Origin of the sequence: Paucibacter sp. DJ2R-2 (assembly GCF_025717675.1) — a bacterium.
Taxonomy (GTDB): Bacteria; Pseudomonadota; Gammaproteobacteria; order Burkholderiales; family Burkholderiaceae_C; genus Paucibacter_A.
Genome location: NZ_JAJIRT010000008.1, coordinates 1 through 114056 on the forward strand (window position 1 = coordinate 1; position 114056 = coordinate 114056).

94 protein-coding genes and 1 riboswitch (1 of these 95 running past the window's edge) are annotated in these 114056 nt (G+C 67.0%); of the genes, 46 read left to right on the top strand and 48 right to left on the bottom strand.

The window, feature by feature from the left end; translation table 11 throughout:
• Positions 1-187: 187 nt before the first annotated feature.
• Together LNV28_RS17615 and LNV28_RS17620 are read right to left on the bottom strand one after the other, a co-directional pair.
• Positions 188-475 carry a hypothetical protein gene (locus LNV28_RS17615; protein ID WP_263519413.1) on the bottom strand — a complete coding sequence of 96 codons (288 nt, stop codon included), beginning with the start codon at positions 473-475 and terminating at the stop codon, positions 188-190.
• Between the two features lie 247 nt (positions 476-722).
• Complete coding sequence (locus tag LNV28_RS17620; RefSeq protein WP_263519412.1) at positions 723-1085, bottom strand: arsenate reductase; 363 nt, start codon at positions 1083-1085, stop codon at positions 723-725.
• A 22-nt stretch (positions 1086-1107) separates the two neighbouring features.
• Between LNV28_RS17620 and aat the strand changes: the two genes are divergently transcribed.
• Both aat and LNV28_RS17630 read left to right on the top strand, forming a co-directional pair.
• Positions 1108-1875 carry a leucyl/phenylalanyl-tRNA--protein transferase gene (aat, locus tag LNV28_RS17625; RefSeq protein WP_263519411.1) on the top strand — a complete coding sequence of 256 codons (768 nt, stop codon included), beginning with the start codon at positions 1108-1110 and terminating at the stop codon, positions 1873-1875.
• A 60-nt stretch (positions 1876-1935) separates the two neighbouring features.
• On the top strand, positions 1936-2778 hold the full coding sequence (locus LNV28_RS17630; RefSeq protein WP_263519410.1) for an arginyltransferase: 843 nt from the start codon (positions 1936-1938) through the stop codon (positions 2776-2778).
• Here the strand turns inward: LNV28_RS17630 and LNV28_RS17635 are convergent.
• Together LNV28_RS17635 and LNV28_RS17640 are read right to left on the bottom strand one after the other, a co-directional pair.
• Entirely contained in the window at positions 2742-5282 is a 2541-nt protein-coding gene (locus tag LNV28_RS17635) for a sensor domain-containing protein (RefSeq protein ID WP_263569023.1), read from the bottom strand. The two genes, LNV28_RS17630 and LNV28_RS17635, sit on opposite strands and share 37 nt — an antisense overlap.
• A gap of 139 nt (positions 5283-5421) precedes the next feature.
• Complete coding sequence (locus LNV28_RS17640) at positions 5422-6561, bottom strand: NAD(P)/FAD-dependent oxidoreductase (RefSeq protein ID WP_263519408.1); 1140 nt, start codon at positions 6559-6561, stop codon at positions 5422-5424.
• Between the two features lie 325 nt (positions 6562-6886).
• On the opposite strand from LNV28_RS17640, the gene LNV28_RS17645 reads away from it, so the two are divergent.
• From LNV28_RS17645 to LNV28_RS17660, 4 genes are all read left to right on the top strand, one after another.
• Positions 6887-7888 (top strand): response regulator, encoded by a 1002-nt coding sequence (locus LNV28_RS17645; protein WP_263519407.1) that lies wholly within the window; start codon positions 6887-6889, stop codon positions 7886-7888.
• Positions 7889-7919: 31 nt separating this feature from the next.
• Positions 7920-8654, top strand: a complete 735-nt coding sequence (locus tag LNV28_RS17650) for a hypothetical protein (protein WP_263519406.1) — start codon at positions 7920-7922, stop codon at positions 8652-8654.
• A gap of 336 nt (positions 8655-8990) precedes the next feature.
• The gene (locus tag LNV28_RS17655) at positions 8991-9902 is read left to right on the top strand and encodes a plasmid replication/partition related protein (RefSeq protein WP_263519405.1); all 912 of its coding nucleotides are present in this window, start codon (positions 8991-8993) and stop codon (positions 9900-9902) included.
• Positions 9903-9966: 64 nt separating this feature from the next.
• Positions 9967-11139: a GGDEF domain-containing protein gene (locus tag LNV28_RS17660; protein ID WP_263519404.1), complete on the top strand. Its 1173-nt coding sequence runs from the start codon at positions 9967-9969 to the stop codon at positions 11137-11139.
• Positions 11140-11178: 39 nt separating this feature from the next.
• Here LNV28_RS17660 and yidD read toward each other — a convergent pair whose 3' ends face one another.
• The 5 genes from yidD to LNV28_RS17685 all read right to left on the bottom strand — a co-directional run bounded on the left by yidD (position 11179) and on the right by LNV28_RS17685 (position 14000).
• Entirely contained in the window at positions 11179-11667 is a 489-nt protein-coding gene (yidD, locus tag LNV28_RS17665) for a membrane protein insertion efficiency factor YidD (RefSeq protein WP_263519403.1), read from the bottom strand.
• The gene (locus tag LNV28_RS17670; RefSeq protein WP_263519402.1) at positions 11664-12236 is read right to left on the bottom strand and encodes a YdeI/OmpD-associated family protein; all 573 of its coding nucleotides are present in this window, start codon (positions 12234-12236) and stop codon (positions 11664-11666) included. The genes yidD and LNV28_RS17670 overlap by 4 nt, the downstream gene beginning before the upstream one ends.
• 9 nt (positions 12237-12245) lie before the next feature.
• Positions 12246-12734, bottom strand: a complete 489-nt coding sequence (locus LNV28_RS17675; protein ID WP_263519401.1) for a carboxymuconolactone decarboxylase family protein — start codon at positions 12732-12734, stop codon at positions 12246-12248.
• A 71-nt stretch (positions 12735-12805) separates the two neighbouring features.
• Positions 12806-13366: a GNAT family N-acetyltransferase gene (locus LNV28_RS17680; RefSeq protein ID WP_263519400.1), complete on the bottom strand. Its 561-nt coding sequence runs from the start codon at positions 13364-13366 to the stop codon at positions 12806-12808.
• 109 nt (positions 13367-13475) lie between these two features.
• On the bottom strand, positions 13476-14000 hold the full coding sequence (locus tag LNV28_RS17685) for a nuclear transport factor 2 family protein (protein WP_263519399.1): 525 nt from the start codon (positions 13998-14000) through the stop codon (positions 13476-13478).
• Positions 14001-14228: 228 nt separating this feature from the next.
• On the opposite strand from LNV28_RS17685, the gene LNV28_RS17690 reads away from it, so the two are divergent.
• The gene (locus LNV28_RS17690; protein WP_263519398.1) at positions 14229-18374 is read left to right on the top strand and encodes a GMC family oxidoreductase N-terminal domain-containing protein; all 4146 of its coding nucleotides are present in this window, start codon (positions 14229-14231) and stop codon (positions 18372-18374) included.
• Entirely contained in the window at positions 18374-20119 is a 1746-nt protein-coding gene (locus LNV28_RS17695; RefSeq protein WP_263519397.1) for an alkaline phosphatase D family protein, read from the top strand. The genes LNV28_RS17690 and LNV28_RS17695 overlap by 1 nt, the downstream gene beginning before the upstream one ends.
• 9 nt (positions 20120-20128) lie before the next feature.
• On the opposite strand, the gene LNV28_RS17700 is transcribed toward LNV28_RS17695, so the two are convergent.
• The 5 genes from LNV28_RS17700 to LNV28_RS17720 all read right to left on the bottom strand — a co-directional run bounded on the left by LNV28_RS17700 (position 20129) and on the right by LNV28_RS17720 (position 27203).
• Positions 20129-21472 (bottom strand): alpha/beta fold hydrolase, encoded by a 1344-nt coding sequence (locus LNV28_RS17700; RefSeq protein WP_263519396.1) that lies wholly within the window; start codon positions 21470-21472, stop codon positions 20129-20131.
• A gap of 508 nt (positions 21473-21980) precedes the next feature.
• The gene (locus tag LNV28_RS17705; protein WP_263519395.1) at positions 21981-23870 is read right to left on the bottom strand and encodes a sensor histidine kinase; all 1890 of its coding nucleotides are present in this window, start codon (positions 23868-23870) and stop codon (positions 21981-21983) included.
• Positions 23871-24310: 440 nt separating this feature from the next.
• Complete coding sequence (locus tag LNV28_RS17710; RefSeq protein ID WP_263519394.1) at positions 24311-25060, bottom strand: arginine N-succinyltransferase; 750 nt, start codon at positions 25058-25060, stop codon at positions 24311-24313.
• The gene (gene astA, locus LNV28_RS17715; protein ID WP_263519393.1) at positions 25057-26133 is read right to left on the bottom strand and encodes an arginine N-succinyltransferase; all 1077 of its coding nucleotides are present in this window, start codon (positions 26131-26133) and stop codon (positions 25057-25059) included. The genes LNV28_RS17710 and astA overlap by 4 nt, the downstream gene beginning before the upstream one ends.
• Positions 26130-27203, bottom strand: coding sequence for a GlxA family transcriptional regulator (locus tag LNV28_RS17720; RefSeq protein WP_263519392.1), 1074 nt, complete (start codon positions 27201-27203; stop codon positions 26130-26132). The genes astA and LNV28_RS17720 overlap by 4 nt, the downstream gene beginning before the upstream one ends.
• 249 nt (positions 27204-27452) lie before the next feature.
• Here LNV28_RS17720 and LNV28_RS17725 point away from each other — a divergent pair, with 249 nt between their 5' ends.
• Positions 27453-28355, top strand: coding sequence for a CHAD domain-containing protein (locus tag LNV28_RS17725; RefSeq protein ID WP_263569024.1), 903 nt, complete (start codon positions 27453-27455; stop codon positions 28353-28355).
• Between the two features lie 29 nt (positions 28356-28384).
• Here LNV28_RS17725 and LNV28_RS17730 read toward each other — a convergent pair whose 3' ends face one another.
• The 3 genes from LNV28_RS17730 to LNV28_RS17740 form a co-directional block, all read right to left on the bottom strand.
• Positions 28385-29827, bottom strand: a complete 1443-nt coding sequence (locus tag LNV28_RS17730; protein ID WP_263519390.1) for a YfcC family protein — start codon at positions 29825-29827, stop codon at positions 28385-28387.
• A gap of 8 nt (positions 29828-29835) precedes the next feature.
• A complete protein-coding gene (locus LNV28_RS17735) occupies positions 29836-30957 on the bottom strand; it encodes a succinylglutamate desuccinylase/aspartoacylase family protein (protein WP_263519389.1) in 1122 nt (373 codons plus the stop codon).
• A 281-nt stretch (positions 30958-31238) separates the two neighbouring features.
• Positions 31239-32570 (bottom strand): cyanophycinase, encoded by a 1332-nt coding sequence (locus tag LNV28_RS17740; protein ID WP_263519388.1) that lies wholly within the window; start codon positions 32568-32570, stop codon positions 31239-31241.
• Between the two features lie 286 nt (positions 32571-32856).
• Between LNV28_RS17740 and LNV28_RS17745 the strand changes: the two genes are divergently transcribed.
• Positions 32857-35604 (top strand): TonB-dependent receptor, encoded by a 2748-nt coding sequence (locus tag LNV28_RS17745; RefSeq protein WP_263519387.1) that lies wholly within the window; start codon positions 32857-32859, stop codon positions 35602-35604.
• Positions 35605-35684: 80 nt separating this feature from the next.
• Here the strand turns inward: LNV28_RS17745 and LNV28_RS17750 are convergent, their stop codons facing one another.
• A complete protein-coding gene (locus LNV28_RS17750) occupies positions 35685-37199 on the bottom strand; it encodes a cyanophycinase (protein WP_263519386.1) in 1515 nt (504 codons plus the stop codon).
• 338 nt (positions 37200-37537) lie between these two features.
• Here LNV28_RS17750 and LNV28_RS17755 point away from each other — a divergent pair, with 338 nt between their 5' ends.
• Together LNV28_RS17755 and LNV28_RS17760 are read left to right on the top strand one after the other, a co-directional pair.
• Positions 37538-40312: a TonB-dependent receptor gene (locus tag LNV28_RS17755; RefSeq protein ID WP_263519385.1), complete on the top strand. Its 2775-nt coding sequence runs from the start codon at positions 37538-37540 to the stop codon at positions 40310-40312.
• 16 nt (positions 40313-40328) lie between these two features.
• Complete coding sequence (locus tag LNV28_RS17760) at positions 40329-41471, top strand: serine hydrolase domain-containing protein (protein WP_263519384.1); 1143 nt, start codon at positions 40329-40331, stop codon at positions 41469-41471.
• A gap of 30 nt (positions 41472-41501) precedes the next feature.
• On the opposite strand, the gene LNV28_RS17765 is transcribed toward LNV28_RS17760, so the two are convergent.
• The 3 genes from LNV28_RS17765 to LNV28_RS17775 form a co-directional block, all read right to left on the bottom strand.
• Positions 41502-41750, bottom strand: coding sequence for a hypothetical protein (locus tag LNV28_RS17765; RefSeq protein WP_263519383.1), 249 nt, complete (start codon positions 41748-41750; stop codon positions 41502-41504).
• A gap of 137 nt (positions 41751-41887) precedes the next feature.
• The gene (locus LNV28_RS17770) at positions 41888-42565 is read right to left on the bottom strand and encodes a YceH family protein (RefSeq protein WP_263519382.1); all 678 of its coding nucleotides are present in this window, start codon (positions 42563-42565) and stop codon (positions 41888-41890) included.
• 6 nt (positions 42566-42571) lie between these two features.
• Positions 42572-43354: an SDR family oxidoreductase gene (locus tag LNV28_RS17775; protein WP_263519381.1), complete on the bottom strand. Its 783-nt coding sequence runs from the start codon at positions 43352-43354 to the stop codon at positions 42572-42574.
• A gap of 229 nt (positions 43355-43583) precedes the next feature.
• Between LNV28_RS17775 and LNV28_RS17780 the strand changes: the two genes are divergently transcribed.
• A complete protein-coding gene (locus LNV28_RS17780) occupies positions 43584-45272 on the top strand; it encodes an electron transfer flavoprotein-ubiquinone oxidoreductase (protein WP_263519380.1) in 1689 nt (562 codons plus the stop codon).
• A 131-nt stretch (positions 45273-45403) separates the two neighbouring features.
• Positions 45404-45499: riboswitch (cyclic di-GMP riboswitch) on the top strand.
• Positions 45500-45548: 49 nt separating this feature from the next.
• Positions 45549-47417: a S8 family peptidase gene (locus tag LNV28_RS17785; protein ID WP_318013873.1), complete on the top strand. Its 1869-nt coding sequence runs from the start codon at positions 45549-45551 to the stop codon at positions 47415-47417.
• A 100-nt stretch (positions 47418-47517) separates the two neighbouring features.
• Here the strand turns inward: LNV28_RS17785 and LNV28_RS17790 are convergent, their stop codons facing one another.
• The 6 genes from LNV28_RS17790 to LNV28_RS17815 all read right to left on the bottom strand — a co-directional run bounded on the left by LNV28_RS17790 (position 47518) and on the right by LNV28_RS17815 (position 53370).
• Positions 47518-48333, bottom strand: coding sequence for a CPBP family intramembrane glutamic endopeptidase (locus LNV28_RS17790; RefSeq protein ID WP_263569025.1), 816 nt, complete (start codon positions 48331-48333; stop codon positions 47518-47520).
• A 180-nt stretch (positions 48334-48513) separates the two neighbouring features.
• Complete coding sequence (locus LNV28_RS17795; RefSeq protein WP_263519377.1) at positions 48514-48969, bottom strand: hypothetical protein; 456 nt, start codon at positions 48967-48969, stop codon at positions 48514-48516.
• A 1167-nt stretch (positions 48970-50136) separates the two neighbouring features.
• Positions 50137-50346: a hypothetical protein gene (locus tag LNV28_RS17800; RefSeq protein ID WP_263519376.1), complete on the bottom strand. Its 210-nt coding sequence runs from the start codon at positions 50344-50346 to the stop codon at positions 50137-50139.
• Between the two features lie 344 nt (positions 50347-50690).
• Entirely contained in the window at positions 50691-51947 is a 1257-nt protein-coding gene (locus LNV28_RS17805) for an MFS transporter (protein ID WP_263519375.1), read from the bottom strand.
• Between the two features lie 125 nt (positions 51948-52072).
• Entirely contained in the window at positions 52073-52681 is a 609-nt protein-coding gene (locus tag LNV28_RS17810; protein WP_263519374.1) for a GNAT family N-acetyltransferase, read from the bottom strand.
• A 62-nt stretch (positions 52682-52743) separates the two neighbouring features.
• A complete protein-coding gene (locus tag LNV28_RS17815; RefSeq protein ID WP_263519373.1) occupies positions 52744-53370 on the bottom strand; it encodes an FMN-binding negative transcriptional regulator in 627 nt (208 codons plus the stop codon).
• Between the two features lie 57 nt (positions 53371-53427).
• Between LNV28_RS17815 and pdxR the strand changes: the two genes are divergently transcribed.
• Positions 53428-54993, top strand: coding sequence for a MocR-like pyridoxine biosynthesis transcription factor PdxR (pdxR, locus tag LNV28_RS17820; RefSeq protein ID WP_263519372.1), 1566 nt, complete (start codon positions 53428-53430; stop codon positions 54991-54993).
• Between the two features lie 4 nt (positions 54994-54997).
• Here pdxR and LNV28_RS17825 read toward each other — a convergent pair whose 3' ends face one another.
• Both LNV28_RS17825 and LNV28_RS25100 read right to left on the bottom strand, forming a co-directional pair.
• Complete coding sequence (locus LNV28_RS17825) at positions 54998-55552, bottom strand: hypothetical protein (protein WP_263519371.1); 555 nt, start codon at positions 55550-55552, stop codon at positions 54998-55000.
• A 67-nt stretch (positions 55553-55619) separates the two neighbouring features.
• Positions 55620-56468 (bottom strand): beta/gamma crystallin-related protein, encoded by an 849-nt coding sequence (locus tag LNV28_RS25100; protein WP_318013874.1) that lies wholly within the window; start codon positions 56466-56468, stop codon positions 55620-55622.
• Between the two features lie 359 nt (positions 56469-56827).
• Between LNV28_RS25100 and LNV28_RS17840 the strand changes: the two genes are divergently transcribed.
• Positions 56828-57232: a response regulator transcription factor gene (locus LNV28_RS17840; protein ID WP_263519370.1), complete on the top strand. Its 405-nt coding sequence runs from the start codon at positions 56828-56830 to the stop codon at positions 57230-57232.
• Between the two features lie 28 nt (positions 57233-57260).
• Here the strand turns inward: LNV28_RS17840 and LNV28_RS17845 are convergent, their stop codons facing one another.
• Positions 57261-57905, bottom strand: coding sequence for a response regulator (locus tag LNV28_RS17845; RefSeq protein ID WP_263519369.1), 645 nt, complete (start codon positions 57903-57905; stop codon positions 57261-57263).
• 77 nt (positions 57906-57982) lie between these two features.
• On the opposite strand from LNV28_RS17845, the gene LNV28_RS17850 reads away from it, so the two are divergent.
• Positions 57983-58807, top strand: a complete 825-nt coding sequence (locus tag LNV28_RS17850) for a sensor histidine kinase (RefSeq protein WP_263519368.1) — start codon at positions 57983-57985, stop codon at positions 58805-58807.
• Positions 58808-58855: 48 nt separating this feature from the next.
• Here LNV28_RS17850 and LNV28_RS17855 read toward each other — a convergent pair whose 3' ends face one another.
• The gene (locus LNV28_RS17855; RefSeq protein ID WP_263519367.1) at positions 58856-59914 is read right to left on the bottom strand and encodes a diguanylate cyclase domain-containing protein; all 1059 of its coding nucleotides are present in this window, start codon (positions 59912-59914) and stop codon (positions 58856-58858) included.
• A 54-nt stretch (positions 59915-59968) separates the two neighbouring features.
• Positions 59969-60127 carry a DUF3309 family protein gene (locus LNV28_RS17860; RefSeq protein WP_263519366.1) on the bottom strand — a complete coding sequence of 53 codons (159 nt, stop codon included), beginning with the start codon at positions 60125-60127 and terminating at the stop codon, positions 59969-59971.
• A 240-nt stretch (positions 60128-60367) separates the two neighbouring features.
• Between LNV28_RS17860 and LNV28_RS17865 the strand changes: the two genes are divergently transcribed.
• Positions 60368-61363: a DnaJ C-terminal domain-containing protein gene (locus LNV28_RS17865; protein WP_263519365.1), complete on the top strand. Its 996-nt coding sequence runs from the start codon at positions 60368-60370 to the stop codon at positions 61361-61363.
• 22 nt (positions 61364-61385) lie between these two features.
• Here the strand turns inward: LNV28_RS17865 and LNV28_RS17870 are convergent, their stop codons facing one another.
• The 7 genes from LNV28_RS17870 to LNV28_RS17900 form a co-directional block, all read right to left on the bottom strand.
• Positions 61386-63623: a xanthine dehydrogenase family protein molybdopterin-binding subunit gene (locus LNV28_RS17870; RefSeq protein ID WP_263519364.1), complete on the bottom strand. Its 2238-nt coding sequence runs from the start codon at positions 63621-63623 to the stop codon at positions 61386-61388.
• Positions 63620-64150 carry a (2Fe-2S)-binding protein gene (locus LNV28_RS17875; protein ID WP_263519363.1) on the bottom strand — a complete coding sequence of 177 codons (531 nt, stop codon included), beginning with the start codon at positions 64148-64150 and terminating at the stop codon, positions 63620-63622. The genes LNV28_RS17870 and LNV28_RS17875 overlap by 4 nt, the downstream gene beginning before the upstream one ends.
• A gap of 97 nt (positions 64151-64247) precedes the next feature.
• The gene (locus LNV28_RS17880; RefSeq protein ID WP_263519362.1) at positions 64248-64781 is read right to left on the bottom strand and encodes an RcnB family protein; all 534 of its coding nucleotides are present in this window, start codon (positions 64779-64781) and stop codon (positions 64248-64250) included.
• A gap of 30 nt (positions 64782-64811) precedes the next feature.
• The gene (locus LNV28_RS17885) at positions 64812-65360 is read right to left on the bottom strand and encodes a Dps family protein (protein ID WP_263519361.1); all 549 of its coding nucleotides are present in this window, start codon (positions 65358-65360) and stop codon (positions 64812-64814) included.
• Between the two features lie 132 nt (positions 65361-65492).
• Positions 65493-66410, bottom strand: coding sequence for a GGDEF domain-containing protein (locus LNV28_RS17890; RefSeq protein ID WP_263519360.1), 918 nt, complete (start codon positions 66408-66410; stop codon positions 65493-65495).
• 73 nt (positions 66411-66483) lie between these two features.
• Positions 66484-67269 carry a Crp/Fnr family transcriptional regulator gene (locus LNV28_RS17895; protein WP_263519359.1) on the bottom strand — a complete coding sequence of 262 codons (786 nt, stop codon included), beginning with the start codon at positions 67267-67269 and terminating at the stop codon, positions 66484-66486.
• A 199-nt stretch (positions 67270-67468) separates the two neighbouring features.
• Positions 67469-68188, bottom strand: a complete 720-nt coding sequence (locus tag LNV28_RS17900; protein WP_263519358.1) for a Crp/Fnr family transcriptional regulator — start codon at positions 68186-68188, stop codon at positions 67469-67471.
• A 277-nt stretch (positions 68189-68465) separates the two neighbouring features.
• Here LNV28_RS17900 and LNV28_RS17905 point away from each other — a divergent pair, with 277 nt between their 5' ends.
• The 4 genes from LNV28_RS17905 (at position 68466) to LNV28_RS17920 (ending at position 79736) form a co-directional block, all read left to right on the top strand.
• Positions 68466-69044, top strand: coding sequence for a sterol desaturase family protein (locus LNV28_RS17905; RefSeq protein ID WP_263519357.1), 579 nt, complete (start codon positions 68466-68468; stop codon positions 69042-69044).
• 149 nt (positions 69045-69193) lie between these two features.
• Entirely contained in the window at positions 69194-70450 is a 1257-nt protein-coding gene (locus tag LNV28_RS17910) for an OmpA family protein (RefSeq protein ID WP_263519356.1), read from the top strand.
• A 94-nt stretch (positions 70451-70544) separates the two neighbouring features.
• Entirely contained in the window at positions 70545-70796 is a 252-nt protein-coding gene (locus LNV28_RS17915; protein ID WP_263519355.1) for a hypothetical protein, read from the top strand.
• A gap of 3 nt (positions 70797-70799) precedes the next feature.
• Positions 70800-79736, top strand: a complete 8937-nt coding sequence (locus LNV28_RS17920; RefSeq protein ID WP_263519354.1) for a GH36-type glycosyl hydrolase domain-containing protein — start codon at positions 70800-70802, stop codon at positions 79734-79736.
• Positions 79737-79832: 96 nt separating this feature from the next.
• On the opposite strand, the gene LNV28_RS17925 is transcribed toward LNV28_RS17920, so the two are convergent.
• Both LNV28_RS17925 and LNV28_RS17930 read right to left on the bottom strand, forming a co-directional pair.
• Entirely contained in the window at positions 79833-80777 is a 945-nt protein-coding gene (locus LNV28_RS17925) for an OmpA family protein (protein ID WP_263519353.1), read from the bottom strand.
• 86 nt (positions 80778-80863) lie between these two features.
• Positions 80864-81313: a DUF4398 domain-containing protein gene (locus LNV28_RS17930; protein WP_263519351.1), complete on the bottom strand. Its 450-nt coding sequence runs from the start codon at positions 81311-81313 to the stop codon at positions 80864-80866.
• 204 nt (positions 81314-81517) lie between these two features.
• Between LNV28_RS17930 and LNV28_RS17935 the strand changes: the two genes are divergently transcribed.
• Positions 81518-81835: a BON domain-containing protein gene (locus tag LNV28_RS17935; protein WP_263519350.1), complete on the top strand. Its 318-nt coding sequence runs from the start codon at positions 81518-81520 to the stop codon at positions 81833-81835.
• A gap of 153 nt (positions 81836-81988) precedes the next feature.
• Positions 81989-82246: a CsbD family protein gene (locus LNV28_RS17940; RefSeq protein ID WP_263519349.1), complete on the top strand. Its 258-nt coding sequence runs from the start codon at positions 81989-81991 to the stop codon at positions 82244-82246.
• A 46-nt stretch (positions 82247-82292) separates the two neighbouring features.
• Here the strand turns inward: LNV28_RS17940 and LNV28_RS17945 are convergent, their stop codons facing one another.
• The 3 genes from LNV28_RS17945 to LNV28_RS17955 form a co-directional block, all read right to left on the bottom strand.
• On the bottom strand, positions 82293-83363 hold the full coding sequence (locus LNV28_RS17945; protein WP_263519348.1) for an AI-2E family transporter: 1071 nt from the start codon (positions 83361-83363) through the stop codon (positions 82293-82295).
• Between the two features lie 139 nt (positions 83364-83502).
• Positions 83503-85251, bottom strand: coding sequence for an ABC transporter ATP-binding protein/permease (locus LNV28_RS17950; RefSeq protein ID WP_263519347.1), 1749 nt, complete (start codon positions 85249-85251; stop codon positions 83503-83505).
• Complete coding sequence (locus LNV28_RS17955; protein ID WP_263519346.1) at positions 85248-85715, bottom strand: PRC-barrel domain-containing protein; 468 nt, start codon at positions 85713-85715, stop codon at positions 85248-85250. The genes LNV28_RS17950 and LNV28_RS17955 overlap by 4 nt, the downstream gene beginning before the upstream one ends.
• 171 nt (positions 85716-85886) lie before the next feature.
• Between LNV28_RS17955 and LNV28_RS17960 the strand changes: the two genes are divergently transcribed.
• The 3 genes from LNV28_RS17960 (at position 85887) to LNV28_RS17970 (ending at position 89434) form a co-directional block, all read left to right on the top strand.
• The gene (locus LNV28_RS17960; protein ID WP_263519345.1) at positions 85887-86096 is read left to right on the top strand and encodes a hypothetical protein; all 210 of its coding nucleotides are present in this window, start codon (positions 85887-85889) and stop codon (positions 86094-86096) included.
• Positions 86093-86233: a hypothetical protein gene (locus LNV28_RS17965; RefSeq protein ID WP_263519344.1), complete on the top strand. Its 141-nt coding sequence runs from the start codon at positions 86093-86095 to the stop codon at positions 86231-86233. The genes LNV28_RS17960 and LNV28_RS17965 overlap by 4 nt, the downstream gene beginning before the upstream one ends.
• Before the next feature lie 75 nt (positions 86234-86308).
• Positions 86309-89434 carry an alpha/beta hydrolase family protein gene (locus LNV28_RS17970; RefSeq protein WP_263519343.1) on the top strand — a complete coding sequence of 1042 codons (3126 nt, stop codon included), beginning with the start codon at positions 86309-86311 and terminating at the stop codon, positions 89432-89434.
• 269 nt (positions 89435-89703) lie between these two features.
• Here LNV28_RS17970 and LNV28_RS17975 read toward each other — a convergent pair whose 3' ends face one another.
• Positions 89704-90960, bottom strand: a complete 1257-nt coding sequence (locus LNV28_RS17975) for an FAD-dependent oxidoreductase (RefSeq protein ID WP_263519342.1) — start codon at positions 90958-90960, stop codon at positions 89704-89706.
• A 28-nt stretch (positions 90961-90988) separates the two neighbouring features.
• Positions 90989-91303: a c-type cytochrome gene (locus tag LNV28_RS17980; protein WP_263519341.1), complete on the bottom strand. Its 315-nt coding sequence runs from the start codon at positions 91301-91303 to the stop codon at positions 90989-90991.
• A 194-nt stretch (positions 91304-91497) separates the two neighbouring features.
• Here LNV28_RS17980 and LNV28_RS17985 point away from each other — a divergent pair, with 194 nt between their 5' ends.
• A complete protein-coding gene (locus LNV28_RS17985) occupies positions 91498-92211 on the top strand; it encodes a response regulator (protein WP_263519340.1) in 714 nt (237 codons plus the stop codon).
• Positions 92196-93608 (top strand): sensor histidine kinase, encoded by a 1413-nt coding sequence (locus LNV28_RS17990; protein ID WP_263519339.1) that lies wholly within the window; start codon positions 92196-92198, stop codon positions 93606-93608. The genes LNV28_RS17985 and LNV28_RS17990 overlap by 16 nt, the downstream gene beginning before the upstream one ends.
• A gap of 396 nt (positions 93609-94004) precedes the next feature.
• Here the strand turns inward: LNV28_RS17990 and LNV28_RS17995 are convergent, their stop codons facing one another.
• Both LNV28_RS17995 and LNV28_RS18000 read right to left on the bottom strand, forming a co-directional pair.
• A complete protein-coding gene (locus LNV28_RS17995) occupies positions 94005-95051 on the bottom strand; it encodes an FAD:protein FMN transferase (RefSeq protein ID WP_263519338.1) in 1047 nt (348 codons plus the stop codon).
• Between the two features lie 10 nt (positions 95052-95061).
• Complete coding sequence (locus tag LNV28_RS18000; RefSeq protein WP_263519337.1) at positions 95062-95466, bottom strand: c-type cytochrome; 405 nt, start codon at positions 95464-95466, stop codon at positions 95062-95064.
• Between the two features lie 201 nt (positions 95467-95667).
• Between LNV28_RS18000 and LNV28_RS18005 the strand changes: the two genes are divergently transcribed.
• The 17 genes from LNV28_RS18005 to LNV28_RS18085 all read left to right on the top strand — a co-directional run.
• Positions 95668-96051 carry a DUF2946 family protein gene (locus LNV28_RS18005; RefSeq protein WP_263519336.1) on the top strand — a complete coding sequence of 128 codons (384 nt, stop codon included), beginning with the start codon at positions 95668-95670 and terminating at the stop codon, positions 96049-96051.
• 14 nt (positions 96052-96065) lie between these two features.
• The gene (gene nosZ, locus LNV28_RS18010; RefSeq protein WP_263519335.1) at positions 96066-98012 is read left to right on the top strand and encodes a TAT-dependent nitrous-oxide reductase; all 1947 of its coding nucleotides are present in this window, start codon (positions 96066-96068) and stop codon (positions 98010-98012) included.
• Between the two features lie 97 nt (positions 98013-98109).
• Complete coding sequence (locus LNV28_RS18015) at positions 98110-100764, top strand: NosR/NirI family protein (RefSeq protein ID WP_263519334.1); 2655 nt, start codon at positions 98110-98112, stop codon at positions 100762-100764.
• Positions 100761-102080, top strand: coding sequence for a nitrous oxide reductase family maturation protein NosD (locus tag LNV28_RS18020; RefSeq protein WP_263519333.1), 1320 nt, complete (start codon positions 100761-100763; stop codon positions 102078-102080). The genes LNV28_RS18015 and LNV28_RS18020 overlap by 4 nt, the downstream gene beginning before the upstream one ends.
• Positions 102067-103047: an ABC transporter ATP-binding protein gene (locus LNV28_RS18025; protein ID WP_263519421.1), complete on the top strand. Its 981-nt coding sequence runs from the start codon at positions 102067-102069 to the stop codon at positions 103045-103047. Before LNV28_RS18020 ends, LNV28_RS18025 begins: the two co-directional genes overlap by 14 nt.
• A complete protein-coding gene (locus LNV28_RS18030; RefSeq protein WP_171829201.1) occupies positions 103047-103871 on the top strand; it encodes an ABC transporter permease in 825 nt (274 codons plus the stop codon). The genes LNV28_RS18025 and LNV28_RS18030 overlap by 1 nt, the downstream gene beginning before the upstream one ends.
• Positions 103868-104428 carry a nitrous oxide reductase accessory protein NosL gene (locus LNV28_RS18035; protein ID WP_263519332.1) on the top strand — a complete coding sequence of 187 codons (561 nt, stop codon included), beginning with the start codon at positions 103868-103870 and terminating at the stop codon, positions 104426-104428. The genes LNV28_RS18030 and LNV28_RS18035 overlap by 4 nt, the downstream gene beginning before the upstream one ends.
• A gap of 6 nt (positions 104429-104434) precedes the next feature.
• A complete protein-coding gene (locus tag LNV28_RS18040; protein WP_263519331.1) occupies positions 104435-105064 on the top strand; it encodes a nitrous oxide reductase accessory protein NosL in 630 nt (209 codons plus the stop codon).
• Positions 105065-105108: 44 nt separating this feature from the next.
• Positions 105109-105495, top strand: a complete 387-nt coding sequence (locus tag LNV28_RS18045) for a YkvA family protein (protein WP_263519330.1) — start codon at positions 105109-105111, stop codon at positions 105493-105495.
• 124 nt (positions 105496-105619) lie between these two features.
• Entirely contained in the window at positions 105620-106045 is a 426-nt protein-coding gene (locus LNV28_RS18050; RefSeq protein ID WP_102767472.1) for a c-type cytochrome, read from the top strand.
• Between the two features lie 177 nt (positions 106046-106222).
• Complete coding sequence (locus LNV28_RS18055) at positions 106223-107665, top strand: cbb3-type cytochrome c oxidase subunit I (protein ID WP_263519329.1); 1443 nt, start codon at positions 106223-106225, stop codon at positions 107663-107665.
• Positions 107666-107673: 8 nt separating this feature from the next.
• Positions 107674-108477, top strand: coding sequence for a CbbQ/NirQ/NorQ/GpvN family protein (locus LNV28_RS18060; protein WP_411969990.1), 804 nt, complete (start codon positions 107674-107676; stop codon positions 108475-108477).
• The gene (locus tag LNV28_RS18065; protein WP_263519327.1) at positions 108470-109465 is read left to right on the top strand and encodes a 4Fe-4S binding protein; all 996 of its coding nucleotides are present in this window, start codon (positions 108470-108472) and stop codon (positions 109463-109465) included. Before LNV28_RS18060 ends, LNV28_RS18065 begins: the two co-directional genes overlap by 8 nt.
• A 16-nt stretch (positions 109466-109481) precedes the next feature.
• Positions 109482-111344: a nitric oxide reductase activation protein NorD gene (locus LNV28_RS18070; RefSeq protein WP_263519326.1), complete on the top strand. Its 1863-nt coding sequence runs from the start codon at positions 109482-109484 to the stop codon at positions 111342-111344.
• Positions 111345-111610: 266 nt separating this feature from the next.
• Positions 111611-112321, top strand: a complete 711-nt coding sequence (locus tag LNV28_RS18075) for a Crp/Fnr family transcriptional regulator (protein ID WP_263519325.1) — start codon at positions 111611-111613, stop codon at positions 112319-112321.
• 195 nt (positions 112322-112516) lie between these two features.
• On the top strand, positions 112517-113182 hold the full coding sequence (locus LNV28_RS18080; RefSeq protein WP_263519324.1) for a Crp/Fnr family transcriptional regulator: 666 nt from the start codon (positions 112517-112519) through the stop codon (positions 113180-113182).
• A protein-coding gene (locus tag LNV28_RS18085; protein WP_263519323.1) for a cytochrome D1 domain-containing protein crosses the window boundary here: on the top strand, positions 113179-114056 show its 5' portion. The gene runs 184 nt beyond the window's last position; only the first 878 of its 1062 coding nucleotides appear in the window; it begins with the start codon at positions 113179-113181; its stop codon lies beyond the right edge, outside the window. The genes LNV28_RS18080 and LNV28_RS18085 overlap by 4 nt, the downstream gene beginning before the upstream one ends.

The following is a 114056-nucleotide window of genomic DNA, read 5'->3' on the forward strand; positions in this document are numbered from 1 at the left end:
TATTTGACGCGTCAGGGGCTGCGCAATGAATCGGGACGGACCCGGTAGGGAGTTTTTTTACAGCCTCAACGTTGAAGTTAACCGGCCCACGACGGCAGGACGTCGTAGGGCCAGAATGAAATGAGGCCCGAAGGCGGCATGCCGTTGCGGGTCCGGTTGAGCGACTGGTTAGGCATCGCTGGAACCTTCATCGTGCTCTTTCCACGGCGGCCCGAATCTCGCGCAGAACCGGCTCAATTGCTTCCGCGACGGAGCAGAACTCGAAGTGCTGAAAGTCGCCGGATTCTGACTCGACAAAGAAATACTCAACATCACAGCAGCCATTTGGCCAAACGCCAATGTTGCTTAAGCACCTTGGGCCGTCAACGCGGAAATGCAAACCGCTTTCCCCGAGCAAGCGGACCTCCAGCAGCGCTTGATGATGCACTGGAAGGCGAGCGGAAATTTCCGCGTGAAGCTCGGCGACGGCGATCATGAATTGCGAGGCCTAACTTTGTTATCGAGCGACTTTAGTGCCGCGTATCGGTTCCAGCTGTCGCCGCAACCCAACTGTTTCGAAACACAAAAGCTCACTCCAAATCATGGGCTTGCAATGCCCTATGGACGTTCGAATTCAGTGTATCCAAACAACGAAAAAGGGGCAAACAGAGTCCGCTCAGTTTAGGCGTCCAAAAATGAGGCATTTGAGTGCCCGCGAGCCACACAAAAACACACAAGCCCCCTCACCCGCCCCCCGCCACCTTCTCCCCAAACACCTCCACCCCAAACCCCACCGTGAAGCTGCCATCCGACCAGCGCACCAGCGGGCGCTTGATGACGCTGGGCTGGGCCAGGGCGAGTTGGGTGGCGCTGGTGGCGTCGACGACGGCGGCTTTGGCCGCCTCGTCGAGCTTGCGCCAGGTGGTGCCGGCGCGGTTGATCACCTTGTCCCAGCCCAGGGCGGCCATCCAGAGTGGCAGCTGGTCGGCGGGGACGCCGGCTTTCTTGAAGTCGTGGAATTCAAACGTCAGACCGGGCTGTTCTTGCAGCCAGGTGCGGGCGCGTTTGACGGTGTCGCAGTTGGGGATGCCATAAACGGTAATCATGGTGGCACGCTACCATGAAGCCATGATCGATTGGCTGGACGAACGCACCCTGGACTTCCCCCCGACGCAACGCGCGCTGGGGCCCGAGTCCGACGCCCCGGGGCTGCTGGCCGCCGGCGGCGACCTCAGCCCCGAGCGCCTGGCCGCCGCCTACGCGCGCGGCATCTTTCCCTGGTTTGGCCCGAACCAGCCGCCGCTGTGGTGGGCGCCGGACCCGCGCATGGTGCTGCAGACCGCCCATTTCAAGCTCTCGCGCTCGCTGCGCAAGACCTTGCAGCACTTCATCCGCACACCGGGCTGCGAGATCCGGGTGGACAGCGCCCTGCCCGAGGTCCTGCGCGCCTGCGCCCAGGCGCCGCGCGAGGGCCAGAGCGGCACCTGGATCCTGCCCGAGATGCAGGCCGCCTACCTGGCCTGGTCACGGGCGCAAGGCGCCGTGCACAGCATCGAGACCTGGATGGACGGCGAGCTGGCGGGCGGGCTCTACGGCGTCAATCTGGGCGGCATGTTTTTCGGGGAATCGATGTTCATGCGCCGCACGGATGCCTCCAAGATCGCCTTGGCCGCCCTGGTCTGCCTGTGCCGCCGGCATGGCATCCCCTGGATCGACTGCCAGCAAAACACCCGCCACCTGGCCTCGCTGGGCGCCGCCGAAGTGCCGCGTCAGCAGTTCGAGGCCCACATCCAGCAAGCCCTGCAGCGGCCGACGCCACAGGATTGGACCTATCATCCGGCGCTGTGGGCGCAGCTGGGCCCGGCCTTCGACCGCGATGCCGGGCTGGACCTCTGACCCTCACCGCCCACCCCTTCTTTTCCCACCAACATTCTTGACGCCACTGAGCTGAAGACCGTGACCCATCTGAAAGAGCTCCCGCTGGCCCAGCTGCAGTTCTACGCCACGGCCGCCTACCCCTGCAGCTACCTGGCCGACCGCCAGGCACGCTCCCAGGTGGCCACGCCCAGCCATCTGATCCACGCCGACGCCTACTCCACCCTGGTGGCCGCAGGCTTTCGGCGCAGCGGCCTGTTCACCTACCGGCCTTTGTGCGATGGCTGCAAGGCCTGTGTGCCCATGCGCATCCCGGTGGCCAGCTTCAAGCCCAGCCGCAGCCAGCGCCGCGCTCAGCGCCAGCACCAACACCTGCAGGCCAAGGTCATGCGCCTGGGCTACAGCCAGGAGCATTACGAGCTCTACCTGCGCTACCAGGCCGCGCGCCACTCGGGCGGCGGCATGGACCACGACAGCGTCGAGCAGTACAGCCAGTTCCTGCTGCAAAGCCGCATCAACTCGCGCCTGGTCGAGTTCCGCGAACGCCGCGCCGATGGCGAGATGGTGCTCAAGATGGTGTCCATTCTGGACATCCTCAACGACGGGCTCTCGGCCGTCTACACCTTCTACGAGCCCGAGGAGCACTGCAGTTACGGCACCTACAACGTGCTCTGGCAGATCCAGCAGACGCGCGATCTGCAGCTGGCCCACCTCTACCTCGGCTACTGGATCGCCGAGAGCGGCAAGATGGCCTACAAGGCCGATTTCCGCCCGCACCAGCTGCTGCAGCAGGGCCAATGGGACTGGGCGGCCGAGCTGGCAGGATCGCGGTCGCTGCCGCTTCCGCAGCCAGACTCCCCGCCCCTAACACCGCCCCTCAACCCGCCTCAATCGCTCGAAAGCTGCGCTTCCGGCAGCAGCTGATCGGCCGGCAGCGGGCGGCCGAACCAGTAGCCCTGGAAGGCCTGGCAACCGAGGGCCAGGAGCTGCTGATGCTGTCCGGCCGTCTCCACACCCTCGGCCACCACTTGCAGACCCAGGCTCTCGCCGAGCGCCAGGATGGTGCGGGCGATCGCCGCATCGTGGCTGTCGGTCAAGAGGTCGGCCACAAAGCTGCGGTCGATCTTGAGCTGGTCCAGCGGCAGGCGCTTGAGGTAGGACAGCGAGGAATAGCCGGTGCCGAAGTCGTCGAGCGCAAAGCCGACACCGCGGTCCTTGAGCGCCCGCATCTTGGCCACCACATCGTCAACGTCTCCGACCAGCATGCTCTCGGTCAGCTCGAGCTTGAGCCGGGCCGGGTCGGCGCCGCTTCGCTGCAGGGCATCGAGCACGCTGGCCACGAAATCGGCCTGCGCGAACTGGCGGGCGCTGACATTGACGGCCAGGCTCCAATCCGCCGTCGCCGGCTGCGCCGCCCAGGCCCGCAGCTGGTGGCAGGCGGCGCCCAAGACCCATTCGCCCAGCGGCAGGATCAGCGCCGATTCCTCGGCCACGGCAATGAACTGGACCGGCGCCACCAGGCCGCGCTGCGGATGGCGCCAGCGCACCAGGGCCTCGGCGCCGAGCACGCGTGACTGGGCGTCGAACTGCAGCTGGTAGTGCAGCTCGAACTCCTCGGCCTGCAAGGCGCGGCGCAGATCGGCCTCCAGCTCGTTGCGGGCCTCGGCGGCGGCCTGCATCTCGGGGTCGTAGAAGCGCGCGGTGTTGCGCCCGGCCGCCTTGGCCTGGTACATGGCCATATCGGCCTTGCGCAGCAGTTCCTCGACGCTGGTGTCGCCCTGCATGAAAAGCACAATGCCGATGCTGGGCGTGCAGCTGTAGCTCTGCCCGCGCAGGACATAGGGCTGGGCCAGGGCCGCGAGGACCCGGGCGGCCACCTGTTCGGCCAGGCCGGCCGCTTCCTGCGCCAGGGCGCAGCGGGCGTCGAGCAGGAGCACGAACTCATCGCCACCGAGCCGGCCGACGCTGTCGCCGACGGCGACACAGGCGGCCAGGCGCGTGGCCACTTGCTGCAGCAAGAGGTCGCCGACCTCGTGGCCGCGGGTGTCGTTGAGCAGCTTGAAGTGGTCGAGGTCCAGGAACATCAGCGCGCCATGCTGGCTGCTGCGTGCCGAGGCGGCCATGGCCTGCTTGAGGCGGTCCAGCAAGAGGCGGCGGTTGGGCAGGCCGGTCAGGGGGTCGAAGAAAGCCAAACGGTGAATTTCCTCGGTGCGCTGACGTTCCAGCGTGATGTCACGCACCAGGGCGACAAAGGTGCGCCGGCCGGCGCGGTGGATCTCCGACAGCGAGAGCTGCAGCGGGAACTGCTCGCCATTGAGGCGCAAGCCCGTCATCTCACGCGCCAAGCCTTGCTGGCCGGCTTGCACCGAGCCGGCCGTCAGGGCCTGGATCAGCTCGGCCGAGCTCGCCTGCTTCGGGCCCGCCGGGAACAGGCACTGCAGCGGCTGCCCGATCATCTGCTCGGGCGCCTGGCCGAAGATGTCAGCGGCCGTGCGGCTGAAAGATTCGATGCGGCCCTGCTCGTCAAAGGTGAGCACGCCGTCCACCATATTGTCGAGAATCGCGCGCAGATGTTCGGCGGCCTCGTTGAGGCGGGCCTGGCTGTCCAACACGGCCTGTTCGGCCAACTTCTGCTCGGTGATGTCGCAAACCTGGGTGACCAGGCAGCGCGCCTGGCCCGCCGCATCGAGCACCGGCGCCACGGTCAGCAAGCCCCAGACGATGTGCCCGTCCTTGTGCAGATAGCGCTTGACCAGGGAATAGGCCGACAGCGCGCCCTGCACGGTGCGGGCCATCTGGTGCAGGTCATCGGCCAGGTCTTCTGGGTGGGTGATGTCGGCAAAGCTCTTGCGCAGCAGCTCGGCCTCGCTGTAGCCGAACATGGAGCAGGCGCGCGCGTTGACCATCAGCCAGTCGCCCTCGCAGCTGACCAGGCTCATGCCCACCGCAGAGGATTCGAAGGCGCTCTTGAACAACTGCTCGCTGTCCATCAAGGCCTGCTCCGAGGTCTTGAGCCGGGTGATGTCGATGTGGCTGCCCATCATGCGCAAGGCCTGACCCTGCGCGTCGCGCGTCACCTCGGCGCGTGAATAGATCCAGCGCCAGCTGCCGTCGCGGTGGCGCAGGCGGAACTCGCGGTCCTCGGGGCCGGGCAGGCCGGCCAAGCGGTCCTCGACCGATTGCACGGTGGCGACGACATCATCGGGATGCAGTCGCTCCCGCCAGGTTTCGACGAGATTGGGCAGCTCATGGTCGGCATAGCCGAGCTGCTGTTTCCATTCGGGCGAGAAATAGACCTCCTGGCGGCGCAAGTCCCAATCCCAGAGGCCTACGTTCGCGGCGCGTACCAGCAAGGCCAAGCGCAATTCGCTCTCGCGCAGCGCCATCTCCGCCTGCTTGCGGGCCCGTACCTGCTGACGGCTGAGCAAGGCCCAACTCGGCAAGTGCCGCAGCCAGCGGCCTACCCAGGAGCCCAGGGTCTGTCGCCAATGAACTGAGCCTGCGTCTGAATCCGGCATCGTCCCCCCCGAAGCCTTGAATGTACGCTGGCTGCGCGCCGTCTTGCGCTCAGTTGAGCAGTTCGCTGGCCCTTTGCGCCACAGCCAGGCAGCTGCTCAGACCAGGTGACTCCATGCCCAGCAGCTGCACCAAGCCGGGCAGGCCATGCTCGGCCGGCCCCTCAATGCGGAAGTCGGCCGCCGCCTCACCCGGGCCGCTGAGCTTGGGTCGCACACCGCTGTAGGCCGGCTGCAGGGCGCCTTCCGGCAGGCCGGGCCAGTAACGGCGAACCTCGGCCGCAAAGGCCGGCGCTCGCTGCGCATCCACGCGGTAGTCCAGCTGCTCAGGGCTCAGCCCGGGCGCCAGCCACTCCACATCGGGCCCGAATCGGGCCTGGCCCGCCAGGTCCAGGGTCAGGTGCACGCCCAGGCCGCCGACCTGAGGCATGGGATAGATCAGGTGGCGAAACGGCGCCCGACCGCTGAGGGCAAAGTAGCTGCCCTTGCAATAGCGCAGCCCGGGCCGGTGGGCGGGGGTCAAGTCTTGCGTCTGCTGCGCCAACTCGGCGGCACAGAGGCCGGCCGCATTGATCACACGCGCGGCCGCCAGGGCGACCGGGCCCGCGTCCGTCTGCACCTCCAGCCGCCACGGCGCCGCCACGCTGGCCGGGCGGCGCAGCGCCGTGACCTGCGTGTTCAAGACCACCTGGCCGCCGGCGGCCTCCAGATCGCCCTGCAAGGCCAGCATCAGGCCATGGCTGTCGACGATGCCGGTGCTCGGCGACAGCAGGGCCGCATGGCAGCGCAGGGCCGGTTCCAGGGCTTGGGCCTGGGCACCGCTGAGCCATTGCAGATCGAGCACGCCATTGGCTTCGGCCTGCGCGGCCAGGGCCTGCAGCTGGGGCAGCTGCGCCGGCTCGCTGGCCACCAGCAGCTTGCCGCAAGCCCGGTGTGCGACGCTGCGGCTGCGGCAGTAGTCGTACAGCAAGGCCTTGCCGCGCACGCAGAGCTGGGCCTTGAGTGAACCTGTCGGGTAGTAAAGGCCGGCGTGGATGACCTCGCTGCTGCGCGAGCTGATGCCGCTGCCGATCTGCCCACTGCGCTCCAGCACCAGGGTTTCCAGGCCGCGCAAAGCCAGGGCCCGCGCGGCCGCCAGACCGATCACGCCGGCGCCAACCACCACGGCGTCCACCTGTCCCAAGTCCTCCATCGCACCGCCTCCTTGGTTCGTGCTTGCCCCCGCCATGGCCTGATTGTGCGTTGCCCGCAACAAATGCCCAGTCAACAGAAGCGCTCCCGCCCAAGCCACTGCGCCTGGTTTGATTCGCTGCTCGCCCGGAACACGCCACCGCGCCAGATCTGGGCCGGTTTCGCGCGCTTGTTCGGCGCATTGCCGGCGCGCGGCCGCGACGACACTCCGCATCCAACAAGCCCTGCAGTCAAGGGCAAACGGACCGGCCACAAGGCACGGCCCAGGGAGCTCAAGACATGCAAGCCGAGGGTGCGCCACAGCGCCCCGGCCGAGAGGGACGTCGATGACTGCGCACGCGCACACCGGCCAGAGCCAGGGCAACAACCAAACGGACGGCAAGAAACTGCTGATCGTCGACGACAGTCGCGCGATCCAGGCCATCATTCGCCGCGCTCTCGAATGCGAGGAGCTGGGCGAGCTGCAAATCCAGACCGCCCGCGACGGCGCCGAGGCCCTGGACAAGGTGGCTGCCTTCCGGCCCGACCTGGTCCTGTCGGACTGGCATATGCCGGGGGTGTCCGGCATCGAGATGCTGCAGACCCTGAGGCAGACCGGCTTTCATGATGTGGCCGTGGGCTTTGTCACCACCGACCGCGCCAGCGATTGCCAGACCCAGGCGCGCAGCAACGGCGCCCTCTTCCTTTTGCACAAGCCCTTCGACGACCAGGCCTTGCGCAGCGCCGTGGCCCTGGGGCTGGGGCGGAGCGGCGTGCAGGTTCCGGCCCCGGTCCCGCCGCCGGCCGCGGCAGCATCCGCAGCGCCCGCCACCGGCGAGCCGCCGGCCATCGAATCCCTGGCCCTGGCCCAGCAGACCTTGTTCGCCCATCTGGGCATGCGCGGTTTCGAGCTGGCCCGCCACCAGCAGCCGCTCGAGCTGCGGCAGCAAGGTTTTGTGCTTCCCGGCCCACAGCTGGTGGCCCTGTACGGCAGCGTGGGCCGCAAAGGTGTCTATGCCGTGGGCCTGCTGGACCTGCCTGCCTGCTGCTTGATCGGCGGCCTGGCGGCGGGCAGCAGCCCCAAGGAGATGCAGACCGCGCATGAGCAGGGCAAGCCCAATGCCCGCCAGTTCGAGCTGGCCAGCCACTTCATGCGCCAGATGGCGCCCCTGATCAAGAAACGCAGCCCCAGCGATGCGCCCAGCCTGAGCACGACCCGCCTGAGCAGCCAGCCCCTGGACAAGCTGGCCAGCTTGCTGGAGACCCACAAGGGTCGCAGCGACTTTGTGCTGCGCGTGCCGGCCCAAGCGCCCCATGGCGACGGCCGCCTGAGCTTCTTGCTCGCCTGAGCCCGGGCCAGGCAAAGAGAGCGCACCCACCATGGCACTCGTGATCGAAGACCTGGCCAGCGTCGGCGTGCTGGTCGCCAATGCGGTGTTCATCGTCGTATCGGTGGGCAGCTATCTGCGCATGAATGCCCACGAAGCCGAGCGCCAGAGCTTTCTGAGCCGCGCCCTCAACGACCACCGCGAAAGCGGCCGCGAGCTCAAGGCCGTGGCGCGCAATCTGGAACGCCTGATGGAGCGCGCCGAGCGCATGCGCTTGTGGCAGCGCGAGGGGCCCGAGGACAGCTGGCGCGGCCGCACCGAGATGCAGGCCGGCGCCGCCGCGGACGACGAGGCCCTGGGCCCCGAACCCGATCTGGCCCGGCTGCGCCCGCCCGAGGCCATGCAGCAGTTGTCGCCCGCCGCCTTCGCCGAGTGGCAGCGCCTGCATGAGATCGAACTCGATCGCGTGCTCAGCCAGCGCCGCCGCCTGCAAGCCCAGCTGGCCGCGGCCCTGCAACAGCAACAGCAACAGCAACAGGCGAACCGACGCGGCGGCCTCGGCCTGCGCGAACAGCAAGAGCGCCTGCAGGAGCTGCAAGCGCTGCAGGCCCGGCTGCAAGAGGAACAGGCACGCGGCGCCAAAGATGAAGCGGCCTTGCAGCGTGTCGAGCGCCAATTGGCCAAGCTGCAAGGCGAGATGGAGCGCCAGCAGATCGAGAAAGACTTCATCGAGGACCGCCTGCTGCTGCTCGACAGCCGGGAGCGCGAGCAGCGGGCAAGCGCCTGAGGCAATACGGCTGGCGGCCTAGGGCCTGTTCACACTGCGGATACCTGATGCGTTGCCTCACAAATCGCCGTGAACTAGGCGCAAAACGAAGCCGGGGTCCCTCCCCGGCGAGGCTTTGCAACAACGTGCACGGTGATTTGTGTGGCAACCCTTCGGGAGAGGGGTAGAAAGGGCCCCATTCGTCGTTGAACTCCTCGCCCAGGCGGCCAGCCTGGGCTTCGTCGTCCGCCTAGCTTGGGGCCCTTTCTGCCACTCTCGCACAGGTATCTGCAGTGTGAACAGGCCCTAAAATGCCGGCCCTGCTCCGTTTTGCCTGCCCCCGAAGAATTGCTTCCCATGAACATCACCGTCCTCGACGAACTGCGCGCCTACATCGACCCGCTGACCCCTGAAGAACACCAGGCGCTGGAGCGCAGCATCCTGGCCGAGGGCTGCCGCGACGCGCTGGTGCTCTGGGGCGAGATCCTGGTCGACGGGCACAACCGCTACGGCATCTGCCAGAAGCATGGCCTGCCCTTCCAGACCATGCAGAACACGCGCTTCAAGTCCATGGAGGACGTGCATCTGTGGATGATCGACCAGCACCTGGGTCGGCGCAGCGTCTCGGACTTCCAGCGCGGCATCCTGGCCCTGCGCAAGAAGGAGATCGTCTCGGCCCGCGCCAAGGAAGCCGTGGCTCGCCTGGCCGAGGCCGGCGCGGGCGGCGCAGTCGAGTTCCCGGCCGAACTGGCTGACGGCTTGCCCACAGGCCCCGACAGCAGCGCCCTGCCCCCGCCCGAGCCGCTGACCAGCCGCGAGGCCATCGCCAAGGCCGCGCGCATCAGCAGCAACACCGTGGTGCAGATCGAGAAGATCCAGAAAAGCGCCGCGCCCGAGCTGGTCGAAGCGGTCAAGGCCGGCACCATCTCCATCAATGCGGCGGCCGCCGTGGCCAGCCTGGCCCCCGAGGAACAGATTGCCGCCGTGGCCGGCGGCAAGAAGGAGCTGCAGCAGGCCGCCAAGCGCGTGCGCGAGGGCAAGAGCGGTGGCCGCGCGCCCAAGGCTGAGGCCAGCGCCGAGGGAACCGAGGGTGCAGCAAGCAGTGCCGGCGAGGACAGCGCCAGCGACGCCGACCTGCGCAACCGCGAAGCCCAGCTCAAGCTCTTGCAGGACACCGTGGCCGAGCTGACGGCCGAGAACAAGCAGCTCAAGGACGAGGTGCTGCGCTTGAAAGACCAGCTGGCACTGCTGCAACAGTCCGGAAACTGAGCCGCTGCAGGGCGCGGAGCGGCTACAGTGAGGGCCACAGCGGCCCACCCCCAGCAGCGAATCGATGGACAGCGAACTCCAGGCAGACCTTCAGGCAGAGAACCAGGCCCTGCGCCGACAGCTGGAAAGCCTGTTGCGCGAGGCCCGCAACAACGAAGAGAAGATCCGTCGCTTCGACCAGCTGGAGCACCGCCTGATCGGCGCGCGCTCCATGGCCGAGCTGCTCAGCCTGCTGCTCAATGACTACCGCCAGGCCTTCGGCATCGACGCCGTGTCCATGGTGCTGCTGGACCGCGACGACGAGGCCAGCCGCATGCTGGACGCCGAGCGCCACCGCCACGAGGGCCCGGCCAGCGCCCAAGGGCAAGAGCCGGCCCTGCTCGACGGCCTGACTCTGCTGCCGACGATCGCGCCGATCGCGCCGCTGTTTCAGGGCCAACTGAACAAACCCTGGCTGGGGGCCTTCGACGAGCTGCGCCACCGGCCCCTGTTCGGCACACCCCATGTTTCCCGCAGCCAGACCCTGGCCTCGGTGGCCCTGCTGCCGCTGGCCCGCCATGGTGAGCTGATCGGCAGCCTGCACTTTGGCAGCAGCGACCCGGCCCGCTACGAGCGCGGCGCCGGCACCCAGCTGCTGGAGCGCCTGTGCGCCATCGTCTCGGTCTGCCTGGACAGCGCGCTCAACCAGGAGCGGCTCAAGCTGGCCGGCCTGACCGATATGTTGACCGGCGTGCACAACCGCCGCTACTTCGAACACCGCTGCCTGATCGAGATCGCCCAAGCGCGCCGCTACCGCCACGAGCTGGCCTGCCTGTTCCTGGACCTCGATCACTTCAAACTGATCAACGACCGCCACGGCCACCCCGCCGGCGACGAAGTGCTGCGCAGCATCGGCCACCTGATCCAGTCGCAGCTGCGCCTGGGCGACACCATCGCCCGTTTCGGCGGCGAGGAGTTCGTGGTGCTGCTGCCGCAAGCCCCGGCGCAAGCCGCGCGTGAGATTGCCGAGCGCATACGCGCCAGCATCGCCGCCCGCGCCCTGCTGCTGCCCAGCGGCGAATTCATCCCGGCCACCGTGTCGGTGGGCCTGGCCATGCTGGCCGCCGACAGCGCCGCCGAAGACCCGCAGGCCCAGGCCCTGCGCCTGGTGGACGCAGCCGACCAAGCGCTCTACCGCGCCAAGTCGAGCGGGCGCAACCGGGTGGTCAGCAGCGCCGACCCGGCTTCGCCGCACTGAACAAGAGGCAGCGGATCGGCGGCTTCCCGGCCGGCAGCTTCAGCGCCGCTGCTCCGGCCAAGGCACGCTCTCGCGGCGGCGCGTTTTTTTACTGGGCATGGGATGGAGCTTGTTCTGGCGCCGAGTCGGCCAGTCACAGCTGCAGCAATCGCAGCAGCTGGCGCTGTCAATCAGTCGGCTGAAGCTGCGCAGATCGGGCGCATCACAGGCGCTGCAGTCCGGGGCGTCGCAGCCCAGGTCACAAAAGCCGCGCTGCGCCGCCAAGCCGCCGAATCCAGGCAAGGGGCGCTGCCGGCAACGCCGGTGCACCTCGCCACAGCGGCGCAGGCGCAGGCGCAAGACGCCGAGGCCCCGCCACAGACCCTGACCGCGGATCGCACGGTAGCCGAGGGCCGAGCAGCCCGCGCGGCCGCAGTGCAGGCGGTAAGCGCAGGCAAAGCCTTTGTAGGGTGAAAGGTAGCGCTGGTAGGCCCGGATCAACGCCAGCGCCAGGGCCTGCAAGCGGCCTACCGTGCTGGGGCCGCTCATCGTTCCCAGCGCAGGCCTTGCGCGCACAGGCCGATCAAGTGGGCCAGGCGCGCGGCCCGGGTGGCGGGGCGCTTGGCGCTGCAGACATGGTACAGCTGCTGGCGCCGATAACCTGGCGGCGAGCCGGCCCAGTAACGCCAGGCAGCCTCGGACTCTTGAAAGCGTCGCAGCTCCTCTTCGCTCAGCTGCGCCGGCTCGCATTGCTCGTAGGCATAGATGGCCGTGCGCTCCTCGCGCCGCTGGGCAAAAGCCTGCACGCCGGCGGCATGGACCCGGCCCTGGTCCAGCAGCTGCTGCATCTTGGCCAGATTGATCGCACTCCAGATCGATCCGGGCCGGCGCGGCGTGAAGCGGATCTGGTAGGACTGCGCATCAATCCTCTGGCGCACGCCGTCGATCCAGCCATGGCACAAGGCCTCGTCCACCGATTCCGGCCAGCTCATGCTGGGCAGGCCGCTGTCGCGCTTGTAGAAGCCGACCCGCAGCTCGCTGGCGCTGGCCGCATGCGCGTCCAGCCAGGCGCGGAAGTCAGCGGCCGTGGCGAAGAACTGCGGCGCGGGCGCGCTCATGGCCTCGGCTCAGGCGGCAGGCGGCGTGAAGCGCAAGGCCCCGGCAATGCGATTCCAGGCATTGATGGCGGCGATGGCCGCAGTCAGGTTGGCAATCTCGCCTTCGCTGAACTGGGCTTGCAAATCCGTGTACAACGCGCCGTCCACCGGCGCCGCGGCCATCAGCGTCAAGGCTTCGGTCCAGGCCAGAGCGGCGCGCTCGCGGGCGCTGAAGGCATGCGAATCACGCCAGGCGGCCAATTGGTCGAGTTGGCGCTGCGGCAGGCCCAGCTTGCGGGCCAGGTTCAAATGGAACTGCAGGCAAAAGGCACAGCCATTGATCTGCGAGGCGCGCAGCTTGAGCAGTTCGACCAGGCCCTTGTCCAGGCCAGAGGCGTCCACCGCACGGCTGTAGTCGCGCAGGGCGCTGACCACGCCGCCGGCATGCTGTTCAAACTGGGCCCAGTCCTGGTGGGGCTGACGTGCGGCAGATTCGGAAGCAGGCGAAGAGTCGGTCATGGTGAACATCGAAAAGGCAGTTTGAAAGGCAAGCGCCTCGGGCGCATGCGAGCCAGTTTCGCAGAAGCGGCTCAGGCCGAAGACGCCCTGCGCACACCGCTTTCAAACACCTGCACCACCCCCTGCCAAGGTCCGCTGCGCAGCACATGCTCCTGGTACTGGCCGCCCGAAACCTCGGCGACCACCTGGCGCCAAAAGCCCTGGGCGGCGTAGTTCAGGCTCATCTGCCCGACTTCCCAAGGCCCTGGCAGCGCCTCGAACACCGCGCGCGCCATTTGCCGGCCCAGGCCCAGGTGCCGGTATTTCTTCAAGACGAAGAACTGGTTCATCCAGTGGCCGCCCGGGACGGCGCTGCCGATACGGCTGGAGCCATCAACGAGGGCCAGACCGGCATAGCAGCCGGCCACCGTGGCCACAAAGGCATGGCAGGCCGGGTCGCGCCAGAAACGGTCGAGCTCATAACCGTATTCGCCATGGGCATCGAGGTCCTGGTCCCAGATGTCGGACAACTCGTACTGGTAGAGCTCCAGCATGCGCGCCAGCGGCAGGCGGTCGGCCGGCGCGGCCAGGCGAATGTCCGAGGTGCTCAGGCCGGGCTCCGAATGTGGAGGCGAAAACTTAGAAACCTGCATGGCCAGCCCACTCCCCGCTGTTGAATCCGAGACGCAGCGGGCCGCCACCGTGGCAGCCCTGCGCGGGCCCGATTCTCACCGAGGCGAGGCTGCCGCCGCGCGCCGAAGCTCAACGCCGAGTGTCTGGATCCCAATGCTCGACGATGCGGCCCTGGGCATCGAGGCGGAACAGATCGAACCAGGTGCTGGTGTAGGTCTGGCCCGGCGCTTTGGGGTCGGGGTGCACGGAGACAAACACCAGACTGACCAGATCGCCCTCGGCCATGATGGCCACCAGCGGCGCCTTGACGCGCTCGGCCACCGGCCGCGGCTTGCTGAATTTGCGAAAGAACTCGACGAAACCAGCGCGGCCGTTCGGCACATTGGGGTTGTGCTGGATATAGCCCTCGGCCAGGTAATGCTCGGCGCGCTCCAGCTGGCCCGCTTCGAAGACCTCGCGCCAGAAGTCGTAGACCCGGCGCTTGTTGGCGGCCAGGCGGGCATCGTCGCTGCGCAAGAGCAGCTCGTGATCGGCCTGGGCCGTCACCGGCTGCTGCGCCTGTGCCGGGCGGGCGGCAAGCACGAACAGAAGGAAGAACAGGCAAGTGCTCAGCACCAGGCCGAGCAGCCAAGAGGGAAGGCGAACAGGTTTCATACAGCTAGGCTCACTCGCCCTGTCGGGCTGGTCAAGGCCGTGGCAAACGGCAGGAAGCCCATTGGACAATAGGGACGAGCACCCCGCGTGCCGGGCTCCGGCGCTTGTGATCGGTACCCCTGGGCGAGTGATGAATGCAGCGATGAATACAAGCGGGTTTCCATTCACAAGCCTGCCGCACAGGGGCCGCTATGCTGCGCGGCTGTTCTCCGCGAGACCCTGTCCATCATGAGCACTCCGGCCTCCACGTCTGCATCCCCTGCCGCAGCCTCGGCGCCGCGCCGCGCCACCCGCGACATTTCCATCGGCCTGGAAGTGCTGCTGAGCGAACGCCAGGAGCAGACGGACAGCGCCGCTCAAGATGCACCGGTGGGCGGGCCAGGCCAAGCGCCGGATTTCGACATCCTGATCATCGGCAGTGGCTACGGCGGTGCCGCCGCGGCCGAGACCCTGTCGCGCTGCGTGGCAACCGAGGGTCAGCCGGATCAAGCCCTGCGCATCGCCGTGCTCGAACGCGGCCAGGAGTACCTGCCCGGCGCTTTTCCGCGCCGCATGGCGGACCTGCCCGGCCATGTCCGTTTCGCCACCTCGGGCAGTTCGGAGGTCAAGGGCTACCGCAAGGCCTTGTTCGACTTCCGGCTCGGGCCCGATATGTGCGTGGCCCTGGCCAATGGCCTGGGCGGCGGCTCGCTGATCAATGCCGGAGTGATGGAGCCGGCCCTGCCCTCGGTGTTCGAGGGCGAGCGCTGGCCCCAAGCCCTGCGCCGGGACCCGGGCCAGATGCAGGCCTGGTACGAGCAGGCCGGCCGCGCCCTGGGCAGCCTCGATGCGCAAGGCCAGCCCAACACCATCGCCCGCCTGAGCGGCCACAGACCGCGCCGCGCCGACTTTCTGGTCCAGCTGGGGGCCGAGGGAGCCGTGCCCGCTCGCCAGGTTCCCATCACCGTGGCCCTGGAGGCTGCGCCGCGCAGCGCCGCCGGCCTGCCGCTGGAACGCTGCATCGCCTGCGGCGACTGCGCCACCGGCTGCAACCAGGGCGCCAAGGAATCGCTGGACACCAATCTGCTGCGCCAGGCCCAAGCCCAGGGCGCGCGCTTGGTGACGGGGGCCACGGTGCGCCATCTCGAGCGCAGCGCGGGAGATGAGCCCGTTTGGATCGTGCACCTGTCCCACACCGACGAAAAGCTGAACGCCCGAGAGCCAAGCGATCTGCAGCTGCGCGCCCGGCATGTGGTGCTGGCCGCGGGCAGCCTGGGCTCGACCGAAATCCTGATGCGCTCGCGCGAGCAAGGCCTGAGCTTGTCCGACCGTTTAGGCGAGCAGTTCAGCGGCAATGGCGATGTGCTGGCCCTGGCGGTCGATGCGCCGGATGATCTGAACGCCCTGGCGGACGAAGACCAGGCACCCGGGCAGCGCGGCGTCGGCCCCACCATCACCGGCCTGATCGATGTGCGCGAGGCGGGCGGCTTTGTGGTCGAGGACCTGGCCATTCCGGGGCCGATGCGCTGGGCGTTTGAAGAAAGCTTCGCCATGGCCGAGACCCTGCACGGCCTGGCCCGGCCGGACCACAGCGAGCATGGCAGCAGCCTCAGCTTCGACGACCCTTATGCCATCCCGGTGGCGCGCCGGTCGAGCATGCTGCCTGTGGCTCTGATGGGCCTGGATGCCGCCATCGGCCGCTTGCAAAGCCCGAAGGACACGACAAAGCAAACACCCGAGTCCGGCACCCTCAGCGTGCACTGGCCCGAGGCGCGCAAGGACCCCGCCGTGCAGGCCCGCCACGACTGGCTGAACCTGCGCCTGGCTCGCCAGGGCGCGCGCCTGCTGGCCAACCCCATGTGGCGGCTGCTGCCGGCCGAGATGAGCTTTCTGATCAATGACCAGCTCGGCCCCATGCTGACCGTGCACCCGCTGGGCGGCTGCGCCATGGGCGACGAAGCCAGCCGCGGCGTGGTCAATGAATGGGGCCAGGTCTTCAGCGGCCGCTTCGGCGAGGCCGTGCACCCAGGCCTGGCCGTGCTGGACGGCGCCATCGTGCCGGCCGCCGTGGGCATCAACCCGGCCCTGACCATCACGGCGCTGAGCCTGCGCGCCCTGGCCAGCTTGCGCCAGCGCTGGGGCTTGGTCGAGCGCGGCCCACGCATGGGGCAAGAGATAGGGCAAGACCTGGCCCCACGGCCGGTCTACCGAGTGATCAAGCCCGAGCAAGCACAGCTCAGCAAGCCCACCCTGGCCGAGTTCCGCGAACGCATGGGCGGCTATGTGCGTCTGCCCGGCGCGCCGGGCGGTGAGCTCAAATACCTGGAACTGAGCTTTGTGTTTGAGCCCGTGGCCCTGCAAGACCTGCTGCAGCCCGGCCCACAGCGACGCTTGCAAAGCGGCCCCGGCAGCACAAGCCGCCTGCGCCTTTTCGACACAGCGGCCGACCCCGACTCGCCCGGCCGGCCCATGATCGTCAGCGCCGACCCGCAGCGCCAGGGCGCCAAGCTCTGGATGCATGCCGAGCGCGAGGACCGCGACGCGCGCTGGCTGGCGCCGCTGGAACAAGCGCAGCTGCAGGTGTTCCACCGCGCCCGCAGCAGCCACCGCCAGCGCCGCTGCAGCGCGCTGAAAGCCTGGTTCATGAACCGCGGCTGGCGCGACAGCATGTTTGCGCTGATGGACTTGGCCCAACAGAGCGAAGCGGCCAAGCCACGGATGGGGGCCCGCTCCAGTCCACTGGGCGACCGAGTCCGCAATGCCCTGGCCCTGGCCAGCCATGGGGGCCAAGTGCGTTTGATGGAGTACCAAGTGCGCATCCAGGCACCAGAGCAGGGTCAGGTCTTGCCCGCCTGGTTGCAGCCGCTCTATGCCCAGCCCCTGCACGGCGTGAAGCGCATCAGCTACACCCGGCGCGCCAACCCCTGGACCCAGCTCAGCCGCATGGTGCTGGAGGCGCCGCAGCTGCAAGGCCTGGACGGCGGCACGCCGCAGATGGACCTGGATCTCTTCTATCTGGCCCGCCAAGGCCAGCCCCTGCTGCGCATCACCCAGCAGCAGGACCTGGCCAGCGCCATGCGCGATGTCGGCTCCTTGCTCAGCTATGTGCTGCGCCTGCTGGTGGGCGTGCATGTCTGGAGCTTCCGCAAGCCCGATGCCGCGCCACCGCGCGAGCCCCAGCGCCTGCCCGCCGAGGTGCCTGGGCTGCCGGCGCCCGAGATCTGCGAGCTGGCCGTGGGCCGGCGCGGCGAAGCTGGCCTGTCGCGCCAGCCGGTGCAAGCGCGCAAGGCAAAGGACGACGATCAGCCCGTGCATCTGCGCCTGACCCGCTACCGCGCGCGAGCGGGCGGCCATGGCCAGCCGGTGCTGATGTTGCACGGCTACAGCGCCAGCGGCACGACCTTTGCGCACCATTCGGTGCAGCCGGGCCCGGCCCAGCTCTTGTGGGACGCCGGCTTCGACATCTGGATCGCCGACATGCGCACCAGCGCCGGCATGCCCTCGGCCTGCCTGCCCTGGACCTTCGAGGAATGCGCGCTCAACGACATCCCGGTGGCGGTGGACCATGTGCTGCGTGCCAGCGGCAAGCCCCAGATCGACGTGCTGGCGCACTGCATGGGCTCGGTGATGCTGCATATGGCCTTGCTGCAGCCTCAAGCCCAGCCCTTCGAGCACTTCTACCCCCTGCGCCAAAAGCTGATGGCCGGCGGGCTGATCCGCCGGCTGGTGATCTCGCAGGTCACGCCCAAGATGATCTTCTCGCCCACCAACAGCTTGCGGGCGCATCTGATGCAGTACATCCGGCCCTATCTGCCGATGGATGACTACAGCTTCCGCCCGAGCGAACCGGCGGGCCTGAGGGACCAGCTGATCGACCGTCTGTTGTCCAGCCTGCCCTACCCAGAGGCTGAGTTTGACATCGAGAACCCGCCCTTCCCCAGCCTGCGCAAAACGCCCTGGACGGCCACCCGCCACCGTATGGACCTGCTCTACGGGCGCGACTTTGCCATCGGCAATGTCGGTCAGCCCGTCTTCGATTTCATCGACGACCATTTCGGCCCGCTGAACATGGACACCGTGGCGCAAGCCATCAACTTCGCACGCAGCAACGAGATCACCGACTGGAGCGGCGCCAGCCTCTACCTCGACGACATGGCCAAGACCCTGGCCCATTTGCAGCAGTTCCCGGTGCTGTCCATCCACGGCCAGGACAACGGCCTTTGCCAGGCCGAGAGCGCCGAGCTGACGGCCGATCTCTATGAACAGGTGGCGCCAGGCCGCTACCGCTTCCGGGTGATCGCCGAGCACGGCCACCAGGACTGCCTGATCGGCCGCCACATCGAGCAGCGCGTCTTTCCCCACATCATCGGCTTCCTGAAGGAGGGCTTGTCGTGATGCCCCAGCGTCTCACTCCCGCCCAAGCCCAGAGCCTCGACCCGGAACTGCGCAGCGCCCACCCGCCCCTGCACCGCTTGGAAGTGCGCCACCGTGCAGCGCCTGGCGCCATGCCCGACACCGACGCGCCGGCCGCGCAAGACCTGGCCCTGGTCTTGACCGCCTTGCAGCCCGAGCTGGGCTGGCCGCGGCTCTGGGCCTGGCTGCCGATGCGGCGCGTGGGTGCCGATCACTGGCAGCCGCTGCAGCCCGATGCGCCCCTGGCCAGCCAGGCGCGGCTACAAGCATTTGAGAAGCCGGCCGGCGATGGCACGCGCGAGCCCCTGCCCGGCGAGCCGCTGCGCCACGCCCTTCCCATGGACTTCTTCGAGGGCCTGCACGATGTGGACGCCGCCCTGCTCTGCCTTTTCGTCTACGCCGATGCGCGCACGCCGCACCGCGAGGGCGAGCGGCCGCCGCCGGGCCTGGAAGACGCGCTGCGCGACGCCCTGGCCCAGCCGCCGCTGAGCTGGCGCCACGCCCTGCTGCAGCGGCCCGACACCCAGCCAGAGCAGGCCCGCCCAGGCCAGGCCCTGAGCTTGGTGCTAGCCGCTTGCCAATACCCGCCCGGCGTGCTCGACCCCAGCCGCCCGGCCGACACGCCGCCCGAGCTGGCCGGCCCGGCCCAGGCCTCGCTGGCCCGCCTGCTGGCCTACAGCCGCGGCCACGCGCGCGGGGCCGAGCTGTCCCTGCTGCTGCTGGCCGGCGATCAGATTTATGCCGATGCCAGCGGCGGCCTGGCCGATGCGGGCACGCGCATCGAGCGTTATGCCAAGCCCTACCAGCAATTCAAGGCCGGCCTGGTTCGGCATCTGCCACCCAGCCTGGCGCGCATCGTCCACGCGCCCGACGACCACGAGATCGAAGACAACTGGGAGCCCATCGCGGACCCCCAAGCGCCCGGCGGCCTGCGCCGCGGCCCCTTTTTCGAGAGCGCCGTGGCAGCCGCCTGGGCGGCGCGCTGGGAACCCGGTGACGAGACCGAACGCCCGGGTCTGCTCCAACATTTCTGGCACGACTTCGTCTGGCGCGGCGCTGCGTTTTTCATCGGCGACACCCGCACCGAGCGTGAACCCCGGCACAGCGGCAACTGGCGCGAGGCACGCATCTTCAGCCGGGAGCAGGAAGCGGCATTTGCGCACTGGCTGCGCAGCCATCGCGAGCGCCCCCGCCTGGTGCTGACCGGGTCCCTGCTGCTGCCGCGCCGCCGCGCCTGCCAGGAGCATGCGGCCAGCGCCCTGCACTCCGACGCCTGGTGCGGCTACCCAGCCAGCCTGAAGTCTTTGCTGGCCGAGCTCTGGGCCCAGCAGGCCGATGGCGTGGTATTTCTCTCCGGCGACGAGCACCGCTCAGGTTTCGTCAGCGCCGAGATCTGCGCGCTGGACGAGAACGGGCAAGCCCTGGGCCAGCCCATCCGCCTGCACAGCATCCACAGCTCGGCCCTTTACGCCCCCTGGCCTTTTGCCGTCACTGATGTCGAGGCCCTGGCCGAGCCCGACGAGTTCACCTTCCCCGGCCCCGTCGAGGGTCAAGTCTTGCGCTGCCGGGTCAGCGCCTGGCAGGATTTTCCAGGCGACGGCTTTGCGCTCTTGCGCGCTCAGGGCAATGACTTGCAGCTCTGGTACGACCGGGCTGAGCGGCCGCTGTATCGCCTCACGGGGCCGGACTTGCCGGCGCCGGATGGGCGCTTCTCGCTGGGTTTGTAAGCTGAACCCTCAGGGCTTGGCAGCAGGCTCGGCGGCTTCGGCCAGGTGCTTGCGGTAGCTGTCGAGCACGCGGGGGCTGCGGCCGGCGGCCTCGGCCAGGCTCAGGGCGCGAGCGAACTCGGCGCGCGCTTCGGCGCGACGGCCCAGCTTGAGCAAGACCTCGCCGTGGCTGTCGGCGGCGTTGTCTGACTTGGGGTAGAGCCGCGCGTTGGCGCCGAGCACCAGGGCCGCCAGCTGTGCGCGCGGCGCCTGCTTGCCATCGCCGAGGATGGCGTAGCCGGCGTTGTTGACATCGGCTTCGCTCAGGCCCGGTGCACGGATCGCCTGCTCCACCGCCGCTTGCGGATCTGCGGCCGCAGCCGCGGCCTGCAGGTCGCCGCCCAGCTTGGCACGCGCCGCTTCCAGCGCACGGCGCTGCGCCTGCTCCTGGCTCAGGCGGATGACCTGGTCGACTGCCGCCACCACGAGATGCGGCTCATCGAACTGGATGTGGTGGCCGCTGACGGGGGTCAGCACATGGGCGCCATTGCTGAACTGGGCGAAGAACTCACTGTGCAGCTGGCGCCAGGCGGCCATGCCGGCGGGGGTGTGCAAAAGCACCTCGGGCTTGGCATAGCGGCGCGTGGACGTCAACACCACGGCCGGCACATCGGGCAAGGGGCCGCCCGCATCGGGCAGCTTGCCGGCATCCATGATGGACTGGATGTAGCGCTCGTCGGCGCGGAAGCGCTCGGGCGCACCTTGCTGCAAATGCGCTTGTTCGGCGGCCAGGCGGGCGGCATCCAGCGGTTTGAGTACTTGGTCATAGCGTTCATGCGCCGGGTCCACGAAGACCAAACCGGCAATCTGCTCGGGATGGCGGCTGGCGAAATCGCGAATCAAGAAGGCACCGTAGGAATGGCCGACCAGCACATAGGGTGGCGGCAGCTGCGCCGCCTTGAGCACGGCCGACAAATCACGGCCCGATTGCTGCAGGCTGACCGGCGCCGGGCTGGGCTCGCTCTGGCCATAGCCGGCACGCGAGTAGATGAGAACCTTGGCCCGCGGCGCCAGCTGCGGCGCCACCCGCCGCCAGGCGCTCAGGTCCATGCTGAAGCCCGCCTCGAACACGACAGTGGCCTGCGCCTTCTCGTCACCCATGCGAATGGCATGCAGCTTGCGGCCGCCGACGTCGAGCATTTGTTCGTTCATGGCAGCCGGAGCTGCGCTCGGCGCTTGGGGCTGGGCTTGGGCAAACGTCGTGAGGCTGAGGCCGGCCAGCAGAACCAGCAAGGCTGCGCCAGGGACTAGAGAGAAGGTACGGCTTGCGCGCTGGCGCCCGGTGGTGGCGAAGGAGGAGGAAAAGGAATTCATGAAGCTGGAGCCCGGAGTTCGGTGGCGGGGAAGATCGTGGGCGGACTGTAGGCAGTGGGCGCCCAAGCCGCCAGTGCCCTGCGCTGCGCGGGCGGGCGCTGCGGACAGAGCGTCGAAACACGGGGATGAAGCGTTGGGCTCGAAACGCTTGCCGATTCAGGACTTGGCTCTATGCGACTCCGGCCTGCAGCGCCCCGCATTGCTCGAACCACACAGAAATTGCTCAGCCCTGTGGCCTGGATAGCGCATGCGGTTCACCCGGCGGGCGGTTCCATCGTCTTTGCGAATCCCATGTACTAACCCAGGTGATCCGCAGGCCAGGTCCGGTCATTCAGGCGCCCAGATTGAGCGGCAGCAAGGTGCCCATTGCTGACTTCCGCCACACCGGGTCCAACCCTTTGCTATTCCAAGCTTTCCAGGCGAAAAAGTAAACAGGGTTTGGATATGCCCAACTCTGGTCCTTTGAAATGAGCCGGCCCCATTTTTCTTCACCGTATTTGAGACAAACTTACAGGCTTGCCGGTGTGGAGGGCCAGACGAGTTCAAATCGGCTGCCCAAACCAAGTTCGCTTTGCACACGCAGCTTGCCGAGCATCTTTTGACCTGCTGCCGCTCTGGCTACAAACAGGCCAAGACCGCTGCGTCCCTTGCCAAATTGGCTGGTGACGTACGGGTCGAAAACACGCGGCAACAGTTCGGGGTCTATGCCCCTGCCGGTGTCGCTAACCGTCAGCAGAATTTGCTCACCATCAACGCAGGCTTGCACCTGCACCACACCAGGCTCATCGACGGCGTAGGCATGCCGCTCGACGTTCTGAAGCAGTTGCCTTAGCACTTCAGTGAAGGCCTCAAGGTGTACCGATACGCACAGGTTTGCATCGACTTCTATGCGCAATGGGCTGCGCGGATCAATGCTGCGGTCCCATGTCGCCCGGATCACTTCGTCCAGTTGCACTTCGACCCAATGTTCGTGGCTGTGCGTTGCATTGAGCTGCTGGTAGCTTTCAATCAATTTGATCGCGCTCTCGACACTGCGCCGAGCGAGTTCGGCGCCCTGCTCGCAGGCGCCAATGTCACGCTCAAAGCCCTTGCGCGAGATTGTTCCCTGGCGCACTTGGTTGCCAAGCTGTCGGCTCATATCAGCCAAGGTGCTGACGGCGACCAGCGTGGTGCCCAAAGGCGTGTTGAGCTCATGCGACATGCCTGCCAGCAAGCTGCCCAGTGTGGCCAGTTTGCTGGCCTCGATCAACTCGGTCTGCAATTCATATTGTTTAGCCAGCGCCTGCTCCAGCGCTTGGTTTCGAGCAGCCAATTCGCTTGCGTGAGTCGCACTGCGAGCTTGCTCGGCTTTGGCATGGTCTACTTCCAGCAGCCTGAGCTGGATGGCCATGTGTTTGCGCCCGACCTCATGCGCAGCCTCCAACTCCAAGCCATGGGCGCGCTCCAGTGCCGCTACCGCTTCCTCGCCCTGCCGCAATTCCAATAGCCAGGGCACGATTTGACGCAGGCGTTGGGACATGTCGCGCCACCCGAGAGCCTTGCCGGATTCGATGGCTTTACGCATTAAAACGACTGCGCCAGCCTTATCCTCTTTGAGCGCACAAAGAACGGCCTCGGTGGCGCAAAGTTCCAACTCCATCCAAACTGGAAGCGTGCTGGCTCGGCCAGCGAGGTCGCGGGCATCCTTCAACGCCCGCTCGGCGAGCGCATGCTCACCGCGTTCGGCATACTCCTCTGCGATTCCGGTGCTGGCATTGCTCGCCTCGACCCAACGACGTTGTGCGACAGCCCCGGCGACGCAGTCGATATAGGCCGCAAGCATTGCATCGCGCTCGCCCAATCTACGATGGAGTTGGGCAATCAGCGTGAAAAGGCCAATCCATCCGCACACATCGCCTGAGAGACGGTACAGCTCAATAGTTTCTCGGTACAGCTCAATCGAGTGTCGGTATTCACGCTGCGCAAAGAGTGACATAGCCAAGACGCGGCGGTGCTGCGCCAACAGCAGTGGGTCATTTTCGTTTCGCGTCAGTTCGCTCAATTGCGCCAGGGAGGTCAAAGCTTCTTCCTGACGCTGAAAGAATGAATGCATACGGCATTGCCAACTCAAGAGGGCAACCTTCTCCCGCCTGGAAATGTCAAGCCCGGCCCAAGCCAGTGCTCGCTCTACAAGCGTGGCCACTTCCTCGCGGCGGTGGACCTGCTGCAACAATTCACAGAGGAACAGCGTCAGCAATACCCCGAATTCGCTGGGCCGTTCCATCAGCACCTGATCTTCATACAAGCGCAGGGCGGGTTCGATCAGAGCTTCAGCTGAGCAAGGTGCTTCCCCGTAGAGATGCCATTGCGCCTTCAGCCAGTTAGAGCGTTCAATCAAAGAAGGTAAATGCGAGGACATATCGGGTCTCTGTGTAGGTTGTCACAGGAAACTCCGGTCGCCTATGCTTTGAAATTGAAACTACGCCCTATTGTTCAAGTCCATTCTTGCTTGCATCGACCGTTCTGCTGGGCTTGCTTCTTCCGATAGTAGGTTCAACCGAATGACTCCCAGCATCGGACCCTAGAGCCGGGCATAGAAGCATGGGTATTCAAGGGCTCCCGGCGCGAATGCATTGGGCAAATTCAAAACCGAGGAGGTATTGGGCTACCCTGAGGCTGCCCTGGCGCTTGTTTCAGGTGACTGCTGTGGGCACATTGCTGCCACTGACGACTGAAGGCCGACCGGCTCCTTTGCGTCCCTGCCCGCCGCTCCCTGCACGCACACCATGCAGACAACAGTCCCGGTCAGGGGGCAGCCGCACTCGACGGCGTAGGCGACACGCCCCGTCCACCCTTCCCTCAGGCCAGCCGCAACCCCCACACCGGCCCGCCATCATCAATCCGCACATGGCTGGAATCGGCAAAGCCCAGCGAGGCGGCAGCGGCCGCTGCAACCAAGCCGCTGGCCCCCACCTGCCCCACCGCAGCCTGCGCCTCGGCGCTCAGGAAGGACAGGTACAAGGTCTGCCGTGGCAGCAGCGCGGCGAGGTGGCTGCGCCACGCCTCGCCCAGCTGCACCTCAGCGGCCACTGGGTCGCCGCTGTAGAAGTTCGCGCCCAGGCCCAGCCAGAAGGGTGAGGCGCCCGACGCATCGCGCGGGCCGGCCAGCTCCAGCACCAGCTGGCGGCCATAACGATCACGCTGGGCGGAGATGCGCTGGAGTGCGGCGTCGATGAGCTGAGCCAGGGCGGCCTGCTGTTGCGAAGCGTCCAGCTCCGGCGCGCAAGCCAGATCGGCCAGCTCGCTCTCGCCCGTGTGGTCATTGCCCAGCAGCAAGGTGGGCTGGGCGCGGAACAAGCCCAGCTCGGCGGCGGCGTGGACGATCTGGCCCAGGTGGTAGCTGTAGCGCGGCAGGGGCGCCAGGCCCAGGCGCTCGACCAGGCGCAAGCAGGCCAGGGGCCGGTCATCCGCCGGATCCGCCAGCAGCAGCCATTGCTCGGCCGGTGCGTCCAGCTGCAGGGCGGCACCGGTCTGGTTGCGCCAGCCGGCGGCGCGAATCTGGGCCGCGTCTTCGGGTCGCCAGGAACGCAAGCTTCCGATCTCGGTCATGACCGGCTCCTTTCCAGGGCGTCGGGCTGCAGCGGCGTCACCCACAGGCTGTGGCCCTCGCTCAGGCCCAGGCGTTGCACGGCTTCATGCCCGGGCGCCAGGGCCTGGGCGGCCGGCGGCAGCTCGGCCAGCACGGCACGAAAACCGGGCCGGGCGCTGTTGACGGCCAGGTGCCAGACCGGCTGGCCCAGGGCCATGGCATCGGCTTGCACGGCCAGCTCGCGGGCGTGGCGCACGCTGCGCAGCAGATGCAGGCTGGCCTCGACCGTGGGGCCGCCGTCGAAGATGTCGATATAGCTGTCGGCGTCGAAGCCCTCGTCTTGAAGGATGGAAAACGGCAACTCGCCGACCGGGTGCAACTGGCCGATGGCGAACTGCGCAGCCTCGGGAAGCAAGGGCACATAGATGGGCGACTGCGGCATCAGGTCGGCGATGAAGGATTTGCTGCGCCCGCCGGTGACGGCCTCGGCCTGCGGATAGTCCATGTCAAAGAAGCGCCGGCCCACGGCGTCCCAGAAAGGGCTTTGCCCGGCCTCGTCGGCGAGGCCGGGGCTCTCGGCCGCGATGCGGTCATTGAAGCGCTCCAGATGGCGCAGGATGAACAACAAGCGGGCGCGCGAGAGCAGCTGCGGCGCCGGGCCGTCCGCATAGGCTGGGTCGATGTAGAAAGAGGTCAGCAAGGTGTAGCCGGTCAGGTCGTGGCACAGATGCAAGGTGTGCAGGCGCCGGCTCACGCCCAGGGCGGCGCTGGCGTGGACCACGAACTCATTGCGGTAGCTGTAGAAGCGGTCGTGAAAACCAGCGCTGGCGGCGATGCCGCTGCAGCCCACCACCTGGGCGCGCGTCAGGTCTTCCAACACGAAGAGATAACGCTCTTCACCGCTGGCATCGTCGGCGCTGGCAAAGGACTCGATCGAATGCGCGATGCGCTGGCGCAGCTGCTCACGGTCATGCGGCAGCGAGCCGATGCCATGCGCGCTGGCCGCGGCAATGCGCTCCAGCGCCGCCAGGTCGGACAGCGCCACCGGGCGCAAGACAAGCTCGCGCAGATCGTGCGGCTCAGTGACATTCATGGGGGGCTCTCTCCTGCCGGGCGGCGCCAGGCCGCGGCTCGCTGGCTGCGCTCATCGCGCGGCGTCTTGTCGAAATGGGCTTTGTAGGCGTTTGAAAAATGCGGGCCCGAGGAAAACCCGCAGCTCAGGCCGATTTGCAGAATCGATTGGCTGCCCTGCTGCAGCAGGCGGCGCGCTCGGTTCAGGCGCAGCTCCAAGTAGTAGCGCGAGGGCAGCGCGTCGAGATGCTGTTTGAACAAGCGCTCCAGCTGGCGCCGTGACACGCCCACCAGGCGCGCCACCTCCTCGGTCGGCAGGGGCTCGGCCAGATTGGCCTCCATCAGGCTCAGGGCTTCGGCCAGCTTGGGGCTGCCGCCGCGCTGTTCGGCCACGGCGCGGCGCTGCCGCTCGTCGCGGCCGCGCGCGCGCTCCAGGCCCAGGGCCAGGGTCAGGTCTTGCGCGAAGCGCTCACCATGGCGCCGGCCCAGCCAGGCGACCATCAGGTCGAGGCTGGCGCTGCCGCCGGCGCAGCTCATGCGGCTGGCTTCGGCGTTCATCTCCCAGACCTTGTCGCTCCAGACCACCTCGGGCCAATCCTCTTGCAAGGCATCGATCCAGGCGCCGTTGACCGTGGCGCGCTGGCCGCTGAGCAGGCCGGCCTCGGCCAGCAAGGCGCTGCCGCCGTCCACACCGGCCAGGGCCACGCCAGCGGCTGCCTGGGCCTGCAGCGCGAGCAAGAGCGCCGCATCGGCAGGCAGCGACTCGCCGCTGAACACCAACAGCAAATCCCAGGCTCGCTCGGGCGACAGCAGGGGCAGCGCCGCCGCCCAGGCTTGCGGGCTCAAAAGCTGGCCGCAGCAGGCGGCAGGCGCACCGTCTAAAGAGAGCAGCTGAACCTCGTAGCGCGCCTCTGGCTGCAAGCCATTGGCCGCCTGCAAGGCCTCCAGCACGCCGGCCAAGGCCAGCAGCGAAGCACCGGGCATGACGAGCAAGCCACAGCGCCGCAGCGCCGCCGTGGCGGCACCGGTTTCGACTGGCAAGGCGGGATAGGCAGCGCTGTTCACCGCCTGGACTGTAAGGCAGCTCAGCATGGCAAATCTCGCTGGCCACGCCGGGATGCTGGCGAACCACGCTGCACGCGCTGGGAGGGCTGGAACATCCAAGCCGGCATGGGGTCTTGGCAGCGGCGCCGGAGCGAAATGTCACGATGGCGCACACTCAGGGCCTGCCTTCCAAGTTTGGCCCTCAGAATGAAAGCATCGACAGGCTGAGCTGCGCGCGGCGCGACAAGCCTGGCCTGTGACGCACCCTCTCCGCAAGCCTCACCCCTCGGACGCTCCATGCCCCAAGCGAAATCAGCGAACAAAGCCAGGCCGCTCGTGCTGCCTGCCGGCCTCGAACTGGAGGCCGGTTTCGCCCTGATCACGCGCCACTGCTTGCGCCAGATCCGCGCCAATGAGGCTGGCCTGAAGTTCAGCAGCGACCCCGAGTTTGTGCACCAGATCCGCGTCGGCTTGCGCCGTCTGCGTTCAGCCTTGAGTCTGTTCAAGCCCTGGATCCCGCTGCCGCAGGCTCTGGCCCATGATCTCCGCTGGTTGGGCCAGCGTTTGGGCGCGGTGCGCGATGCCGAGGTCCTGGCCCACACGACCTTGCCCGCCCTGGCGCTGGCCTGCGCCGGAGTCGAGGACCTGGGCAAGCTGCAAGACGCCGCAGCGGGCCTGGCCCAAAAGCGGCGTCGCAAAGCCGTGCAGGCACTGGACTCGGATCGATACCAGCACCTGCTGGCCAATCTGCAGCGCTGGCTCAAGCGGCGCGGCTGGCGGGCTGAATCGCCCAGGCCCGAGGAGCTGGGCATGCCGCTGGAGGCTGCGGCACAAACAATGCTGACGCTGCGCAGCCAGAAGCTGAGCCAGCAGATCCAGAGCTTGCCGGACCCTGCCCGCGCAGAGGACTGGCACCGGCTACGCATTGCAGTCAAGAAGCTTCGTTATGCGCATGGGTTCTTCCAGTCCTTTGCTATTGCAAGAGCTGCCGGCCAGCCGACGCAGCTCAGCGCGCTGCAGGACTTGCTGGGCCAGTTCAACGATGCGGACGTGGGGCGCGAGCTGCTGCTGCATCTGGACCCGAAGCAAGGCCGGCCAGCCGCCTTTGCCAGCGGCGTCTTGTGGGCGCAGTCGCAGCAGCGCATCCACATGGTCACGGCCTTGCTGCCGGCCTTCGTCACCGGCCCGCCCGCCCCCTGACGCCATGACAGGCAATCAAGCAGCCTGCTTCACTGCCATGACATGGAACTCGCCAAGGCCAGCAAGCCCAGGGCCAACACCAGATAAGCCAGCTGCAAAGGGATCATCCAGCGCGCCCATTTGGTCCACGGGATGCCGGCCAGGGCCAGCACGCCGACCGTGATGCCCGAGGTCGGGATGACCGGCGTGGTCAGCTCACCGAACTGAAAGGCCAGCACAGCGGTCTGGCGGCTCACGCCCACCAGATCGGCCAGCGGCGCCATCACCGGCATGGTCAGGGCGGCCTGGCCGGTGCCGGAGTGGATGAAGAAGTTGATCACCGACTGGATCAAGAACATCTTCTGCGCCGAAAAGATGGGGCTGCTCGATTCCACCAGGGGCACCAGGCTGTGCAGCACGGTGTCGATGATGTGGCCGTCGCGCATCAGCACCACGGTGGCCTTGGCCAGGGCGATCACCAGGGCGGTGCTGACCAGGTCCTTGGCGCCTTGCATGAAGGCGGCGACGAAGTCTTCGGCAGACAGCCGCGCCACCAAGCCCACGGCCAGGGCCATCACCAGGAACAGGGCCGCGATCTCCTCGATGTACCAGCCAAAGCGCACCACGCCGACGATCATGGACAGCAAGGTCAGCACGAACAGGCCCAGCACCAATTTGTGGCGTGGCTGCAGGCCCTCGAACTGCTCGAAGCTGCTGAGGTCCAGATGGCGGCGGCGCTCCAGGTCTTGCTCGTAGCAGGGGCTCAAGCGCGGATCGCGCTGCACGCGGGCCGCGTACCACATCAAAAAGGCGATGGTCACCGTGGTGAAGATCAGCCAGCAGACCAGGCGGTAGCCCAGGCCCGAGAACATGGGCACACCGGCAATGTTCTGGGCCACACCGACATTGAAGGGGTTGAGAAAGGCCGTGGCAAAGCCGATCTGCGAGCCGACGAAGGGAATCGCCACGCCGACGATGCTGTCGTACTTCAGCGCCAGGGCCAGGGGGATGAAGATCAGCACAAAGGGAATCGCCTCCTCGGCCATGCCGAAGGTGGCGCCGCCCAGGGAGAACAGGCCAACGAAGAGGGGGATCAGGCCGGCGCGCACCAGAGCCGAGTGCCGATGGGCGCGGGCCACGGACTTGATCATCGCGTCGATGGCCTCGCTGCGCTGAAGCACCGAGAACGCGCCGCCAACGATGAGCACAAAGCCAATGATCAGGGCCGCCTCAACGAAACCCTTGATCGGCGCCGTCATCAAGGCCACCAGACCTTGCGGCTGGCTGGGGATGTGGCGGAAGGAATCGGCCACGATCACCTTTTTGCCATCAACCAGCTCCGTCTGGTACTGGCCGCCGGGCAGCACCCAGGTGGCCAGGGCGATCAGGGCCAGCAGGGCGAACAGCAGGACAAAGGTGTTGGGAAACTTGAGAGGCTTGGCGGGGGTGGCGGTGGTGCTTGCGGGGTTCGCAGGGGTGATGGGCGTGGACATGGCCGGGCTCACATGGAAAGCAGCTTGCCGCTGCGGAAAGGAATGGCGCCTGCAATCTTGCAGACCCGCATGCCGGCGCTGGCATAACGCCGAGACACACGGGCAAACATCAGGCCCGCGGCGCGGGCACAGAGCAGGCTGCGCTGCTCGCTCAAAGGATTGATCAGCTCGGCCACGGCCTCGCCAGCGGCGACGCGATCACCGGGCGCCTTGAGGAAGACCAGCACACCAGCATGGGGCGCGACGATGGGCTCCACCGCCTCCAGCGCCGTGGCCGGGCAAGCCAGGCCCTCCAGCGCGGCAGGCGGGCGGTCCGTCACATCGCCGGTGTCGCGCAGGAACTCGATCAGGGCGGCGGCATCGGCCGCGGCCAGCTCGTGCGAAACCTCGGTCTCGCCGCGCAGCTCCACCGTGGCAGCCAGGCAGGCCAGGGGCACAGGCGTGGCCGGGCCGAAATGCTCGGCCAGCTCCCACCAGTGCCGGGCCAGGGACTCATCGAAGGGGTCGTCCCCCGACTCGCGCGAGATCAGATAGGCCTGGGCGCCCAGGCGCGCAGCCAGTGGCGCCAGTGCCGAGGCCAGGGGCGTGCCGGTGTAGACATGGAGCACGGCCTGGTTGTCGCAATGCAGGTCCAGCACCACATCGGCGTCCAGGGCCAGGCTTTGCAGCAGGCGCTTGAGCGCCTCGGTCTCGGTGGCGGCGGGCCGCTCGGCCAGCAGGGCCTGGGCGGCCGCGCGCACCGTGCGCACATTGGCGGCAGCATCGGCACCCAGCTGACCCTGCAGGCGCGGCAGCAGCGCCGGGGTCAGGTGTTGATAGCCGCGGTTGAAATTGACGCCGGTGCTGAGGTCGAAGCGACCGAAGGACGTGCCCTGCAGCTCCTGGGCCAGACCGATGGGGTTGGCCAGAGGCAGCAGCACGATTTCGCCGGGCAGCTGGCCGGCCACCTCCAGCTCCAGCAATCGTTCTTTCAAATGCTGGGCCACCAACATGGGCGGCACCTCGTCGGCATGGAGCGAGGCCTGGATGTAGACCTTGCGGCCGCTGTGGCCCGCACCGAAGTGCAGGCTGTGCAGCTGGCGGGCGCTGCCGGCATGGGCCGGCGGTAGGGCGTGAACGTGGCGGCGCATGATGGTGTGGATGAAGAAGAGAAAGAGCTGAAATGAAGTGGGCAGGCACAGCCCTGCCCGGCTCGGCTGGGCAGGAGCCCAAGGCCGAGTTCGAAAGACGGGACCGAAAATGCATGCGCCGATGGCGCGGGCGCAGAGGGTGAGAACTTTTGTAGCGAGCGGCCGTCAGACTAGGCGGGCGGAGCGCAGGAACCGGAACGTACTTTGTGTACGTGAGGATTCCGAGCATTCGGCCAACGACGTATGGCGGCCGCGCAGTAAAAAGTTCTCTCCCTCTCAGTTCAAGGGATGGGGCTGATGGCCTTGTAGAAAGGTTGCTGCACCCGCACTGGCAGCACATCGAGGCGCAAATTCAGAACGGTGTAGTCCTCGCCGCCCATGGTGCCGGTGAACCAGGCCAGGCTGTCGGGGCCCTTGTAGAGGCGGAACTCAAAGCCCAGCTCGCTGTCGATCCCAGCGCTGGCTTGAGCGGCGGCCGAGCGCGGCCCAGCAAAAGCCAGGCCCAGCAAGTCCGGAAAGGGGCTGTCGATCAGCTGGGCCATGGCGTTGGCGATCGTGTTGTCGCCCAACATGTCCATCAGGAAAGGCTGCTGGGTGAAAAAGGGTTTGAAGTTCGGCGCGCGCGGGTCGATCTTGTGGCCGGCGCGCTTGGCGGCCGAGGGCGTGGTCTCGCCGCTGCCCAGGTGATGGCGGTCGCCGCGGTCGAGAAAACTCAGGCGCACGCCGCGGATGTTGAAGGCGGGCAGGCGCGCATCGCGGCTGGCCTCGCTCAAGTCCACCAGCAGCACGCCGCGCGCGCCGATCACCTCCAGCGCCTCGCCCTTGATCACCGCCGCGCTGTTCTCTTCCACGCCCAGGCCCAGGCGATAGCCCTCGGCCTGCATCAGGGGCAGAAGGCGGCCGATGCGGCCACGCTTGAGGAAGTGCTGGTCAATGAAGAGATGGGGGCCGACGAAGCCCAGGCCGCGGTCCACCTCCTGGCCGCGGCGCAGCTGGCCTTTGAGCACCTTGAGCGAGTCCTGCGCGTCGCGGAACATGGTGCTGCTCATGATGGCCGCGCCGGCGCTGGTACCGGCCACCACACCGCCGCGCCGGTAGAGCGCCCAGATGGCATCGAGCATGGGCGTGGGCTGGCCGCCGGGCTGCAGGCTGTCGACGATCAACTCTTGCGCGCCGCCCGAGAAGAACACGCCTTGCGCCGCACTCACCTTGGCCAGCAAGGCCGGGTCTCGCACGGCAGCGGCCACATCGCTGCCGGCCAGGCGCGGCGCCACGGGGATGTGCTCGGCGCGTGCGCCCTGGCGCTGCAAGGCTTCGATGATTTGCCCGGCGCTGCGCTCGGGGTTGGCGGCGGCCGTGGCGAACACGGCGAAGCGCGCGCCGGGGCCGCCGGCCTCGTCGACGATGCGCTTCCAGACCGCGTCGTTGTCGTACTTCAGGGCGCCGCCGATGACGATGGCCGTGCCGCGCGGCGCGGTCTCGACTGAGGTCTGCGCTTGTGCATGGCTGGGCGTGGCGAAGAGGCCAGCGCTGGCCAAAAGCGAGGCCAGAAGAAAGCAACGGCGGCCTGGGGCGCGAGGGCCCAGTGCGATGGAGTGGCTTGGGGTTTGCATGGCGCCAGTCTGTCAGCGCGCGCGCTGCAAAACCAGCGGGTTGGCCCGCTGCAGAGCCTGCAAAGGACGCAAAGCGCAAGTGCGTGTCGCATCCATGCAAGCGCGTTTGCCCCCTGTTCATCGAGGTTTGCGCGCTTGCGACATGCATTTACACGCAAGCGACCGAGGCGCCAAAACCCCATAGGCAAGTCATGTGGGCCACTTCTAGAGTCCGTTCGAACCCAGCCATCCCGGCGCATTCACCTGTTCACCCATTCACCTGTTCACCCCTCCCCAAGGCCCAGCCATGATCAAACCCCGCAGCCCCCATCGATTTCAAACCCAGCGTCTGGCCCAAGCCGCGATGCTGCTGCTCGGCAGCCAGCTCTTGAGCACCGCCCAGGCCCAGGAAGCCAAACTGGAGCGCGTGGAAGTCACCGGCACCAGCATCAAGCGCCTGGAGGGCGAGACCGCCTTGCCGGTGCAGACCCTCAAGCGCAGCGACATCGACAAGACCGGCGCCACCACGGCGGCCGAGATCATGAAGTCCATCAGCGGCAATACGGCCGGCCTGACAGACGGCGCCTCCATCACCGACAGCACCGGCGGCCAACGCGGCTTCAACGGCGCGAACCTGCGCGGCATCGGCGTCTCCAGCACCCTGGTGCTGCTGAACGGCCGACGCATGGCCAATTTCGCCTCGCCCGGCGACAACTCGGGCGTGGACCTGAACAACATCCCGGCCGGCGCCATCGAGCGGGTGGAAATCCTCAAGGACGGCGCCTCGGCCATCTACGGCACCGACGCCATCGGCGGCGTCATCAACTTCATCACCCGCAAGGACTACCGCGGTGCTGATGTGAACGTCTACGCCTCGCGCACGCAAGAGGGTGGCGCCGAAAAGACCGCCGCCTCGCTGGGCGGTGGCTTTGGTGACCTGGCCAAGGACCGCTTCAATGTCTTCGGCGTGATCGACGCGCAAAAGCTCGGCGCCCTGCGCAGCAGCGAGCGCGACTTCCTGAAGGAGCGCCCGCTGGCCAGCACCCTGCCCTTCTACATGAGCAGCCGCACCTACCCCGGCAACATCCGCCTGGCCAGCCGGGCGGCCGCACGCAAGGTGCAGCTCGATGCGCTCAATGCCGCCGGCTTCAACTTCAACGGCAAACCGCTGACCCAGCGCACCATCAACCTCTCGGCCCCGGCCTGCAATCCGCCGGCCACGGTCTACGCGCCCGACAACCTGTCCGAGGCCTGCAGCTTCGACTACATGCAGGACACCGAGCTCTACCCCGAATCCGAGAAGCTCGCTTTCCTGGGCCGCGGCGTCTTTCAGCTGAACGAGCAGCACCAGCTGTTTGCTGAACTGCTGAAGAGCAAGACCACGACGCAGTACGTGGCCAGCCCCAACCCGATCGAAATCACCGCGGTGCCGACCAGCGCCATCAACCCCTTCCTGAGCAAGCCCCTGCCCTTCGGCGGCAATGTGGACGTCCGCCAGCGCGTGACCGAAGCCGGCAACCGGACCAATGAAGTGACCAGCGATGCCGAGCGCCTGGTGGTTGGCGCCAGCGGCAGCCTGCCCCTGTTCGGCGGCTGGGACTATGACATCGCCCTGAACCGCGCCGTCAACCGTTCGACCGACGCGATCAAGGACGGCTACTTCCTCTACAACGAGTTCGTGGCCGGCGTGCGCACCGGCAAGATCAACCCCTTCGGCCCTTCGCCGCAGGCCGGCAAGGACTTGCTGAACAGCATCCGCGTGCAGGATGAATCGCGCCGCTCCAAGGGCACGACCACCACCCTGGACTTCAAACTGAGCGGTAGCCTGGCCCAGTTGGAAGGCGGCGATCTGGGCTTGGCCCTGGGCGCCGAGCTGCGCCGTGAGGTGACCGAGTTCACCCCCTCGGCCCTGCTGCTGACCAACAACATCCAGGGCGACCGCAGCTCGCGCGGTGACGCGCCGGTGGCCAGCAGCAACAGCCGCAAGGTGGGCGCCGTGTTCGCTGAGCTGAATGCACCGCTGAGCAAGGCGCTGGAGCTGCAAGCCGCACTGCGCTATGACAAATACAGCGGCGTCGGTGACACCCTGAACCCCAAGCTCGGCGTGCGTTGGCAGCCGAGCAAGCAGCTGGTGCTGCGCGGCTCGGCCGGCACCGGCTTCCGGGCGCCCACCATCACCGAACTGACCCGCCCGACCTCATTTGGCAGCAGCTCGGCCTTCCTGACCGACCCCGGCTGCGTGGCCCAGGGCTTTGCCGTCGCCGACTGCACGGACCAATGGCGCGTCGAGCGCCGCAGCAACCCGAACCTCAAGCCCGAGAAGTCCAAACAGGCCTCCTTCGGCGTGGTCTTCGAGGCCAGCAAGGACGCCACCGCCAGCCTGGACTACTGGATGATCCGCAAGACCGATGTCATCAGCGACCTCTCGGAACAGGTGATCCTGGGCAACCTGCCCAAGTACGGCAAGGACTACGTCAAGCGTGACGAGTTCGGCGAGTTCATCGACACCATCCTGCTCAAGAAGGACAATCAGGGCGAGCTGCGCACCTCGGGCCTGGACTTGGAGATGACGCTTCGCCAGGCCACCGAAGGCTGGGGCCGCTTCACTGCCTCGCTGAGCGGCACCTATGTGCTCAAGTACGAGCGCCAGCCCGGCGCCGGCGAGCCCTTCATGAACAACGCCGGCCAGTTCCTGAGTGACCAGGTGATCCAGAAATGGCGCCACCGCCTGTCGGTGGACTGGGACCTGGGCCCTTACGGCCTGACCCTGGGCAACACCTATTACTCGGGCTACCGCGACCACAACACCGCCTTCAACCCCAACACCAGCCAACTGCTGCCGGCCCGCAGCGTGCAGGCCTACTCGCTGTGGGACCTGTCGGGCTCCTGGCGCATCAACAAGCAGCTCAAGCTGCGCGCCGGCATCCAGAACCTGCTGGACACGCAGCCGCCGTTCTCCAACCAGGGCTACTACTTCCTCGCCACCTATGACCCGACCTACACCGACCCGCGCGGCCGCAACTTCTACATGAGCCTGAACTACAGCTTCCGCTGAAGCCGCCAGGCCCCAAAACAAAGGGCCGGGAGCATCACGCTCCCGGCCCCTTTTCTTTTCATGCTCGCGGCTGGCCTGTTTTACTTGCTGGGGCCGTCGCCCCGCTCGGGTGCCGGCCCAGGGTTGCGGTCGGGGCCAGGCCAGGCGCTGTACAGCGGCTGGGGCATGCGCACCGGGGTCACGTCGAGGTAGAGGTTGACGACGGTGAACTCCTCGCCGCCCCACTCCTCGGTGCTCCAGCCATAACTGCCCTTGCCCTTGTACAAGCGGAACAGGAAGCCGAGCTCGGCCACCGGGTCGCCCGGCTTGGGCAGCACGTCGAAGGACAGGCCACGCACCTCGTTGCGGCTGCTGTCGATCAGATAGGTCATGGCATTGGTGATGGTGGAGTCACCGAGCATGTCCAGATCGAAGCGCTCTTCGGTGAAATAAGGCTTGAAGTCCGGCGCCATGTGATCGTGCTTGGCACCGCGCAGCTTGATAGGCGCGGGCGTGGTCTGCCGGGTCTTGAGGTTGTAACGGTCGCCCTGGTCCAGATAGCTCAGGCGAGCGCTGGTCACATTGAAAGCGCCCAGGGTCGGGTCGGTCTTCACATCGGTCAAGTCCACCAGCAAGGCACCCTTGTCGCCGATCACCTCGACCTCATCACCATGCACCACGGCGGCCGAGTTCTCCTCCACGCCCAGGCCCAGCTTGTAGCCCTTGGCCATCATCAGCGGGATCATGCGACCGAAGCGGCCGCGCTTGAGGAAATGCTGGTCGACAAACAAATCAGGCCCGACAAAGCCCAGGCCGCGGTCGATCTGCTTGCCCTCGACCCATTTGCCTTTCATGATGTTGATGACGCTGGGCGCGTCGCGGAACATCACCGTGCTCATGATGGCGGCGCCGGCCGAGGTACCGGCCACCACGCCGCCGCGGCGGTAGACGTCCCAGATGGCCTCCAGCATGGGCGTGCTGTGGCCGCCCGGCATTAGCACATCGACGATGCGCTCTTGCGAGCCGCCGGTAAAAAACACACCGCGGGCGTTCTTGACCTTGGCGATCAGGGACGGGTCGCGCACCACCTTGCTCAGGTCCACCCAGCTGAACTTGGGCGCCACCGGCAGGGCTTCGGCCACAGCGCCGCGTTTTTGCAGCATGTCGACGGCCGTCTTGGCGCTGGCCTCGGGATCCTCGGCCGCCGTGCCAAAGACGACAAAACGCGCGCCTTTGCCGCCGGCCAATTGGACGATGCGGCCCCAGACGTCTTCGTTGTCGGCCTTCAATGCACCACCGATGGGCACCGCATAGCCCTTGATGGCGCCCTCACCCGCAGCCAGAGGGCCGAGGCCCGAGGCGTTGCTGCTCGGGTTGCTACTGCCTGCCGTAGAACTGGCGGGTTTGGCCGGCACCGGCGAGGGCGCATGCACGCCCTTGACCGGCGTGGTCGGCGGCGGCGGCGTGGCGCCCAGCACCGTGCCCGCAGGTCCAAAGGTGCCGGGTTTCAAGGTGTGCACGGTGCCGCCCTGGGCTTGGGCGCCCAGGCTCGCCGTGACCAGCAGACCGGCTGCCAGGGTGGAAATCAAAAAATCTGAAACGTGCTTGGTGTTCATGGCCTGGGAGACTGTGTGGATTGGCCACCGCAAACAGGGACGGAGTCAGCGGCGGCACAGACGACGACAAATGCGACGGCGGAACGAATCATGGCACGGCCGCACACAGGGCTGCCGCACCGGCCAGTCTGAGGCCAGGCCCAAGGCACTTGGAACGCTATGCGAACGCTCCGCGAAAGATACGCACCCTGAGTTGCGCTGATGCGACTGGCGCGTGAATCCCCTATGGCCCGACAGGCACATGCTTCCTAGACTGGTGCGGAAACCTCATTGGAAGACCGGTCGCCACCCGCCTCGGCGCGCGCCCCGGCCCCCTCACACCCCCGGGAGAAGTACAAATGACCCAGCCCCGCGCTTTCACCCCCACCCCCGTTCTGCGCGCCACTGCCCTGGCAGCCCTGATGGCCACCGCCGGCCTGGCCAGCAAGCTGGCCCATGCCCAGGAAGCACCCAGCACCTTGAACCGCGTCGAAGTGACCGGTTCGGCCATCAAGCGCCTGGAGTCGGAGACCGCCCTGCCGGTGCAGGTGATCACGCGGGCTGACATTGTCAAGGCCGGCATCACGACGGCCGCCGAATTGGTGGCCAGCCTCAGCGCGGCCAGCAACAGCCTGACCGACGGTGTCTCCATCGGCACCGGCGGCTTCAAGGACCAGATGGGCTTCAACTCAGCCAATCTGCGTGGCCTGGGCACCTCCTCCACCCTGGTGCTGCTGAATGGCCGGCGCATGGCCAACTTCGCCTCGCCCGGTGACGACTCGGGCGTGGACCTGAACACCATCCCCATGGCCGCCATCCAACGCGTGGAGGTGCTGCTGGACGGCGCCTCGGCCATTTACGGCACCGACGCCATCGGCGGCGTCGTCAACTTCATCACCCGCAAGGACTACCAAGGCGTGCAACTGGACGCTTATGCCGGCGCCAGCAAGGAAGGCGGCGCGGGCAAGCGCAGTGCCTCGCTGGCCGGCGGCACGGGCGATGTCGTCCGGGACGGTTTCAATCTCTTTGGTGTGCTGGATCTGCAGCGCACCGACGCCTTGAGCACCTCGCAGCGCCAGTTCATCTCCGACCTCAAGATCCCCGAACGCCTGCCCCACCTGCTGTCCTCCGCTGGTTTTCCGGCCAATATCCGCCTCAGCCGCGACCAACGCGACTACCTGAAGGATCAAGGCTTCAAGATCAATGGCAAGACCATCAGCGGCCGAACCATCAATCTCAGCGCACCGGCCTGCCAGCCGCCGCACACCCTGTACCTGCCCGAGGGCATCGGCGGCGTGGATGGCTGCACCTACGATTTCATGCGTGACATCGAGCTCTACCCCAAGACCGACAAGGCCAGCTTCCTGGGGCGTGGCGTGTTCCAGCTCGACAGCAGCACCCAGGTGTTTGTGGAAACGGCGCTGACGCGATCCAAGAGCTGGTACGTGGGCACCTCCAATCGCATCGACGGTGAAGTCGACGTGGCCCGCATCCCGGCCTTGGCAGCCACCGGCCTGGCTGACGCCTTGCCCGACGACCGCAGCATCACCGTGCGCACCCGCCTGCTCGACGCCGGCAAGCGCGCCAGCGAGCTGACCAGCACCGGCCAGCGCGTGGTGCTGGGCCTGACCGGCAGCACGGCCGGCTGGGACTACGACCTGGCTTACAACCGCAGCACCAACAAGGTGGCCGACCGCGATGTGGCCGGCTACCTGCTTTACGACAAGACCATGGCTGCCTTTGCCGACGGCACCATCAACCCCTTTGGCACACAAAGCGACAAGGGCCTGGCCTTCCTGCGCAACAACCAGATCAACGAGGAAGTGCGCAGCGCCAAGGGCACGATGGAGGTGTTCGACATCAAGGGCACACGTGCCCTGACCCAGCTGGCTGGCGGCGAGATGGCCCTGGCCATCGGCGCCGAAGTGCGGCGTGAGAAGGGAAGCTCGGCCGCCTCGGCTCTGCTGCTTTCCGACAACATCGTCGGCGACAGCACGCCCGGCGATGCCCAGTTCACCAACAGCTCGCGCAAGGTCTGGGCCGTGTACGGCGAGTTGAACGCCCCGGTCAGCAAAGAGCTGGAAGTGCAGCTGGCCCTGCGCCACGACCACTACGACGTGGTCGGATCCACCACCAACCCCAAGATCGGCCTGCGCTACACACCGAGCAAGCAGGTCGTCGTGCGTGCATCGGCCGGCACCGGCTTCCGCGCACCCTCGCTGAACGACCTCTACCGCCCGGTCAAGACCGGCCAGACCGCCGTGCTGCCCGACCCGGTCTGCATGAAGGAAAACGACAACGACCTCTCCACCTGCGCCGACTTCTGGGAGACCCGCACCTACGCCAATCCCAAGCTCAAGCCCGAGACCTCCAAACAGTTCAGCTTCGGCCTCGTGATCGAGCCACATCCACAGTGGACCGTCAGCCTGGACTACTGGAACATCGCCAAGAAGAACGTGATCAGCACCATCGGTGACGATGTGATCCTCGGCAATCTGTCCAAGTACGAAAGCCTGGTGCACCGCCTGAACGAGAACGAAGGCTTGGCCGGCTGCGACTACGACGAAGAAGACTCGACCATCTGTTTCATCGAGTTGCGCAAGGAAAACCGGGGTCGCCAGCGCGCCTCGGGCCTGGACATCAGCATCGACTTGAAGGGTTTGAAGAGCAGCGTCGGCGAGTTCGGCGTGCGCCTGGCCGGCACGGTGGTGCTGAAGTCGCAGAAGCAGACCGGCTTCGGCGACGACTACATCAGCAACCTGGGCAAGTTCGTCACCGACGGCGTGGTGCAACGCTGGCGCCATCGCCTGACCCTGGACTGGACGCAAGGCGCTTACAGCCTGGCCTTGAGCAACACCTACTCGAGCGCCTACACCGACCAGAACTCGGCCATCGACACCAATTCCGGCACCGTGGTGGCGCCCAACAAGGTCAAGGCCTATTCCCTGTGGGACCTCTCCGGTGCCTGGAACGCGACGAAAGACCTGACCCTGCGCGCCGGTGTAAAGAACCTGCTGAACACCACGCCGCCCTACTCCAACCAGGCCTACTTCTTCCTGTCCGGCTATGACCCGAGCTACACCGACCCGCGCGGCCGCTTCGCTTACCTGAGCGCCCAGTACCAGTTCCGCTGATCCAGGTCGCACAGCCATGAAGCGCCGGCACTGCCTGGGTGGCGCGGCCGGCGCCCTGCTGGCCGGCCCGGGGCTCGCCTGGGCTCAGAGCGATGCGGCCCTGTCTGCGCTGCAATTGGCGCAGCGCCTGGAGCAGCGCCAGCGCGAGCTGAACGAGCAGCTGCCGGACAGCATGCGGCGCCTGGGCGTGCCCGGCCTGTCTTTGCAACTGCTGCGTCACGGCGAACCCAGCCAGGCCTGGCATCTGGGGTGGCGCGAACGCTCGGAGGACGGCGCGCCGGTGGACGCCGGCACGGTGTTCGAATGCGCGTCCATGAGCAAGCCGGTGTTTGCGTTTCTGCTGTTGCAGCAGGTGCAGCGCGGCCGCCTGGGCTTGGACCAGCCCATCCTGGACTTCTACCCCGAACGTTTCAGCCCAGCGCAGCCTGCGCAGGCGCGCATCACCGCGCGCCAACTCCTCAGCCACAGCTCGGGCCTGCCGAATTGGCGCGAAGGCGATGAGAACACCGGCCCCCTGCCCCTGAGCTTTGCGCCCGGCGAGGGCTTTCAGTATTCGGGCGAAGGCTATTTTTATCTGCAAAGAGCGCTTGAGCATCTGCTGGGCGAGCCCTTGCAGACAACGGCCGAACGCGAGCTGTTTCAGCCCCTGGGCATGAGCAAGAGCAGCTTTGTGCTGAGCCCAGCGATAGAAGCCCAGCGAGCGCGCGGCCACGCCGAAGATGGCCGCGCCCTGCCCTGGAGCCGTTACGAACGGGCCAATGCCGCCTACACGCTCTACACCACGGCGGGCGACTACAGCCGCTTTCTGGCTCATTTGCTGCGCCCAAGGCAATCGGGCCCGGGCCTGCTCAGCGCCGAGCTGCGCACCGAAATGCTGGCCGCGCAGGCGGTCGCTACCGACCGCCAACCCCTGGACCGCGCCGGGCAAGCCCAGGCACTCAAAGGCCAGCCGGTCAAGGTCCACTGGGGCCTGGGCTGGATCCTCAATCACATGGCCGATGGCAGCCGGGTGGTCTATCACACTGGCACCAACAGCAGTGGCTTTCGCGCCTTTTGCCAGTTCAACCCTTCACAGGGCAGCGGCATGGTCTTTCTGAGCAACAGCCTGGCCGGCCATCAGCTCTGGCAGCCCATGATCAAGCGCTGGGGCGACCTTTAAGCCACCAAGCTCAAAGGCCGCGCAGCCCCCTCAGTTCTTGCCGCCTTGCGCGGTGCCCGAGTTGCCCGACAGACTGGACTGGAAGGCGTCCTTGTCCACCAGCTTGACGTTCAGGGCATTGCGGTCCTTGCGGGCCAGATTGCTGCCGGTGGTGTACTCGGGCCGCTCGTAAGCTGCGTCTTTCTCGTCCGGTGCCTGGCTGCTGGCACAGGCCGTCAGGGCGAGGCAGGCGGCGGCCGACAGCAGGCCGAGAATGGAATGGCGTTGTTCTTGCTTCATGGACTTGGTCTCCCTGGTGTCGAACCGGGCCTCTTGAGCAACGGTCGCGATCTCAACCCTCAATCGGGCCTGCGAATTCTGCCCAGCGCTGGCGGGCCGCCACTCCGGGATAACCCGACAAATCCACGGAAACGTTCTCAGATCGCCCCGCCGGCGTCCATGCCCAGCTCAGCGGCCATGCGCTGAACCAGGGCCTTGAGTTGCTCCAGCTCCTTGCCCATGCGCTGCTGTTCGGCGCGCAAAAACGCGATGTCTTCGTCCTGCGCCGCGCTGGCGCCGGGCGGGCCTGCATAAACGCCAGCATCGGCCGCCGGCTCACCGCTGAGCAGATGGGCCCAGCGCGCTTCGCGGGCACCGGGTGCACGCGCCAGCTTGACGACAAAAGCCGGGCGCCGCTCGGTGGCCTCGGCCAGCTCTTCCAGAAATCCTTCGACCGAGGACACATCGGCAAAGCGGTGCAGGCGCTCGGTGTGCAGGCGCAGCTCGGCCGTGGTCTGCGGGCCGCGCAACATCAGCAAAGTCAGCAAGGCCAGGCCGGCACCGGGCACGCCCAGGCCGCGTGCGCCGTTGTGCTCGAAGCGCACGACGCGGCTGCCGCTGACGGTGTTGACCAGGTGCATGGCCTTGAGCTCTTCCAGCGCCAGCAGCGCATCGGCCTCGCTGGCGTTCATCACCGGCTCACGCGCGGTCTTTTGGTTGCAGCCCAGAGTCAGGGCGTTGAGGGACAGGGGATAACTGTCCGGCACCGTGGATTCCTTTTCCACCAGCACCGCCAGCACACGCGCCTCCAGAGCGCTCAAAGTTCGCAAAGACATGGATGTTCAGACCCCGAAGCCGTCGTCGGCCTGGATGATGGCCCCGTTGATGAAGTGGCTCTCGTTGGCGCAGAGCATGAGCAGAGAGGTGTCCAGATCCTTGGGCTGGCCGACACGCTTGCGCGGCAGCAGCTCCACCAGCTTCTTGCCCTGCTCGGTGCCCCAGTGGTGGTGGTTGATCTCGGTGTCGATATAACCGGGGCAGATGGCATTGACATTGATGCCGTACTTGCCCCACTCCAGCGCCATGGCGCGGGTCATGTGGATGACCGCCGCCTTGCTCATGGAATAGACGCCGATCTGGCTCAGCACCCGCAGGCCGGCCATGGAGGCGATGTTGACGATGCGGCCGCCGATGAAGGTGCCGGGCGCCGAGCCCTGGGCGCGAGCCAGCATGCGCTTGCCCACCTCTTGCGCCACGAAGAAAGCGCCGCGGACATTGGTGTCCATGACGAAGTCGTAGTCGTCGGGCGTGACCTCGGTCAGGCGCTGGGTGGTGCTGACGCCGGAGTTGTTGATCAGGATGTCCAGGGTGCCGACTTCGGTCTCGGCATGGGCCACGGCCGATTTGATGCTGTCCAGATCGGTGACGTCCAGGGTCACCACATGGGCGTCGCCTCCCGAACCCTCGATCTCGCTGCGCAAGGTCTTGAGCCGCTCGGTGCGGCGGCCGGCCAAGACCACGCAAGCGCCGGCCTGGGCCAGGGTCTTGGCGAATTGGGCGCCCAGGCCGCTCGACGCGCCGGTCACCAGGGCCACACGGCCCGACAAATCAATGCTGTAACTCATGGTCATCCTCTGGGAAAACTGCTGAGGAAGCGTAGCACGCGACCCCGGGCCCGAATGCGAAAACAGAGCGCCACGCCGGGTTCTGATTGACAAGCCGGCAGCGCCTTCGGCCCCGCTAGAGCCCCGCACCTAGCTGCAAGAAAAGCACGACCGTTCGTTTTATCAAAGCCCCTTATAGAATGCCGCGCAGACAAGCCAGCTCAACAGCTTCAGCCAGGACAAGAACACCATGACGACAAACCAAGATCTTCTGAGCCAGTACGGACCGCGTGAATCGATGGAATACGACGTGGTCATCGTCGGCGGCGGCCCCGGCGGCCTGGCCACCGCGATCCGGCTCAAGCAGCTGGCGACGGCCAAAGGCCAGGAGCTGTCGGTCGTGGTGCTGGAAAAAGGCTCGGAGCCGGGCGCCCACATCCTTTCGGGCGCGGTCATGGACCCGCGCGCGCTCACCGAGCTGCTGCCCAACTGGAAGGAACTTGGCGCACCGCTGAACCAGGCGGTGCAGGCCGACGAGGTGCTCTTCCTCAACGAAACCGGCGCCACCGCCACGCCGCAGTGGCTGATCCCCGGCTGTTTCCACAACCACGGCAACTACGTCATCTCCCTGGGCGCCGTCACCAAATGGCTGGGCGAACAGGCCGAGGGCCTGGGCGTGGAGATCTTCCCCGGCTTCACCGCCGCCGAAGTGGTCTACGGTGAAGACGGCAGCGTGCGCGGTGTCGCCACCGGCAATCTGGGCGTGGGCAAGGACGGCGAGCCGACCGAGAACTTCCAGCTCGGCATGGAGCTGCTGGGCAAGTACACCATCTTTGCCGAAGGCGCCCGCGGCCATCTGGGCAAGCAGCTGATCGCCAAGTTCCAGCTCGACGCTGGCAAAGACCCGCAAAGCTACGCCATCGGCATCAAGGAACTCTGGGAAGTGCCGGCCGCTCAAGCGCAGCCCGGCCTGGTGGTGCACACCGCTGGTTGGCCCATGGACGGCGACACCTATGGCGGCGGTTTCCTCTACCACCTGGAGGGCAACAAGGTCACCCTGGGCTATGTGGTCGGCCTGGACTACAAAAACCCCTGGCTCTCGCCCTTTGAAGAGATGCAGCGCTGGAAGACCCACCCCAGCATCCGCAAGCACATCGAGGGCGGCAAGCGCCTGGGCTACGGCGCCCGCGCCATCACGGCCGGCGGCCTCTTGAGCCTGCCCAAGACCGTGTTCCCGGGCGGCGCCTTGGTCGGCTGCGATGCTGGCTACCTGAACGCCGCCCGCATCAAGGGCAGCCATGCGGCCATCAAGACCGGCATGCTGGCGGCCGAAGCCGCTTTCGAAGCCCTGGCCGCCGGCCGCCAGCATGACGAGCTGAGCGCCTACCCCGCTGCTTTCGAGCAAAGCTGGCTGCATGAAGAGCTGAACCAGTCGCGCAACTTCAAGCAGTGGTTCAAGAAGGGCAACACCGTCGGCACGCTGATGACCGGCATCGAGCAATGGCTGCTGCCCAAGCTGGGCATGAAAAGCCCGCCGTGGACCATCCACCGCCCCCTGCCCGACCACCTCTACCTGAAGCCCGCGGCCGAGTGCGCCAAGATCGACTACCCCAAGCCGGACGGCAAGCTGACCTTTGACCGGCTGTCCTCGGTCTTCGTGTCCAACACCAACCACGAAGAAAACCAGCCCGCCCACCTGACGCTGAAGGATGCTTCGGTGCCGGTGTCGCTGAACCTGGCCAAGTTCGCCGGGCCGGAGGCACGCTACTGCCCGGCCGGCGTCTACGAGTTCGTCAAGAGCGATGCCGGCGAAGATCGCCTGCAGATCAACGCCCAGAACTGCGTGCACTGCAAGACCTGCGACATCAAGGACCCGAGCCAGAACATCGTCTGGGTCACGCCCGAAGGCGGCGGTGGGCCCAACTACGCCGGCATGTAACAGAGAAGCATCGCTTGAGGCGGGCCCTGCACAAGGGCCCGCCTTTTTTATGAGCCCGCTGCGTACAAATTCTCGCAACTGAACGGCGTGCGCTCTGCGCCCCTGGACTGACGCACGCCCCGGCCCTATCGTCCGCTCACCCGCAAACCTTGTGAAAGCAAGGGACGCAAAACCTCCGGCCTACAGCGTGCTGCCCCACAGCGCGCCACGGTAGCGGGGTTGCCAGGCACCCCGGCTCTTGGGGCCTGGCCTCGTCACCATCGAGGCAGTGATTCCATGCAGTACCCGGCTTCCCGCTTGCGCCCCGCTGTTCCGGCCATCCTCGCCGCCCTGTCCCTGGCCTGCGCCAGCAGCGCCTTCGCCCGCGAACCCGAACCGACCCGCTCGCTACGCGACCAGCCCGAGCGCACCGACCGTCTGATCGTCAAATACCGCAGCGACAGCAGCCTCGGCCTGAATGCCGAAGGCCAGTTGAGCGTGCAGGCGCAGGCCGCCGTGCAGGTGGCCGCCAACCGCCAAGGCGTGCGCATCCAGCATCTGCGCCGCATGTCCAATGGCGCTCAGGTCTTTGCCCTGAACCGCGCACTCAGCCTCAGCGAAGCCAATGCCATGGCCGCCAGCCTGCGCATGGGCGACGCCTCCATCGAATACGCCGAGCCGGACCGCCTGCACCACCCCAGCTTGGTGACCAACGACGCCCTGCTGGCCCAGCAATGGAGCCTCAACGATGCCGTCGGCGGCATCCGCGCGGCGGCGGCCTGGGACAAGGTCAATGGCAGCGGCGTCACCGTGGCCGTGCTGGACACCGGCGTGCGCCCCCATGCCGATCTGGCGGCCCGCCTGCTGCCGGGCTACGACTTTGTCACGGCCCTGAGCTTCGCCGGCGACGGCAATGGCCGCGATGCCGATGCCAGCGACCCGGGCGACTTCACCACCGCCAACCAATGCGCCAGCGGCTCCAAGGCCAGCAGCAGTTCCTGGCATGGCACCCATGTGGCTGGCATCGCGGCCGCCAGCGCTGGCAACGGCATTGGCGTGGCCGGTGTGGCCTTTGGTGCCAAAGTGTTGCCCCTGCGCGTGCTGGGTCGCTGCGGCGGCTACAGCTCGGACATCGCCGACGCCATCGTCTGGGCCGTGGGCGGTGCCGTGAGCGGCCTGCCGCTCAACCCCAACCCGGCCAAGGTGCTCAACCTCTCCCTGGGCGGCGCTGGCGCCTGCGGCATCACCACCCAGAACGCGATCAACACTGCGCGCGCCAAGGGCGCCGTGTTGGTGGTGGCCGCCGGCAACGAGAAAGTGGACGCTGCCAATGTGTCGCCGGCCAATTGCACAGGCGTGATCGTGGTGGCCGCCACCGGCAAAACCGGCGCGCGCGCCAGCTATTCAAACTTCGGCAGCAAGGTCACCCTGGCCGCCCCCGGTGGCGACACCGGCGCCGCCATTCTTTCGACCTGGAACGCCGGCAGCACCACGCCCGGCGCCGACAGCTACGCCAGCATGATGGGCACCTCCATGGCCACCCCGGTGGTCAGCGGCGTGGTGGCGCTGATGCTCGCCGCCAACCCAGCGCTGACGCCCGACCAGATCGCCGCCCTGCTCAAGAGCAGCGCCCGCGCCTTCCCGGCCGCCTGCAGCGGCTGCGGAGCCGGCATCGTCAATGCCCAAGCGGCCGTCACCCAGGCCCTGGCCACCACGGGCGCGGCCAGCCCGGCACCAGCGCCCACGCCCGCACCCGCTCCTGCGCCGACCCCTGCTCCAACGCCCGCCCCCGCGCCCACCCCGGGCACGCTCAACCTCAGCGACAAAGAGCCCAACGAAAGCATCGCCACCGCCCAGGCCGTTGCCAGCCTGCCTGCATTGATCAGCGGCAGCATGGCCAGCAACAGCGACAACGACTATTTCAAGCTCACCTTGCCGGCCGGCCAGACCCTGCTTGCCACACTCAACGCCGCCAATGCCGGCTCGGGCTTCGGCGTCGGCGTCTACACCGCCAGCGGCCAGCAGGTGCTGCTGTCCACGGGCGTCGTTGGCGCCAGCCAGCAGATCCGCATCAGCAACCCCGGCAGCACGGCCGTGGTGCTCGTCTTGCGGGTGCTGCGCAGCGCCGGAACCACCGGGGCGTACAGCCTGAAGCTGGCGCTCTGAAGAGACTGCGGCTCTGGCTGCGGAGGGTCAGGTCTTGCCCTGGGACTCTGAGGCTTGAAGTTGGAACTGCCTGCCCCGCAGCGCAGCGCAGTCCGAAAGGCTAGACCGCCTCGCCCGTCCTGCGATTGGAGCCAACCAGCACCCGGCGCAAGACAAAGGCCCCGAGCGCGGCGGCCGCTAGCGCAGCCAGCCAGGTGGAAACATCGGCCGAATCCAGGAAGGGTTGGCTCTGTGTGCCCTTCATTTGCTCCAGCACATAGACGGCAGTGTTGACCGCTGAATGCAGAGCAATGCAAGGCAAGAGAGACCGCGAACGCTCGTAGAGCCAGCCAAGCAAAACGCCCAGCCATAGCGCCAGCAAGAACTGATAGATGTTCATATGCGCCGCACCGAACAGCAATGCGGAGTAGGAAATCGCGGCCCAGCGTGGGTATTGGCTCAAGAACGACCGCAGCAAGATGCCGCGGAACAGCATTTCTTCCAGAACGGGCGCCAGTACGCAGGTGGCGATCACCGCCGGAAGGCTGCCAGCCACCATGCTGCTGAAGGCCTGCTCCTCCCAGCGGGACAGGGGCAGTACCTGCTCAACGACAGTGAGCAGCGCGTGATCCAGAAGCAGCACGAGCGGAACCAGCAAAAGGATGGGTGGCAGCAAGAGCATCAAGGTGGCCGAAACCGATGACTTCGTTGCATGCATCAGCTCGCGGTAGCGGATCCGGCTGTAATGCATGGCAGACACCAGAACGATGCCGTTGGCCAGCACCATGACAAGCGCTTGAGTCTGGTCCTCGGTCAGGCCGGTGAAGTGACGCAAGTCGAAAAGAAGCGCCAGCAAGGCGTACTGCAAAAGGAAGTTCGCAAGAAGAAGCAGGGCGGCCTGTGCGACCGAAGGAAAGTGCGCTTGGCTTGAATTCATGGGGGCGCAGGCAAACGACGATGTGGTTTAAGGAGGCGGTCCAAGGAGTCGCGAGCCACTGCATCTATGGCCGCTTCGCGAGTCGAAACTGATGACGCAAATTGTGTGCTGCGAGGTCAAGCTCAACAGCCACGGACCATTCGCCAAGCCCGCACCCTGGACGTATCTGCAAAAAGCCTGTCAGCCGGCAATCTCACATTTTTTCCATGCATCTGAAGCTTTGATGCATCTCTTAAATGGATACGTCGTGCCATTGCGAACCGACACAAGCATGTCTTCGATTTGCTTGGCTGTACGCGTGCCGTGGAAATAGTCATACACCTCACCGTCCACCATCAGGGCAAACTGAGGAGAGCCGCTTCTTCCTGAGCTTGCATAGTCAAGTTTCTCTTTGAAGGGCTTGACTTCGCTGGGCAGGAAGAACCTTGGAGGCACAGGTGACTTGATGGCTTTCACCACTTTGGAAAACTGAATTTTGGTGAATTCATCAGATTTCTCCAAAATCGGCAGCTCAGTGGCTACCCATGCCACACAAAAGGGGCAATCGTTTCCACCCATGTATATCAAGTGCACATTGGGCTGCTTGATTTCCTGCGAAAAAGCGACTGGCGCGAAAGCAGCGACAAGCAAAAGCATGAATCTTCGCAACATCATGGCTCCCTACAAAAATAACCAATCAACGAGACCCAGCAAGAACTAGAAACCGACAGCCGCACCGTCTTTTCGTGCCGCCGCTGTTCACAAAAAGATTTAAACATGCAAAACCCCCCGAAGTATCAAGTCTTGCTATTCGACGCAGCCACCGCTCAACCGAATCATCAAACGAAATCACCTGAACCCCGATTTCATCAGTCCTGCAAAGGTCTGTAAGGGGTGATTGAACAATCCTTGGTCAAAGGACCTCGCAATAGAAAGTCAAATCGACACCAGCGCCAGCTGTTGATTTACATGAAGCATCCAAAACACTGATGTCAATCGACATAGCGGCGTGACGCACATGCCCGAGGATGAATCAGCGGCCTGCCGGGCATCCGGTTACGGCTCCGTTTGATCAAAGGTGCATTCTGAGGTCAGTGATTTCTGGTTGCTGCATGCGCTCTAACGCTTAAGCCACTCCGACCATGACGGCAAAGGGCAGAAGGGCCAGAATGGAATGGGGGCTTGGGCTGACTAGCTCTTGCGAGTCGGCTCGAACACCCGCTTGGCCCGCTGGAATTCGGCCCGCCAGATGAAGTGACCATGATGGCGCCTCACGCCAACTACTTAATGCAGGCCGGGAATGAAGGCTTCTCACCGGGCTTTGCAGCGCACTGTCGATACCCTACCGGCAGGTTGGAGAACTTCTTGGTCTGCCCAACCTTGAGAGTGAATTCCTGCAAAAGTGACTTCGTGCAAACCAAGGAAGGCCTGCCATTGACCATATCGGCCTCTTTGCAGTCCTCTGCATACAGAACAAAGTGGCAATCAGTATTGGACGCGCTGCTGCAGCGGAACTCAGTTTCGGTGAGTGGTCCGGCATAGGCACAGCACCCTGCGAGAAGTGCGCAAAACAAGACCCCAAGTTTGAAGAGCGGTTTGCAGTAGGAATTCATGTGGGATGGTGAAGTGGAGGTGGAGGTGAGAGGAATCTGGGAACTCGAACTGCGGGCTTACGTTGAAGCTAACCGGCCCGCGACGGCAGGACGTCGCAGGGTCAGAATAAAACGAAGCCCGAAGGCGCAATGCCGTTGCGGTTCCAGTTGGGCGCCGGGTTAGGCCTCCGGCTGGCTGGCACTCCATTCTGGCCTTGGCGGGAGACCATTTTCAAAGCTCCCTCTCAGATCTTCCCTGTTCATCCTCGACTTTGCGCGAGTAGTCGACTTTGCCGCTTCGCCCCACCACCCAGGCAAGAAGCATCGCGACACCTGCACCCCCGTAGGTAGCCAGATCAAGCCAAATCGGAGTGAAGCCAAGAATGAGCTTGTAGGCGATTGCCCAGCAGATCCACAAGGCAACGATGACGGCGAGTGCCAATCGCAGGCCTCTACCTAGCATATGAGCCGATTTTCGGAGCCATTTCATAGAGGCCTAACTATGTTTCCGGGCAACTCACCTGCTGCCTATCGCGTCGACTGCGCCCATATCCAGTCTTGGCAACTCGTTGGACCACGGCATGACCCTTGCCGATCCGTCGATTTTCGAGGTTTGTACCACGCGTCCGGAGCCGCCACAGGCCGCAAATCCTGAACGTGACTTTCCACAATCCGCAGCAGTTTCTTGTCGAATGATCAGCTCACTCCGCCTACACCCGCACTCTGCGTCCCAGGTCTGAAACGGCCCAACCGCGACCCTGGCGCCACCAAGCATTCGCCCCGGCCTCAGCCCCCGCTTGCAGCCGCCGCCCGCCCCCGCCCCCTGCGAAACACCCACACAAACAGCAGCGCCGCCGGCACCGTCAGCGCCAGTTCGACCAAGAGGGTCAGGCGGCCGCCGGCCTGGGCAAACACCCAGCCGTACAAGGCGGTGGTCCAGCCGATCGGGGTGTTGGACAGCGAGGCCATCAGGTTGTATTTGGTGGCCGCGGCGCCCTTGCCGATGGCCTCCAGGGTGACCGCCGAGAAGCCGGCGTAGCACAGGCCGGTGATCAAGGCATAGACGCTGGTCCAGACGATGAAGTGCCACTCGGTATGCGGCGCCAGCGCCATGATCAGGCTGGCGCCGGCCAGTAGCAGGCCGAAGAGCACATAGGCCAGCTGCCGGTTCATGCGGTCGCAGATGTAGCCGCCGATCAGGCAGCCCAGGGCCGAGATCAGGCCGCTCAGCGTGCCGGTGACCAGGGCCACGGTGTTGGCCGAAGCCTGCCACTCGCTCGCCATGATGGAGTACATATTTGCCATCGAGCCGGTGCCCATGGGCAAGAAGACCAGCAGCATGGCCAGGGCGCCGTTGCGCGAGCGGACCACGGACCAAAGATCGGCCCCGGTGTCGCGCAGGCGCTGGGTGATGCTTGGTGGCGAAACGCTGTCGGCCGTCGCCTCGCCTTCGCTGACCCAGAGTATGGGCAGCGCACACAGCAGGCACAGGCCGGCCAAGGCAGCGGCGCCCATCTGCGGCGTCAGGCCGCCCGACTGCACCAGCCACAAGGCCGCGCCGCCGCCCAGGCCGCCGCCGCCCAGATTGCCGGCCTGGAACCAGCCGGCCGCCCTGCCCTTGGCGTGCTCAGGCGTCTGGTGCGCCATCAGGCTGTCCACCGCCATGCCCAGAAAGGTCGAGGCCGTGCCCATCAGCAGCACGGCCAGGGTCAGTGGCCACATGGCCGCCTGTGTCAGCGGGCTGCTGCCCACCAGCAAGATGCCAAGCACGATGCCGGCCAAGCCGATGCCGTACCAGGTCTTGCGGCTGAGGCTCAGGTCCACCACCGGGGCCCAGAGGAACTTCCAGGTCTGCGGCAGATAGGCCAGGGCCAGCAGGCCGGCCACCGCCTCAGCGCCGACCTGGGCCTGGGTCAGCAGATAGGCCACGCAGACGGCGGTGTAGCCCGAGGTCGCGCCAAAAGGCGCGATCAGGAACATATAGAGGGCGGGATGCGGGGCCTTGCGGTCCGGGTCGACCAGGATCTTGGCAGCGGTGCTCATGGCGGGCGAGCGCCGCTAAAAGGGCGCGCGCTGGAAAAATGCGAAGGCCGCACCCTAACACCGCCCCAGCCGCATCGGGCCGGGGTTTGCCCGCAAGCCCCCGGCCACCACCTTTCTTTACTGCTTCAGCGTCTGCGCGCCAGCAGGCCTGCCTTCACCGCCGGCCATTCATGGTCGAGCACCGAGAAGTAGACGGTGTCGCGCACGCGGCCGGTGTCGGTCAAGGTGTGGCGGCGCAAGATGCCTTCCTGCTGAGCGCCAATGCGGGCAATCGCTGCGCGCGACTTGGCATTGAGCGCATCGGTCTTGAGCTCCACCCGCCAGGCGCCCAGGCTTTCGAAGGCATGGGTCAGCAGCAAGGTCTTGGCCTCGGTGTTGGCGCCGCTGCGCTGCCAGTCGCGGCCCAGCCAGGTCCAGCCGATTTCCAGGCGGTGGTCGCGCGGCGAGATATTGCCGAAACGGGTGCAGCCGATGACGCGCGCTCCTTCTCCGTCATGGTCACCGCCATCACCATTCAACACAATGGCAAAGGGCAGAGAGACACCGCGTGCCTGCTCGTCCAAAGCCGTTTCCACATAGGCCCGCATATCGGCCTCGCTGCGCACCTGACTCGGTACCCATTGCCAGAGCTCCGGCTCCAATCCGACGGCACACAGGCCTGGCAGGTGGTTCAGGCTCAGGGGTTCCAAGCGCAGCAAGCTGCCTTTCAGGGTCAGGGGCTGGACTTTCATCATCGTCGTCGATTCACTACTCACTTCATTCCTCGCTTCTTCTTCATCTTTGCGCTGGCCGGGCATCACAAACCCAGGCGCGCCATCCAGGCCGCCAGCTCCTGCTCGCGCGGCTGGCCCTGGGCAAAAGCGGCCTGCACACGCTGGCGCTCGGCGGCGCTGCGGTTCTGGCTCAGCTTGAACTTGGCCTCCCAACGCACGATGTGCAGACGAAAGCCGACGATGGCCTTCAGCATGCGGCTCTGGTAAGCCTCGGGCAGCGCACGCCACTGCGCGGCATAGCCGGGCTCATGCTGCTCGATCAGGCGCTTGAGCAGGCGGTCCTTCTCCAGCTCGCCTTCGACCAGTTCCAAGCGGCCATAGACATGCACGGCCATGTAGTTCCAGGTCGGCACGTTCTGAACGCCGTCATAGTGCTGGGGCGAAACGTAGGCGCCCGGGCCATTGAAGACCGCCAGCACCTCGGGGCCGGCGGCTGCCAAGCCGCTCAGCCAGGCCCAATGCGGGTTGGCGCGCGCCATATGGCCCTCCAGGTAGAGCGCCGGGTCCTCGCCTTGCAGGCTCAGAGGCAAGTGGCTGCCGAAGCTCTGGCCCTGAGCGTCGGGGCCGACCAACAAGGCCAGGGGCTGCTCGGCCATGAAGCGGCGTGCCTGGGCGAAATCTTCGCAGCGAAATGATGGGTTCTGGTACATGGCCGCCAGAATAGCCGCCCGCTTGGTACCATGAAAGAACCACTTTCCCTTGATTTGATGGAACCAATTTCAGAGCCCAAGCTGGCACCACCCTCCGCACTGGAACTGGACCCGGCCGGCATGCAGCTGCGCCCCGGCCTTGGCCTGAGCCGGCAGATCCATGCCCAGATCAAGGCCCGCATCCTGCGCGGCCAGCTGAGCCATGGCGCGCGCCTGCCCACCACACGCGCCCTGGCCCAGGCGCTGGGCGTCTCGCGCAACAGCGTGCTGCACGCCTACGAACAGTTGGAGAGCGAAGGCTTGATCGAAGCGCGCATGGGCGCCGGCAGCTTTGTCAGCGCCTTGAAGACGCTGAGCGCCAGCGAAACGCCTGTGCCACTGCTGCAAGCCGGCCCGGCCAAGCCGCTCCCTGCGCCAGATCCCACGCCTGTCGAGCTACCAGAAACCCCGCTCTGGCAGGCGCTGCAGCACTACCAGCCCACGGCCACGACCGTCGGCCGAGGCCGGGCCTTCCGCCACGGCCTGCCCGCCCTGGACCTGTTCCCGCATGCGCTGTGGTCGCGCCTGCAGGCGCGCTTCTGGCGCCGCCAGGCACGCCCCGACCCCGATGCGGCGCTCAGCTACGGCGACCCCGCCGGCTTGCCGCGACTGCGCGAGCTGATCGCCGCCTACCTGAGCCATTCACGTGGCCTGCCCTGCCGGCCCGAGCAGGTGCTGGTGACCGCAGGCTCGCAGCAGGCCATCGCCATCGCCGCCCTGGCCTTGCTGCGCCCGGGCGACCGGGTCGGCATGGAGTCGCCCGGCTACCGCGCGGCAGCGGCTGCCTTGGGCTTGGGCGGCGCGCGCGTGCTGCCGGTGCCACTCGATGAGCAAGGCCTGCGTGTCGGCGCCTTGCGGGCCCTGGGGCCGGTCCGCCTGGTCTACACCACGCCCTCGCACCAATACCCGACCGGCGTGGTCATGAGCTTGCAGCGGCGCCTGGAGCTGCTGGCCTGGGCGCGCGCCAACGATGCCTATGTGCTGGAGGACGACTACGACGGCGAGTACCGTTTCAGCGGTGTGCCGCTGGCACCCATGGCTTCGCTGGAAGCGGGCCAGGCCGGCCGCACGCTCTATGTCGGCAGCTTTTCCAAGCTGCTGTTCCCGGGCCTGCGTCTGGGCTATCTGGTGGCCCCGGCCCACTGGCTGCCGACTCTGGCTCGCCTGCGCTCGGTGCTGGACCGACAGGCGGCCATCGCCGACCAGGCGGTGCTGGCCGACTTCATGGCCGAGGGGCATTTTCTGCGCCATGTGCGGCGCATGCGCCGGGCTGCGCGCGAACGCCGCGACGCTTTCATTGAGGCTTGGACGCAAGACCTGACCCCGCTGCACCCGCGCTTTCAGCTGCCGGCTGTTCCAGCCGGCCTGCAGGTCTTCCTGCCCTTGGAACATCGCAGCGAGGAACAGCGCCTGAGCCAGAGCGCCCAGGCCGTCGGCGTGGAAGTGGGCTGCCTGCAGCAGATGGGCGGCCTGCCCGCGCACAGCCAGCAGGCCGGCCTGGTGCTGGGCTTCGCCACCGTGCCCACGGCAGACATCCGCCAGGCCGTGCGGGCCCTGGCGGATGTCTGGCGAGGCCTGCTCTGAACGATCAGGTCTTGCCGTACTTCATCTTGGCATCGAGCACGCAAGCATCCTTGGCCGCGCCGGCCATGGCATCGCATTTCTCGGTGGCGACCTTGTAGTTCGCATCGCGCTTCTCGTCCTTGGCTTCGGTGACGGCTTCGCCGACCTTCTTGGCCAGGGTCAGGTCGGCCAGGGCCTTGGTCTCGACGGCCTTGGCCTCCTTGACGCAGACATCCTTGTCATTGCCGGCCTTGTCGTCGCAGCGTTCCTTGGCCACGGCATAGGTGGACTCGGCCTTGGCGACGCCGACCTTGCGCTGATCGGCCAGCTTGCCGGTGTAGGCGAACTCCTGCTCGGCCAGGGCCACCTTTTCCTTGGCCTTGGCTTCCTCGATGCAGACGTCCTTGGCATTGCTGGCCAGGCTGTTGCAGGCGGCCTTGTCGGCCTTGTACGTGGTATCGATGCGGGTCCGGGCATCGTTGTGCTCGGCCTTGCTCATGGCCATGGCGCTGGCCACCGGCAAAGCCGCCAGCAGCAAGGTCAGCAGAGACATCTGGAAGGGGGTGTGGCGTTGAATCATGGAATACCTCTTGGGGTGGGTGGGGGAAGCGGAGTGAAGGTGAAGATGAAACTGATGGGCTGAAGCCTCAGCCGCGCGGCTCGCCGTTGCGGTTGACGGTGATGGTGTCGCCCGGCGGCGTGGTCATCTGCACCCGGTGCTGGCGGCCACGGAACTGGTAGCTCACATCCCAGTAGGCGGGCCGGTCGGCATCGGCGGGCAGGTTGCGGCAGCGCTGCACATCGCGGCTGCTGATCTGCGGCGCACCGGCGTCGCGGCCGGTCTTGGAGCCGATGGCCGCGCCGGCCACCACACCGCCGACGGTGGCGATGTCGCGGCCGGTGCCACCGCCGATCTGGTGACCCAGAATGCCGCCGATCAGGGCGCCGGCCAGAGCGCCCGGCACGTTGGCCTCGCGCTTGTCCTCCGAGACCTGCTCGCGCTCCATCCAGCAGCGCTGCTGCGGCGGGCCGAGCACGGCGCGAACGGAGCTGACATCGGCCTCGAACAGGCGCTCCTCGCGTTGGCGACCGAAGTCGCGCACGATCAGGGGCTCGGGGGCATAACGGTCATCGTCCACGCGGGCCCGGGCATCGAGGCGGCGCAAGGAAGAGATCTCATTGTTCAGACCCATGGCCGCCAGCGAGGCGTACTTGCCCGGCCGCAGCACCACACAGCGGCCGCTGAAGCGCAGGTCCTCGCAGACCTCCCAGCGCTCGCTCGCAACCACGACGCTGGAGGCACGGTCGTTGAAGTTCTGCAGGCGCAGATCGGGAACGGCACGCCGGCTCACAAAGGAGGAGCCACCGAAGTCTTCCCGCTCGTAGGCGGTCAGCTGCGCCCAGGCCAGGCCCGGCAAACAGGACAGCAGGGCCGCAGCGCTGCACAGCAAAGCCGAAGGCGGCGGACACAGAGGCAGGAGGCGGGGCAGTTTCATGGCGGCGGCTTTCTCAGGGTTTCGGGCCGGCCACCGGCCGAATCGGCAGGCAGCTCTTGAAGCCCTGGCTCAGTGTGAGAGGCCGGGGCCGCAGCGCCCAGCGGACAGGGCCGCGAGACGGCGTAGGCCGCTGCCTACAAACTCTGCCGCTGCCGTCGATCTAAGCCGCTAGCCGCTGCGCGCCCTTGTAGGCCTTGTCTGACAGGCGAGCCATCCTGCTGCCGATGGGCGGCGCCCCGAGTGGCTGGCACACTGGCCGCTGCGGGCCCGCCGGAGTGTTGAATCGCGTCGCCTTGCAAGCCCACGCTGCCTCCTTGGCGGCCTACGCAGCCCCGGCTGTGCCTGCCCTGAGCCCCACCATGCGCCCACTGAAGGCCTATCTTGTCGAAGACAGCCCGCTGATCCAGGCGGAGCTGATCGCCACCTTGGAAGAGCTGCTGCCCCTGCAGGTGCTGGGCGCCGCCGACAACGAGGCCGCTGCCCTGCTCTGGCTGGGCCAGGCCGGCCATGCGGTGGACGTGGTGATCGTCGACATCTTCCTCAAGGGCGGTTCGGGCCTGGGCGTGCTGCGGGCCGCCCAACATCTGCGCGCACAAGTTGACCCGCGACGCCACTGGGTGGTACTCAGCAACTACGCCACGCCCGACATCCGGCGCAGCTGCCTGGAGCTGGGCGCCGACCGCATCTTCGACAAGTCGCGCGAGATCGAGGACCTGATCCAGTACTGCGAAGGCCTGGTCCAAACCCTGCCGGGGCCGCACTGAGAACGCCACGGATCAGCGGCTCATTGCGTCAGCGGATCAAGCCTTGCTTGAGTGCGTAATAGGTCAGGTCGCTGTTCGAGGCCAGGCACATTTTTTCCATCACCCGGCTGCGGTAGGTGCTGACCGTCTTGACGCTCAGGGACATGGCCAGGGCCAGATGCCCGACCGTCTCGCCGGCGGCCAGGCGCAAAAAGACCTGCAGCTCGCGCTCGGACAGCTGCTCATGCGCCGGCAGCGCGCCACCCGGGCCGGGGGCGTCGGCCAGCTGGCCGGCCAGCAGCTCGGCGACACCGGGGCTGATGTAGCGGCGGCCGCGGCAGACCGTGCGGATCGCCTGGACCAGCTGCTCGGGCTCGCAGTCCTTGCTCAGATAGCCGCTGGCGCCCTGGCGCAGCAAGGTGGTGGCGTAATGGGCCTCGGCAAAACCGCTCAGCATCAAGACCGGCAGATGCGGTGCACGGGCGCGGATGGCGATCAGGGCATCGACACCGCTCTGGTCGGGCATGGCAATGTCCATCAGCATCACATCGATCTCACCACGCCGGACGATGGCCAGGGCCTCGCGGCCATTGGCCGCCTCGGCCACCACGGAGAAATCCGCCTGCTCCGAAAAATACTGGCGCAAGCCGGCCCGCACGACCGCATGATCATCAACAAGTGCAATTCGAATCATGTGCTGGACCTCTTCTTCATCGTCATCGTCATGTTGAAACCAAACCCCAAACTTCGGGCCGCTCGCGCGGCGCCGCCGTGAGCCGGCTGCGCCGCCTGGCCCATCTCGCGGCCTGGCGCCAGAGCTGCCGCATGGAGCAGCGCCGCAGCCGCCAGCTGCAAGCCGGCCTGCACCGGCAGCTCGACGAACTGGTGCGCCAGCGCACCGTTCAGCTGGCCGAGCTGACCCTGCACCTGCAAACCGCGCGCGAGGACGAGCGCCAACGCCTGGCCCGCGATCTGCATGACGAACTCGGCGCCCTGCTGACCTCGGCCAAGCTCGATGCCGCGCGCATCAAGGCCCGTTTGAGCGCCCTGCCGGCCGAGCCGACCGTGGCCCTGGAGCGCCTGGCGCATCTGGTCGCCACCCTCAACAGCGGCATCGCCATGAAGCGGCGCATCATCGAAGACCTGCGCCCCTCGGCCCTCGCCCATCTGGGCCTGCTGGCGGCCCTGGACATCCTCTGCCACGAATTCGCCGACAGCAGCGGCCTGCAGGTGCACAGCGATCTGCGGCCGGTGCGCCTGGGCGAAGCCAGTGCCCTGGTGCTGTACCGGGCCCTGCAAGAAGCCCTGACCAATATCGCCAAACACGCCCAGGCCCGCAGCGTCTGGGTCAGCCTGCAAATGACGGCCGGCCCAGTGCCCGGCTGCACGGCGCGGCAGGACTTCGCCGAGCTCTGCGTGCGCGACGACGGCTGCGGCTTCGACAGCAGCGCCCGCCCCGGCTCCGCCTACGGCCTGCTCGGCATGCGCTTTCGCGTCGAAGCCGAACAAGGCCAGCTGAGCCTGCGCTCGAGGCCTGGAGAGGGCTGCACGCTGCGGGTGGTGTTGCCCTTGAAGGGTGAACAAGTGAACGGGTGAACCAGTGAAGCGACCGGGCCGTGCTCACCTGTTCACCCGTTCACCCCTTCACCTCCCATCCCCCCTCGCCCGCACCGCACGCGCCAACAAGTCCAGAGCGCCGCCCTGGCCGGGTCCACCTTGGGCCATGCCGATGCGGACGCGCAGCTGCAGGCTCAGCGGCGCGAGGCTGACGGGCAAGGCCAGGGCTTCGACCAGCTTGGCCGAGACCCCCGCCAGCGCGACCGGATCCTCTCCCTGGGCCAGGCGGAGGCAGGCAAACTCAGCGCCGTCCAAGCGGCTCAACATGTCCTCGACCCGCAAGACCCGACCCCAACGCGCCGCCACAACCTTCAGCAAGGCTTGCGCCAGATCAGCCCCATGCTCGGCCTCGATGGCGGCATAGCCATCGATGCTCATGCTGAACACGGCCAGCAAGGAATCCGGACGCGGCAGGTGTTGCAGGCCATGCTCCAGCCGCTCCAAGAAGAAACGTCGGTTGGGCAAGTCGGTCAGGCTGTCATGCAAGGTCTGGTGGCGGCTGCGGCTGAAAGCATCGGGGCCGCTCAGAGGCGCCATGGGCGTGGCCGCCTGCGCACCCGCACCCGCCGCGCCTAGGCGTGCGCCCAGTTCGGAGCGAGCCTGGGCCAAGGCCACTTGGGCATCAAAGACCTGCAGCTCCAGCTGCAAGCGGCGCGCCAGTTCGTGGAGCAAGGTGCTCTGCAGCTGATCGAGCGCGTCCACGCACTCCAGCACCGTGCGCTGGAGCTGCGGCGACGGGGCGGCCGGCGAGGCGGCCCCGGCCTGCAGCGGCTCGGCCAGGCCAGCCGGTCCGCTGGGCCCCGCGACACTGGCGCGCAGGCGCAGCTTGACGGCGTCCAGCAGCACGCTCCAGTCTGCCAGCGAGACATCGGCCGCAGCGGCGGCCAAACGCCGTGCCTGCACGGCATTTACACCGTCCTGGGCCGATCCAAGCGAAGGCGCAGTGACTGAAGGAAGAACCTGCGCGGGGCTCGGCGTTGCCTGCGCCGAAGCGCGCGCCCAGCGATTGGGCAAGACCCGCTCCGCCGCCAGCGACGGGCCCTCCGCGCCTTGCGGCGCACGGTATTTACCACCCATATTGTGCATAGCCATCCTCTCCCAAGGAACCATCAAACCAGGTCGTGACACCGGGCCCGAGGCCTAGAGTCGCCCCATCAACATCAGCACGATCAGCACCAGCAGCACCAGCCCCAGGCCACCGCTGGGCAGATAACCCCAGCCGCGGCTGTGTGGCCAAGTCGGAACGGCACCGATGAGCATGACGATCAGGATGATCAGCAGCAAGGTGAAGAGACTCATGGGGAACTCCAGTTCAAAAATCGGAAGGGGCCAGGGCGGCATGCAAGGCATGCCGCTCGTCGTCGAGATTAGGCGCAGCCGCCCCGAAACTCGGTGCGTTGGCGAACACACAAGCGGCTTGTGTCGCAACACTTGGGCCACAGCTCAAACCGCGGTTCGCTGTCGCACAGAGGCCGCACCCCGCTCGGCGCACAATCACTCTCTTCTGCGCCCCCGCCCTCTTGCCACGAGCCCAAACTTTTGAACGCCAAACCGCAAGACCACGAGACCGGGGCCAAGGCCAAGCCCAGCGGCGCCGTTGGAGCCGACCACTACGCCACCCTGGGTGTGGCCCATGGCGCCAGCGCGGCCGAGGTCAAGCAGGCCTACCGCAAGCTGGCACGCCGCTTCCACCCCGATGTCAGCCGGGCCGACACCGAGGCGCAGTTCAAGGCCGTGGCGCAAGCCCACGAGGTGCTGATCGACGCGGAGCGCCGCTCTGCCTACGACGCCCAGTTGCAGCAGCAAGAGAAAGCGAGCAAGGCGAACCGAGGCTTCGAATTCGCGGCCGACAGCGAACTCGGCGAGCTCTTGCGCAAGGCCCGCGGCAACACGGGCTGGCGCGCGGCCAGCCGCGAGCCACTGCTGGCGGGCGAAGACTTGCATGCCGAGGCCGAGATCGCCCTGGTGGACAGCTATTCAGGCGCCAGCCGGCGCCTGAATCTGCAGCTGCCGCGCCTGGATGACCAGGGCCGGCGCCATCTGCAGGACTGCCCGGTCGATTTGCAGATCCCGCCCGGCTTGCGCAGCGGCCAGCGTCTGCGCCTGGCCGGTCTGGGCGGCCCCGGCCTGGGCGGTGGCGCCGCGGGCGACCTCTACATCACCGTGCAGCTGCGGGCCGAGCCGCCGTTTCGGCTCGACAGCCCCTCAAGCCCGGCGGGCAAGTCCAGCGACCCAGCCGCCAGCGGCGATGTGTTCGTCAGCCTGGCGCTGGCGCCCTGGGAAGCCGCCCTGGGCGCGGCCGTGCAGCTGCGCACGCCGGGCGGAAGCCGCCTGGAACTGCAGGTGCCGGCCGGCGCCTGTGCGGGCCAGAAACTGCGACTCAAGGGCCGCGGTCTGCCCGCCCATCTGAACCTGCCGGCCGGCGACCTTTACGCCGAGCTGGAACTGCGCCTGCCCCTGGCCGATAGCCCGGCTGCGCGCGCCGCCTACGAGCAGCTGGCGGCCGCTTGCGCCGACTTCCAGCCGCGCGGCTGAGCCCGAGGGAGGAAGAGGCCCCTCAACTCCAGCTCAGGTCGCTCAGGCTCAGCGGCAGCTGGCGCACGCGGTGGCCGGTGGCGGCAAAGATGGCATTGCAAACCGCCGGCGCCAGCGGCGGCAAGGCCGGCTCCCCGAGGCCGGTGACCGGCTGATCGCTGCGCAGGAAATGCACATCGACCCGGGTTGGCGACTCATGCATGCGCAAGAGCGGGTACTCGCCCAGATTGCCTTGCACGATGCGACCACGCTGCAGGTCCAGCTGGGCATGCATCAGCGTACCCAGGCCATCCAGCACCGAGCCCTCGACCTGGTTCTCGGCACCGCTGAGATTGACGATTTGGCGGCCGATGTCCGATACCACCACCACCCGGTCCACCTTGAGCTGGCCGCTCTTGCTGACCGTCACCTCGGCCACCTCGGCGATGTAACCGCGATGGCTGAAATGGAAGGCCATGCCCTGGCCCTGGCCGCGCGGGAACTTCTTCTTGCCCCAGCCGGATTTGGCCGCCACCTCCAGCAGCACGGCGCGCATGCGGCCGGCATGGTAGGGCTGGCCGCGCTCATTGCTGGGCGGCACGATCTCGCGATCGCCGAGCAGCTCCAGGCGCAGCGCCAAGGGGTCGCGCCCGGCCGCATGGGCCAGCTCGTCGATGAAGCTGTGGAAGACCCAGGCGAACACGCAGCTGCCAGGCGCCCGCCAGGGGCCCATGGGCACGCCGCATTCCAGGGCGGTCTGCTCCAGTGTGATGTTGGGCAGCCAGCGGCCGGGGAACTCGTCGGCCGACAAGCTGCCGCCACTGCCCGGCTGCAGCACCGACTGACCCTCGCGCTGGACCCGGTTGGCGAAAGTGACGAAGTGGTTGTGCCAGGCGCTGACCCGGCCTTGCGCATCGACCGCGCCGCGCAGGTGGTGGAAGCCGCCCGGGCGGAAATGGTCGTGGCGCAGATCGTCTTCGCGGCTCCAGCAGAGCTTGACCGGCGCGGCCACGCGCTGGGCGATGGAGGCCGCCTCGACGATGAAATCCGAGCTCAGGCGCCGGCCGAAGCCGCCGCCGCTGCGCGTGATGTGCAGGCTGATTTTTTCCTTGGGAATGTTCAGGGTGTTGGCCACCAGGTTCTGACCCGAGGCCGGGTTCTGGGTTGGCGCCCAGAGTTCCAGGCTGGCGCTCTCTGGTTTCCACCAGGCCGTGCAGTTCTGCGGCTCCATGCTGGCATGCGAGATGAAGGGGTAGCTGTAGCTGGCCTCTACCACCTTGGCACCGCTGGCCCGCAGGGCCTGCTCGACATCACCGTCCTTTCGCAGGTTGCTCGTGCCGGCTTTGCCGCGCAGGGCCGCAGCCTGGGTGGCAAAGCCGTCCCAGCTCTGCGTGGCCACGGCGCCCTCATCCCACTGCACGCGCAGCTGCTTGCGGGCGCTGAAGGCCGCCCAGGTCGATTCGGCCACGATGGCCACGCCGGGCATCAGGCCGTTGAGATTGCTGGTGCCCTCGATCACAAAGGCATCGCGCACGCCGGGCAGCGCCTTGACCGCGGCCAGATTGGCGCTGAGCACCTTGCCGCCGAAGGCCGGGCATTTCTCGTACACCGCGTAGAGCATGCCGGGCAGCTTGACGTCGATGCCGAACAGCGGCGCGCCGCGCACCAGCACAGCGTTGTCGACGCCACCGATGCGCTGGCCCAGCAGCTGGTAGTCCTTGGGGTCCTTGAGCTGCACGCTGGCAGCATCGGGCAGTGGCAGCGTGGCGGCCAAGCTGGCCAGCTCGCCATAGCCCAGCTTGCGGCCTGTGGGGCGGTGGTGGACGAAGGAGTCGCGTGCCTGGCAGTCAGCAGCCGGCACGCCCCAGCGCTGCGCCGCCGCTTGAACCAAGAGCGTGCGGGCGGTGGCGCCCAGGCGCAGGAAGTCCTGGTAATTGGTGGGCGTGGAAGTGGAGCCGCCCGCGCCCTGGCTGCCGTAGGCCGGGTCCAGATCACCTTGCACGATCTTCACATCGCGCCAGTTCACCGACAGCTCTTCGGCGATCACCATGGGCAGCGAGGTCTTGATGCCCTGGCCGATCTCGGGCTGCTTGGAGATGAGCGTCACCACGCCCTCGGGCGAGATGCTGATGAACGCGCTGGGCTTGAAAGCCTGGGCCGCTGCGGGCTTGACGCTTTGAGCCAGGGCCACGGTCGAGCCGCTGAGCGCCAGCACCAGGCCGGCGCCGCTGTGGCCGAGAAAACGGCGGCGGCTGGGGTTCACAAGGGCGGCGCGGCTCATACGCCCTCCTTCGCTTGCGGTTTGGCCTTGCGGGACACGGGCGCTTTGACCGCCACGGCGGCAGCTTGGGCCGAGATTTCGGCGGCACGGTGAATGCCCGCGCGAATGCGCAGATAGGTAGCACAGCGGCAAAGGTTGCCGGACATGGCGCCGTCAATGTCAGCATCACTCGGTTTGGGGTTTTCTTTCAGCAAGGCGGCGGCCGTCATGATCTGGCCGGCCTGGCAGTAGCCGCATTGCGGCACGTCCAGCTCCACCCAGGCTTGCTGCAGGGGATGGCTGGCCTGGGCGTCCAGGCCTTCGATGGTCAGCACTTTCTTGAGGCCGACGGTGGCCACCGGGGTCATGCAAGACCGGGTGGGCACGCCGTTGAGGTGCACGGTGCAGGCACCGCAAGCGCCGACGCCGCAGCCGTATTTGGTGCCGGCCAGGTCCAGACTGTCACGCAGGACCCAGAGCAGAGGTGTATCGGGCGCGGCCTCGACCTGACGGATCTGGCCATTGATATGCAGGCGGTACAAGCTCATGGTGCGGGCTTTCCAAGAAAGGCTGGAGGGCGCGGCGCAGCATAGCAAGAAGCCGCCGGCCGCGCTGAGGCCGCGCCAGCCCGCAGGAAAGCACGGCTCAGTCGTTGAGCAACAGCTGCAGGATCACGCCGGTGGCAATAGCGACCAGCAGGTAGTCACCGCCCGATTGCACCCAGTGGTAGCCGCGTGGCGGCGCACTCAGGCGGTGGCCGCGCCAGTCGTCCACCACATAGCGGGTGCCGCGGTAGGCCGGAGGCAGACGGCCGCCGCGGTAATAGGCGTGATCAGGCCCGCCACCGCGCCGGTCATCGGCCCGGCGCTGGCCATCGTTGTAGGCAGGAGTGCGGTAGGGCCCGCCGCCGTGTCGCTCGTCCTGGGCGCGCGAGGGCGAACGGTTGCGCTCCGGGCCGCGGTCGCCGTAACGATCACCTTCCCGATCACGCTCCCGATCGCGGTCTCGGTCTCGGTCCGAGCTGCGTTCTTGCTCATGGCTGCGCGCATCGCGCTCGCGCGCGCCGCGCCTTTCGCTGCCGGGCTGGGCCAGCGCCGGAGTGATCGTCGCCGCGACGGCCGACATCAGGGTCAGGATTCTTGCCCAGCGCCACAGGCGGACGGGTCGTGCTGCGTTCATGAGCTGCTCCTCAGGTGAAGGGCCGTGGGTTCAATGGCCGCTGCTGTCGCTGGGGCGGCCCGACTCGAACAAGAACCAGGTGCGGCGCTCACCCTCGTCGATCCAGACCTCGATCAAGCTGGCCGTGGCCAAGTCGCGGTGTTCGGCGCACAAGCCATGGGCCTGGCGCAACATTTGAGCCAAGGTCTTGTTGTCCTCGCAGAGCTCGGCCAGCATATCGGCCGGCTCCACGAAAGCGGCGTCGTTGTCGAGCAGACGCTGGCTGCGCGAGATATGGCCGATCGAACGCAGGGTCGAGCCGCCGACCTTGCGGATGCGTTCGGCCAGCGGGTCCGTCATGGCCAAGAGCTCACCCGACTGATCGTCCAGCATCAAGTGGTAGTCGCGGAAATGCGGCCCGCTCATATGCCAGTGGAAGTTCTTGGTCTTCATGTAAAGCGCGAAGACGTCGGCCAAGATGCCGTTCAGGCTGGCCGATATGTCACGCGTGGCATTGGCCTGCAGATCGGTCGGTGTTCTCAACGCGCCACTGCGGCGCGCCAGGGCATTGGGGGCGGTTTGGAGTTGGGTGGTGGACATGGGGGCCTTGGGTGGTGGTGGGATTGGTGAATCGTGAATCGTGAATCGTGAATCGTGAGTCGTGAGTCGTGAATCGCGAGTCGTGAGTCGGGCTTAGGTTGGGGAGAGGCAAGACCATTCACCATTCACCATTCACTCCTCACTTCCCCCCAACATACCCCCGCCCCCCTCTTCGCTCGGTGCGCTGTCGCACAGGTCCGCCGCAAACACCGAGCCGCATTGCAGGCGCTTGGCCTGGTACATGGCGCGGTCCGCTTGCAGCAGCAGGGCTTCGGCGCTGCGGCCGTCGGCAGGCCAGCATGCGATGCCGATGCTGGGGCGCATCTGCACGAGTTGACCCTGCAGTTGCACCTGCGCCGACACGGCATCAAATAGCTTGCGGGCGAGGCGCTCCAGGGCCTCGCGGCCCAGACCCTCGGTGCGCAGGCAGGCAAACTCGTCACCGCCCCAGCGCGCCACCAAGTCGCCTGAGCGCAAGGCCCGGGCCTGGCGCAGGGCGACGATCTTGAGCAACTCATCGCCGGCCGCATGGCCCAGCACATCGTTGATGGCCTTGAAACCGTCCAGATCGAGAAACAGCACGGCCAGCCCCGTCTCTTTGCCCGGCTGCGTGCTGCTTGGCAAGGCACGCTCAAGCTGCGTCAAGCTCATCGCCAAGCGTTCGCGGAAGTAGCGCCGGTTGGGCAAGCCGGTCAGGCTGTCGCGCCGCGCCAGCACCTGGGCCTGGCGTGCGGCCTGGTGCGCATGGTCCAGCTCTTGCCGCACCTGCTGCAGGTCATCCAAGGCCTGCTCGGCGTCCTGCTCCAAGCGGGCGCGCCGTTCCAACTCATGACGCAAGGTCAGCTGAAGCTGATCCAGGGCCTCCACGCAGTCGGACACGCAAGCATCCGGCGCCTGCCCGGGCAGGCGCTCGGCGCCGTCCAGACTCTGCAGTCGCTGCTTGACGGCCGTGAACAGCAGCTCCCAGTCCTGCACGGCCACGCCGCCGCGCCCGCGGGCCGCCAGCGCGGTACCCGCCTCGGCCACGGGCGCCGCCAGCGGCTCTGACATCGGCTCTTGCATCGGCGTATCGGCAGCCCCCGGCGGCGGGGACTGCGCTTGGCCCGCACTGGCGGGGCGAAACTCAGCGGCCATGCACGACCCGGCGCGGCACAAAGGCCGCGCGCTTCAAGCCGCTCCTGCGCAAGGTGGGCTGCAGCTGGGGGCTGGGGAACTGATCTGCATAATTTGCAAGGTCAGCGGCATAGCAACTGCAGGCGGCGGCTTCCAGGCCGCTGCGGTCGAGCACGGTCAGCTCGCCGCGGTGGTATTCGATCAGGCCGCTGCGCTGCATGGCGCCGGCAGCCTGGGTCACACCGACCCGGCGCACCCCCAGCATATAGGCGAGAAACTCATGGGTGACGGCCAGCTGCGGCGCGCGCGCGCGGTCCTGGCTCATCAGCAACCAGCGCGCCAGGCGCGGACCGATCTGATGGAAACGCAGACAACCGGCGGCACAGGCCAGATGGGCCAGGCGAACATAGAGGTAGCGCTGCAAGACCGCCTGCAAGGGCTTGCTACGCGCCAGCTCGGCCACAAACACCGGAGCGGCACAGCGCCAGGCCTGGCCGTCGCCCTGCACCAAGGCGCGCAAGGGCGCCCGGTTGACGCCCAAGCTCAGCTGAATGCCCAACATGCCCTCGCGGCCGATCATGCCCATCTCCAGGCTCGGGTGCTCGTCGATGCGAGCCAGCAGGGAGATGAAGGCGTCCGTGGGGAAGTAGACATGGCGGGTGTCCTCGCCAGCCTCGCACAAAGTCTCTGAAAGGCTCAGCTGTACCGGCTCACAAAGCGCCAGCAAACTGTTGCGTGCCGCCGCCGGCAGGGCGGCGATCAAGCGATTTTGCAGCGCCGCCGCAAGGGCCGGCATGGAGGGAGGGGCTCTGCCGCTGGCACCGCTCGGGGTGCTGCATGAAAGTCGGAGTTCGCTCACTGCAGAATCCTTTGTGCGCCTCAGGACAAGAGGCGCTTGCGGTCCAAGCATGAGGGCATCGTCGGGTGCTAACTGTCTGGCAGCACACACAGACGACGCCTGCTGGTCGGTTCGGGTCGCGGCGCAAACCAGCAGTTCAAACCGCCAGCATGTCCGGCAGCAGTCGGTCGTACTCTTTTTTCACCACGCCGTAACACTCGCAGCTGCGTGCTTCCAGGCCCAGGCGATCAAGCACCGAGATATGGCCACGGGCATAGCGGATCAGACCCTGCTTCTGCAGCTTCAGCGCGGCCTCGGTCACACCCTCGCGGCGCACGCCCAACATATTGGCGATCAGCTCCTGCGTCATGATCAGCTCATCGCCCTGCAGGCGATCCAGACTCAGCAGCAGCCAGCGGCAAAGCTGCTGATCGAGGCTGTGGTGGCGGTTGCAGGCGGCGGTCTGCGCCATCTGCGTGATCAAGGCCTGGGTGTAGCGCAGCAGCAGGTGCATCAGCGGGCCGCTGCGATTGAACTCCTCGCTCATGGCGTTGGCGCGCATGCGATAGCCCTGGCCGGCGCTCTGCACCACGGCCCGGCTCGGTGTCGAGCCCCCCCCCATGAAGAGCGAGATGCCGACGAGGCCCTCTTTGCCGACCACGGCGATCTCGGCCGAGGCGCCGTTCTCCATCACGAACAGCAGCGAGACGATGGAATTGCAAGGGAAGTAGACATGGCTCATCGGCCGGCCCGACTCATACAAGACCTGGCCGAGCGGCATCTCCACCGGCTCCAGAAAGCCGCGGCAGCGCTGCCACTCGGCTTCGGGCAAAGCGGCGAGCAAGAGGTTCTTCTTCGGATCGATGGTGTGCGCCATTTAACAAACTCCCTGTACTGTCTTCAATGGGAGGGAAGCCTCCCTGCCGGCCTGACAAGACCTTGGCGATCTGACTATAGGTTTGCACGGTATCGGGGTCTGTTCGCTAGCGAACATACCTGAAAAGTGCTGCGGCACGCCAGATGGCCCTAGTTCCGCAGGGCATCAGCGTTCGTCAGCGCACAGACCCTGGACCCTCCCCCCCCTACCTTGAACTTTCCACGGACCCGCTGAATGCGGCTGGGTCTGCGTCTGTTCCTGCTGCCCGAGGCCACCCATGACCCTGATCTCCCTGCGCCATAGTTTGCGCGCCTGCTATCTCGACTTTGCGGTCTACGCCCTGCTGATATTTGGTCTGGGCAGCAGCCTGGCGCCGCCGCAGACCCCGCGCGAGGCGGCCGGCCTGCTGGTTCTGGCACTTGTGGGCCTGGCCTTGTGGTCGCTGATCGAATACCTGACCCACCGCTTCGTGCTGCACGGCATCCAGCCCTTCCAGGGCTGGCACAGCGAGCACCATGCCCATCCGCGCGAGCACCTGGGCCTGCCGACCTGGCTCAGTCTGGCCCTGTTCACAGCCCTGGTCTACCTGCCGCTGCGGGCCATGCTCGGCGCGGCAAGCGCCGGCCCGCTGATGATCGGAGTGCTGGCCGGCTACCTGATCTACTCCATGGCGCACCACGCCAGCCACCACTGGCCGGCACGCGGCATGTGGATGGAGCGGCGCAAACGCTGGCATGCCCTGCACCACCAAGCCGGCCAAGCCCGCTGCTACGGCGTCAGCACCACCTTCTGGGACCGCGCCTTGGGCAGCCACCTGCGCCAGCGCGGCCTCAGCGAGCGCAGCCGCAGCCCCTGAGCCCGCAAAACAACAGCGCCCGGCCGGTACGCCAACGCACAGACCGGGGCTGCTGTATCCGCTGAAACTGAAAGTTCGCTACCGGCCCCTGGCCGAACCTCACAGGGCTCATCGGGAATCCGGTCCTATTGCCGTTCACAAGGATGACCATGAACAAGCGTTCCAATCACCAGCCCTCGCCGACCCCGGCCTCATCTTCTTCTTCATCATCATCACTCTGCGCCCGGCCTCGCCCGCTGCAGCGCCTGGCTTGGCTGAGCATGGCCGGCGTGTTGCCGCTGCTGTGCGGCTCGGTGCTCGCCCAGGAGCCCTATGTCTACGGCGGCTTCGGCGCCGGGCAGTCACGCGCCAAGCTGGACGCCGAGCGGGCCTTGGGCATCGTGCTACCGGCCGGCGTCAGCGCCCAGGACATCAGCCGCGACGAACGCGACACCGCCTACAAGGCCTTTCTCGGCTACCAGATGAACCGCAACTGGGCCATCGAAGCGGGCTATTTCCAGCTGGGCCGCTTCAATGTGGGCGCCCAGACCACGCCGATCGGTGCAGTCGCCGGGCGCTTTGACCTCAAGGGCATCAACCTCGACCTGGTCGGCAGCGTGCCCATGAGCGAGAGCTGGTCGCTGCTGGGCCGCATCGGCACGCAGTTCAACCGCACCCGCACCCATTTCGAAGGCTCGGGCGCTGCGGCCTCCGCCACCTCCGACCCCAGCCGGCGCGACACCAACATCAAGCTTGGCGCCGGCCTGCAGTACCAGATGGGCGGCATGGCCCTGCGTGCCGAGGCCGAGCGCTACCGAGTTCGCAATGGCCTGGGCTATCACATCCCGGTCAATATGGTGTCGCTGAGCCTGGTCTTCCCCTTCGGCCGTTCGCCCGCGCCGGCACCGCGTGTCAGCGCCGTGCAGCAAGCTCAGCCGGTGATGATGGCCGCCGCGCCAGCACCGGCCGCGCCCATGCCCGAGCTCGTGCCTGTGCCCCTGCCGCCGCCGGCGGCTGGCATTCCGATCCCGCCGCGCCGCATGAGCTTCTCGGCGGAGTCGCTGTTCAGCTTTGACGAGGCCGCCATCCAGCCGGCCGGCGCCCGGGCACTAGACGCCCTAGCCCAGGAGCTCAAGGGCACGGACTTCCAGCTGATCATGGTGGAGGGCCACACCGACCGCCTGGGCAGCAGTGAGTACAACCAGACCCTGTCACAGCAACGCGCCGAGGCGGTCAAGAACTACCTGGTCAACACCGGCGGCATCGCCGCCAACAAGATCAGCGCGGTCGGCAAGAGCGAGTCCATGCCGGTGACTCGGCCGGAAGACTGCAAGGGTCAGAACAAGACCGCGGCCCTGATCAGCTGCCTGAAGGCGGACCGCCGCGTCGAGGTCGAAGTGCAGGCCGAAATCAGCGCGCAACGCTGAAGCCCAGCGGCTTGTCCTACAGCGCCGGGCCGGACTGTCTGACAGACAGCACCGCCCGGCGTTTCTACGCTAAGAGCAGACAAGGAGCTTCCTCATGAACCCCAGCAAGACCTTCACCACCGGGCCCTGGAGCACCGCCGCATTCGCACCCGAATCGGGCTCAGCCGAGCCGGCCGCAAACAGTGGCCTGGGCGAACACCTGATCGCCTGCCTGCGCCTGCGCGGCCCCTTGTTCGCCCTGCGCTGCAGCGCCGATGCCCTGCGCAGCTTTGTCGGTGCGCACCTGGTCACCAGCGTTCTGGTCCTGCTGCTGGCCGGCGGTCTCTTGGCCTTGTGCCTGCTCTGAACCATGGGCCGACTGCATCGCTTGAACGTCGGGACCTGGCTGGCCCGGCATGTCGGCCCGGCTTTCTTCTTCCTGACCGCCGCCGAGCCGGAAGCACCGGCTCTGCTCAACGACATGCTGGACCCGCAAGAGGGCCCGGTGCTGGCACCGATACGTTCCGAAATCTTCGGCCAGCAGCGCTTTGCCCAGCATGGCCGCAGCCTGGCGGCCACGCACCGGGTGCTCGCGGTGCACGAGCAAGGCCGCGGCCAGACCTTCTTCCCGCGCCTGCGCAGCAATGTCGCGAGCCTGCGCCGGGCCCACCGTTTTCTCGCCGCCCAAGCCAGCACCGGCTTTGACATCAGCCCGGCCGCCGAATGGCTGCTGGACAATTTCCATCTGATCGAGGCCCAGCTCAAGGAAGTCCACGAGGGCTTGCCGCGCCGCTATTTCCGCGCCCTGCCGGTGCTGCAAGACCCGCCTCTGGCGGGACTGCCGCGCGTCTACGGGGTGGCCTGGGCATTTGTGGCCCACACCGACGGTGCCTTTGACGAAGAGCTGCTGGTGCACTTTCTGTGTGCCTACCAAGAGGTGCGGCCGCTCAATCTGGGTGAGATGTGGGCGCTGCCGACCACGCTGCGCGTGGTTTTGATCGAGAACCTGCGCCGCCTGGCCGAACGCGTGGCCGGCCAGAAGGCCGCACGCGAGCTGGCCAACCAATGCTGCGATCGCATCGAGCGCCTGGGCCTGGCCGAGCTCGACCAGCAGCTCGCCGGCCTGCGCCAGCGCGGCCTGGACCAGGCCTTTCTGGCGCAGATGGCGCAGCGCCTCTTGCACCGCGCGGGCAACAGCAACCCGGTCGCCGACACGCCCTTGCAGCAGGCCGGTGCCGAGCTGCGCCGTGCCTGGCTGCTGCAGGCCCTGCCCGACCCGGCCGGCGCGCAGCTGCAACAGGCCGCCGAGCAAACCGCCGACAACCTCAGCGTCAGCAATGCCGTCAGCTCGCTGCGTGTGATCGGCGAGGCCGACTGGCCCGAGATCGTGGCGCGCAGCAGCCCGCTGATGCAGCTGCTCTTGAACTGCGACAGCTTTGCCGCCGAACACAGCCGCACCCGCGACCAAACCCTGCACGGCATCGAGACCCTGGCGCGGCGCTGCGGCCGCAGCGAGCTTGGCGTGGCGCAGGTGCTGATCGACGTGATGCTATGCCCGCACGCCGGCGGCGCGCCCGTGCCGCCCCATGCCCAGACCGCCGGCCACTGGCTGCAGGGCGAAGGCCGCCCCGCCCTGCTGCAGGCCCTGGGCTTGCAGGAATCGGCCAGCCTGCTTTGGCGGGCCGCCCTGCGCCGCCATGCCCTGGTCCTTTATCTGGGCGGCTTGGGCCTGGGCTGCGCCGCTTTGCTGGCCGGTCTGGCTCGCTTCGATCCCGCCCTGGCCGCGGCCCCCTGGCCCTGGCTGCTGGCCTGCCTGGCGCTGATGCTGCTGCCGGCCTCGGAAGCCTGGCTGGCCTTGATGAACCGCCTGCTCAGCGAATCGCTGCGGCCGGCCCAGCTGCCGCGCCTGGCCCTGGCCGAGGGCATTGCGCCGACCCAGCGCGTGCTGGTGGTGATGCCGGTGCTGCTCAGCGACGCCGCCACCATTGCCGAGCTGGCCCACCGCCTGCAGCTGCACCAGCTGGCCAACCCGGAAGCACAAGCCCAGTTCGCCCTGCTCAGCGACTGGGCCGATGCCGACAGCGCCAGCCTGCCCGGCGATCAAGCCCTGCTCGACGCCGCCGTCGCCGCGATCCGTGCCCTCAATCTGGCCACACCGGTGGCCGCGGGCGCCCCGGCGCGCTTTCTGCTGCTGCACCGGCAGCGCCGCTTCAGCGACAGCGAGCAACGCTGGATCGGCTGGGAGCGCAAGCGCGGCAAGCTGGAGCAGCTGGTGGAAGCGCTGGCGCAAGGCGAAAACAGTGGCCTGGCTTTTGCCGACCTGGGCCCGCTGTCCCAGACCGCGCCGCACACCCGCTATCTGCTGACCCTGGACAGCGACACCCAGATGCCACCGGGCCGCCTGCGCGAGCTGGTGGGCGTGGCCGCACACCCACGCAACGAGCCACGCCTGAGCCCGGCCGATGCGGCCGGCCAGGCCGGGCCGCGCCGGGTGGTGGCCGGCTATGCCATCTTGCAGCCGCGGGTGGTCACGCCGCTGCCGGCGCGCGGCGACTTCACGCCCTACCACTGGCTGTTCGCCGGCCAGTGCGGCCTCGACCCCTATGGTTCGGCAAGCTCCGAGACCTACCAAGACCTGTTCGACGAAGGCAGCTTCACCGGCAAGGGCTTGCTCCATGTGCAGGCCCTGCAAGCGGTGCTGAACGGCCGCCTGCCCGAGGGTCAGGTCTTGAGCCATGATCTGCTGGAAGGCGCCCTGGCCCGCTGCGCCGCCGTCAGCGACATCAGCCTGGTCGAGGACGCACCGTTTCACGCCGATGTGGCCGCCTCGCGCGTGCACCGCTGGATCCGTGGCGACTGGCAGCTGCTGCCTTTCTTGCTGCCGCGCCGCTGGAGCCAGCAGGCCCTGCGCCTGGGCGCGCTGAACCGCTGGAAGCTGCTCGACAACTTGCGCCGTTCCCTGGTGGCGCCCGCCTCCCTGCTGCTCTTGCTGCTGTCCCTGGCCTTGCCCGCGGGCCTGTGGCTGGCGCCGGGGCTGGCCCTGGCCCTGGTGCTGGCCGCCCATCTCGCCGGGCCCTTGCTGGGCGCCCTGGCCGGCTTGCTGCCCAGCCACGGCGGTTTTGCGCCGGGCCATTTCTGGCTGCGCGGTCTGACCGAGCTGGCGCGCGCCCTGCTGGGCAGCTTGTGGCAGCTGGCCCTCTTGCTGGAACAAAGCGCCTTGGCCCTGGACGCCATCGTGCGCGCGCTCTGGCGCAGCGGCCACAGCCACCGGCTGCTGCTGCAATGGACCACGGCCGCGGCCGCACAGGCCGCAGCCGCGCGCAGCTGGCCGGCCGTGTTCGCCCGCCACCGCCGCGCCAGCCTGGGCGGCTTGCTGGCCCTGGCCGGCCTCTTGCTGGCCGGCACCGAGGCGGCGGCTCTGGCCACGGCCTTGTGCCTGCTCTGGGCCGCCACACCGCTCTGGGTCGGCTGGGCCAGCCGGCCGCAAGGCCTGATCGGCGGCCGCCGGTCCGAGCGCGTCAGCCTGCAAGAGCGCGCCTATTTGCGCGGCATCGCACGCGACACCTGGCGCTTCTTCGAGCGCTGCGTCGGCCCGCAAGACCGCCACCTGCCTCCCGACAATCTGCAGATGCTGCCGCAGGAGATGCTGGCCCATCGCAGCTCGCCGACCAATATCGGCCTCTATCTGCTCAGCGTGGCCTGCGCACGCCAGTTCGGCTGGATAGGCACGGAAGAATTGATGCGCCGCCTGCAGGCCACGCTGGACAGCCTGGGCACGCTGGAGCGCCACCGCGGCCACTGGCTGAACTGGTACGACACCGAAACCGGCGCCGCCCTGCTGCCACGTTATGTCTCCACCGTGGACAGCGGCAACCTCTGTGGTCACCTGCTGGCGGTGGCCCAGGCCTGCCGCGCTTTGGCCTTGGCACCCTATGCCGCCGAGCCGGCCGCCGCTGCGGTACAGGATTCGCTGCAGCGCCTGCGCGAGCTGGCACCGCTGTGGCCGGAGCAGCCGCAAATCATGCTCAATCAGGGTTTGATGCGCCTGCTGCTGATCGAAAACCCCTTGCAGGAAGCGCGCCGCGCGCCGCAAGCTTTTGAGCAGCTGCTGCGCGAGGCCGCCGAGGGCATGGACGCGCTGAACCGGCTCGGGCCAGGCATCGATCCAAGCTCGGCGCGCCAGCGCCTGGCCTGGCTGCTGATCGATCACCTGAACACCTTGCGCTCGGCCCTGGAGGACCAGCTGGCGGCTTGCTTGCCCGCTGCGCAGCAAGCCGCCAGCGCTCGCCTGCTGGCCCTGGCGCAGCGCTGCGAGGCCCATGCCGGCGAACCCGACTTCGCCTTCCTCTACCACCCCAAGCGCCATTTGCTGCACATCGGCCTGCGCGTCGCCGAGCAGGAACTCGATGCCGGCTTCTACGACTTGCTGGCCTCGGAGTCGCGCCTGACCAGCCTTTGGGCCATGGCCAAGGGCGATGTGCCGGTGCGCCATTGGGCGGCGCTGGGCCGGCCCTTCTTCGCCGTCGGCCTGGCCGCAGGCCTGCGTTCCTGGTCGGGTTCCATGTTCGAGTACCTGATGCCCAGCCTGATGCTGGACGAGCCGGTGGGCAGCGCCCTGCGCGAAGCCTGCCGCGCCGCCATCGAAGAGCAGATCGCGTTCACGGCCGCGGCTGGCCTGCCCTGGGGCATTTCGGAGTCGGCCTATGCTGGGCGCGACCACAGCCTGGCCTATCAGTACGCGCCCCAGGGCGTGCCCCGCCTGAGCCTGCGTCGCACGCCGCCCGACGAGTTGGTGATCGCGCCCTACGCCACCGCCCTGGCCGCGCAGCTGGAGCCACAACGGGCCTGCCGCAACTTCGAACGCCTGGAAGCGCTGGCGGCGCGCGGCCGCTACGGTTTCATCGAGGCCCTGGACTTCAGCCCGGCCCGCCAGGGCCAAGAGCAAGGTCCGGGCCTGCCCCAGGCCGGTCCGGCCGGCCATGTGCCGGTGGCCACCTTCATGGCCCACCACCAGGGCATGAGCATCGCCGCCCTGGCCAATGTGCTGCTGGCCGGCCAGGTACAGCGTTGGGGCATGGCCTGCGCGCCGCTGGAGGCGGTGGCCTCGCTGCTGCATGAGCGCTCGCCGCGCGAGATTTCGCGCCTCTACCAGGCGCCCGCGCTGCTGCCGGCCCAGGTTTTCGAGCGCCGCGCGGGCGGCCTGCTGCGCGAGGTCCACCCGGGCATGGCGGCGATCGAGCCGAGCCAGCTGCTGTCCAACGGCCGCTACCAGCTGAGCCTGCGCCCCAATGGCGCGGGTGCGTCGAACCTGGGCGCCATGGGCCTGAGCCGGCGCCGCGACGACGCCTTGCGCGACGAGTACGGCAGCTTCTTCTTCCTGCGCGGCCTGGACGCCGCGGCGCCGCAGCGCCTGGTCTCGCTGACCCAGCATCCGGCGCCCGATGCGGCCGCCCATTACCGCTGCAGCTTTCACCCGGACCGGGTCTGCCTGAGCGCGCGCTGGCCGGGTCTGAGCAGCCAGCTGACCGTCTGGATCAGCCCCGAAGACGACATCGAGTTCCGCCAGGTGGAGCTGCACAACCTCGGCGAGCAGGACTTGGAACTGGAGCTGATCTCCGCCTTCGAGCCGACCCTGGCCGAGCCGCGCGCGGACGAGGCCCACCCGGCCTTCAGCAACCTGTTTCTGCGCGCCGAATGGAACCCGCAGCAACAAGCCCTGCTCTGGCAGCGCAAGGCACGCCTGCCCGGCGAGCCGGAGCTGCACCTGGCGCATTTCCTGACCGAGCTGGTGCTCAGCGAAGACAGTGACGCGCCAGCCGAGCGCGGCTCGCTGCTCGGCCTAGCCGTGCAGACCGACCGCCAGCGCTGGCGTGGCCGGCTGCGGCCTGCCAGCCAGCCGCTGGGGCAGCTGCGTGCCGTGCCCGGCGGCCGGGAGTCGGTGACCCTGGACACCGGCCTCGATCCGGTCTGCGTGCTGGCCACCCGCCTGCGCATTGCCCCAGGCGCCAAGCTGACCCTGACCTTTGCCACGGCGGCCAGCCATCTGCCCGGCCTGCTCCATGCGGTGATCGACAAATACCGCCAGGCCGCCCATGTGCAGCGCGCCTCGCTGATGTCGGCCACGCTGACCGGCATCCGTCTGCGCAGCCTGCGCATCAGCCCGGCCAATCTGGCCGCCGCCCAGACCCTGAGCACCGCCTTGCTGATGAGTTTGAGCCGGCCGCATCTGGCCCAGGCGGGCGCTGCCGGCTCCGGCACGGCACCGGATGCCTGCGACCGCAGCCTGCTCTGGCGTTTCGGCATCTCCGGGGACCAGCCCATCGTGCTGGTGCAAGCCGGCGTGATCGAAGGACTGGGCCTGCTGCGCAGCTTGGCGCAGGCCATGCGGATCTGGGCCTGGGCCGGTGTGGCCTGTGATCTGGTGGTGGTCAATGGCGAGGCTGCGTCCTACCAGATGAGCTTGCAGCGCGAGATCGCGGCCTTGCGCGAGCGCCATCTGGCCGAGTGCAGTGCGCAAGCGCAAATGCAGCAGCCCCCAGGCCAGCCCAGCCGCAGCGGCTTTCATCTGCTGCGCGCCGAGGAACTGAGCGCTGCCGAGTTCGCCAGCCTGCGCAGCCTCGCCTGCATCACCCTGGACGCCGACGGCCGCCCCCTGCACCACCATGTGCAGGCCTGGGCCGAACAGTTCGAGACGGCCTGCGCGCTGCGCCAGGACGGCGGAGCACTGAGCGTGCAGCTGCGCCCCATGCCGACACAGCAGCAGGCCGCGCCAGGCCAGTTCAATGCCGACGGCAGTCACTTTGAATTCGAGGTCAGCCCCCGGGAGCGGCCCGATCGACCCTGGATCAATGTGCTGGCGAATGCCGGCTTCGGCTGCCAGGTCTCCGACAGCGGCGCGGGCTACAGCTGGGCGGTCAACAGCCGCCTGCATCAGCTGACGGCCTGGTCCAACGACCCGGTGGCCGACACGCCGTCCGAATGGTGCCTGCTGCAAGACGAGCGCAGCCAGGAGACCTGGAGCTTGTGCCCCTCGGCCTGGGGCGACGGCGGGCCGGCCCAGGTGCGCCACGGCCAGGGCTGGAGCGAGATCAGCCAGCAGCGCGGCAGCCTGAGCTGGACCCTGGGCTGGTGCGTGGACAGCCGCCTGGCGATCAAGCAGCTGCAGATCAGCCTGCACAACAGCGGCGAGCGCGAGCGCCATCTGCGCCTGATTGGCCTGACGGAGTGGCTGATGGGGGCCAGCCGCAACGAGCGCATGAGCAGCCGCTGCAGCCATCTCCAGCAAGGCGGCGCCACCGCCCTCTTGTGCACCCAGAACGAAGCCTCGGCCGGCTTCGGCCAGAGCACGGCCTTCCTGGCCCTGCTGCCCAAGCTGACGGGGGCAGCCGGGGTGGCGGACCAAGGCTTTGAGGGTGAACGACTGGACTGGACCTGCGACCGGCGCGAGCTCTTCGACGCCCGCGGCCGCCTGCAGCTCCCTGACCATGGCGGCGAGGTCAGCGGCGCCGGCCTGGACCCTTGCGCCATGATCAGCCGCCGCTGGACCCTGGCCGCCGGTCAGCGCTGCGAGCACAGCTTTCTGCTCGGCCACGCCGACAGCCCGGCAGCGGCCCAAGCCCTGCTCGCTCAGGCCCTGCAGCAGCCACCGTCCGCCCGGCTGCAAGCGGCCCGCGCCAGCTGGGACGAGCTGCTGAGCGCCACCGAGGTGCGAACGCCCGACCCCTTGTTTGACGCCATGGTCAACCGCTGGCTGCTGTACCAGACGCTGGCCTGCCGGCTCTGGGCCAAGGCGGGCTTCTACCAGGCCGGCGGCGCCAGCGGCTTCCGCGACCATCTGCAGGACGCCATGGCCCTGGCCTGGGCGGCGCCGGAGCTGCTGCGCGCGCAGATCCTGGAGGCCGCCGGGCGGCAGTTTGCCGAGGGCGATGTCCAGCACTGGTGGCATGCGCCGCTGGGCGCCGGCGTGCGCACCCATTGCTCGGACGACCTGCTCTGGCTGCCCCTGGCCTGCCTGCACCATCTGCGCGCCAGCGGCGACGCCGGCCTGCTCAAGGAGGAGCTGCCCTTTCTCGACGGCGTGGCCATCCCCGAGCACGGCGAAGACCGCTATGCCCGGCCGGGGATCAGTTCCCAGAGCGCAAGCGTCTACGAACACGCGGCGCTGTGCATCGACCACAGCCTGCGTGTCGGCGCCCATGGCCTGCCCCTGATCGGCACGGGCGACTGGAACGACGGCATGAACCTGGTCGGCCCGCAAGGCCGCGGCGAGTCGGTCTGGCTGGGCTGGTTTCTGTGCCGCCTGGTGGCCGACTTCGCGCCGCTGGCGATCGAACGCGGCCAGGACGAGCGGGCGCAGCGCTGGCTCAGCGCCGCTGAGGGCTGGCGGCACGCTCTGCTGGACCAGGCCTGGGACGGCGCCTGGTACCGGCGCGCTTTCTTCGACGAGGGCCAGGCCCTGGGCAGCCACGCCAATGCGCAGGCCCGCATCGATTTGATCGCGCAGGCCTGGAGTGTGCTGTCGGGCGTGGCACCGCTGGCGCGGCAGCAAGAAGCGCTGGCCTCCATGGACGCGCTGCTGGTGGACGGCGAGGCGGGGCTGATACGCCTGCTGGACCCGCCCTTCCAGGACGCGAACCCGGAGTCAGCCCCCAAAAGCAAGACCGAGACCGAGACCGAGGCCGAGCCCGCACCCAACCCGGGCTACATCCAGGCCTACCCGCCCGGCGTGCGCGAGAACGGCGGCCAGTACACCCACGCGGGCGTCTGGGCCCTGATGGCGCAGGCCGGCCTGGCTCTGCAATTGCACGAGGCCGCTGCAGGCGATCCAGAGGCAGCCGCGGCGCTGCGGCAACAGGCCGATGCGGCCGGCGAGCAGGTGTACCGTTACTTCCGCTACCTGTGTCCGGCGCATCGGGCCAGCGACCCCGGGCAAGGCTCGGTCTACGGCACCGAGCCCTATGCGGTGGCGGGCGATGTGTACAGCGCCCCGCCTTACACCGGGCGTGGCGGCTGGAGCTGGTACACCGGCTCGGCCGCCTGGCTGCACCGCGCGGCCATCGAGTCCATATTCGGCCTGCGCCTGAGCGCCCGCAGCCTGATGCTGCAGCCCTGCCTGCCCGCGGCCTGGCCGCGCGCCGAGCTGAGCCTGCGCCGCCACGGTCGCCTGATGCACTTCACCTTGCTGCGCGGGGGCCAGGCGGCGGCCCAGGAGCTGGCTCAGGCCCAAGGTGCCCGGCTGCTGCAGCCAGGCGAGGCGCTGGACTGGCTGGGCCTGCCGCAGGAGGCGCACTTCGTGCTGCCGATCTGAGGGCTGGAGCGGCTTTTCACTGCAAGGAAAAACAGACAGACCCAAAAGAAAAAGCGGCCGAGGCCGCTTTTTTGTCATGCCTGCAAGGCTCGCTCCTCAACGTGCGGCGATCACTCCACTGTCATCGGACAGCACGATCTCGACCCGGCGGTTCAGCTGGCGACCGGCGGCATTGTCATTGCTGGCCACCGGATGCGATTCGCCGAAGGACTGGCTGAGCAGCTGCTGGCCGTCCACGCCCTGAGCGATCAGAGCATTGCGCACGGCGGCCGCGCGGCGCGAAGACAAGGATTCGTTGCTGGCATCGCTGCCGACGCTGTCGGTATAGCCCTCGATCTGGGCGCGGCGCTGCGGGTAGGCCTTCAAAAAGCTAGCCAGCTTGTCCAGGCTGCGCTGAGCGCCGCTCTTGAATTCAGCGCGGTTGGTGTCGAACAGCACATCGCCGATGGTGATGACCAAGCCGCGCTCGGTCTGCTTGGCGTTGAGCTCGCGGATTTGCGTCTCCAGCTGGTAGGTGCGGATGCGCGCGTCCTCGGCCTGCATCTGGGCCTGCTGTTGCACAGCCGCCGTCTGCGCCTGCGCGTTCAGGCTGTCCTGCTGCGACTGGGCCGCTTGAGCCTGCGCCTGGCCGGCCTTGCGGCTGGCCCGATCGGCCTCTTCGGTGCGGGCCTGCAAACGGATCTGGTCGCGCCGCACATTGGCGCTGCCGATGGCTGCCTCGGCCACCTTCTGGCGGGTTGCCTCTTGGGCGATGGCGACCTGCTGCTTGGCCAGATAGGCCAGGTGGTTGACCTTGGCCACTTCGTCTTGCTGGGCCCAGGCGGCATCGGCGCGGCCGAGCGCGTCAGCGGCCAGCTTCATCTCGCCCGCTGCCATGGACTGGGTTTGCGGGTTGTCCTGGGCGGCGCGGTAGTCGCTGCGGGCTTCATCGAGCATGGCGTTGTTGCTGGGCAGGCTGCTGCAGCCGATCAGGCTGGCCGAGACCGCCAGCAACGCGGCGCTGACCAGGGACAGGGAATGGATACGACGTGGGATCTTCATGGGAGCTGCCTTTCGAAATTGAAGGGAGGGCCGGCCGGAGCGCGGCGCCGCGAGCGCGGGAAAAGAGGGCAAGGCGGTCGCCGGCCTCATGGGCGCTTGCGGCTCAGTTCTTCGCTGAGCACGCGGCTGGACTCGGCCAACTCTTCGGCGGCCTTGCGCGCCTTGCCGGCACCGGCCTTCTTCTCGGCCAGCTGGGCATTGGCCTGAGCGTCCTGGGCCAGCCAGAGCGCGCGCTCGTAGTCCTTGTCGTTCATGGCCAGGCGGGCGCGGTCGAGCTTATCCTGGGCGCTGCGCATGTCTTGCGGTGCCCACTGCACACCCCCGGCTGCCGTGGCACTGTTCAGGGCAGCGGCCGACACGGCCATCTGCTCGGTCGGCGGCGGCATGCTGGCGCAAGCGCCCAGCAAGCTGGCGCCGAGCAGCGCCAGGCTCAAGGTCACTGCAAACAAGGGCGAACGCGGGGCGCCCCGCGCTGGTGCGGCTGCTCGCCCGATGGACCCGGGCAGCGAATCGGGTCTTGCATGGAACTTCAACATGATGCGGTCTCCAAGGGTTTCGTAGACCTGCAAGCCTGGCGGCTGCCATGCGCTCGGTCGGTGCGTTAGAGAACACAGGCGAGTCGGTGGGTGCGACGGCGTTTCGTCCTACAGCAGCCTCGCCTGCAGGCCTATTCGCAGGCCGCGGGCGGCTGCCTACATTGAATCGGACCTCTCGCTTCCTTCACCCAACGAAAGCCACCCATGAAGAACTTGCGCACCCTCAGCTGGACCGTTCTCTGCGCCGGCCTGCTGCTCATCGGCAGCGGCTGCGCTGTCACCCGCGGCCAGGAAACCGTCGGCGCTTATCTGGACGACAGCGCCATCACCACGGCCGTCAAGGGCCGCTTTGTCGACAACAAGGACGTGGACGCCTCGGCCATCAGCGTGGAGACGCTCAATGGCACGGTGATGCTGTCCGGCTTCGCCAAGAGCGGCCGCGAAAAGACCACGGCCGAAACGCTGGCCTGGAAAGTGGTCGGCGTGAAGGCGGTCAAGAACGAGATCGCTGTACGGCCGTGACATAGGGGGGTGGTGAATGGCGATTCGTGACTGGTGATTCGTGGGCAGCTGTTGGCTCAGCACCCCGAATCACCCACCCCGTTCACCCACCCCGATTCACGATTCACGATTCACGATTCACCAATCACCCATCACCACCCAAAGGACCCCCTCATGAACTGGGATCGCATTCAAGGCAATTGGAAACAAGCTTCTGGCAAAGCCAAGGAGCAATGGGGCAAGCTCAGCGATGACGACCTCAACATCGTCGCAGGTCGGCGCGAACAGATGGCTGGGCTGATCCAGGAGCGCTACGGCTTGCTCAAGGACGAGGCCGAAAAGCAGCTGGCTGCCTGGGAAGTCCGCGCCACCGATGGCTGGTTCAGCACGCCCAAGCCCAAGAGCGACGGCAAGGTGCCCGACGGCATGTAAAGCCAGCAGGGCCTAGCCCCCCTTGGGCCCTGTGCTGCGAGCCGGATCAGAGCAACATCTGATCCGGCTTTTCTTTGTTCGCCGCCGTACGTGCGGTCCACATCTGCACCAGGGTCAGACCCACGGCCAGCATGGGTGGGCCGATGAAGACGCCGATGAAGCCGAAGGCCGCGATGCCGCCGAACACGCCGAGCACGATCAGCAGCATGGGCAGGCTGCTGTGCCGGCTGATCAGCAAGGGCTTGACCACGTTGTCGATGCTGCTGATGGCCAAAAGGCCCCAGAGCAGCATGAACACGGCCCAGCCGGTCTGACCCTGCTGGAACAACCAGATCGTGGCGCCGCCCCAGAGCAAGGGCGGCCCGACCGGCACCATTGAGAAGAAAAAGGTGGCCGCCGCCAGGGCCAGGGCGCCGGGAACACCGGCAATCCAGAAGCCGGCCAAGGCCACCGCGGCTTGCGCCAGCGCCGTGCCGAAGATGCCGTGCACGACGCCGGTCACGGTGTGGTCCACGGTCTCCAGAATCTCCTCGCCATGATCGCCCGCCAAGGTGCGCAGCATGGCGCGCAGGGCGCCGACCAGGCGCTCGCCATCGCGGTAGAAAAAGAACAGCACAAAGGCCGCGAACAGCATCTGGATCAGGCTTGAGGCCACCGCCCGGCCGGCCACCAGCAGCACGGTCTTGGTCGGCTCGATCAAGCTCTTGAGCAGGGCCACGAACTCATCGCGGCTGTCAGCGATGCGGTGCCAGTAGCTGTCCAGGGGCTGGCCGATCAAGGGCAGCTCGCGCAGCCAGGCCGGGGGCTGCACGGGCCCGGCGTCCAGCATATGCCGCAACCACTCCACGCCATGGGTGACATCGTCGGCCAGGCTCAAGGCCAAGAGGCTGCTCGGGCCGATCACCAACACCACCAGCAAGCTCGTCATCAGCAAGGCCGCGGCCGTCTCATGGCCACCGAAGCGGCGGCGCAGCCGCGCATACAAAGGCCAGCTGGACAAGCAGGCCACGGCCGAAAACAGCAGAGCCGGAATGAAAGGCTGCAGGATCTGGAAGCAGCCGACCACCACGACAGCCAGCGCGGCAAGTTGAAGGTATTGCTGCAGCTTGGGATTCACGAAACAGGCACTCCAGACAAGACAAGAAAAAAATACACACAGCACTTGCGCCGGAGCATACCGGCCCCGATTCACGATTCACGATTCACGATTCACGATTCACGACTCACCATTCACCCCTTCACCCATTCAACTCCCCTCACTCCCACCGATAGTCCGCCGCCGCACTCAGCCGCCACCCGCCGCCCTCACCGGCCAGGTCCAGCACCTGGCTGTGAAAGCCAAGCAAGGCCTCGTGATGGCTGACGCTGATCGGTGTGATGGCCAGAGCGGCCAGCTGGCCGTAGAGCAAGGCCTCGTTGCCTCGGTCCAGCGCACTGGTCGACTCATCGAGCAGAAGGTAGCGCGGCTTGGCCAGCAGCGCACGGGCGAAGGCCAGACGCTGCTGCTCGCCGACCGAGAGCACATGGGCCCAGTCCATCTCCGCCTGCAAGCCGCCGAAACGCTGGGCCAGCTGTGGCAGATTGACCCGTTCCAGCCAGAGCAGCAGCTCGGCATCGCTGATGTCACGCTCGGCCTGCGGGTAGAGCAGCTGGCTGCGCAAGTCGCCCAAAGGCAGATAGGGCTGCTGAGGCAGGAACAGCATGTCCTCGCCGCCAGGGCGCAGCACACAGCCCGAACCGGCCGTCCACAGCCCGGCCAAGGCGCGCAGCAGCGAGCTTTTGCCCGAGCCGCTGGCGCCGGCAATCAGCAAGCCGGCGCCGGGCTCGACCTGCAGACTCAGGGACTGGATCAGCAAATGCTCATGGCGCGGCGTGAACAGGGTCAGGTCTTGCAGGCCGAGCTGAAAGGCCGGCCGGCTGCTGATGCATTGCAGGGCCGGCAGGGGCGGCTCGGCCAGCGCCAGAGAAAAGGCATGCAGGCGCTCGATGCCAGCAGAGAAGCGGCTCAGGCCTTCGAAGTGCTCGACGATCAGGGTCAAGGCACTGAGGATGGCCGCAAACGCACCGGCCGCCTGCAGCGCCCGCCCGACCTCCAACCGCCCGGCCAGCACATCGTCGGCAATGATGACGCTGGGCAGCAGCAAGGTCAGAAAGCTGTGGCCATATTGGAAGAGATTGAGGCGCAGCTGCCAGCGCAAGACCTGGCGGTAGTTGTCGTAGAGCCGGCCAAACACGCGCTGCAGGGCCGAGCGCTCGCGTGCCTCGCCTTCGTGGAAGGCAATCGGCTCGGCATGCTCGCGCACCCGCACCAGGGCAAAGCGGAAGTCGGCCTCGCGCTGCAATTGCGCGAAGTTCAGGCCGATCAGGCGACGCCCGAACAGGCCGCCGGTGAAGACCGTGCCCAGCAGGGCATAGCCAAGCAGAAAGTAGACCAAGCCGCGCGAGATGGACCACAGCACGCCGGCAAAAGCCAGCAGCTGCAGCAAGGCACCCAGCAGCACCATGGCAAAGAACAGCGACTGCTGGGTGAAGGCATTGATGTCCTCGGCGATGCGCTGGTCGGGGTTGTCGATGCCGGCCGCACCCATGCCAAGCCGGTAGTAGGCGCGGCCCTGGAAGTAGCGTCCCAAGAAATGCTCGCTCAGCCAACGCCGCCATTGCAGGGCCAGGCTGTCGCGCACGAAATAGTAGAAACCGTAGACCGGCACGGCCGCGGCCAGGACGGCCGCAAAACGCCAGATCGTGGCCCAGAAGCGCGGCCCATCGCGGGCGGCCAGGGCCGAGGTGAATTCGCCCGTCTCCTGATTGAACAGCACATTGAAGGCGGTCTGAGCCAGCAGGAGCGCGATCAAGAGACCGAGCATGGCCAAAGAGCGCCAACGGCCCTCGGCCACCCAGAACAGCCGGGCAATGACCCAGAAGCGCCGGCCCAGGCCGGGGTTGAAACCGGCGGCCAGCGGCGCAGCCGACTCGGGCGGAGTCGGCTGCGCCGGTGTGGTGCTCAATGGTTCAGCGAGTCCGCACAGGGCTTGCTGCCGTAGTAGGCGTGAATGCCGCGGGCCCACTCGGAATCGGCCATATCGGGCCACTGGTCTTTGTCAAAGCCCGGGGCGTCTTGCAGGCGCTCGCGCTCGACGTTGAGCACGAAGCGCTTGTTGACCGTGTCCAGGCGCAAGGCGCTCCAGGGCACGGCGAAGAGCTTTTCGCCCATGCCCAGAAAGCCACCAAAGGCCAACACCGCGTAGGCGACATGGCCGGTCTTCATGTCCAGCATCAGCTCCTTGATGTCGCCGAGATCGTCGTCGCTGAGGCTGACCACATCGTTGCCGATCAAGGTGTCGGCACCCATCAGCTGCGGGCCGGGGCCGCCATGCTCACTCTTGCTATCGCCCAGTGCAGCCGAGCTGCGCAGCGAGGCCGAATTCATACCCTTGTACATGCCGTAGGGATCGCGTTCTTCGTAGTTCATGGAGGCTCCTTGATGGATCGGGTTGGGGTGCTTGCAGACTAGGGCCATACCGCTCAGCTGGTCTGTTATCCAGCGCACAAAGCCCGGCCACGCTCGTGCGCTGGCGAACCGACCGGGCTGCCGGCCGGACCTATAAACAGCGGACACCCCTCCCCATGAAAGCGAGCCGCCATGAAAAACCGCCCCGTCCTCAGCCTGCCCAAACGACTGCCACCCAGCCCTGCCGAAGCGCGGGTGGGCGACCTCAACCATGCTTTCGATGAAGAACGCCAGCTGCCGCCGCAAGGCCGTCATGACGAACGACCCGACACCCTGGACGTCGAACGCGAGCAGCACACGCCGGGCCGCGATCTCAGCAGCGCCACTGGCGCCTGCTCATGAGCACGGGCTGGTGGCTGACTCTGCTGCTGATCGTGCCGACCTTCGGCATGGCGGCCTGGATGTGGTGGGTGGTGGCGCGCTTCAACCTTGACAGCCTGAGCCTGTGCGAACTGCCCGGTATGGCGCGGGAGGAGTGAGTCGGCCGGGCGGCACTGCGGCCAGGACGGTTATAAAGCTCAGCTTGATGACCATTCCCCGCGGGGACCCCTGCAATGTCCGGCTCTTCTGGTACGACCCCTATTCGGCGCGCCCACGCGCTGCCACTGCTGCTGCTCGCAATGGGCAGCTGCTTCAGCCCGCACTTGCTGGCGCAAGATGCAAACGCCGTCTCGGCGCCCTCGTTGGCCAGCGCCCAGGCCAGCCTCGCCAAGCGCGCGATCGACCATGCCGCCTATGCCGGCTGGCGCAGCATCCAGGGCACGGCACTGAGCCGCGACGGCCAATGGGCGGCCTACGCCCTGGTGGGCCAGGAAAGCGACGGCGAGCTGGTGCTGCGCCGCCTGACGGACGGCCAGGAATGGCGCGTGCCGCGCGGCACGGCGCCGGTCTTCAGCGCCGATGGCCGCTTTGTCGCCTACGCCGTGCAGCCCAGCCGCGCCGAGCTGGACAAAGCCAAGAAGGACAAGAAAAAAGGTGAGGACGCGCCCAAGCCCGGCGCCGGCTGGCTGGACCTGAGCAGCGGCAAGCCCGAGAGCCTGGAGCGCGTCAAGCGCTTCGCCTGGGCCGAAGAAGGCGGCACCCAGCTGGCCCTGCTGTTGGAACCCGTCAAAGAGGCTGCCAAGAAAGACGAGGCCGCTAAGGCCAAGACCGACGTGGCCGATGAGGCCGATGACCAGACCGCCGCCGCCACGAGCAGCAACAGTGGAGCCAGCAAAAAGAAAGAGGCCGGCAGCGAGCTGGTGCTGATCAACGCCGCCACGGGCCATCGCCAGAGCCTGGACAAGGAAGCCAGCGATTTCGTCTGGGCCCGCTCAGGCCAGCGCCTCGCCTATGCCCTCAGCGTGAAAGAGCCCTCGGGCAAGGCCGACGCAGCCGCCACGGCCAAGGCGCGAGCGCGCGAAGGCGTCTACCTGCTGGAGCTGGGCGCGGAGAACGCCACGCCGCAAGCGCTGACCGCCGGCGCCGGCAGCTACAAGCAGCTGGCCTTTGACCGCAGCAGCCAGCAGCTGGCCTGGCTGAGCAACCGCGACCATGTGGCAGCGCAGGCCGCCAAACCGGAAGAAAAGAGCGACGCCAAAGCAGACACCAAAGCCGAGGACAAAAAGGACAAGGCGGAAGATCCGACCCCATTCAAACTCTTCCTCTGGCGCGCCGATCAGAAGGCCGCACACACCGTAGCCAGTGCCGAAACCGCCGGCCTGCCCGCCGGCTGGGGCCCGAGCGAGCATGGGCTCTTGAGCTTCAGCAAAGACGGCCAGCGCCTATTCCTAGGCACCGCGCCCCTGCCCAAGGCCGAGCCCAAGGACGCGCCCGAGCCGATCAAGGTGGACCTCTGGCACTGGAAGGACCCCGAGCTGCAATCGGTGCAAAAGGTCAAGGCCGACAAGGAGCGCCAGCGCAACTACCGCGCCGTGCTGCATCTGCCCGCGGCAGGCAGCGACAGCCCGCCGCGCCTGGTGCAGCTGGCCCGCACCGAGCTGCCCACGGTCGTGATCAACGACAACGCCCAGATCGCCCTGGGCCTGAACGACCGCCCCTATCAGATCGAAGAATCCTGGTCCGGGCAGAAGCAGGACGCCTATGCCGTGGACCTGAACACCGGCGAGGCCAAGCTGCTGGCGCGCAAGCTCAAGTTCACGCCCAAGCTCTCGCCGACCGGCCGCTATGTACTGGGCTACCAGATCGAGGACCGCGGCTGGTGGGCCTGGGACACGCGCAGCGGCCAGGCGCATGCGCTGACCGCCAAGCTGAGCAAGAGCACCGGCTTGCGCTTCGACAACGAAGAGCGCGACACGCCCGGTCCGGCCGAACCGTATGGCTCAGCGGGCTGGACCGAGGGTGATGCCAGTGTTGTGCTCTACGACCGCTACGACCTCTGGGCCGTGCAGCTGAATGACCTGAGCGCTCGCAATCTCAGCCAGGGCTGGGGCCGCAAGAACGGCCTGCAGCTGCGCCAGATCGTGCTGGACAGCGAAGAGCCCGAGCACAAGCCCCTGCCCACTGCGGGCCTGATGCTGGGTGCCACCCACCTGCTCAAGCGCGACACCGGCTTCTACCAGCTGCCGCTGGCCGGCGGCCAGCCGCAGCGCCTCTTGCATGCCGACAAGCTGCTGGGCACGGTGATCAAGGCCAAGCAAGCCGACACCCTGCTCTACACGCAGCAGAGCTTCAGCGAGTTCCCCGACCTCTGGGCCAGCACCACCGCCCTGGCTGCGCCGAAAAAGATCAGCCAGGCCAACCCGCAGCAGGCCGACTACCTCTGGGGCACGCAGGAGCTGATGGACTACACCAGCGCCGATGGCAAGAAGCTGCAAGCCCTGCTGGCCAAGCCGGCGAACTTCGACCCGGCCAAGAAGTACCCGGTGATGGTCTACATCTACGAAAAGATGACGGACAAGCTGCACAACCATGTGGCACCGGCGCCGGGCCAGAACATCAACCCGACGCGCTATGCCAGCCAGGGCTATCTGGTGCTGCGGCCCGATGTGGTGTTCAGTGTCGGCCACCCCGGCCAGAGCGCCATGAACACGGTGCTGCCGGCTGTGCGCGAGTTGATCAAGAAAGGCTATGCCGACCCCAAGCGCGTGGGCATCCAGGGCCACAGCTGGGGCGCCTACCAGATCAACTACATGCTGACGCGCACGAATATGTTCCGTGCCGCTGAGGCCGGCGCGTCCATGGCCAATATGGTCAGTGGCTACGGTGGCATCCGCTGGGGCACCGGCATCAGCCGTGCCGTGCAGTACGAGCAAGGCCAAAGCCGCATCGGCGCCACGCCCTGGGACAAGCCGCAGCTCTACATCGAGAACTCGCCCATCTTCCAGATCCACAAGGTGCAAACGCCTTACCTCACCGTGCACAACGACGAGGACGATGCCGTGCCCTTCTACCAAGCCATCGAGTTCTTCACCGCCCTGCGCCGCCTGGGCAAGGAAGCCTACTGGTTCAACTACAACGGTGAGAAGCACGGCCTGCGCGAGCGCGACAACATCAAGCACTACAGCCTGCACATGACCGAGTTCTTCGACCACTACCTGCTGGACGCGCCGCGCCCGGGCTGGATGGACCAACCCGTGCCCTGGCTGGAACGCGGCAAGCGCGATGTATCGGAGGCCTACAAGCCCAAGGCCGCTGAAGCGGTCGGCAAGGCGGGCGCTGCGGCAGCCACGTCGCCGTAAACCGTTCGCTGGACGGCAGACCGGCGCCGCAAGGTGGCCGGGCTTTTTCTCGCCCACCGCAGCCAGCCATCTGTGAACTCAGGCATCGACTATGGGCATTGAAGTGCGGCCCTAGCCTCGACCTTCCAGGGCTTCGATCTCAGTTGCAACACGCAGCGCTACTTGGCAGAGTTTTAATGCAGCTTCCATCGGCGACCCCATCTGCGGGCCATATTGGGTCGCCGATGCCATCCGCCGCAAGCCTTGATCGGACTGCGATCGCTGGGGACTCAGGCAAATGAGTCCGCCATCAATGCCTTGAACCATTGGTTCATGTCATCAAAATTGTCACCGTTCCAACCGGCCGAGGCACTAGCGCTGGCGGGCACTGCCTGCATCGTCTTTGTCAGCGGGTCGTATTGAAAGACAACCGTCAACCAAGAGGCTTGCGTGCGGGTGATGGTTGAAAAGCAGGCCGAGTTCGTGACCGGCGCCGGGTCCGGAGCCAAGCCACCGAAGTAACGCACCAACGCATCGGCGCAAATCTTGGCCTCTTGGTTGGCGATATGACCGGCCTTGGGCTGGGTGGTGGCACTGGAGTCGCCAATCACATGCACCTTGGGTGCACTCAGGCTGGCATAGCTCAGCACATCGACCGGCGCAAAGCGACCGTTGGTGGCCGTCGCCAGACCGGTTTGCTCGATCAATTTTCCGGCCCTTTGCGGCGGAATCAAGTTGATGACATCGCCATGCACCGCGCCGCCATTGGTGTAGAGCATCATCTGCTGCTCATCAACCGAGGAGATTTCGACGTTGTTGTAGTACTCGATCACGTTGGCATGCAAGCCAAAGAAGGCCTTGGAGAAATTGTCCTTCTCCACCACGATGTCGGGGTTCGCATCCAGCACGATCAGCTTGCTGCCTGGCTTCTTGGTCTTCAGCCAGTCGGCCACCAGACAAGCTCGCTCATAAGGGCCGGGAGGGCAGCGATACGGCGTCTTGGGAATCGTCAGCAGCACCGTGCCGCCCGAGCGCATCGCAGCCAACTGCTTGGCCAACTGTTCGGTTTGCACGCCGGCCGACCAGGCATGCGGCATGCGGCTGGGATCGGTCTGGCCGGGCAGCAAATCAAAGCGCATGCCCGGAGCGAGGACAATCTTGTCCGCCAGCAGGCGCTGACCTGAGGCCAGCAAGACCGAGCCATTGACGGCATCGACTTCCAAAACCTCATCGGTGAGCAACTTGACACCGTGACGGGTCTTCAGAGCGTCATAGCCAAAGCGCAAACTGCTCATCGAGCGCTGACCGGTCAACACCAGACTGCTCATGATGTTGGAAACATAGGCTGGGTTGCGCTCGATCAGCGTCACTTCCAAGCCACCATTGCTCCACATGCGCAGATACTTGGCCACGGTGGCGCCAGCCATGCCGCCCCCAACCACGATAACCCGGCCACCCGCACCAGCGGCACGGCTGGCCAGGGGGTGCCAAGCAGTCATGCCGGCCGCAGCGGCCATGGCCGCTTGAATGAGTTGACGTCGGTTCATTGCAGACTCCTTTGGGTTCATGAGCGACTCAACGCTGGGTCGACAACCATTGCGACAGTTCGCGCAACTGCGCATCGGTGTAGCCCAGTGCGTGTTTGGTCATCAAGCCCTGGCCCTCGCCACCGGCTCGCATTTCCTTGAGTTCTTTGTAGATCTCGAGGCTGGACTTGCCGGCGATGCGCTCAAAGCCAGGCCCCTTGCCATTGGTGCCATGGCACTGGAAGCAGTTCGAGGCCAGCAGACGACCGGCCGGTACCTGCGTCGTTTGCGCTTGGGCCGCTGTTGCGAGTAGAAAAGGCAGCAGCGCTGCGGCGCCGGACAGGACAAATCGCTTGCATTGCATACAGGCCTCCTTGCTGGATAGAGCGGTTGCGATGTAGCCAAATCTACCGAGGCGATGCTGTCGAAATCCAGTCAAAAACGTATCGTTACCAAGATGGGCTACGCGGCTTGCCTTTGATCAAGTTTGTGCGTTCAAAACAGCTTCAAAGTGAAGCCACTTGCCTTGCCGTAAGCAAAGGCTGACAAGGTGAAGCCATGCGCATCTTGCTGATTGAGGACGACTCCTGCTTAGGCGCCAGCCTGGTGGAAGCCCTGCGCCGGGAGGGCTACACCGTTGACTTGCTGGCGCAAGCGGAACAGGTGTGCATGGCCCTGCGCGATGTTCACTATGACGCCGTGCTGCTCGACATCGGCCTGCCGGGCATGGACGGGCTGAGCCTGCTGGGCCAGCTGCGTGCTCGCGCCTGCGCTTTGCCCATCATGCTGATCACCGCGCGCGACGACTGGGAGGACAAGGTGCGCGGACTTGATCTCGGCGCCGATGACTATTTGGCCAAGCCCTTTATGTTGCCGGAGCTGCTGGCGCGCTTGCGGGCCTTGCTGCGCCGTGCCAGCGCCAACAAGCTCGCTTGCGTGCAGCTCGGCGCCCTCGCGCTGGACATGGGCGAGCACAGCGCCAGCCTGAGCGACGAGCCTTTGCCGCTCACCCGCAAAGAGTGGGCCTTGCTGCTGGAGCTGGTCATGCAAAGTCCGCAACTGGTGCCCAAACGCAAGCTGATAGACAGCCTGGGACATTGGGACCGTGAACTCAGCGCCAATGCCCTTGAACTGCATGTCTCGCGCTTGCGACTCAAGCTCGCGGTGTCCGGTCTCAAGCTGGAAACCGTGCGCGGCTTGGGCTACCGCTTGCTGGAACAAGCGTCGGCCCGTGCGGAAGTGACGCGGGACCACCCATGCGACGGGCCCTGATGCAGCGCCTGAATGCGGCTCTCGAGCGAGTCTCGCTGCGCACGCGATTGCTCGCCACTTTGGGTCTGTGGCTGGCATTGGTGCTGGCAGCCGCCTTGCTGCTGGATCTGCGCGGCGCCGAGCACCTGGCCGATCAGGCCTTCGATCAGGCATTGCTGAACAATGCCGTGGCCTTGGCCGCCAGAGTGGAGATCGATTCCGACAACGATTTGGATGTAGACCTACCCCGGTCGGCCCAAGCCCTGCTGCAAGCCGACCCGCTGGACGAACTTTTTTTTGCCGTCTTCGATGGCGAGGCCAAGCTGGTTTGGGGCGATGTTCGGCTGGCCGCATTTGTCAACGCGCGGCCACCTGCCAACCAACTCAGCCTGCTCGGCCAACTCGAAGGGCACGCGGTGCGAATCGTGACTTTGCATCACCAAGGCCCCGCGAAACGGGCCAGCATCGTGGTGGCAGAGACACTGAACAAGCGCCGCGAAACCAGCTCGCAGATACGCGCCCGCTCCGAGCGCCTCGGCCTGATGCTGCTGGCGGCGGCGATGCTGGGTTTGTACTTCAGCACCCGCCGAATCCTGCAACCGCTTGAGCGCTTTGCGCAGCAGATCGAGGCGCGCCAAGCGAGTGATCTGAGCCCAGTCACGCCGCCCAGCGGCAACAGCGAATCTGCCGTCCTGGCCGCTGCGCTCAACTCCTTGCTGACGCGGCTGCGCGAGAGCGCCGCTGCTCAACGTGAATTCATGGGTGACACCGCCCACCAACTGCGCACACCGCTTGCCGGCCTTTCGCTGCAGATAGAAATGGCCATTGAAGATCTGACCGCCGACCCAGCCGCAGCACCTGCGCAAGGAGCAAGGCTGCAACTGATGCTGAGTCTGGTCGCACGTCTGCAGCGGCTGGTGCAGCGCATCTTGAGCCTGGAAAAGGCCAGCTCGGAACCCGGCAGCGGCTTGCCTGCACAAACCCTTGATCTGACCCTGACGGTCGAGGGTTGTGCGGCCGAGTTCATCGACCGAGCGGAACGCACCGGCATCGACCTCGGCTTCGAACTAGAGCCGGCAACCATAGAAGGGTGGCCGGGCGAGTTGCATGAGCTGCTGAGCAATTTGATCGACAACGCACTCACCCACGGCCGTGGCCCCGTCGTCGTGCGCACCCGGACGACGGCAGCTGCGGTGCTGCTCGAAGTCGAAGACCAAGGCATGGGGCTGGATGCGTCGCTGCTGCCCGAACTCTTCCAACGGCATCGGCGGGGTGCTGCCAGTCAGGGCGAAGGCCTGGGTTTGTTCATCGTCAAAGCCATCGCCGATCATCACCGTGCCAGCGTCAGCCTGCTGCCTGGCAAGGGGGGTGTCGGCATGCTGGCTCAGGTCTCCTTCAACAAGCCCGGTCGCACCTGAACTCGATCGATCGCGCAAGGTTGTTGAAGGATTCTGCCCAGCAGGAAGGCAATGTTCACCAACTTGAATCAAAGCTGCGCGGCTTCTTTAGAAAGAAGTGAAGCAGCGGTCCATTGGGCTTCCAAATGACCTTGAGGAGTGCGTTGGGGAGATGCTCGTCTCTCGTGCACGGTCCCGGTGTTCCTGGGAGACGTCAGATGGAAGACTTCATGGAAGCATGTGCATACCGGTGTGGGGGCGAGCTCAGCCTCGGCTGAGGCATTGAGTTGAAAAATTCAACTCGTCAGCTCTGGGGGAAACGGCTTCTTGCAGCGGCGATGGACGCGGCACCGCGAGGCATGACACCCAAGGTGCCCGTTGATGAAGGGCCAACGCGCAGGCCAGCGCGCAGGCCAGCTACACCCAAGGACGCAGGGCTCGCTGCATGTCCGACGTGGCCCACACGGTTTGGTCGGGGTAGACCAGCAAGGCCTGCAATTCAGGAGTGCGCCCCAGATAGTCGCGGCTGTAGCCGTGCCCGCCCAGCATGAAGGCCGCACCGAGGCCGTTGACCAGATCCACATCACGCGCCCACAAGCTGACGCCACAAGCGCCTTGGCTGGGGCGGCCGGAGCGGGGGCTGAGAATATGGTGCTGACGCTGGCCGTCCGCGATGAAGTAGCGCTCGTAGTCGCCACTGGCCGCCAGCACGCCCTGGCCCTGCAGATCCAGCACGCCGATCAGTTGCTGCGGCCGCCGCGGGTCGCGCAAGCCGACCCGCCAAGGGCGACCTTGGTTGCGGCCGCGGTAGAGCACATCGCCGCCGCCATTGATCAAGGCGTTCGCCACGCCCCAGTCTTGCAAGCGGCGCATGCCGGCCGCCAAGATCGGCAGCTTGGCGACACCGCCCAGATCGAGCGCCATGCCGGGCCGCAGCAAATGGGCACGGCCTGCAGCAGGATCCAGGCGCAGGCCCGCGGCATCCACCAAGCTGCGCTCGTGCGCCAAGATGCCTTCATTCGGCACCGCCCCATGCTGACCGGCTTCGAAGCGCCAGCTCTTGAGTGCGCCGACGGTCATGTCGAACCAGCCCTCGGTTCGCCGATGCAGCGCAAGGCCGGTCTGGAGCACGGCCATCAGCTCGCTCGGAACCGCCACGGCGCTGCGCCCCGCGGCTTGGTTGATACGGCTGAGCGCGCTCTCGGGCTCGTAGCGGCTCATCATGGCGCTCAGACGAGCCATCTCGCCGAAGGCGCTGTCCATGGCCTCGGCCAGGAAGGCGGCCGAGCCGCCCTCGGCCACCATGTCCACCCGGGTGCCGAGCAGAGGGCGCGAATCGCGGCGCTGTGCGGCCATGGCTCGCGCCGGCTGTGGCAGGGCTGCCGCAGAGGCCAGCAGCGGCAAGGCCCAGGCCAAAGCGCTGCGCCGCGACAGGGCGGCGCCAGTGAGGGCCGGTCGCTTCATGGTCGGATCCTCACTGGGACAAGGCCACCATGTGGTCGACCGCGGCCTTGACGTCCTCGTCGCTGAGCGAAGCGCCGCCGCCGCGGGCCGGCATCATGCCCTTGGCACCGGCAAAACCTTCCAGCGCATGCTTGTAGAGCAGCTCCTTGCCCTGGGCGATGCGCGGTCCCCAGTCGGCTTTGTCGCCGGGCTTGGGAGCACCGGCCACGCCGGCCGCATGGCACATGGCGCAGGTCTTGCCATAGATGCTCTTGCCGACGGTGTTCTCGGCCACGGCCGGCGCACTGGGCACCGGTGCCGCCACAACGGCGGGCGCGGGCGTTGGCGTCGGCTCGGCGGCCTCTTTCTTGCCGCAGGCGCTCAGCAGCACGAGCAGTCCGGCCAGCGCCAGTGTGGTTTTGACAAACTTGGACATAACGAATCTTTCAGGTGGCACCAAAGCGGCGTTCTGCGCAGATTCTAGGAAGCGTGCAGCGCCGGGAGAAGGCCCGGCCAGCGATATCTGCAGCCAAGCCCGCTCTATTTGCTTTTCTTGAACCAGTTCAAGGCGTACAGCGACCCGGGTCGGGATCATCGCTGCAAGCTTTCTGATGCCCAGACCGATCCCCTCCGCCCCATGTGCTTCGCTACCCCTGTCCACACCTTCAGCCGAACGCTGCGCCGCTGCGTGCTCGGCTGGCTGCTGCTGGCGATGGCGGCGGCCTGGGCGGCACCGCTGATCGAGCACGGCAGGCTGGACCTGGTCTGCTCGGGCTCCGGGCAGATGCGCCTGGTTCAGCTCGGCGATGACGACGGCGCCGGCGGCAATGCCGGCAGCCCCTCGGGCCTGGACTGCCCTAACTGCCTGCTGCTGGGGCCCTTGCCCAGCCCTGGCCTTTGGCAGCCAGGCACGCCGCTTGCCGGCCCCGGCCTGGCGGACACAAGCAGGCCGCCCGCCCCCCTCACCTTCCGCGCCGCGCCGCCCCCGGCACGCGGCCCTCCGAACCCACGATTCCACTGAAGAGGACGTCCTCCATGAACGACAAGAAGAGCAAGACACCGGCAGCCATCGAACAGCCCGCACTGGGCCGCCGCCGCTTCGTCAACAGCGCCGCCTTGGCTGGCCTGACCCTCGGCGCCGTCGCTTGCAGCGACAAGCCCGGCTCAGCCGCCCCGGCGGCCGCCTCCGGCCCGGCGCCGGGTGGCCATGCTGCGGCAGGCAGCGGCGCCGCCAACGCCGCACATCTGAAGCCCGGTGAGCTGGACAGCTACTACGGACTCTGGAGCGGCGGCCACACCGGCGACATGCGCGTGCTGGGCCTGCCCTCGGGCCGCGAGATCACCCGCATCCCCTGCTTCGTGCCCGATGCCCTGGTCGGCTGGGGCCACACCAACGAGTCCAAAAAGGTCATGGGCACCAAGGCCGACGGCAGCCTGAAGTACACCGTCGCCGACACCCACCACACCCATGCCTCCTACAAGGACGGCAACTACGACGGCCGCTACGCCTGGATCAACGACAAGATCAACAGCCGCATCGCCCGCATCCGCCTGGACTACTTCGTCTGCGACAAGATCACCGAGCTGCCCAATGTGCAGGGCTTCCACGGCATCTTCCCCGACAAGGCCGACCCGGTGGACCCGAAGATCAACTACACCACCCGCGTGTTCTGCGGCGGTGAGTTCTCCGTCCCCCTGCCCAACACGGCCGGCAACGAAGACGCGAGCACCTATCACTCGCTGTTCACCTGCGTCGATGCCGAGAGCATGGAGGTCCGTTGGCAAGTGCTGATCGACGGCAACTGCGACCTGACCGCCACCTCCTACGACGGCAAACTGGCCGCCACCAACCAGTACAACACCGAGATGGGCGCCAAGTACGAGGACATGATGTCCTCCGAGCGCGATGCCTGCCTGTTCTTCAACATCGCCCGCATCGAGGCCGCGGTCAAGGCCGGCAAGTTCAAGACCTATGGCGACTCCAAGGTGCCGGTGGTGGACGGCACGCACGCCGCCAACAAAGACCCCAAGACCGCGCTGACCGCCTACGTCTCGGTGCCGAAGAACCCGCACGGCGTCAATGCCAGCCCGGACGCCAAGTACTTCATCTGCGCCGGCAAGCTCTCGCCCACCGGCACCGTGATCGAGCTGGCCAAGGTGCTCGATTACTTCGACGGCAAGCTGGAGTCGCCGGACAAGGCCATCGTCGCCGAGGTCGAGCTGGGCCTGGGCCCCTTGCACACCGCTTTCGACGGCCGCGGCAATGCCTACACCACGCTCTTCCTGGACAGCCAGGTGGTCAAGTGGAATCTTGAGGCTGCCATCAAGTTCCATGCCGGCGACAAGAGCGCCAAGTACGTGGTCGACCGCATCGATGTGCAGTACCAGCCGGGCCACCTGAACGCCAGCCAGTCGGAAACCCGCGCCGCGGACGGCAAGTACCTGGCCGTCGGTTGCAAATTCTCCAAGGATCGCTTCCTGCCGGTCGGCCCCCTGCACCCGGAGAACGAGCAGCTGATCGACATCTCGGGCGAGAAGATGGTGCTGATGGCCGACCACCCGGTGCGCGGCGAACCGCATGACTTCATCATCTTCAAGCGCGAGTTGCTGAATCCGAAGAAGGTCTACGAACTCGACGAGTTCCCCAATGCGGTAAAAGACCCCAAGGAATCGGGCGTGTTCCGCAAGGGCAACAAGGTCGAGGTCAAGATGACTTCGCAAGCCCCGGCCTTCAGCCTGCGCGAGTTCAAGCTGAAGAAGGGCGATGTGGTGACTCTGACCTTGACCAACTTGGACAAGATCGAGGATCTGACGCACGGCTTTGCCATCCCCAAGTACAACGTCAATTTCATCGTCAACCCGCAGGAAACCGCCTCGGTGACTTTCGTGGCGGACAAGCCGGGCGTGTACTGGTGCTACTGCACCCACTTCTGCCATGCCCTGCACCTCGAGATGCGCACGCGGATGATTGTTGAAGCCTGAGCGCGCACAGACCGGCGGACTCGAGCCCCGCCGATCTGAGCCCCGGCGCCCACCTGGACCTCAAACAGGCCAGGGCGCCGGCCCCCTGAAAGTGACCATGTTCTCCCGATGCCATCTCTTGGCGGCCACACTGAAGCGCAGCTTCTGTCTGGCCGCGTTTTTGCTTGCTTTCACCGCCCTCCTCCCTGGCACCGCCAGCGCCAAGGAAGGCGCCTACGAGGCCGAGCTGCCCGCAGGCCTGGCTCAGGCCCGCGATCTCTGCGCCCTGCTGCCCTGCGCCCAGGTCTTCCCCGGCGCGCAGAGCTTTTCCGAGCGCATGGGCACGCCGCCTTATGTCGAGGCTTACGGCGCCGCCGACGCCGCCGGCAAGAAGCCGCTGCTGGGCTATGTGATGCTGTCCACGGACATCACCGACACGCCGGCCTACTCCGGCAAGCCGGTGGTCACCCTGATCGGCATGGACCGGGCCGGGCGCTTCGTCGGCACCCAGGTGCTCAAGCATTCCGAGCCCATCCTGCTGCTGGGCATTCCCGAGTCCGCGCTGCTGAACTTCAACAAGCAGTACCTGGGCAAATCGGTGGCCGACAAGATCGAGGTCGGCCAGTCACGCCCCGATGAGGGCGTGCTGGGCCTGGATGCCATCTCCGGCGCCACCGTCACCGTGATCGCGCAGAACCAGGTCATGATGGCCTCGGGCCAGGCCGTGGCCCGCCAGGTCGGCATCCTGCCGCCCACCCTGCGCGAAGCCGCCCGCTACCAGGCCACCGAGCCCCAGGGCCGGGCGCTCAGCTGGGCGCAGCTGAAAGCGCTGGGCGCCTTGCAGCGCCTGAGCGTGCGCAGCGAGCAGCTGGGCTTGGCGCACAGCGATCAGCCCTTCATCGAACTCTGGTTCGGTGACCTCAACCACCCCGATGTCGCCCGCAGCCTGCTGGGCGAGCGCGGCAGGCAGCAGCTGCAGGCCTCGCTCAAGCCGGGCGAGCATGCCATCTTCGTGGTGCGCAGCGCCGGTGTGGAGTCCTTCAAGGGCTCGGGCTTTGTGCGCGGCGGTCTCTACGACCGGGTGCAGCTCAAGCAAGGCGCCGATGCCTTCACCTTCCGCGACCTCGACTACCTCAATCTTTACGGCCTGCAGGCCGAAGACGCGCCGGCCTTTGACGAGTCCGCCATCTTCATCGTTCGCAACAAGAGCTTCTCGCCCGCCTACCCCTGGAAGCTGGCCTTTCTGGGCAACAAGGTCGAGCGCGCCACCGGCACGCGCAGCTTCGTCAATTTCGACGCCCAGGTCTGGCTCGATGATCGCCTTCTCGTGGGCGGCCGCCCGGCCCTGCCCGAGGCCGCCGCGCCCTGGGTGCAGGTCTGGAAAAGTCGGGCGCTGGAGATCGCGCTCTTCGTCGCCCTGCTGCTGGCGGTCACCGTGGTCTATGCCCTGCGTGAGCGCTTGACCCGCCTGTCCACGCACAAGAACAAGTGGCCGGTCAATGCCTTCAAGTACACAGCCTGGGCGCTGAGCATAGTCTTCGTCGGCTTCGGCGCCATGGCCCAGCCCTCCATCACCCAGGTGCTGACCTGGTTCCATGCCTTGCTGTTCCAGTGGACCTGGTCGCTCTTCCTCAGCGACCCCTTCATCTTCTGCTTCTGGATCTTCATCATCGCCACCGTCTTCCTGTTCGGCCGTGGCCTGTTCTGCGGCTGGATGTGCCCTTTCGGCTCGCTGTCCGAAGCGCTCTACAAGATCGGCAGCAAGCTGGGCCTGAAGCGCTGGCAAGGCCATCTGCCGCAGCGCTGGCACGACCGGCTCAAATGGCTCAAGTACGGCGTCTTCTTCGGCCTGCTGAGCGTGTCCATGTTCTCCATGGGCCTGGCCGAAAAGCTGGCCGAGGTGGAGCCGTTCAAGACCACCTTTCTGGTCGGCATCAGCCATCGCGCCTGGCCCTACGGCCTCTTCGTCTGCCTGATCCTGGGTGTCTCGCTGTTCATCGAGCGGCCCTATTGCAAATACATCTGCCCGCTCGGCGCGGCCCTGGCCATGCCCAGCACCTTCCGCTGGTTCGGCCTCAAGCGCAAGCAGGACTGCAACAGCTGCAAGGCCTGCGCGGTTGGCTGCGGCTCGCTGGCCATCGACGCGGCCGGCCGCATCGACCACCGTGAATGCCTGCACTGCCTGGACTGCATGATTCTCTACACCGATGCCAAGGGCTGCCCGCCCCTGGCCAAGGAACGCAAGCGGCGCGAGCGCGACGGCCTCTTGATCACGCCGATCGGCCGCGACGGCTATTTCATCCCCATCGACTCGGTGCCGGCGATCTCGGCCAAGGTCGCCGCCGGCCCCGACCCGCGCATGCCCAGCGAAGCGGTGAGCCCCGCGCACAAGGCCGGCCGCAGCGGCCTGGCCTGGCTGGCGCGCGAGCTCTGGGACCATCTCTGGCCCTGGAACGCCGGCGCCTTCGCCAGCCAGCGGGCGCTGCAGATCGCCGGCTTTTCCCTGGCCCTGGCCGCCAGCCTGGCCTGGGTGCTGGCCGGCAGCGGCCGGCTCTCGCAGAGCGCCATCATCGCCTGGTGGTTTGGCTGGAGCGTCTACGAGGTGCTGATCCGCCTGGCCGGCAAACGCTATGTCAAAGACGGCCCTTGGTGGCAAGCCAACTACCGCCGCGCCAGCGTGATGGACATGCTCAGCTATGTCGGCTTCAAGAACCTCTTGATCGGCGCCGTGCTCTTCCTCGCGCTCAAGTCCATGGGCGGGCTGTCGGCATGAGAGCAGCCACGGCCGCCTGGCTCTTTGCGCTGCTGCTGATCGGCGCTTCGGCAGGCGCCGCCACCGTGCGCGTGCGCCCCGGTGAATCGCTGCAGCAGGCTCTGGATGGCGCCAGCCCAGGAGACACCGTAGAAGTGGAGCCTGCCCTGCACAGGGGCAGCTTCATCATCGACAAGCCGCTGACCCTGCGCGGCATCGGCCGGCCGACCCTGAGCGGCGCCATGCAAGGCGACACGCTGCGGGTCACGGCCGCCGACGTGACCATCGAAGGCCTGATCGTGCGCGACTCGGGCGACAGCCTCAAGGACCAGAACGCCGGCATCTACCTGCGCCCCGGCGCCCACCGTGCCGTGGTGCAGAACTGCGACCTCACCTACAACCTCTTCGGCCTGTGGATCGAGAAGGCCAACGATGTGCGCATCGAGGCCAATCTGATCACCGGCAAGCGCGAGTACAACAGCTCGCAGCGCGGCAACGGCATCCAGCTCTACAACACCACCGGCGCCCGCATCATCGGCAACAACATCGGCTTTGTGCGCGACGCGCTCTACGTCGATGTCTCGCACCACGCCGTCTTCCGCGGCAACAAGCTGCACCACAGCCGCTACGGCAGCCACTACATGAACTCTTACTACAACCTGTGGGAGGACAACGACAGCTACTACAACCGCGGTGGCCTGGCCTTGATGGAGGTGCGCGACCAGGTGGTGCGCGGCAACCGCACCTGGGGCAATAGCGACCACGGCATCATGCTGCGCACGCTGCAGGACTCGCTGATCGAGAACAACATCATCGCCGGCAACAACCGCGGCTTCTTCATCTACGACGTCGAGTACGCGACGCTGAAAGGCAATCTGATCGTCGACAACCATGTCGGCGTGCACCTCTCGGCCGGCTCGACCCGCAATGTGGTCGAGGGCAATGACTTCATCGCCAACCGCGAGCAGATCCGCTACATCGGCGCGCGCGACGAGGTCTGGGGCTGCCCTCTGCCCAAAGACCGCAAGGATCGTGGCAAACCGGTCCCGCCCGAGCAGTGCGCCGGCAACCACTGGAGCAACTACCTCGGCTGGGACCGCAATGGCGACGGCCGCGGCGACGTGCCCTACGAGGCCAATGACATGGTGGACCGCCTGAGCTGGCGCTACCCCGGCCTCAAGCTGCTGCTGGCCAGCCCGGCCATCCAGGCCCTGCGCCTGGTCGGCCAGCAGTTCCCGGTGCTGCGCGTGCCCAGCGTGATCGACCCCCGCCCGCAGATGCGGGCGGCCCACAAGCAATGGAGTGAATGGCGTGACAAGCACTATCCCGGCCTCTGACAGCCCCGGCCGCGAACACGAAGGCACGGGCGGCAGCCCGGCCATTGAGCTGCGCGGCCTGAGCAAGCATTACGGCAGCCTGCGCGCGGTCGACGGCGTCGACCTGCGCGTGCAGCGCGGCGAGATCTTCGGCCTGATCGGCCACAACGGTGCCGGCAAGAGCACCTTGTTCAAGATGATGTTGGGCCTGGTCGCGCCCAGCAGCGGCGAGGTGCTGATCCAGGGCCGGCCCATCAGCGGCGGCGACTTCCGCGCCATCCGGCGCGGCCTGGGCTACCTGCCCGAAAACGTGGTGCTGTACGACAACCTCAGCGGACTGGAGACCTTGCAGTTCTTCGCCCGTCTGAAGGGCGCAGCGGCCGCGCAATGCCAGCCGCTGCTGGAGCAGGTCGGTCTGGCCGACGCCGGCCACCGGCCGCTGCGCGAGTACTCCAAAGGCATGCGCCAGCGCCTCGGCTTCGCCCAGGCCTTGCTGGGCCGGCCACAGCTGCTGTTTCTCGACGAGCCGAGCAACGGCCTGGACCCGCAAGCCATACGCGACTTCTACCGCAGCCTGCAGGCGCTGCGCGAGCAGGGCGTGACGGTGCTGATCACCTCGCACATCCTGGCCGAGCTGCAGGAGCGGGTCGACCGCCTGGCCATCATGGCGGCCGGCCGCATCCAGGCCCTGGGCACGGTGCAGTCGCTGCGCGAGCAGCAGCAGGCGCCGCTGCACATCGAGCTGAGCCTGGCCAACGAGGCCGATGTGCTGTTTGCTGGTCAGTTGTTTTCCGGACAGTTGTTGACCAGCCAAGCCCTGCCTGGCGCAGGCCAACGGCTCAGCCTGAGCTGCCCGCGCGAACACAAGATGGCCGCGCTGGCCCTTGCCACCCAGCTGGGCTCGCGCCTGCTGGACCTGAAGATTCTGGAGCCCTCGCTCGAAGACCTGTTCTTCGGCCTCGGTGACGCCGCCCGGAGGCCCGCCTGATGGAAGCCGCACGACAGATCCTGACCCTGGCGGCCAAGGAGTTCCGCGAACGCATGCGCAACCGCTGGGTGCTGGCCGTGGCCCTGGTGTTCACCTTGTTCTCGCTGGCCATCACCTACTTCGGCGGCTCCGCCCAGGGCCAGATCGGGCCGCGCTCGATCGAGTTCATCATCGCCAGCCTGGTCAGCCTGGTCATCTACCTGATCCCGCTGATCGCCTTGCTGCTGGGCTTCGACGCCGTGGTCGGCGAGCGCGAGCGTGGCAGCCTGGACCTGCTGCTGGCCCTGCCCATCACCCGGCTGGAGCTGCTGCTGGGCAAATACCTGGGCCTGGCCGCCGCTTTGAGCCTGTCCACGCTGAGCGGCTTTGCCCTGGTGGCCGGCCTGCTCTGGCAGCAGTTCGGCTGGGCCGGGCTGTATCACTACCTGGGCTTTGTACTCAGCGCCCTGCTGCTGGGCCTGGCCTTTTTAAGCCTGGCCGTGCTGCTCTCGGTGCTGGCGCGCGAGCGCACCCGGGCCTCGGGCCTGGCCATCGCCCTCTGGTTCTTCTTCGTTCTGGTGTTCGACCTGGTGCTGCTGGGCCTGCTGGTGGCCGGCGCCGGGGGTGGCTGGCTGGCCGGCGACGCCCTGGCCTATGCCTTGCTGCTGAACCCGGCCGATGTGTTCCGCATCCTCAATATCTTTTCGCTGGAGGACATGCGCACGCTCTACGGCCTGGGCACCTTGGTGCCTCCGGCCATGGCCAAGCCCTGGTTGATGGGCCTGGTCATGGGGGTCTGGATCGTGCTGCCGCTGGCCCTGGCACGCTGGAGATTCCGTTCATGAAAACACTGCTTGATTCATCCCCCGTGCTGCCGCGCCGCAGCCTGCTGATCGCCGGCATGGCAGGACTGGCCGGCCTGGGCCTGGCCGCCTGCGGCAAATCGGCCGAGGACAGCCAGCAAGCCCTGGTCCCGGCCGAGATCGACCCGCGCAGCACCTGCGACCTCGACGGCATGCTGCTGGCAGACTACCCCGGTCCCAAGGCGCAGATCTTCTACGAGGGCACACCGCAGCCCCTGTTCTTCTGCGACACGGTGGAGCTGTTCAACACCTTGCTGCGGCCCGAGCAGGTGCGCGCCGTGCGCGCCGCCTTTGTGCAGGACATGGGCCTGGCCGACTGGGAACAGCCGCGCGGCCACTGGTTCGAAGCCAAGAAGGGCCTCTATGTGCTGGGCAGCAAACGCCATGGTTCCATGGGCCCGACCCTGGCCAGCTTCAGCCGCGAGGACCAGGCCCAGGCCTTCATCAAGAGCTGGGGCGGCCGCCTGCTGCGCTATGCCGAGATCCGCCCCGAGATGGTGGACCTCAGCGGCGGCGCTCTGCATGACAGCCGGATGTAGACATCCATGAAGCGCTCGCCCTACGCGCGGCGCCGCCTGCTGGCGGCCGGCCTCGCGGCAAGCGGCCTGCTGGGCGCCGGCCTGCTCTGGGCGCGCCAGCGCTCGCCGGCCGCGGCAGCAGCCCTGCCGGTGGACGATTTCTGCGTGCTGGCACCGCCGCTGGCCTATGAGCCGAGCTCGGGCCTGGGCCTGCTGCAGGCTCGACTCATCCCGGCCGATGCGCGCTGCCCGGTCTGCGGCATGTTCCCGGCGCGTGCGCCGGAGTGGGCGGCGCAGCTGATCTTCAGCGACGGCGCTACGCAGTTCTTCGATTCGCCGGTGTCCATGCTGATCTATCTGCAGGACGTCGGCCGCTATGCGCGTGGCCGCAGTGTCACCGATGTCGTAGCACGTTATGTCCGTGACGCGGGCGGCAACCGTGCTCAGCCAGGCGCCTGGCTGGACGCCGGCCAGGCCGTCTTCGTCAGCGGCTCCGACGCTCTGGGGCCGATGCGGGCCGGCAATCTGCCGGCTTTTGCCGACCGCGCCGCGGCGCTGGCCTTCGCGCAGCGGCGCGGTGGCCAAGCGCTGCGCCTGGCCGAGGTGCCGCGTTCCCTGCTGAAGCAATTGGATCCAAGAGCCCATCTCGGGCATTGAGGCGCCGGAGCGGGGGGAAGTGCAGCCCTGTCATGATGGCCGTCATGACTGTCATCCAGCAGCTGCGAAACTGGGCCCGTCGTCTCAAGCGCGATGGCCTGAGCCTGTGGTTCGCCGGCCGCCACCCGGGCACGCCCTGGCATGCCAAGGCCCTGGCCGCCCTGGTCGTGGCCTATGCCTTGAGCCCCATCGACCTGATCCCGGACTTCATCCCTGTGCTGGGCTATCTCGACGATTTGCTGCTGTTGCCCATCCTGATCCATCTCGGCCTGCGCCTGCTGCCGCCCGAGGTGCTGGCGGACTGCCGGCGCCTGGCCGAGGACTGGCTGCGCCAGGAAAAACGCAAGCCGGTGTCCTGGCTCGGTGCGGCCCTGGTCCTGCTGGTCTGGCTGGCCGCCACGATGGCGGTCTGGCTTGCCCTGCGGCGTTGAGCGGGGCGCGCCCCCGCCGAAAGCGCTGGTAGCAGAGCCGATTTCCTTGTTCCGGTTCAAGGAAGCGGCTGACATAAGTCCCTAGTCTTGCGGCATCTGCAACAGACCCTGAGGACGGACCATCATGAGCCGAGGCTTCACCAGCCAGATGGCGCGCAATATCTTCTACGGAGGCACCTTGTTCTTCGTGCTGCTGTTCGCCGCGCTGATCTTCGACACCGAGCAAAGAATTCCCAAGCGGTCCAATGCCGGCGAACTGACGCCGGCCGTGGTGCGCGGCAAGCACATCTGGGAAACCCGCAACTGCATCGGCTGCCACACCCTGCTCGGCGAAGGCGCCTATTTCGCGCCCGAGCTGGGCAATGTCTACAAGCGCCGCGGCCCTGACTTCATCAAGGCCTGGATCAAGGCCCAGCCGACCGGCGCCCCCGGCCGCCGCCAGATGCCCAACTTCCAGCTCGACGACAAGCAGCTCGATGACCTCGTTGAGTTCCTCAGGTGGACGAACGGTATCGACACTGAAAAGTGGCCGCCGAATGTCGAAGGCTGAGTCGCGACCGAGCTGAGTCCACTGCGGACTCAGCGACGCGCGACGAAGGCCGGGCCGCCTGCAAGCGGTACGGCTGAGACGCGACCGAGCTGAGCCCCTGCCAACTCAGCGACGCGAGACGAAGGCCGGCACGCTTGCAAGCGCGCCGGCCGGGTCTCCCGAACAAGAGGATTCCATATGAAACCCATCACCCTCAAATACAAATCCCAAGCCGTCGCCAAGCTCTACTTCATCGGCGCACTGGCACTCTTTCTTGGCCAGATCGTCTTCGGCATCACCCTGGGCTTGCAGTACCTGATCGGGGACCTGATGTTCCCGGCCATTCCCTTCAATATCGCCCGCATGGTGCACACGAATCTGCTGATCGTGTGGCTGCTGATGGGCTTTATGGGCAGCGCCTATTTCCTGGTTCCCGAGGAGGCGGAGACCGAGCTTTACAGCCCCTTGCTGGCCAAGATCCTGTTCTGGGTTTTCCTGGGCGCCGGCGCGCTGACCATACTCGGCTATCTGCTGGTGCCCTATGCCACCCTGGCCGAGATGACCGGCAACAACCTGCTGGCCACCATGGGGCGCGAGTTCCTGGAGCAGCCGCTGCCGACCAAGCTGGGCATCGTCGTTGTCGCCCTGGCCTTTCTCTTCAACATCAGCATGACGGTGCTGAAGGGCCGCAAGACCGCCATCACCCTGGTGCTGCTGATGGGCTTGTGGGGCCTGGCCCTGATGTTCCTGTTCAGCTTCGTCAACCCCAGCAATCTGGTGCGCGACAAGATGTACTGGTGGTTCGTGGTTCACCTCTGGGTGGAAGGCACTTGGGAGCTGATCCTGGGCGCGCTGCTGGCCTTTGTGCTGATCAAGACCACCGGCGTGGACCGTGAAGTGATCGACAAGTGGCTGTACCTGATCGTCACCATGGCCCTGGTCACCGGCATCCTGGGTACCGGCCACCACTTCTTCTTCATCGGTCTGCCGGGCTACTGGCATTGGGTCGGCAGTGTGTTCAGCGCGCTGGAGCCCATCCCCTTCTTCATGATGACCTTGTTCGCCTTCAATATGGTGCAACGGCGCAAGCGCGAGCATCCCAACCAGGCGGCCGTGCTCTGGGCCGTCGGCTGCGCGGTGATGGGTTTCCTCGGCGCCGGCGTCTGGGGCTTCCTGCACACGCTGAGCCCGGTCAACTACTACACCCATGGCAGCCAGATCACCGCCGCCCACGGCCACCTGGCCTTTTACGGCGCCTATGTGCTGGTGGTCATTGCGATGATCAGTTATGCCATGCCCCTGCTGCGCGGCCGCGAAGCCAACTCACGCCGTGCCCAGAGCGTGGAGATGTGGAGCTTCTGGATCATGACCATAGGCATGGGCGTGATGGTGCTGGCCCTGACCGGCGCCGGCATCCTGCAGGTCTGGCTGCAGCGCATGCCCACCGAGGGCGCGATGAGCTTCATGGCCACGCAAGACCAGCTGCGTTTCTTCTACTGGCTGCGCATGGCCGGCGGCGTGATGTTCCTGCTGGGCCTGCTGACATATCTGGCCAGCTTCTTCGTCGGCCCCGGCCGGGCCGAAGATGAAGCCCTGCACGAAAGCGCCCAGCAAAACGGCGCCTTGCCCCGCGCGGCCTGAGCATGGAAATGCACAGTGCCAGGCAGTTGCAACAACTGCCCTTCTATGCGCCCCAAGGCGAGGAGTGCCGGCTCTTCGAGCAGGCCCATGCCAGCCGCCTGCCCCTGCTGATCAAGGGCCCGACCGGCTGCGGCAAGACCCGCCTGGTCGAGCATATGGCGGCCCGGCTGGGCCGGCCGCTGATCACGGTCAGCTGCCATGACGACCTCAGCGCGGCCGACCTGGTCGGCCGCCACCTGATCCAGGGCGGCGACACGCGCTGGTGCGACGGCCCGCTGACCCGGGCCGTTCGCGAAGGCGCGATCTGCTATCTGGACGAGGTGGTCGAGGCGCGCAAGGACACCACCGTGGTCCTGCACCCGCTGGCCGATGACCGGCGCCAGCTGGCCATCGAGCGCACCGGCGAGCTGCTGCAGGCCGCGCCCGGCTTCATGCTGGTGATCAGCTACAACCCCGGCTACCAGAACCTGCTCAAGGGCCTGAAGCCCAGCACCCGCCAGCGCTTCGTCGCCCTGGGCCTGGACTACCCGGCGCCTGACATCGAGCGCGCCATCGTCGCCAGCGAAAGTGGCTGCTCCGCCGAGGTGGCCGCCCAGCTGGTCCGCCTGGCCCAGGCCCTGCGCCGGCTGACCGAGCAAGACCTGGAAGAAACCGCCAGCACCCGGCTGCTGGTGATGGCGGCGCGCCTGCATGTGGCCGGCCTGGCCCTGCTGCCCGCCTGCCGCGCGGCCATCGTCGACGCGCTGACGGACGAGGCCGACACCGGCGCCGCCCTGCACGAGGTGCTGCGCGCGGTGATCGGTGATGCCTGATCCTGGCCCCGCGACGGGCTCTTCTGTTCAGCACAGCCAGCGGCTGCAGCGCCGCCGGCGCGCCACGCAGCTGGCTTTCTTCGCCCTCTTCCTGCTGGCGCCGGCGCTGAACCTGCTTCGCTTCGACCTCAACGAAACACAGCTTTGGGTCTTGGGCCAGCGCTGGAGTCTGGGCATCAGCGCCCTGCAGCGCGGCGAGGTCAGCGCCAATCAAGCGGCCCTGAGCCTGATCCTGCGCGGCATCCTGCCGGGCCTGGCCCTGGTGGCGCTCTTTCTCGGTGTGGCCTGGCGTTGGGGCCGGCTGTACTGCGGCTGGCTGTGCCCACATTTCTCGCTGGTCGAGGGCCTGAACGCCTTGCTGCACAAGGCCTGCGGCAAATTCAGCCTCTGGGACGAGCAGGCCAGCCTGCGGCCGGGCGAGACCGCGCAGCGCCGCTGGTGGCCGGTCTATGCCTTGAGCTGCGCGGGTTTCGGCTTTCTCTGGGCCATCACCCTGCTGACCTATCTGCTGCCGCCGCAAGCGATCTGGGGCGGCCTGCTGCAAGGCACACTGACCGTCAACCAGAGCCGCTTCATCCTGATTGCCGGCAGCGCCTTCACCCTGGAGCTTCTGTTCGCCCGCCACCTGTTCTGCCGCTTCGGCTGCGCCATCGGCCTGTTCCAGAGCCTGGCCTGGATGGCCAACCCGCGCGCCTTGGTCGTGGTCTTCAAGCGCGAACGCGCCAGCGACTGCCGGACCTGCAGCACCGAGCGTGCGCCCGAGGGCAGCGCCTGCGACCGCGTCTGCCCGATGCGGCTGCGGCCGCGCCAGATCAAGCGCCTGATGTTCTCCTGCGTGCAATGCGGCCGCTGCGTGGACCAATGCGCCGAGTCGCAACAGGCGCAGCCGCAGCTGCCCCAGCCCCAGCTGGAATGGACAGTGGGCGTGGACGCGCTGCGTGAGACGCTGCGTCAATCGCAAAAAAACAGCAACAGAACCGACCCTTGAAGTAGGAAGTTAGACCATGGAAGAGTGGATCGGCGAACGCTGGCATCGCTTCATCACCGGAGCCGCCGAGCGCGGCCATGCCGGGGCCGCCGTGGCTCTGCCCGATGTGCAGCAGGCCGCCGGCCTGCTCTACCGCGCCGCCGGCGGCAGCCACAGCCTGCGCATCGTGCCCGCGGCCGATATGCGCATCGGCGGCCCGCGCCACTGGCTGCAGCGCCTGGCCGGCAGCGGCACGCGCGCCGCACTGCCACGCCTGGACACCGAGACCCTGGCCCTGCCGCCGCGCATCGCCCTGTTCGAGCAGGCGGAACTGAACCGCGACCTCTACCTCTGGCTGGCCGCCCTGGCCGCCTGCTTCGAACTCGGTGCCAGCGGCAGCTGGGCGGGCGACAACCTCGCCGCTTGCCAGTTGGCCCTGCAGCGCTGCCCGGGCCTGCGGCCGCGCTGGCTGCGCTTGCGCGAGGCCCATCTGGCCCAACGCCGCGCCGAGGCCGTGGCGCTGCGCACGCCCGAGGCGCGGGCGGCTGAGGCGCGCCTGCAAGCCCTGCTGCTGGCCGAGCCCGGGCTGGCCAGCATCGATGGCAGCTTCGATGTCGAGGCCCCGCTGCTGGCCCCGGTTTGGCTGTGGCTGCAGGCCCTGCCTGCGGCCGCGGCGGGAGCGACGGGCCAGGCACGCAGCGCGGCCGCGAGCGGTGGGTCACAAGCGCAACAAGAACAAGAGCAAGCGAAACGCCGCCGCGCCCGCCCGACCAAGCCGGCCTCGCAGAGGGCGCCGCTGCTGCTGGCCTCCAAGGCCGAGTCCCTGCGCAGCTGGAGCGAGCATGTGCCCCTGGACCGGGCCAGCGAGGACGAGACCGACGAAGACGAGGCACGCGCCGCGGCCGACGATATGGAGGAGCTGACGCTGGCGCGCGAGGGCTCGGCCAGCGCCGCCCGCATCAAGTTCGACCTCGACCTGCCCAGCGCCAGCGCCGACGACCTGCCCCTGGGCGAGGGCGAGTCACTGCCCGAATGGGACTGGAAGCGGCAATGCCTGCTGCCCGAACATTGCTGGGTGCAGACCCTGGTGGCGCGACCGAGCGGTCCGGCGTTCTCGCCCCAAGCCGCCTTGCGCCAGACCGCACGCCGCCTGCGCCGCCGGCTCGAAACCTTGCGCAGCGCGCCGCAGTGGCAGCGCGGCTGCAACGAGGGTGAGGTGCTCGATCTCGATGCCTGGGTGCGGCATCTGGGCGGCCTGCACGCCAGCAGCAGCCCCGAGCCCCAAGTCTGGGCCCGGCGCCAGCGCAGCGAGCGCAGCCTGGCCACCTTGCTGCTGGCCGATCTGTCCCTGTCCACCGACGCCTATGCCAACAACGAGCAGCGCGTGATCGATGTGATCCGCGATGCGCTCTATGTCTTCGGCGAGGCCTTGCATGGCTGCGGCGACCCCTTTGCCATGCTGGGCTTCAGCTCGGTGCGGCGCAGCCAGGTGCGCATCCATCAAATCAAGGGTTTCGAGGAAGCCTGGTCCGGCCCGGTGCAAAGCCGGGTCGGCGCGATCAAGCCTGGCTACTACACCCGCATGGGCGCAGCGATTCGCCTGGCCACACGCCGGCTGCAAGAGCGCCCCGAGCGCCAGCGCCTGCTGCTGCTGCTGACCGACGGCAAGCCCAATGACCTCGATGTCTACGAGGGCCGCTGGGGCATCGAGGACACGCGCGAAGCGGTGCGCGAGGCGCGCCGCGCCGGCCTGCAGCCCTTTTGCCTGAGCATCGACGAGCAGGCCCAGGACTATCTGCCCCATCTCTTCGGCCACCAGGGCTGGGCCCGCGTGGCCCGCCCGACCGAGCTGCCGCTGCGCCTGGCCGGCGTCTACAGCCGGTTGACGCGCGGCGTTTGAGGGTGAGAGTTTTTCTACTGCGCGCTCGCCATGCGTCGTTGGTCCGGTGCTCGGAATCCTCACGTACATTGAGTACGCTCCGGTTCCTGCGCTCCGTCCGCCTAGCCTGACAAACGCTCGCTACGAAAAACTCTCACCCCTCTGTGTGCGAGCGAGCAAACCAGCACGCCGGCACCAACTCCGCGCGCTTGAGACAGATCAAGGCGGCGCGCCGCAGCGCTCTCGACAATGGCGGCATCTCAAGCCCCCCAGACCGGAGCCCCGTCATGGACATGCGCGCCTTTGACCTTCCTCGTTACCTCTCCGTGCTGCCTTTGTTCACCGATCTCAGTGCTCCGGAGCTGGCCCGCCTGGCGCAAGGCTGCAGCCTGCGTCGTCTGACCCGCGGCGACCCGGTGTTCCGCGTTGGCCAGCCTTGCGAGGAGTTCCATGTCACCGTCACCGGGCAGGTCAAGCTCTTTGCCATCTCGCCGGCGGGCCAGGAGAAGGTGATCGAGCTGGTGGGGCCGGGAAACAGCTTCGCCGAAGCCCTCATGTTCACCGGCAGGCCCTACATCATCAATGCCCAGGCCCTGACCGACACCTTGCTGCTCTCGGTGTCCAAGCAGGCGGTGCTGACCGAGATCGAGCATGACAGCCGCTTCGCCTTGCGCATGCTGGCGGGCATCTCACGCCGCCTGCACGGTCTGGTCCATGATGTCCAGGCCTATGCCCTGCACAGTGGCGTGCAGCGCGTGATCGGCTACCTGCTGCGCGACCAGCTGGCCGAGGACCGCGTCAGCGGCGAGATGGTCACGGTGTCCCTGCCCGTGAGCAAAGCCACCATCGCCTCGCGCCTGAGCCTGACGCCCGAATACTTCTCGCGCGTGCTGCATGAACTCGAAGCCGCGGGCTTGATCGAAGTGGACAAGCGCGACATCCGCATTCGAGATGTCGCCAGCCTGGCGGCCTATACCGGCGGCCAGCAAGCGGGCTGATGCAAGCACCCATCGTTCGAAAGGAGTATTGACCATCGTTCCGTAGAACTACTGGATCAGGCCGCTTGATACAGGTCAAACGAGCACGGTCAGCGCTGAACAGAATGGCCCCCGCAAGCCCTTCTTTCCCAGCTCGACAAGGCTCAAACCATGCCCACTGCCCATCGTTCTACTGCCTCTGAGTTGCCACGATACATGGCGGTTCATCCCATGTTCCAGGGCCTGAGTGAAGCGGATCTCGGCCTGATCGTGGACCAAGGCAGCAGCTTGATGCGCCTGCCTCGCGGCCAGGCCCTGTTCAGCAGCGGCGAGACCTGCGAGCACTTGATGATCATCATCACGGGGCAGGTCAAGGTGTTCGCCTTGGCCACCCATGGCGGGGAAAAGGTGCTGGAGCTGATCGGGCCCGGACAAACCATCGGTGAGTCGTCGATCTTCAACGACCAGCCCCAGGCATTCAATGCGCAGACCCTGACGGAAGCGCTGCTGCTGCGCATCCCCAAGCGCGCCATCACGGCCCAGATCAAGCGCGACCCCGGTTTTGCCTTGCGTCTGCTGGCCGACGCATCGCAACGCATCCGCGGCCTGCAGCACGATGTGGAGAGCTATTGCCTGCGCAGCGGCCTGCAGCGTGTCGTCGGTTTCCTGCTGGAAGACCAGCGGCACAGCCCCGAACGGCGCGCGCCCCACACGGTGTCGCTGCCCGTCAGCAAGGCCACGATCGCCTCGCGCCTGAGCTTGACCCCCGAGTATTTCTCACGGGTGCTGCGCGAGCTGGAGGACGAAGGCCTGATTCAAATCTCGCGGCGCGACATCCACATCCTGCAGCCCGAGGAATTGGCGAGTTACACCCTGCAATGAGCAGCTGCTGTTTCAGCACCGGTGCCGGTTCGCGGCTGGGCCGTGGCCTGGCCGCTTGCCTGGGTGTCCTCGCCTTGCTGCCCGGTGCATCTGCGGGCGGCGAGGCCAGCACGCTCGCCGCAGTCGAATCCAAGGCTGAGGTTCTGAACTGTGCCGACCTGCCGCCCCTGCTCGCCTCCAAGAACCGCCAGCTGGTGCTGGCATCGCGAGACGGATGGGTGGCCGTGTTTGACATGAACCCAAGCAGCCTGCGGCAGGAGCGACGGGTCGCCTCCTCACTCGAAGCCTTGGCCCTGAGCAGCGATGGCCGCTGGCTGCTGGCCAGCACCGAGCAGGCCAGCGCCTTGCAGCTCTTCGATGGACGGCTGCAGCCGGTCAAGACGATTGCCTTGCAAAGCCTGGACGGCCGGCAGCGCACGCGCGTCGCGGCCATTCGCGACCTTCCGGAACGCCGCAGCTTTCTGGTCGCGCTGCAGGACCTGGCTGAGGTCTGGGAGATTTCATACGACCCGCTGGCAGAAGAAGTCCATGACGGTCTGGTCCATGACTACCGCATGGGCGAAGCCCTGGGCAAGCCGGGATTTCTGCATCCGCGACGCACACCGCTGGAAGCGCCCGTGATGGACTGGCTGAAGGGCACAGCCGCCCCTCACATCTGGCTCACCTTGCAGCCCAGGGCGGGCGGCGGGCTGCGGCTGCAGCTGCTCCACCTCGATGTTCGCCGCGCCATCGCCAGCATGCCGCTCAGCCGCGCCGTGAAGCTGAGCGCGGGCCTGCTCTTTGAGCGACAAGGCCATCCCGTCCTGGCCGTTCCGGCGCAGGATCAGGGTCAGGACCCGTTGGAGTTCATCGAGCTCCAGCGCCTTCACCCACC

What these genes read in the sequence shown, in the direction of transcription:
- LNV28_RS17955 (WP_263519346.1), bottom strand. Translation starts at nt 85,715, where the DNA reads ATGAACTACGAAGAACGCGATCCCTACGGCATGTACAAGGGTATGAAT.
- LNV28_RS17975 (WP_263519342.1), bottom strand. Translation starts at nt 90,960, where the DNA reads ATGAACCGACGTCAACTCATTCAAGCGGCCATGGCCGCTGCGGCCGGC.
- nosZ (WP_263519335.1), top strand. Translation starts at nt 96,066, where the DNA reads ATGAACGACAAGAAGAGCAAGACACCGGCAGCCATCGAACAGCCCGCA.
- LNV28_RS17620 (WP_263519412.1), bottom strand. Translation starts at nt 1,085, where the DNA reads ATGATTACCGTTTATGGCATCCCCAACTGCGACACCGTCAAACGCGCC.
- LNV28_RS25100 (WP_318013874.1), bottom strand. Translation starts at nt 56,468, where the DNA reads ATGAAACTGCCCCGCCTCCTGCCTCTGTGTCCGCCGCCTTCGGCTTTG.
- LNV28_RS18000 (WP_263519337.1), bottom strand. Translation starts at nt 95,466, where the DNA reads ATGTCCAAGTTTGTCAAAACCACACTGGCGCTGGCCGGACTGCTCGTG.
- LNV28_RS17695 (WP_263519397.1), top strand. Translation starts at nt 18,374, where the DNA reads ATGCCCCAGCGTCTCACTCCCGCCCAAGCCCAGAGCCTCGACCCGGAA.
- LNV28_RS18055 (WP_263519329.1), top strand. Translation starts at nt 106,223, where the DNA reads ATGAAACCCATCACCCTCAAATACAAATCCCAAGCCGTCGCCAAGCTC.
- LNV28_RS17990 (WP_263519339.1), top strand. Translation starts at nt 92,196, where the DNA reads ATGCGACGGGCCCTGATGCAGCGCCTGAATGCGGCTCTCGAGCGAGTC.
- LNV28_RS17770 (WP_263519382.1), bottom strand. Translation starts at nt 42,565, where the DNA reads ATGTCTTTGCGAACTTTGAGCGCTCTGGAGGCGCGTGTGCTGGCGGTG.
- LNV28_RS17815 (WP_263519373.1), bottom strand. Translation starts at nt 53,370, where the DNA reads ATGTACCAGAACCCATCATTTCGCTGCGAAGATTTCGCCCAGGCACGC.
- LNV28_RS17760 (WP_263519384.1), top strand. Translation starts at nt 40,329, where the DNA reads ATGAAGCGCCGGCACTGCCTGGGTGGCGCGGCCGGCGCCCTGCTGGCC.
- LNV28_RS18040 (WP_263519331.1), top strand. Translation starts at nt 104,435, where the DNA reads ATGAAGCGCTCGCCCTACGCGCGGCGCCGCCTGCTGGCGGCCGGCCTC.
- LNV28_RS17700 (WP_263519396.1), bottom strand. Translation starts at nt 21,472, where the DNA reads ATGAATTCCTTTTCCTCCTCCTTCGCCACCACCGGGCGCCAGCGCGCA.
- LNV28_RS18050 (WP_102767472.1), top strand. Translation starts at nt 105,620, where the DNA reads ATGAGCCGAGGCTTCACCAGCCAGATGGCGCGCAATATCTTCTACGGA.
- LNV28_RS17680 (WP_263519400.1), bottom strand. Translation starts at nt 13,366, where the DNA reads ATGCAGGTTTCTAAGTTTTCGCCTCCACATTCGGAGCCCGGCCTGAGC.
- yidD (WP_263519403.1), bottom strand. Translation starts at nt 11,667, where the DNA reads ATGAGCGGCCCCAGCACGGTAGGCCGCTTGCAGGCCCTGGCGCTGGCG.
- LNV28_RS17905 (WP_263519357.1), top strand. Translation starts at nt 68,466, where the DNA reads ATGACCCTGATCTCCCTGCGCCATAGTTTGCGCGCCTGCTATCTCGAC.
- LNV28_RS18015 (WP_263519334.1), top strand. Translation starts at nt 98,110, where the DNA reads ATGTTCTCCCGATGCCATCTCTTGGCGGCCACACTGAAGCGCAGCTTC.
- LNV28_RS17795 (WP_263519377.1), bottom strand. Translation starts at nt 48,969, where the DNA reads ATGCTTTTGCTTGTCGCTGCTTTCGCGCCAGTCGCTTTTTCGCAGGAA.
- LNV28_RS17960 (WP_263519345.1), top strand. Translation starts at nt 85,887, where the DNA reads ATGAAAAACCGCCCCGTCCTCAGCCTGCCCAAACGACTGCCACCCAGC.
- LNV28_RS17995 (WP_263519338.1), bottom strand. Translation starts at nt 95,051, where the DNA reads ATGAAGCGACCGGCCCTCACTGGCGCCGCCCTGTCGCGGCGCAGCGCT.
- LNV28_RS17985 (WP_263519340.1), top strand. Translation starts at nt 91,498, where the DNA reads ATGCGCATCTTGCTGATTGAGGACGACTCCTGCTTAGGCGCCAGCCTG.
- astA (WP_263519393.1), bottom strand. Translation starts at nt 26,133, where the DNA reads ATGAATGTCACTGAGCCGCACGATCTGCGCGAGCTTGTCTTGCGCCCG.
- LNV28_RS17730 (WP_263519390.1), bottom strand. Translation starts at nt 29,827, where the DNA reads ATGTCCACGCCCATCACCCCTGCGAACCCCGCAAGCACCACCGCCACC.
- LNV28_RS18080 (WP_263519324.1), top strand. Translation starts at nt 112,517, where the DNA reads ATGGCGGTTCATCCCATGTTCCAGGGCCTGAGTGAAGCGGATCTCGGC.
- LNV28_RS17895 (WP_263519359.1), bottom strand. Translation starts at nt 67,269, where the DNA reads ATGCCGGCCCTTGCGGCGGCGCTGCAAAATCGCTTGATCGCCGCCCTG.
- LNV28_RS17775 (WP_263519381.1), bottom strand. Translation starts at nt 43,354, where the DNA reads ATGAGTTACAGCATTGATTTGTCGGGCCGTGTGGCCCTGGTGACCGGC.
- LNV28_RS18030 (WP_171829201.1), top strand. Translation starts at nt 103,047, where the DNA reads ATGGAAGCCGCACGACAGATCCTGACCCTGGCGGCCAAGGAGTTCCGC.
- LNV28_RS17845 (WP_263519369.1), bottom strand. Translation starts at nt 57,905, where the DNA reads ATGATTCGAATTGCACTTGTTGATGATCATGCGGTCGTGCGGGCCGGC.
- LNV28_RS17785 (WP_318013873.1), top strand. Translation starts at nt 45,549, where the DNA reads ATGCAGTACCCGGCTTCCCGCTTGCGCCCCGCTGTTCCGGCCATCCTC.
- LNV28_RS17655 (WP_263519405.1), top strand. Translation starts at nt 8,991, where the DNA reads ATGAACATCACCGTCCTCGACGAACTGCGCGCCTACATCGACCCGCTG.
- LNV28_RS17925 (WP_263519353.1), bottom strand. Translation starts at nt 80,777, where the DNA reads ATGAAGATCCCACGTCGTATCCATTCCCTGTCCCTGGTCAGCGCCGCG.
- LNV28_RS18005 (WP_263519336.1), top strand. Translation starts at nt 95,668, where the DNA reads ATGTGCTTCGCTACCCCTGTCCACACCTTCAGCCGAACGCTGCGCCGC.
- LNV28_RS17755 (WP_263519385.1), top strand. Translation starts at nt 37,538, where the DNA reads ATGACCCAGCCCCGCGCTTTCACCCCCACCCCCGTTCTGCGCGCCACT.
- LNV28_RS17685 (WP_263519399.1), bottom strand. Translation starts at nt 14,000, where the DNA reads ATGAAACCTGTTCGCCTTCCCTCTTGGCTGCTCGGCCTGGTGCTGAGC.
- LNV28_RS17615 (WP_263519413.1), bottom strand. Translation starts at nt 475, where the DNA reads ATGATCGCCGTCGCCGAGCTTCACGCGGAAATTTCCGCTCGCCTTCCA.
- LNV28_RS18045 (WP_263519330.1), top strand. Translation starts at nt 105,109, where the DNA reads ATGACTGTCATCCAGCAGCTGCGAAACTGGGCCCGTCGTCTCAAGCGC.
- LNV28_RS17735 (WP_263519389.1), bottom strand. Translation starts at nt 30,957, where the DNA reads ATGCGCCGCCACGTTCACGCCCTACCGCCGGCCCATGCCGGCAGCGCC.
- LNV28_RS17875 (WP_263519363.1), bottom strand. Translation starts at nt 64,150, where the DNA reads ATGAGCTTGTACCGCCTGCATATCAATGGCCAGATCCGTCAGGTCGAG.
- LNV28_RS18020 (WP_263519333.1), top strand. Translation starts at nt 100,761, where the DNA reads ATGAGAGCAGCCACGGCCGCCTGGCTCTTTGCGCTGCTGCTGATCGGC.
- LNV28_RS18060 (WP_411969990.1), top strand. Translation starts at nt 107,674, where the DNA reads ATGCACAGTGCCAGGCAGTTGCAACAACTGCCCTTCTATGCGCCCCAA.
- LNV28_RS17810 (WP_263519374.1), bottom strand. Translation starts at nt 52,681, where the DNA reads ATGATGAAAGTCCAGCCCCTGACCCTGAAAGGCAGCTTGCTGCGCTTG.
- LNV28_RS17805 (WP_263519375.1), bottom strand. Translation starts at nt 51,947, where the DNA reads ATGAGCACCGCTGCCAAGATCCTGGTCGACCCGGACCGCAAGGCCCCG.
- LNV28_RS17690 (WP_263519398.1), top strand. Translation starts at nt 14,229, where the DNA reads ATGAGCACTCCGGCCTCCACGTCTGCATCCCCTGCCGCAGCCTCGGCG.
- pdxR (WP_263519372.1), top strand. Translation starts at nt 53,428, where the DNA reads ATGGAACCAATTTCAGAGCCCAAGCTGGCACCACCCTCCGCACTGGAA.
- LNV28_RS17860 (WP_263519366.1), bottom strand. Translation starts at nt 60,127, where the DNA reads ATGAGTCTCTTCACCTTGCTGCTGATCATCCTGATCGTCATGCTCATC.
- LNV28_RS17855 (WP_263519367.1), bottom strand. Translation starts at nt 59,914, where the DNA reads ATGCACAATATGGGTGGTAAATACCGTGCGCCGCAAGGCGCGGAGGGC.
- LNV28_RS17750 (WP_263519386.1), bottom strand. Translation starts at nt 37,199, where the DNA reads ATGAACACCAAGCACGTTTCAGATTTTTTGATTTCCACCCTGGCAGCC.
- LNV28_RS17710 (WP_263519394.1), bottom strand. Translation starts at nt 25,060, where the DNA reads ATGACCGAGATCGGAAGCTTGCGTTCCTGGCGACCCGAAGACGCGGCC.
- LNV28_RS18035 (WP_263519332.1), top strand. Translation starts at nt 103,868, where the DNA reads ATGAAAACACTGCTTGATTCATCCCCCGTGCTGCCGCGCCGCAGCCTG.
- LNV28_RS17920 (WP_263519354.1), top strand. Translation starts at nt 70,800, where the DNA reads ATGGGCCGACTGCATCGCTTGAACGTCGGGACCTGGCTGGCCCGGCAT.
- LNV28_RS17765 (WP_263519383.1), bottom strand. Translation starts at nt 41,750, where the DNA reads ATGAAGCAAGAACAACGCCATTCCATTCTCGGCCTGCTGTCGGCCGCC.
- LNV28_RS17740 (WP_263519388.1), bottom strand. Translation starts at nt 32,570, where the DNA reads ATGCAAACCCCAAGCCACTCCATCGCACTGGGCCCTCGCGCCCCAGGC.
- LNV28_RS17930 (WP_263519351.1), bottom strand. Translation starts at nt 81,313, where the DNA reads ATGTTGAAGTTCCATGCAAGACCCGATTCGCTGCCCGGGTCCATCGGG.
- LNV28_RS17640 (WP_263519408.1), bottom strand. Translation starts at nt 6,561, where the DNA reads ATGGAGGACTTGGGACAGGTGGACGCCGTGGTGGTTGGCGCCGGCGTG.
- LNV28_RS17780 (WP_263519380.1), top strand. Translation starts at nt 43,584, where the DNA reads ATGACGACAAACCAAGATCTTCTGAGCCAGTACGGACCGCGTGAATCG.
- LNV28_RS17675 (WP_263519401.1), bottom strand. Translation starts at nt 12,734, where the DNA reads ATGACCGACTCTTCGCCTGCTTCCGAATCTGCCGCACGTCAGCCCCAC.
- LNV28_RS17650 (WP_263519406.1), top strand. Translation starts at nt 7,920, where the DNA reads ATGGCACTCGTGATCGAAGACCTGGCCAGCGTCGGCGTGCTGGTCGCC.
- LNV28_RS17980 (WP_263519341.1), bottom strand. Translation starts at nt 91,303, where the DNA reads ATGCAATGCAAGCGATTTGTCCTGTCCGGCGCCGCAGCGCTGCTGCCT.
- LNV28_RS17885 (WP_263519361.1), bottom strand. Translation starts at nt 65,360, where the DNA reads ATGTCCACCACCCAACTCCAAACCGCCCCCAATGCCCTGGCGCGCCGC.
- LNV28_RS17725 (WP_263569024.1), top strand. Translation starts at nt 27,453, where the DNA reads ATGCCCCAAGCGAAATCAGCGAACAAAGCCAGGCCGCTCGTGCTGCCT.
- LNV28_RS17705 (WP_263519395.1), bottom strand. Translation starts at nt 23,870, where the DNA reads ATGTCCTCGCATTTACCTTCTTTGATTGAACGCTCTAACTGGCTGAAG.
- LNV28_RS18075 (WP_263519325.1), top strand. Translation starts at nt 111,611, where the DNA reads ATGGACATGCGCGCCTTTGACCTTCCTCGTTACCTCTCCGTGCTGCCT.
- LNV28_RS17915 (WP_263519355.1), top strand. Translation starts at nt 70,545, where the DNA reads ATGAACCCCAGCAAGACCTTCACCACCGGGCCCTGGAGCACCGCCGCA.
- LNV28_RS17825 (WP_263519371.1), bottom strand. Translation starts at nt 55,552, where the DNA reads ATGATTCAACGCCACACCCCCTTCCAGATGTCTCTGCTGACCTTGCTG.
- aat (WP_263519411.1), top strand. Translation starts at nt 1,108, where the DNA reads ATGATCGATTGGCTGGACGAACGCACCCTGGACTTCCCCCCGACGCAA.
- LNV28_RS17965 (WP_263519344.1), top strand. Translation starts at nt 86,093, where the DNA reads ATGAGCACGGGCTGGTGGCTGACTCTGCTGCTGATCGTGCCGACCTTC.
- LNV28_RS17790 (WP_263569025.1), bottom strand. Translation starts at nt 48,333, where the DNA reads ATGAATTCAAGCCAAGCGCACTTTCCTTCGGTCGCACAGGCCGCCCTG.
- LNV28_RS17970 (WP_263519343.1), top strand. Translation starts at nt 86,309, where the DNA reads ATGTCCGGCTCTTCTGGTACGACCCCTATTCGGCGCGCCCACGCGCTG.
- LNV28_RS17880 (WP_263519362.1), bottom strand. Translation starts at nt 64,781, where the DNA reads ATGAACGCAGCACGACCCGTCCGCCTGTGGCGCTGGGCAAGAATCCTG.
- LNV28_RS17745 (WP_263519387.1), top strand. Translation starts at nt 32,857, where the DNA reads ATGATCAAACCCCGCAGCCCCCATCGATTTCAAACCCAGCGTCTGGCC.
- LNV28_RS18065 (WP_263519327.1), top strand. Translation starts at nt 108,470, where the DNA reads ATGCCTGATCCTGGCCCCGCGACGGGCTCTTCTGTTCAGCACAGCCAG.
- LNV28_RS17935 (WP_263519350.1), top strand. Translation starts at nt 81,518, where the DNA reads ATGAAGAACTTGCGCACCCTCAGCTGGACCGTTCTCTGCGCCGGCCTG.
- LNV28_RS17660 (WP_263519404.1), top strand. Translation starts at nt 9,967, where the DNA reads ATGGACAGCGAACTCCAGGCAGACCTTCAGGCAGAGAACCAGGCCCTG.
- LNV28_RS17900 (WP_263519358.1), bottom strand. Translation starts at nt 68,188, where the DNA reads ATGGCGCACACCATCGATCCGAAGAAGAACCTCTTGCTCGCCGCTTTG.
- LNV28_RS17670 (WP_263519402.1), bottom strand. Translation starts at nt 12,236, where the DNA reads ATGAGCGCGCCCGCGCCGCAGTTCTTCGCCACGGCCGCTGACTTCCGC.
- LNV28_RS17890 (WP_263519360.1), bottom strand. Translation starts at nt 66,410, where the DNA reads ATGTCAGAGCCGCTGGCGGCGCCCGTGGCCGAGGCGGGTACCGCGCTG.
- LNV28_RS17840 (WP_263519370.1), top strand. Translation starts at nt 56,828, where the DNA reads ATGCGCCCACTGAAGGCCTATCTTGTCGAAGACAGCCCGCTGATCCAG.
- LNV28_RS17645 (WP_263519407.1), top strand. Translation starts at nt 6,887, where the DNA reads ATGACTGCGCACGCGCACACCGGCCAGAGCCAGGGCAACAACCAAACG.
- LNV28_RS17940 (WP_263519349.1), top strand. Translation starts at nt 81,989, where the DNA reads ATGAACTGGGATCGCATTCAAGGCAATTGGAAACAAGCTTCTGGCAAA.
- LNV28_RS17870 (WP_263519364.1), bottom strand. Translation starts at nt 63,623, where the DNA reads ATGAGCCGCGCCGCCCTTGTGAACCCCAGCCGCCGCCGTTTTCTCGGC.
- LNV28_RS17910 (WP_263519356.1), top strand. Translation starts at nt 69,194, where the DNA reads ATGAACAAGCGTTCCAATCACCAGCCCTCGCCGACCCCGGCCTCATCT.
- LNV28_RS17720 (WP_263519392.1), bottom strand. Translation starts at nt 27,203, where the DNA reads ATGCTGAGCTGCCTTACAGTCCAGGCGGTGAACAGCGCTGCCTATCCC.
- LNV28_RS18070 (WP_263519326.1), top strand. Translation starts at nt 109,482, where the DNA reads ATGGAAGAGTGGATCGGCGAACGCTGGCATCGCTTCATCACCGGAGCC.